The following is an 82464-nucleotide window of genomic DNA, read 5'->3' as shown; positions in this document are numbered from 1 at the left end:
ACTGCCTTCGTAAAATTCTCTGTCTGCAGATACTGTTTTCCATGCTGTGTTCATGTCCAGCAGGTTCACAAAGAAATCATTAGTAAGCTGGCCCGGACGTTGAGTGAAAACACCATGTTTGCCGCCCTCAAAATTAGTATCTAATACACGCATGCCGCCTACTAATACGGTTAGCTCAGGTGCTGAAAGCGTAAGCAATTGGGCCTTGTCTATCAGCAGGGCTTCAGTGGATACTGCCGCATTCATTGATTTGCGGTAGTTACGGAAACCATCTGCAGCGGGCTCCAGGTGGCCTATTGATTCAACATCGGTTTGCTCCTGCGAAGCATCCGTACGGCCAGGTGTAAAAGGAACAGTGATTGCCTGTCCTGCATCTCTTGCTGCTTTTTCAACACCGGCGCAACCCGCCAGTACGATCAGATCTGCCAGCGAAACTTTTTTACCGCCTGACTGCGCACTGTTAAATGCTGACTGAATGCCTGTCAATGTATCCAATACTTTCTGCAGCTGCGGAGGATTGTTTACGCGCCAGTGTTTTTGAGGAGCCAGGCGGATGCGGGCGCCATTAGCGCCACCGCGTTTGTCAGAACCACGGAAGGTGGAGGCTGAAGCCCATGCGGTGGAAACCAGCTCAGATACGCTTAACCCGGATTCCAGCACTTTCGCCTTCAGGGCTGCAATATCATTTGCATCTATTAATACATGGTCAACTGCAGGAATGGGATCCTGCCAAAGCAGCTCTTCCTGTGGTACATCAGGCCCCAGGTAACGTGCACGGGGTCCCATATCGCGGTGCGTTAATTTAAACCATGCGCGGGCAAAAGCATCTGCAAATGCTGCGGGATCTTCCAGGAAGCGCCTGGATATTTTTTCATATACCGGATCAAATCTTAAAGAAAGATCGGTAGTAAGCATGGTTGGTAAATGCTTTTTTGAACCATCATACGCATCCGGGATAATACCCGTTGCATCTTTAGCCACCCACTGGTGGGCGCCGGCGGGGCTTTTAGAAAGCTGCCATTCAAAGCCGAACAGGTTTTCGAAGAAATTATTACTCCATTGGGTGGGTGTTTTTGTCCAGGTTACTTCAAGCCCGCTTGTAATCGTGTCAGCACCTTTACCGGAACCATAGCTGTTGCTCCAGCCCAGGCCCTGCATTTCAAGGCCGGCGGCTTCAGGTTCTTTGGCTACGTGGGTAGCAGGAGCAGCGCCATGGGTTTTACCAAAGCTATGCCCGCCTGCTATCAGGGCAACGGTTTCTTCATCGTTCATTGCCATGCGGCCAAAAGTATCACGGATATCTTTAGCGGCAGCAATAGGATCAGGATTACCGTCTGGACCTTCGGGATTCACATAGATCAGCCCCATCTGCACGGCAGCCAGCGGTCTTTCCAGGTTACGGGAGTGGATATCACCGTCCGCATCATCATCAGACACCAGTACGCCATGTCCCTCTACCACACCCGGGGAGCCATGCGCATAACGCAGGTCGCCGCCCAGCCAGGTGGCTTCTGAGCCCCAATACACATCCTCATCCGGCTCCCATACATCTGCACGTCCACCGGCAAAGCCAAATGTTTTGAATCCCATTGATTCCAGCGCTACATTACCGGTAAGGATCAGCAGATCTGCCCATGAAATTTTGCTTCCATACTTTTGTTTAATGGGCCAAAGCAGCCTGCGGGCTTTATCCAGGCTTACATTATCAGGCCAGCTGTTAAGCGGGGCAAAACGTTGCTGTCCTGAGCCTGCGCCACCACGGCCATCCCCCACACGATAGGTGCCTGCGCTATGCCAGGCCATACGGATGAACAGGGGGCCATAATGCCCGAAGTCTGCCGGCCACCAATCCTGCGAATCGGTCATGAGTGCATGAAGATCTTTTTTTACAGCTTCCAGGTCGAGGCTTTTAAAAGCTTCGGCATAGTTAAAATCTTCATCCATCGGACTTGACAAGGACGAGTGCTGGCGAAGAATATTTAGCTTTAACTGGTTGGGCCACCAATCGCGGTTCCTGGTGCCACCGCCGCCAACATTCTGCTTTAGACTCCCATTGTGAAAGGGGCATTTACTGATGTCGTTTGACTCTTTTTCCATTTTTATAAGTTTATGGGTATTGAATGAACACTTGCTGATTCGTGCAGATTCGTAAAAGTAGGATATTGAAACTATAGATAAAATCAATTAATTCTATATTTCAATAGTTAAAACCTATTATAGGAAAATCCTCGCTATCTACCTCTTTGGGTATACTGTATAAAAATATTGCTCCGGTCAACGGCGTTCAAATGATCAGATTACGCCTGATTAAATATAGTAAATACAGATGAGGTGTTAGCATTAAATTCCCGGCCGTTTACCAAATACAAAAAAAATGTTATCCTTTAATGAAAACACATCTTTTCAGTGCAAGGCGTTTAATTTTCATTAATATCAATTCATAAATACTATCATAATCGTGCTCAATTTCATCTGTAGAAAAACAGGCTTCCAGCGCTTTCAACAATTCTTCCAACGGAGCCGCTTTATCCAATAAAGCCAGCATATTGTACTCCAGATCATCGATCGCTTGCTCGGAAAATCCGTTGAAAAATAGTTCAGGCACACAGGCCATATTAACGGTTTCCCCCGGATCAAAAGCACTCCCCTGCTGATCAGAAGAGCTTTGGATGATTGGTACCTTGCCGGTAAAAAGGATTACGAAACATTCGCCGGGAAATACCCGGTAAACGGGTTATTGCTGCAGCAGGATAAGCAGATAGAAATCATGCGTGGGTGGTGCGATAAAATGAATATTGAATATACACCGACCTTTTTTTTAAACGGGTTTCAGCTTCCGGGAACATACAGCATAGCCGATCTGAAATATTTTCTTTTGGAAGAGCATTGAAAAACGCCCGCATGTTTGCTGATTTTTAGCAGCATAGGTTGGTTCTAAGCAGCTTTGTTGTTAAATTCATACCGGTTAAATAGAAACGCTACATTATGAAATACGCGCTCATCCTTCTTAATTTTTTATTGCTCATTCCTCATCGCTCCTTTTCCCAGGATCCCTGGAAGCTCACGGCTACGCAGATCGATCCATCCAACTATTATGGTATTACCGTTGCCAATGGTATGATCGGTATTGTATCGTCACCGGAGCCGTTTAAGGTAAAGGATGTGGTGCTGGCCGGAGCGTATGATCTGTATGGCCGCGGCCGCGTGAGCAATTTCCTTCGCAGCTTTAATTTGCTGAACATGTACCTGGAGGTGGATGGCCGCCGCATAGATGCCAAAAGCATTTCCGGTTTTAAGCAGGAGCTGGATATGCGGCAGGCTGCCTTTACCACGGCTTTTGAATATGGCGATAAAGCTACTATTAGCTATACTTACTATTCATTGCGGCAGCTGCCCTACACCGTATTAATGGATGTAAGCATCATCCCTAAAAAAGATATTAGCATTACCGGCGCCAGTGTAATGGAGGCACCGGATGCCTTAAAAGACGTGCAGAATTATTACAACGAAATTGATCGCCCGCATGTGGTCATTAGCCTGCTAACATCCACTGCAAAGTCGCCAACGGGTAAATTGCTGATGTGCGCTTCCAATACATTCCTGTTTAGCGAACCGCATGGACAGGAGCCCCGCGTGATCCACGAAATGTGGGACAACAACATGCACCTGATGAAGTTTTCAAAAACGCTCAAAGCCGGGCAGCCTTATCGTTTTTCCATTGCAGGTTCTTCGCTCACCTCTGCTCATCATGATGATCCCTTAAATGAAGCAGAACGCTTAACTATTTATGCAAAGCTGGAGGGACATGACCGTTTGCTGCAACACCATCAGCAAGCCTGGGACAGTCTCTGGAAAAGCGATATTGTAATTGACGGTGATCCGCAGGCGCAGCAGGATGTGCACAGCATGATGTATCACCTCTACTCCTTTGTTCGTGAAGGCACGGCATATTCGCCCTCGCCCATGGGATTAAGCGGCCTTGGTTACAACGGACATGTTTTCTGGGATGCTGAGCTGTGGATGTATCCCGCCTTGCTGGTACTTCATCCTGAGCTGGCAAAAAGTATGATCGAATATCGTTACCAGCGGCTGGAAGCCGCTAAACGGAATGCTTTTGCAAATGGATTCAAAGGTGCTATGTATCCCTGGGAGAGTGCGGAAAGCGGCGTGGAAGAAACGCCGGTGTGGGCGCTGAGCGGGCCTTTTGAACATCATATCACGGCAGATGTTGCCGCTGCAGCGTGGAATTATTATGCCGTAACACAGGATAAACAATGGCTTCGTGAAAAAGGTTACCCGATCCTGTCCGCCACAGCAGATTTTTGGGCAAGCCGCGTTGAAAGGAATGGGCCTGGCCACTATGATATAAAAAATGTGGTGGCAGCAGATGAATGGGCGGAGAATGTTGACAACAACGCGTTCACTAATGCGGCAGCAAAAGCCAATCTGAATTATGCCACACAGGCAGCTAACATTCTTGGCATTAAACCGGATGCGGATTGGATGGTAGTTGCCGGCAACATCCCCATCTTAAAAATGGATAACGGCGTTACACAGGAACATGCCGCCTATCATGGTGAAGGTATTAAACAGGCGGATGCGAACCTGCTTGCCTATCCTTTAGCAGAAATTACGGATCCAAAGCAGGTGCAAAAAGACCTGGAGTATTATGAAACAAGAGTGCCCAATGAAGGAACGCCTGCAATGACACAAGCTGTTTTTGCTTTGTTATATGCACGTTTGGGAAATGGCGGTAAAGCATATCACTGGTTTCAGGATGCATACCTGCAGAACTTAAATCCTCCGTTCCGTGTGATCGCAGAAACAAAAGGAGGCACCAATCCTTATTTTGCAACAGGCGCCGGAGGGCTGCTGCAGGCAGTGCTCATGGGTTTTGGCGGATTGGAAATTACACCCAAAGGCATATTACAGCTCAAAACGGCCCTGCCGCCCGGCTGGAAAAAGCTGACGATCACAGGGGGAGGTATTGAGCAAAAAACATTTAGCAGGTAATCATCTTACAAAAGATCCGGTTAAAAAACAAGGCTGACCTTATGGGTCAGCCCTGCGTATTTATTGATACTACACGTGATATTACATGCGTATGATCTTGGCGCTGCCTTTAGGTGCGCCGGTAGCGTCGCTGGCTTTGATGATCCAGGTACCTTGCGGCAGCTGGCTGATATCAATGCTGATAAACTGACCTCCTTTTGCTCCGGTAACATACTCCTTGTGTAACACAGGGGCATTACCATTCACGCTCCACACATCAATATATATCTTTTCAGCAGCGGCAGCTCCTTTTACCGCCACCTGCAAGGTGGAACCAGTAACAGGGTTAGGATATACTGTCAGCGTCTTAACTTCAGCAGCAGGTTGCACTGCAGTGCTGGTAGCAGCCATTCTTGCAGCTGCGCCACATGCGCCAAGCGGTTTCCACCACCAGTCAGCTGTTCCGGGCGTTACGTTGTACAACGCATCGGACAGGCTTTCATACAGCACGCCGTTATACACAACACGATCTCCTTTGCTATAGATCTTGGGGTAAGGCTCGTAGGTAGCTACACCGGCGCAATTGCCAGTATTTCCGCCGCCGCCAACTACTACCGTTACTGCAGCAGATGTAGTTGCAGCACTGGCATTATCAGTAGCTTTTGCCGTAAGCATATAGGTACCTGCGGCCACGTTAGTCCAGGTAAAGCTGTAAGGCGCGCCGGTAGCTTCGCCCAGCTTACTGCCGCCGTTAAAGAACTCTACTTTCGCAATAGAACCGTCGCTGTCGGTAGCAGTAGCCTGAAGGGTGATGCTGGCAGGTGCACTGAATGAGGCATTGTTGGCTGGTGAAGTGATGTTCACTGCCGGCGCGTTATTGCCTCCGCTGCCGGTACAATCACGCACATAAGCCCAGGGCTTGGAATCGCCTGAATTAATATCCGGCTGTTCGTTCTGTGTCCACCATTTTGCAGTATAGAGCTTACTGTTATAAACTACCTGGTTACCATTGGTATAAACGGCAGATGCAGACCAGGCTGCAATACCATTGCAGGTGTTACCACCAACGCCGGTTACAACAATAGCAACAGTAGCAGAAGTAGTAACGGCGCCGGCATTATCAGTAGCTTTAGCGCTAATGTTGTAGTTCCCGGCTCCTACATTGGTCCATGAATAGGTATAGGGACTTGAATTATCTTCACCCAGCTTAGTGGCGCCATTGTAAAATTCTACTTTGGTAATGGAGCCGTCCTGATCTGAAGCATTCGCATTAATTGTAACGGTAGCAGGGGCTGTGAATGAAGCATTTCCTGCCGGGGAAGTAATATTCACGGTTGGTGCGTGGTTACCACCATTGCCGCCATTGGCAAGCACTTCGTCATGAATGGCGGATAAGAGGGAGTAGGTGCCAACAGCATCCTGTGAAAGCTCCCACATCATAATACCGCCACCCTGGGTATAGGCCAGGTCCGTTTTACTTTTAATAGTGGTAATGCCATTATAACCCACTCCATTGTAGGTATCAGAATAGGGGCTGGCGCCGCGTGCTATCAGCGTAGCATAACTTTCCCAGCTGGGACGGCCATAAAAAGGCACACCCAGTACGGCTTTGGAAGCAGGTAATCCCTTGCCTTTCCAGTATGCAAGCGACTGGGATGCATAGTTATAAGTGGAGTGATCATAATTGTTAAAATCATAAGCCATCAGGTTCAGGAAATCAACCTGTGAAAATACAGCGGGAAGAATGCTCTCTCCACCCGTACCTACTACGGCAGATGTTAACAATTTACCCTGGGCATGTAAAGCGCCGGCCAGCTGTGTCATCAGGGCCACATAGTTATTAGCGGATGCGCCCTGGTCGGGGTATTCCCAATCAATATCCACCCCATCAAGGCCATATTGATTAATAAAGCTGAGGATATTGTTTACAAAAGCAGTACGGTAGCTGCTGTTACCTGCTGTTGATTCAAAACCGCCGTCGTTGCCATCGTTCCAGCCACCTACCGCTATCAATACCTTTACGCCGTTGGCATGGCCCAAAGAAACCAGGCTTTGGAGCTTGCCGGGATTTTCAATTGCCTGGAAACCACCGGTTGTTGTTGGCAGCAGGAAAGCATAGTTGATGTGTGTAAGCTTACTGTATTGTATAGCATTTACATCACCGGACCAGGAGGGCATGTACCCTACTACTTTAAATTGTGCAAAAGAAAATAGGGATGTGATAAGCAATACACAGGACAGGAAACCTGCTCTTATCCATAGAGTTGTTTTCATTGTATATGGTTTTTTTTAGGAATTGGCTCTCATGTTCAATAGCTTGCGCAGACAGAAGATAGGTCATATTGTTTGCTCACTGATCCAGTGTTCACAAATGAGGAGTCGTTTGTAAAGCGGTTTGGTACTACTTGAAAAGAATATTTTTTTAACCCCTGCCCAGGAGGTCACTAAAGCCTTTCACCTGAAAGGACATTTATTCCCCGAAAGTAGTATAAGCGTTAAATTTTTAATATCCCTCTATCTATTTAACGAACTTCATATTATTTTTGTGGTCAAATGATGAGGGTATTAATTAAGTTTTTTCTATCGCTCTGCTTTTTTCTGATAAGGGGAGATAGTAATTTGTATGCAGATACAATCCAGCATTGTACTTACAACGCTCCTAAAGCATATCTCAAATACCTGGTACCATACAGCCTTTCCGATGTTCCAGTGAGCCAGGTGGTAAACCATACTACCACCCCTGGTGCAAGAAAAGAGATCTACAAATCCAAGGCTACGGAAGTTCAGGACGACGATGAAATACCTGCTTCCAAAAAGCAGTTAAAGATCAGCAACAGCTGTACCAACTTTTTTTCCACCTGCGAACCCGCATCTTTCTATCCCTGCTTTAAGCGCCCCTTACCTTTCTGCAAACACTTTTCCTATTCTTCCTCCAATAAATTCATTGTATACCGGGTGATCCGGATCTGATCCATCTTCTGTAACAAGCCAGCTCCATTCATACTTTTTTACTACATGCCGTCATAGCATTCAGCTATTGAGGTGATGGTGTTATGTGCTGTTCAGAACAGCATTACCAACAGATTGTCATTTATTTAAAATTCATAACTATTATGAAGCGAATACTCATGCTCACAGGCGTGTACGCCTTGTTGTGCCATACCGCCTGTAAAACACAAAAAGAAGAAAAGGAAGGCGGAACAAAATTGCTGGTTACCAGTCCGTTGAAAATGGATACCACCTTAACCAATGAATATGTGTGCCAGATCCGTTCCATACGTAACATTGAGCTAAGAGCCCAGGAAAAGGGATACCTGCAGGACATTTTTGTAGATGAAGGCCAGTTTGTAAAAAAGGGACAGCTCCTGTTCAAGATCATGCCTACCCTCTATGAGGCCGAGCTACAGAGCGCGCAGGCAGAGGTTGATATCGCTACTATTGAAGTGCAGAACACCCAACCCCTTGCTGATAAAAAAGTAGTATCAAAAAATGAGCTGGCCATGGCCCAGGCCAAACTGGAAAAGGCAAAAGCGGAATTAGCGCTGGCCAAAGCCCACCTGGCCTTTACAGACATCAGGGCTCCTTTTGACGGCCTGGTTGACCGCCTGCATTTAAAGCTGGGCAGCCTGGTAGAAGAAGGCGAATTACTGACCACCCTGAGCGATAACCGCCAGATGTGGGTGTATTTCAATGTTTCAGAACCGGAATACCTCAGCTATAAAAAACAGGCTGCCGCAAACGGCAAGCTGCCCGTGTACCTGCTAACGGCCGACAAACAGCTGTTCCGGCATCCCGGCGTAGTTGAAACCATTGAAAGCGAGTTTAATAACGAAACCGGCAACATTGCATTCAGGGCTACTTTTCCCAACACAGAAGGGCTGTTAAGGCACGGCGAAACAGGCACCATACTCATAAAAAAACCGGTTAAGGATGCATTGATCATCCCACAGAAAGCCACGCTTGAGATCATGGATAAAAAATATGTGTATGTAGTAGGTAAAGATAACGTGGTGAAATTAAGGCCTATTACCATTGGCGCTGAAATGCCGGACCTGTATGTAGTAAAAGAAGGATTGGCCGACCATGAAAAAATATTACTGGATGGTTTGCGGAAGGTAAAGAACAATGATAAGATCTCATATGATTATGAGCAGCCGGGGGCAGTGATCTCCCATTTAATGTTACCAACAGAATAATGTAAGTATCCAAAAAAAGCGAGCGAATGTTTAATATATTCATGAAAAGGCCGGTCTTTGCGATAGTGATATCACTTGTCATTGTCTTCATGGGCGTACTGGCCATTTACACCCTGCCTACATCACAGTTCCCTTCTATTGCGCCGCCAAGGGTAATAGTGAGCGTAGCTTACCCTGGCGCCAGCGCCGATGTGCTGGTGAAGTCTGTACTTATTCCAATGGAAAAAGCCGTTAACGGTGTTCCGGGTATGAAGTATATGACCTCTGATGCCACCAGCGCAGGTGAAGCCAATATACAGGTAGTTTTTGACCTGGGTACAGATCCCAGCCAGGCGGTGGTGAACGTTAAGAACCGTATAGAGCAGGTTACCAACAGGCTGCCCCCGCTGGTACAACGGGAAGGGATAGTGGTTAATATTTTACAGCCCAACATGCTGATGTATGTTAACGTATACAGTAAAGATCCCAAGGCAGACGAAAATTTTCTTTACAACTATGCCAATATTAATATACTGCAGGAGCTGAGAAGGGTAAAAGGTATCGGGAATGCCAAGATCCTGGGCAGCCGGCAATATGCAATGCGTATCTGGCTAAAGCCCGACCGGATGCGGGCCTATAACGTTTCAACAGACGAAGTAATGGAGGCGCTGGGTAACCAGAGTATCATAGGCTCACCTGGCAGAATAGGCAGAAGCGACGGCAAACGTTCAGAGGCGCTTGAATACGTGCTGACATACCAGGGAAGATATAACAAACCGGAACAGTATAAGGATGTTATTATACGGGCTAATCCTGACGGTGAGATCCTTTACCTGAAAGACATTGCAGATATTGAGCTGGGAAGTGAGTTCTATGATATTTATTCTAATCTCAATAACCATCCTTCAGCGGCTATTGTGCTGAAGCAAACCTATGGCAGTAATGCCAGTGATGTAATTAAAAGAATAAAAGCCAAGCTGGAAGAAATTAAAGGCAACTCTTTTCCCCCGGGAATGGACTATGAGATCAGCTATGATGTATCCGACTTCCTGAACGCCTCTATTGAAAAAGTAGTGCATACATTGGGCGAGGCTTTTGTGCTGGTGGCCATCGTGGTATTCCTGTTCCTTGGCGACTGGCGCTCTACCCTCATCCCCACCCTGGCTGTTCCGGTATCCCTGGTGGGATCGTTTTTCTTCATGCAGCTTTTTGGGCTCACCATCAACCTCATCACGTTATTTGCGCTGGTGCTGGCCATTGGTATTGTGGTGGACAATGCTATTGTGGTAATTGAGGCTGTACATGCCAAAATGGAGGAAGAACATCTTTCCCCGTACCAGGCCACCATTAAGGTGATCCATGAGATCAGCGGCGCCATTGTAGCTATCACTTTTGTAATGACCGCGGTATTTATACCGGTGGCATTTATGTCTGGCCCCGTAGGTATCTTCTACCGGCAGTTTGCCATTACCATGGCTACCTCTATTGTACTTTCCGGCTTAGTGGCGCTTACGCTTACACCGGTGCTTTGCGCCATGATATTGAAGAATAACCATGGGAAGCCGCGAAAGAAAACAGTGATGAACAGGGCGCTTGACGGCTTTAACAGGGGCTTTGAAAAGCTTACCGGTAAATATGCGGGCCTGCTAAGATTGATCGTAAACCGCAGAGTGGTCACCTTTGTCATGCTGGCGGCTTTTGGCATCGGCATATTCGGCATATCCAGGGATCTGCCATCCGGCTTTATTCCCAGTGAGGACCAGGGAATGATCTATGCCATTATCCAAACACCCCCTGGCTCTACGCTGGAAAGGACCAATGACCTGGCCAGGAAAGTACAGGAAATTGCAGAACATGTAGAAGGTATTCAATCTGTTTCCGCACTGGCAGGTTATGAAGTGCTGACCGAAGGCCGGGGGTCCAATGCAGGCACCTGTCTTATAAATCTGAAGGAATGGTCGCAACGCAAACATTCTGTTAATGAGATCATCCGTGAGCTGGAAGAAAAATCCAGGGAAATTCCCGGGGCAACCATAGAATTCTTTGGGCCACCGGCAGTACCCGGGTATGGAGCAGCCGGCGGTTTTGCCTTGCGCCTGCTGGATAAAACCAACAGCGATAATTATAAAGAGCTGGAAAAGGTGAATGATCAGTTCATGGATGCACTGCGGAAACGTAAGGAGCTAACGGGCTTGTTTACTTTCTTCAGCGCCAACTATCCGCAGTATGAGCTGCAGATCGATAACAAAGCAGCCATGCAAAAAGGCGTTTCTATTGGTAAGGCAATGGATAACCTCTCTATCCTGATAGGCAGTAGCTATGAGCTGGGCTTTATCCGCTTCGGCACCTTTCTGAAAGTATACGTACAGGCAGCGCCTGAATACCGGAAGCTGCCGGACGATCTTATGAAGCTGTACGTTAAAAATAACCGCGATGAGATGGTACCTTATTCAGCTTTCATGTCAATAAAAAAGGCGCATGGGCTTAATGAGATCACCCGTTATAATATGTACACTTCATCGGCAATAAGGGGCGAGCCTGCACCGGGTTATAGCAGCGGTGAAGCCACCAAAGCTATACAGGAGGTTGCTGCACAAACACTGCCGCGCGGGTATGGTATTGACTGGGAAGGCCTTTCAAAAGATGAAACGGAACGTGGGAACGAAGCGCTCTACATTTTCCTCATTGTATTAGCGTTTGTATACCTGATACTGGCCGCACAGTATGAAAGTTTCATACTGCCGTTAGCAGTTATATTTTCCCTGCCTGCAGGCGTTTTCGGTGCATTCCTGCTGGTTAAGCTCATGGGCCTGGCCAATGATATTTATGCGCAGGTAGGGCTGGTAATGCTGGTTGGCCTGCTGGGTAAGAATGCGGTACTGATTGTGGAGTTTGCCGTTCAGAAACACCGCTCCGGCGTACCGCTGCTCCAGGCAGCTATAGAAGGTGCCACCGTGCGTTTCCGCCCGATATTAATGACTTCTCTTGCCTTTATTGCCGGCCTGATACCGCTGCTTTTTGCTACGGGCCCGGGCGCCATCGGCAACCATACCATAGGCGCTGCCTCTGCCGGCGGCATGCTGCTGGGGACCGTTTTCGGGGTGATCATTATTCCCGGCTTGTATTACATATTTGGCAGCATGGCAGCAAAACGTAAGCTCATTAAAGATGAAGAAGAGAATCCTTTAACAGAAGAAATTGATCATAATGTTTAGAAGCAGAATATATAAGCACTTAGGGGTAGCCTGCATTTCCTTTGCTTATGCAGCTTGTAAAATTCCTGCTTTGGTTGGGAAAACAGCAGATAAAACAGTTCCTGCGAGTTATAACAGCTCGCAGGATACCCTTAATATGGCAAAAGTGAAGTGGAAAGATTATTTCACGGATCCCTACCTGGGCGCCCTGATAGATACGGCTTTGAAGAATAACCAGGAGCTGAATATTACCTTACAGGAAATGGAGATTGCCAGCAACGAAATAAGGGCCAGGAAAGGAGAGTATTTGCCGTTTGTAGGAGTAAAAGCTGCAGCCGGCGTTGAAAAGGTAGGCCGCTATACCAGCCAGGGCGCCGGTGATGCTACTACCGAAATTAAACCGGGAAAAGAAATGCCGGACCCGCTGCCGGATTACCTATTAGCAGCTTATGCATCCTGGGAAGTGGATATCTGGAAAAAGCTGCACAACGCTAAAAAAGCAGCCATCAGCAGGTACCTGTCTACTGTCGAGGGGAAAAATTTCCTCGTTACGAACCTGGTGGCCGAAATCGCTAATTCTTATTACGAGCTACTGGCGCTGGATTACCAGCTGGCTATTGTAAAACAGAACATCGACATCCAGAACAATGCCCTGGAGATCGTAAAACTGCAGAAAGAAGCTACCCGGGTAACAGAGCTGGCCGTACGTAAATTTGAAGCGGAGGTGCTCAATACCAAAAGTCTGCAGTACAATATTCAGCAGCAGATCACGGAAACGGAGAACCGAATCAATTTCCTGCTGGGCCGTTATCCGCAGCCTGTTCCAAGAAATGAGCAGACTTTTGACAATGCAATACCTGACGCTATTCATGCCGGTATTCCATCGCAGCTGTTAGCCAACCGCCCTGACATTAAACAGGCGGAGCTGGAGCTGGCAGCATCCAAGCTGGATGTACAGGTGGCAAAAGCTGAATTTTATCCTTCTTTAGGTATTTCTGCAGCTATCGGTTACCAGGCATTTAATCCAAGGTATCTTTTTAATACGCCAAAATCCTTGCTGTATTCCCTGGCAGGCGACCTGGTGGCGCCCCTGGTTAATAAGAATGCAATCAAGGCTAACTATTATACGGCCAATGCAAAACAGGTACAAGCTATTTACAATTACGAGCGTACCATTTTAAACGCTTATGTGGAAGTGGCCAATCAGCTGTCGAAGATCAATAACCTGGAAAAAAGTTATGATCTGAAAACCCAGGAAGTAGGCGCGCTTACCCGCTCTATCACTATTTCAAATGATCTTTTTAAATCAGCGCGGGCTGATTATATGGAAGTACTCATGACCCAGCGCGATGCGCTGGAATCAAAGTTTGAACTGATCGAAACCAAGAAGCAGCAATTGAATGCCATGGTTAATATTTACAAGGCATTAGGCGGCGGATGGAATTAAGGAGCTATTAGAAAAAACAGGCTGTATCACATTTGATACAGCCTGTTTCCTTATCTGCTTTTTGCAATTATGGTTTTGCAGACCAGGTTAAAGTGACATTAGCGCCATTGGCCATCAAAGGTATACTGGCGCCGCGCACTGAAATTGCGTAATAACAGCACTTTGTTTTTTGACAGATGGGATGCCAGTTTTTAACGGCGTTGAAGCATTCACGGAAGGATGGCTGTGCAGCCTGAAACTATTATCATCCATCAAAAAGGAGCGTCATCCAACCCCTCATCATCAAAGTCCAAATCTTTCATCTTTGAGCCCTTATGTATAAAAAGTTTGGTTTCACTTTGATCGTCATTCTTCCCAAAAGGATGACGGTTTGGCTTAGCGGCTGGCTTTCCTTCCACAAAGAACCCTGTAGATTCGTTATACTTAAGTCTGCAAGAATTTTGGCCTGCTTTATTACCATTTCTTGCAAGAAATAAGTATGGTGAATTTGCCTCTTCTTCTGATGGATCAAAATAAAGATCCCGATTATAAAATTGGGGACGGTGCAGGAAAATAATATTATAAGCCGATTGAGCCAACACATTACTATCCCGCAAATCTACAAGCAGCGGGGCTCTTATTGTATAGCGGGAACCAGGTTTATTATCCCTGTCAATATCTTTATTCAAAAGAGACAATGCAACCACTGTAATATCCCTTGACCTAATAATATCACATAACCTTTTACAATTGGATGAAAATTCCTGTTCAAAATTAGCAGCGTACTTTCTCTCAAAAGGTCCGATCAGTAAGTTCTGCAGAGAGTCAATGAAGAATACCTTTTTACCCTCATCACAGTATTTACCGATCATTTCTTCAATGTGGTCCATATTCCTGTATGAAGGTGTTACTACTTCAATGTTGCCCAGGTTCTTAATATCGGCCTCCAATGCATTAATTTGTGCAGCTGTTAATTCGTCTGTTTTATCCAGACCTGTAACAGGAATATTGATGCTATTAGCCAACAATTCGCGCTCTACCCTGCTCACAGTATTGGTACCAGAAATCGCCATGAACACACTACTGATCCCACATTTACTAAAATGATTTATAACCGACAGCAACACACTATATATTTCATGAAAAGGACTACCGGCAAAAACATGTAAGGCATTTTGGATCAATCCTCCCCCCAGTTCTGTATCAAGTTGTCCAAATCCTGTAGAATAATATTTTTCACCAGGAATACGACTTTTAATTTCTTCTTTCTTCAGGGTCATTTTTTTGTTGATTTAGTTAAAATTGTTTCAGTGCTTCCTACTTTGAGCGACTTTTCAAAAGGGAATTTCTTTACTCTTAGGCATAATAATTAATTTGGGTATTTAATAAGTGAATCAATTGTTAACGCAAAAAGGGTTTCAGCTTTGAACAAGCTGAAACCCTTTAAATTTATAAAGCTTAACATTATAACACCATTTTTCCCACACTATCCAGCGTAGTATCTTTAATCTCTTTACTCCGTAAATATTAAACTGCTGTACCTCCTTTAAACTGATAAGCGCTGCTGCCGGCATCCTTCACTCAGAAACCGGCCGGTTCAAAGGCCGGCGGTCACTAAATACCAATAGCAACGTAATAACTCCTATTACAAAAAAGCTTAGCACCAGTGGAAAAACATCTGTAACCATTAAATGACTAATAACCGATCCCAGGGATGCGCCAATGCAAAAGAAGTAGGTGCCATAAACAGCGGAAGCCATACCTGCCATGTTTCCCATTGGCTCCAGCGCTAACGCGCTGCTGTTTGGCTCCACAGCTAAATTCAGCGCCATCAGCAGGGCCACCGCAATAAAGAATAAAAGCATACCGGGCGGATCGCCCAAAGTGAAGGTAAGCAGCAGTAAGAGGCCCGCTATTATCGTATAAATAATAAGGAGTCCCCGGATGGTGCGCCGCGCTCCATACCGGGATGAAAGGCGGGCATTCATTAAGGTACAAAGCGACATGACCAGCCCCATACCTCCAAAGATCCAGGGAAATAGTTTGGGCCTGCCATAGATCTCCCCCACAATATGCTCAGAGCTGGAAATGTACGAGCTTAATGCCGTGAAAAGAGCCGTGGTAACAGTGGTATAGCGAAGAAAAGTGCGATTGCCGATAACCTTGCGGATGGATTGGCCGAAACCGGTCCAGTTAAGGGAGCTGCGTTGTTCCGGCGGAAGGGATTCTTCCAGCCTGAATGACCAGCAAAAAATAATAACCGCAAACAAAGGAGGCGTAAGAAATACCATCTGCCAGGATGATACGGACAGAATAGCTATTCCTAAGAAAGGCGCCAGCACCGGGGTAAACAGGAAGATGGTAAAGATCAGGGACATAATGCGGGCCATCTGGTCCCCTACAAAACGGTCACGCACCCCCGCAATGGTGGTCATAAATACGGCTGATGCTCCCACCCCGGCTACAAAGCGGGCTGCAAACATCAGCTGCAGGCTGGGTGCAAAGGCGGCAGCTATTCCACCAATGATATAAAGCGGGAATCCTACCCGTAGGATGGCCAGGCGTCCGTAACGGTCTGAAAACGCGCCAAAAATGATCTGCGCAGTTTGCCCCAGGAAAAAAAACGTAATGATCTGTGCAGTAGCAGTAGATTCAGGCGGGAGCCCAAAATGCTTCCGCAGCTCCGCAAACACCGGGAGCATAATGTCTATTCCCAAAGCTGTCAGGATCATGGTGCAGGCCGACAGCGCAATAAACTCGCCTTGTTTCATTTTCATAACTGTGATTATTCAAATTTTAAGCCCTTACACTAAATGGCTCACGGGGCAGTATATACGTGTTCCTGTTAAAGGAGGTAAAGCTAATGTCTAAATTTATATGTTATAGGGTATTTATTAGACATTATAATGGGGAGATCCGGACAGGGTGAAAGATAGAAAGTACTGTACAATAAAAAGGCTGCCCCTTTTGGAACAGCCCTTTGTGTAAATACAATAACCTGTTTTAAAAAGCAGCGGCAAACTCCTTTGCAAAAGTTTCCAGCTTTATTTTTCCCATGGCAGCCGGCTTATGCAGCTCATAATCCGCTATCAATGCACCGCTATGGAGGCTGGCGCCCATTTCTACCAGCTTGGCAGCAATATGCACCGGCACTCCTTTCTTTTCTAACCTTTCCTGCGTTTGTTCATTGGTAAAGGTTAGCCATTTCAGATCCGGCTTGCCAATAGCAGCGCCTAAAACGCCCGCAATTTCATTGGCTGTACGCTCATCGCTTACCACGTACCGCACATTCTTTCCTGTAGCAGCTGTTTCCAGCTCGTCCAGCGCAGCAGCAGCAATATCCTCCGGGTGCACCAGTATCAGCTTATCATCTGTACCATAGTTTGCGGCCATAAAACCCTGCTCTTTTATTATATCTATAAGATTGTACAAATTATAATAGAAGTAACCTGCGCGCAGATGCGTAATAGCTATCCCTGACAGGCTATTCAGCAGGCCCTCTATCTTATGGGACCCCAGGATGAACCCTGAATCTTTTTCCAGGTGCGCACCATAACTGCTAAGGTGTACCACGCGTTTTATACCCGACTGCTGAATGGCCTGTGCATAATTGCTGCCTATCCGGCTGTAATAGGCTATCTGGTCAGGTTCAGCAAAGTTTGGCGGCACCATGGCAAACACGGCATCCGCGCCGGTAAGAACAGCTACCAGGAAATCAACGTTTTCCAGCGAGCCAATAGCTGCCGTGGCGCCCAGGGCTTCAATATCCTTTTGTTTTTCTGCTTTGCTGCTGATCACGGTAACCTTGTGCCCTTTTTGTACCAGCCCCTTTGCCAGTGGCTGGGCAACATGCCCTAAAGAACCTGTTACTACAACTTTCATAAATGTTTCGCTTTTGTTTCTTACACAAAGGTCCTGCCTCCAGGATCTATTCCTGTAGCTTAATCTCAGGTTGTTGTAGCCGTTTCTTTACTATACGGGTTAGTTGAAAGATTGCCGGAAGGCTAAAGGTGAAAGATTAGTTTTGCTTTTGAATAATTTGCTGAAAGACTGTGAATGTTCTAACCCTATTTCATAGGCAATTTCGCTAACGGATAAAGTGGTAGTGGACAATTTCTCTTTTGCCTTTTCTATTAACTTATCATGTATGTGTTGCTGGGTGCTTTGGCCCGTTAACACGTTTAGCAATACACTTAAATAATTGGGGGATACATTTAATGCGCCGGCAATATATTGCACCGTTGGCAATCCCTTTTTTGCCAATGCATCGCTGTTAAAATATTCCGCAAGAAGATCTTCCAGCCGGTCAAGGAGCTTATGGTTCGTAATTTCCCGGGTGATGAACTGGCGCTGATAAAACCGGTCGGCATAGGTTAGCAATAATTCAAGCTGGGCAATAATTACTTTTTTGCTGAACTTATCAATATTTGCATGGTATTCCTGCTCAATATTTTGCATAATACCGGTAACCATTACTTCTTCTTTCTCTGAAAGATGCAAGGCTTCATTTACTGCATAGCTAAAATATTCGTACTGTTTTATTGTTTTGGCTAAGGAGGTATTCCATAAATAATCAGGATGCACCAGCAGCAGCCATCCTGAATGTTTTAGCTCTTCCTCCGCCTCAATAGTAAAAACCTGGCCGGGAGAAATAAAGATCATTACTCCTTCGTCAAAATCATACTCTTGCTGACCGTATTTCATTTTGCCATTAAAATTCCTTTTAAGCCCTATGGAGTAAAAATTATGTGTGAAGCTATAGGCATGTTCATCCATGCGTTTGATGTCTTCAAAACTTATTACACTGATCAATGGATGTGCCGGTTTGGCGATCCCTATGAGCGCATGATATTCAGTGATTGTTTTAATATGTGTAAGCGGCGTATTTTTCATGACCATTTACTTTCCATCAAAATTAATCAATCAGCTTCTTCTCCATATAAATAGTTCCTGCAATAGGGTTATGCCGGTAGGCGTCAATGGTGTAAAATCCCAGGTGATGATACAATGTTTGTGCCTTTTCCTGGCCGGGCACCGTATCCAGCCGGATATAGTGATAGTGGAGCTTTTTTGCAGTGCCTGTTGCCAAGGCCAGCAACTCTTTCCCGATCTTAAGGCTTCTGAATGCAGGTTTTACATACAGCCGCTTTAGTTCTGCGGTGGTTTCAGAAAGTTTGCGGATACCGGCACAGCCAACCGCGTCCTCATTATAAGTACATATTAACAGCGCTCCTTCAGGAGCCTGGTATTGCCGGCTTAGGGCCGCAAGCTCATTTTTGAATCCCTGGAATCCAAGATCAAAATCAAGAGAGGCGGCATATTCTTCAAAAAGTTTTTTTCCATCCTCAAAGTCCTGCGCTGTCTCTGCTATTTTAAAGTGAATGTTTTCCATCTGCATTTTTATTTTTCCGCATTTCCTTTTTCCAACAGCTGTTTTACCTGCATAATTAACCCAGCCAGCTGTTCCCGCTCTTTTAGATCCAGGTGCTTAACCAGGTTTTTCACCTGCTCATCTGACTGGCGGTTAATATCTGCTGCTATTTGCCGGCCTTTGGCGGTAAGCGCCAGGGCAAAGATCCTTTTGTCTTCTTTGGATTGCTTTTTCTTCACCGCACCCTGTTTTACCAGCTTAGCCACCATCCGGCTCATGTAACCTTCATCTATTTGCAGCTTTTCCTTTATGGCTCTTGCGGTGATTCCTTCCTGTTCGTTCACCTCATAAATAATCCTCGCTTCTGTAAGCGAATAATCACTTTCCAGGATGTGGTTATTGACAACGCCCAGCACCGTTGTATAAAACCGGTTAAAATCGCGCAGGGTATTTACCAGCTCTTTTTTCATGGAACAAAGGTAAAAAATAATACTTGACAAAAGCAAGTATTATACAATGTTTTAAGTACTTGATAAAATGGGCGGCATATTTATGGGAAGTGTCTGGATGGTCCAATGCCAGGAAAAGAAAACGAAAGCTGGTACGAAGCATCAGCAATGGAACTAAAAAATAAACCCGCGTAAATCAGGTATTACGCGGGTTCTGTAATAAGTATAAAAATAAAACCTATCCTATCGAAAACTCAATTGTCCCCTCCTCATGTTCCAGCTTTTTCAAAAAATCATGCAATGTTTTAATCCGCAACAGCACCTCATCTTCTTTCTTCATTTTTTCAATTATACCGCTTAGCCGGCCCAGCTCTTCCAGGATGCCAGCAATATCCTCCCTGGTATAGCTATGCCCCGCTCCAAATGCACTGATCCATTGCAGCTGGTGCTCCCTCGCCGCAGGCAGCCAGATCTTATTAAATACCTCTTCTGTGGCAAGAGGAATGTAGGTATTCTCTTCGTTCCCATTTATCGTTAATCCAAAAAGTGCTACTGACATATATATACTATCTGGTAAATTAAGAATTACAATTAAAATCAGCTGAAAAGGACCAATCAGGGAAACTATTCTTCAGGTTTGCGAGCTGTGTATCAACGGCGGCGCGTAATTCCGGCGTATCAGCATCCATTTTAAAATGTAATTTCCTGAAGTTCCTTATTTCCTCTATTGTTGGCACTACAGGAGAGCCGTTCCCAGTTGGCCGCGTTGCCGTGGCAACGGCCAGGTTATTAATCCTCACTGCTGTCTTTCTATAGATCTGTTTTTCAGCCCATCTCCCGGGATCCGGCATTTCACCGGTTCTTGGGTGCGGAATGGCAAGCCCCTCTGCCGATTTATCTTCAATAAATGTTTCGGCTCCCATATCTATTCCGTCAAATTCACCCAGGGGATTGCCCAATTGGTTTTCCAGCTCTACTCCGGTATAATCAATAGCCAGCCCAAATACATCGGTCTGCTTATTCACATCCCACACATAACTATATAACTGCATCCCGCCTTTGAGCCTGACCGGATCCTGGCTAAGGTACCGCCCTTCCTCCGGGCAGTAATACCGGAACCGGTTGTAATATAACCCTGTTTCTTCATCTTCATACTGGCCTTTATACCGGAACGGTATTAAGTTCCTTTCTCCTTCGAACTTACGCACCTTCCCATAAATATCCAATCCGCACGACCATACTTTTTCTCCTGCTTCATCATAGGCTTCGCAGGGCGTACCCAAATAGTCGGTGATAACAGAGTAGTGCCTGCCATTAATAATTTTTGCTGCGGGTGCAAAGGAGCCCTCTTCAAACACCCAGCAGGCCAATGTTTCAGCCGGAACTGGTTCCGGGTGGTCCTGTACCACATCCCCAAGTTCATTAATAGTGATCGCGGGCCGGTCTTTTGCCGGGTAGCTCCATTCATGCAGCGGCACCTTCCCATCCCACACAAAACGGGTAAGCAGCCCGTTATACTGCTTTTCAATGCGCCGGCCCAAGGGATCATAACGGAACTCCACCACCTTACCATCAGGGCGCACTACCTTCCTGAGCGCGCCACTGGCATACCATTCATATCCCCAAACAGCTTGTCCTGCCGGCGCAACATTCACGATCTTTTTAATCACATTTCCCTCATCATCATAAACAAACCGCGCATTCTGTGTTTCCTGCAGCCTGCCACCCGGGCCATATTTACGGTCGTTACGGTGCTGCGTTCTATAAAGATTGCCTGCTTTATCCGGCAGGCGATAATCATATTCCCCATTCTCATATTGGGCCCATGCCAGGTTCGCAAAATCATCATGCCCGAATTTTGTTATACCACCGCTAATGCCATTGGTAATTTGCTTTAGCCGCTGATTGGCATCCCAGCGGTAATTAAGCTGGCGGGTTCTACGCCCATTGCTGTTCACGGCATGTGTGTCCGGCATGCCGGTCTTGTCATAGGTCCAGCAGCTTTTAACCCCACCCGGCAGGCTACGCTCTATTTCCAGACCCAATAAATTACGCTCAATGTGCATAGCCCAGGGAGTATTAGTGCCTTGCGCCTGCATATCAGTAATGTCGCCGGCTGCATTGCGGGTAACGTGTATATCGGCACCCAGGCTGCTTTTAATATGGCTGCGTTTTCCGTCATAACCATAATTACTATGGATGGTGTACCCATTCTGCGATTCCTGTATCACACGCCCCATTGCATCCCGCTGTAATTTAACAGTACAATGCTCATTCACCGCTTCTGTAAGCTGGCCGTTAAGATTATAGTTATAAGTTTCCCAGCTGCCATCACTATGCTCCACCCGGGTCATGAGCCCGTTATAATCATATTCGTATGCTGTCCATTGCCTGCCGGGGCGTTGTACCCGGGCCACTTTGCGGGCAGCATTCCGGTGGTAATGACGGGTTAGTCCATCAAAGCCGGTTTCCTGTATAATATCGCCACGGCCGTTGCGGGTAAACCGGTACATTTCTCCATGCTCGTTTACCAGCCCGGTAAGCTGCTCCTGTTTATCATATACAAAGTGTATCCTGGCGCCGTTTTCTTCCCGCAGCTTCAGGTTACCTAAAGGCGTATAGCCGTAATGTACATGATGATGCTTATCCCTTACCTGCACTACCTGCATATAGGCATTGTACTGCAGCTCTACGTGATTTCCATCTACCAAATGCGCATCGGTGGCGCGCCCCAGCACATCATAACGGAAAGATTGTTCCTGTTGCAAGGGGTTAACCGCCTTAATACAATGTCCCCATGCGTCATATTCCCAGCTGGCAAACCCTTTGTCCGGCAGGGTAAGTGCAGAAAGGTTATGGTCTTCATCATATTCCAGCAGGGTAGTATGTCCCTGGTCATCTTCTACTTTACTAAGCAGGTTTTGTGCGTTATAACGGAATATAGTGATACCGCCGGTTGCCTCCGTGATCGTATGCACCAACCCTCTGTGCGGCCCATGCTTATAGTAAATATAAGTACGGCTGTTGCCATGCGGATCTGTTACTAATGTAAGGCGGTCTTCCGCATCATAATTAAATGTAAAGGCACTGCCATCCGGTTTTTCAATACTGATACGGTTTCCACGCTCATCATAGGAATAACCGGTAATATTAGCTTCCTCATCTATTTGCCGGTAAATATCAAATTCATCAGTATATTCTGTGAAACGGGAATTGCCCAGCGGGTCTTTTATCTGCGTAACTAAAAAATCAGGTGTATAATAATAGGTGGTAACATGCCCCAATGAATTGGTTACGGTGTTATAACCTTTCTCCGGGTAATATTCCAACCACCCTTCCAGTATACCACCATCGCCCCAGGTATGGGTACAACGGCCTTTGTTATCATATTCCCAGTAGAAGGTTTGTCCGTTACGGTCTGTTTTAGCTACCATCCGGTGGTTGCGGAATTGTATGCGGGTGGTTTGATCCAGCGCATCGGTAATTGCACAAAGGTCACCTGCATCATTGTAATCATATTTTACCAGCACCTGCTGCTGCCCGCGATGATGTGCCGTAACACGTGTCATACGGCCTTCTGTATCAGTTTCTATATGCAGCTGCCGGTTAGCGCTGTCAATAACCTGTACCAGGTGCTCCTTATTATTGTAGTGAAAGCTGATCATGGCCCCGGCATCATTACGGATAGCGTATAGGCGGTACTGTTGGTCATGGGGATGCAACCTGCGAAAGTGGTAGTATAAACGTTCCCTGTGATCGAAGAGCTGGTATTCATCCAGGCCGGTACGGGTAAGCGTTAACCGTTCGGGACGGTTGTAGCCGCTGTTGCCCGCATACGGTAAATATTCAAAGGTAGTGCTGCGCCCGTCGCCTAATAATAAGGCCGTGGCATCTTCATTTGCCAGCTCCAACAGCCGCAGGTCATGGGAAAAATGGTTGCCATGGCCTAATAACCCATGATGCTGGCTATCACTGTTCCAGCAGCGTTCCCATTTCAACGGTATAGGGCCTGGCAATTCAAAGTCTGTTCCCTCATTTATTACAATGCCCTGTACAAGGTCTACAGGCTCAAAGCCCAGCTTACAAAGCAGGCGGCTCAGCTTATCACTCCCGCCAATTTTTTTCTGGTGGGCCAGGTTAAAATCAGTGATCTTTTTTTTGGCCTTTTTAGCGGCTTTTCCCAGCGCTTTCATCCCTTTTCCTAATCCCTTCATGAGCGCGCCAAATCCAAAGGAGGTAACAAGGTTCAGCAATGCGCCCGACCAGTCCGGCACATAGGGGCCACCCACTGTTACCGGCCTGCCAAAAGAAAGCGGTATGGAAAATGAAGTGGGTAAATACATGCTGGGCAAAGGTTTAAGCTTTTTGCCGGGTTGCAGGGAAAGTGGGATGCCAATATCATTACACGTCATTAACATATGGCCGGAAGGGCTCATCAGGTTGCCTTCCACCGTCACGGTTTTGCTGCCGAAGAAGTTCACAGAATCATGCCCGATCAGAGGAGCCATCAGGAAGGGGCCACCCATCGGTATATGGACCAGGATGATGAAAATACCACTGGTATCGCTTTTACCACGGGGTACATGATTGATCTTTGTGGTGGCGCCTAAAAAGGGGATATAGTCCATAGGGTCTACCACAAACCCGATATATGGATGCGGTAACGGAATGGGAAAACCAAACAATATTACAATATGTATATCCAGTCCTATAACAGGAGTAAAATGCTTGTTACTAACCAGCATATGCTATGTATTTTGCGCTACAGTAATGTACTTATAGATAGCCGCGGGACGGACAGTTAAGTACAATGGGTTAAAAATTACTACTGTAAGTTAAAAAAAAATTACCTGAAAAAAGGTGCTGCTGCCCTGCAAATCCTTATTACTAAAGGGTCTCATGCGTTATCAAATTTGTCAACTGGATAACATTATGGGCTTATCTATCAAAAAATCAAACCAGTTTGTATTAAAAATTAGTTCCTTGAATTAACCTGACTCATAAAAATTTTCTTTACCATGGCTACTTGTAACGTTACCTGCTACCCGGCAGATCAGTTACTTCATCAATCCCATCACCTTTTCCATATCCCGGTCCTTTTTTTCCACTACATCCTGCGCTTCGTACTCCACGTCATAATCCGGCAGCACACCGCGGCCAAAGGTGGCATGTTTATCAACGGACAAAAGCCGCATCCATGGAAATTCAACTGTTATCCCGGTATTGGGCAGCGTTAAATGCTGCACTGTACCGCCACTGCAGCCATCACTGGCGCCAGCTGTTTCGCGGCCTATGAATACTGCATTTTTGCACTGGGCCTTTATTGCTGTTGCCGTATGCGCACCTGCAGAAAAGGTAGCGCCATCAATCAGCACAAACAGGCAGCCATTAAAATGGCCAGCAGCATCCAGCGGTAGCACGCCCAGCATATCGCCAAATGCCGGTGTAAAATCAATATGATAAAAAGCGCCTTCTTTTTTCCCGGGTTTAAAGCCCTGGTTAAAACTTTCAGTACGGGAAGTATCAAAGTATTGCTCAAAATGATTAATGGCAGGGTTAGGGATCCTGGCCTGCACATTGCTGATCATGTGATAGGGCCCATCTGCCAGATACGACACTAATTTAGCTGCAATCCTCAGATCGCCGCCCGTATTGTGCCGGAGATCCAGCACCAGGTTTTGGATCCCTTTTTCATGGATCTGTTTAAAGACCGTTTTATAAATAACCGTATCGTTATATTGATAAGTAGCAGCCTGGAACCATGCGGTGGGTTTGTTCTTCAGGAACCGGAGCTGCAGGTAATCCGTGCCGGTAGCTGTTATCCAGCTGGTATCTGCTACTGCTTCCGGCTCTACTAACCCTGCTGTTACCGCAGTATCCAGCTGAAAATTTTTTACCTGTCCCTGTTTGGTACGCAGCGATACCTGGTAAGGGGGCTGCCAATGGTAATAATGGTTGCAGGCATCTTCAAACCCATCGAACTCACTTAAAAATAATTCCTTAAAGGTTTCATTATACCCGTCGCCCGCATACAGGTCTGCGCCATGGCTGATAATATCAGCCACAGGTACACCATTCAGCGTTAATAATTCATCGCCGGTATTTAAAACAGGTGTTTTATGCGTGGTGATCCAGGCGCGGTGCTGCCGTACCAGCACTTCAAAAGGCAGGCGGGGCTCATTTATTCCTTTAAAACCGGCGGAATGCCTTAGCTGTGTATGTCCGCAGCGCAGCCGGCTCAGTAAAGGATATACCCTGCTCATGAAATCCGTTTCAGAAAGCGGCGCGTTAATGGAAACCAGCGTTTCATCATACACCTGCTGCAAACTATCTGTGGGTGTATAAATGCCGTAGGCAGGATGCATCTCTTTAATAGCTGACCAAAGTATAAAAAGATCATCCCGCATACTTTTTACAGTCAGCTGCGGCGCGGCGCTACCGGCATTATCCTGCTTTGCTTTTTGGGCGGTTGTTGGCGCGCAGCTGCTTGCTGAAACCACTGTTGTTATAGAAAGTATAATGCTGAAGATCCGGGCAGCTCCTTTGTTCATGGGTATTGGATTCAAGGTATATCCATCTAAAATAGATCATAACTGTATAAAATAAAAAATCTTTATTACCCTGCGCCTAAAGGGAATTTTCTTAAAATAGTATTAAAATAGTGCCCGGAAACTTGCACCAGGCAATTATCTTATTTTGGGATCGTTAATTTTTGGCAGCCGGTGGTTATTTGGCCTGATATTAGGTTGCTTAAATAACGCTCCGGCCTTTAGGACCATTTCATTAAAAACGGGGACCAGCATATGCCAGCATTAAAACCATATCGCAAGCTCGCAGTAATTGCCGCTTGTACGCTGCTTACTTTTGCCGCACAGGCGCAAAACGCTAAGAATGGCAGCAGCAATTCACCAAAGCTTTTCCAGGTAACCACTGCAGAAACGCTGCCGGGTGATGCCGTACTGGTACGGGGAGAAGACCTGGACAAGGTTACACAGGTGCAGGTGGCCCGCCTCACCGATGATAATGTGGACAATATTTTGCCGGCTTATATGCCTCTTCCCCGGGAAGATGATGCGCTGGACCATGGCGGTACGGACCGCAGGACAAAAGATGTAGCTGAAAATAAATATCAACCGGCAGATAAGCTGCTGCAAAACAGCCAATCCCTCAAATTCGTAATACCGGCCACCTGGAAAGAGGGTGTATATAGCGTAAAGCTCACAGATGCCGGCAACCAGGTTACGGATTTTTATGTGAATGCTCCCCAGGTGAAATGGGTGATCAGCGAAGAAGGCCTGAATGTAACTGCCGGCAGCTACTTACGTGTGCAGGGTAAAAACCTGCTCAGAAAGGGCCTCAGCGGACAGGTAGTATTGATCTCAAAAGAAAACAAGCAGGTAAGAGCTAAAGTTGCAAATGCTTTTGACGATTTTTCTGTAAGCGTGAACATTCCCGGCAGCATAAGCCCCGGCGCTTATTATTTATACTATCATAACGGCCAGGGAGGTAAAACCGCGTGGAGCGAGCCTTTACAGGTAAACGTAGTGAACCCCTCCCCCAATAAATGGGATAAAAAAACCTTTAACGTAAAAGACTATGGCGCCAAAGGCGATGGCGTGAATAACGAAACCAGCGCCTTCCAGTCCGCCCTGGATGCAGCCAAGCAGCAAGGCGGCGGCACCGTGTATGTACCGCACGGGCGGTATATGCTAACTGCTGAATTGCAGCTGCCGCCCTTCACCATGCTGAAAGGCGAATCCGCCGCTGTAACGCAGCTGTTCTGGAACTCCCTGGGCTGGGACTATAATAAATTACCCAATAGCCTGATCAGCGGCACCCATCACTTTGCCATAAAAGACCTGAATATATGGGCCACCAGGGCCTGGGGCATTATTATACAGAACGGTCCTGTGGAGGAAATGGGAAATGTGCTGCTGGAAAACCTGGTAGTAAGGCAAAGCGCGCAAATGAGCAGCAAAATGTACCGCACAAAAGCCAGCCGCGATTCTGTGGATGCAGAGCTAAACAGCCGCTGGAACAAAACCGGTATTGTAATACGCGGCAACAACCTGAAAGTACGTAACTGCGATTTTAATGCCAGCGGTATGTACACCGTTGCCGGTACCGGCTTTATACAGCATTGCCGGTTCACAAGGAATAATACCGGCATTAACCAGCCTTACATGACCATCCAGTCCAAAGGATTAATATTTGAAGATTGTTATAAACAGGCAGACGGTTACGCTTACGGCGCTACGATCTTGGAAAGCCGCGACCTGTATGAAGCAAGGAACATTACGCCCTTTGATTATACCAATGACCGTGAGGTAATGACCCTGGATGGTGGCGGTGGCGCCTATGCAGGCCCGGTAGCCAGCGCAAACGGCAATACCATTAACCTGCCGGGCGGCAGTAATACCATTCAGGCACCGGCCAATAAATGGAATGGCGGCGGCGTATTTATTATTGAAGGCAGGGGTGCGGGGCAGTTCAGGCGCATTACGGGCCATACGGCCGATGTTATTCAGCTGGATCAGCCCTTCCTGGTAGCGCCTGATGCCAGCTCCGTTATCAGCATTACCACCGTACGGCAAAATTTATACTTTGTAAATAATGAGGTTACTGACGGAGGGGCGTACCAGTTATACGGCTCTGCCCAGAACTGTGTAATAGCCGGTTTAAAAATGCGCAGGAGCGATGGTATTGTATGCCGTGGCTCTTTGCTGTACCATGGCAAGCAGCCCAGCTGGTATAATGATGTGGTAGAGTGTGAGCTGCGGGAGGGCAATTACAGCCACTGGTACGGCACCGGTGATCAGCATTCCGGTTACCAGAGCATTAACCTCATTGGCTCCGGTGGCGCCGGTTTAAACATAGGAGCGCTGGTACGGCGCAACCGCTTATATGATTACAGCTGCATCATCACCTCTACCGGTAAAGACCCTAATTCCGTTACGGATGTTATTATAGAAGATAACAGCATTAATACAGCCAAAGAGGCCATCACACTGGGCGGTGTAGGTACCAATACTTCCAATGTGCTCATCCGCAACAACCATTATGGGAATGTTGAAAAACGGGTAAATGCCAACCAGGGGCTTAAACAGGCCAGCTATATGATCATGGAAGATGGCGCTTCGCCGGTGAAGAAACCTGCTGCCCCGGAGAATAACAATAACCAGTAATGGCTTTAGAATCCCTGTTTAAGCACCAGGGAATCCGTACCGTCAGCGGTGTTCACCATGCGTAATATCACCGGCTTGCGTAAGGTATCCAGCAAGCCGCTATAAGCAGTGCCGGCCAGCGCGCCATTGGAATCTACACCATCAATAGCTTTACGCTCATCATCTGTAAGGTAATGGATGCTTACTTTCAGATTATCAAAGGTTCCTTTCAGCAGGAATGTTTCTCCCGGCGTATTTTCATTGATATCCAGGTTGCCGGTTCCTTTGGTGCTGTCTACATTAGAAACATTAAAGAAAAAAAGCCCGGTGGGTTTGCCTTTTATTACTTCCCATTGATTGGAAAAATTGTGTACATAGTTGCCTACCAGGCTTCCCAGGTCACCCAGGGAATCGCCGCAGGAAACAGTCAAAAATAGCGCTGCTGCTGAAAGTACAGAGGAGATGCTTTTCATAAAAAAGATTTAGCGGTTAAATATTCAATCATTCTCCCTGAAAATCTCTCTTTGCTCTAAGGTTGGTAATAAAGCCCTTAATTTTTACGTCCAGGATCCCGATGTTATTATCAAAAACAGGCAGAATGCTGTTTAATTCCAGGGTCAGCTCCTGTTTTAAGGTGTTCCGCTTTTTTTTGGATGGCTCATTCAGGTAAACGTTTATTTTCCTGATCAGGGAAGCATTCAGCGGTATAATGCTGGCCCTGTGTATATTGTTAATGGAAAAATCAACCAGGTTATGATAGCTCATAGCCAGCTCATAACTTTTCCAGTAGTCCTGCACGGCCTTTTCACATTCGGCGTTCGTATTATTAAGCTGGTTGTAGTATTGATTATATACTTCTATAGTAGAATCCAGCAATTTGAATGATTTGGGATTTTCCAGTGAGTACATCACCAGGTTCTGAAAGGCATCTCTTACATCCTTAGCTTCGTTCAGGTAACCTTCCAGATTCCCGGATATAATACCAAAGTATTTGTCCCTGCCCTCCATTAGCTCGCGTGCAGAACGCAGCTCGGTTTCCGTTACCTTAAAATTTTTCATCACGGTTTTCAGAATGGTGTCCTGCTTGCTGAGCATTTGAGTATACATGGCCTGGTCTACACGCCTGATGCTATCCATCTCCTTCCGGTCCATGTTCTGCTGCCGGTATAATTTGGTTATTTCTTCTGCGGCTGCTGCTTCCTTCTGGGATGAGCGCACAATAGTAATAGTGGTTATAATGTCAGCACTGGGTGGCAGGTAAATAGTTTCATTACCAACAATGGTGTATTCCCGTTCATCTACCGGGCGTATATTGATAGGTAGAGTTTTGCGGTTGTCCAGCGTAATGTAGGCCATTCCCTGCGTGTTGGTGGATTGGCGGCTGCCGTTAAACAAAAAGATGATGTTAGCAGCAGCTTTTGTTTTACTGCCGCTTAGCAGCACTTCAAACTGAAAACCATATTCTTTTGCCTGGGAAAAGGCATGCAAACTGCAAAACAGCAGCGCGGCCATTATCCAGGTCAGCCGGCTAATCATTAATAACAATTTTGATATTCTTTCCCAAATAGATCTTATCTGAATAGCGCATTACCTGATCCTTGAAAACCATAACATCTGCCCGCTCTCCGGGTTTTGCACGCAGGTAAACATGGAACATGCCTTCTTCATCTGTTTGCACATTTTTCAGGTAGTCAGAAAATTTTACCGTTGCATTAGCCACCGGTAAATTGTTACCCTTTAAAACATATCCCACATACAATATTGAATCTATTGCCGGCAGCAGCTTAAGCTGTATGCCCCTTGCGCCGGGCAGGGGCAGCAGCGTATCATTATTTTTGGAGATCTTATATCCTTCGATCCTGGAGGTAATGTGCAGGGAATCGCCCAGGTAATCCCGGTTCAGGTTAGGGAACATGGCCTTCCCGTTCTTATCAATAGCAGCGCTTATAACATCGTTATTAGCAAGGATGCTGATGGTTCCTTCCACGGTGTTTGGATCATCAGCCGGCGCAGCTACATAAATAGCCATATTAAAAAGCGGGCTTTTTTCAACCGGCCTGAATCGGTAACCAATCAGCAGGATCAGAAAGAACACCACTGCAGGCCCGGTTAATTTAAGGTTGCCCTTCATTACAGTGCCGGAATAGGAAGCCGCGCTCCTAAGCGCTTTGGTAAGTAAATAAGTAGCAGCCAGGTCACAGATCACAAGCAGGAAGAAGAAAGTAGTTACCGGTACCTCAAACCTGGACCTGTAATTTGACAGCACTAAAATGAACAGGAATACGATAGATAAACCGAGCAAGGTCAAAAAGATCCATGGGGTTGCTTTCTTATTCATGTTGGGGCTAAATAACTAACCAAAGCTAAGGAAAATAAGTGGAGTTCTGCCACATGCTTCCTAAGCAAATACCGCGGCAGTCCTAACTGCCGATCACAAAAAAAGAGCGTTGCACCGGTTGCAACACTCTTTTTTTATAATAACAGGATAGTCATCATTTCAGCTTGGTAGATCCTTCTGCTTCAATCTCAGCCAGCGCAGATGTTTTAGTAAGTGTAATGTTATGCTGGCTTCTGGCGGTTGTCCATCTTCCCAAAGACGGGCGGTATTCCCCGCCCAGCATATTAAAAATACCCACGTCGGAGGTATTATAGGTAAGGGCAAGGGTATTGGAACCGCTCCTGTAGAACGGCTGGTCCTTCAGCGAAACAGGGTTCTTTACATCATACCAGTCTGTATTGGTGATACGGTAACCCTGGGCAGGCGGGCCGGCTGTATACAAGCTACCACCGGTAGATATAAAGATCACATCTACCGGTATGGAATCAACCGTTACCGTGGTGCCTTCAAACACCGCCATTCCAAAAGCATTCCCGCTATTGGCCAGTAAATTGGTGGTTTTAGTACCAAAATCTGCCCCGGCGTTGGTAGCGTAATTATAGGGGCTTATCCAGTTGGCAGCGCTTATATCGGTTGATACTTCACCATTGATCATTTTTGCCGTGCCACCTACATAAAAGAAAGTGCCTTTAGCCGCTTTGCCGGATGTAAGGTTAAATTTATAAGTGCGTAATCCCCCGGTAGCCCATCCCTTGGCAGGATAACCTGTTGGGGTAGAGGCATTGGCATTGTTAGTGGTTACTACAGAAAATGGTGTTACTGAAAAATCAATATCCCGCGTAGCCATTAGCTGTATATACTCATAATTACCATCTGCCTTGCTGCCTTTCACCACATCGCTCATAAAACCGGTTATCAGCACCGGCGCAATGGTGATGGTGGAGCTCAGCACTACCACATCACTGGCTTTGCGCATACGGAGCTGGGGTACCAGCGCACCATCTTTCCCGGCTGTATTGAAAATAATCCCGTAAAAATTGGCGAGCACCGGCGCTGTCGTATCGGCAAAAGCAGCAGTGGCTTCTGTATGCAGCGTAATATTGCCGAATCCATCGTTCAGGATCTTATCACCCGCCAATACATCACCGGGGGCCGGCAGGGGATCAAAACCACCTTTTACAATTACAGATAAGCTGCTTTCATACTCATCGGGATTAGCCAGTATAGTGCTGGTGGAGATCTGGTTGGCAAGGATCATACTTCCGGCAGCCACCCTGTTAACCTTGTCTTTTGTAATACCGGTGATCTGCAAAATACCATCCACTCTTTTCAGCACACCGCCCGTTGCTTTAATAACAACAGAATCGCCCGGTACAAAATCAGCAGCAGCATCGCCCAAAGGAATAGCAATACCTCTCAGCTTTGATAAACGGCGGTTGTCCTGCACTACCAGCAGCCCGGCCGGCAGGTTACCGCCGGAATGGTCTGATACCACCACGCCGGTAATGTAGTCAGAGCCGGACATGTTGTTTGTAGTAAGGCTTACATCCTGTCCCTTATACAGGTTCCTCACGTCAAATATGGCAATATAGGGGCTGATCTGCCCACCCGGATAATTATCTTTTTTGCATCCCCCTGAAAAAACAACTGCTACTAACAGGAAGGCATATATGAATATCTTCTTTTGCATTGTATTATTTTTTTAAGGTTTTTGCCACCATACCTGGGTGGATATTTCATCAGGGCCCTGCACGGCCACAGCCTGTTTATAATTGGTGGGATTGGTAGATTGCACATACACCGGGTAGTTCATCCGTGCCGGCATTACCCCGCCATTTTTCAAACCCGTTCCTTTGGGCAATACCGGGTGGCCGGTGCGGCGGTACTCAAACCATTGCTCCAGGTCGGCCAGGAACAGCGCATAATATTTTTGCAGGTGTATCTTTTCCATCTTATCATTCAGCGAAGCGCCTTCGTCCCACTGAATATCTGCTGCTGCCAGGTACTCATCAATGTTGTGAATAGTTGTTTTAACGGTATCCGGCCAGTTGGGCAGCCAGAGCCGGATACTGTTCAATGCACCGTTATTGTAATAAGTGCCTGCAGCACCGCCTATCCATCCTTTTGCAGCTGCTTCTGCCAGTATAAACTGCACTTCGGCATAATTCAGCATCATACCGGTAAGGGGATCGGTTTGTAAAGAAACAGCAGAGGTATAGGAATAGAAATAGCACTTTTTTATTGGGTTGGTTCCGGGCGCGTAACCACTGGCCACACCCTGGAAAGAGCCGGAGTAGGGAGCAATGCCCCACCTGTTAAAAGTATTATCAGTGCCATAAACGGGGATATCAATACGCGGGTCGCCCCAGGCCCAGAGATAATCAATGAAAAAACTGGCAATGGCAGGCGTTCTGAAATCCTGCTCCCTTACGCTTGCATAAAAAGGTGAAACATAAGGACCTGCACCGGTCCATTTCAAAATGGCCGATTCCGCATTGCTGGATATCAGCGGGTACTTGCCGGTGTTGGTTTCCGCTATTTCCTTAATTTTTGCAATACACTGCTCCGCTACTTCTGCTTTGCCGGAAAGGCGCAGCAGCAGCCGCAAATACAGGGAGTTGCCAAACTTGCGCCACCTGCCCACATCACCGTTATATACGGGGTCGCTGGTAGCCTTAATGGCAGTACCTGCGCTCAGCAGGGAGTTGGCAGAGTCCAGCTTCTTAAAAATATCCAGGTAAATATCTTTCTGCCGGTCAAAAGCAGGTTCCAGGATAGCGGAGTCCCTGCCGGAGTTGGCCTGGGAATAAGGCACATCGCCATAAGTATCTGTAAGCATAGAATAGATCCACGACTGGCAGATCAATGATATGCCCATGTAGGATGCATTGTAGTTCAGCTCCTGGCTGGCGGTTTTATAAATATCCTTAAAGTTGGTAAGCTCCGTATACCAGCCGTTATACAAATAATCGGATGTGTTATCACGATAGTCATACCGGAACACCTGCCCTTCTGCCTCGTTCATGTTCACGGTCACCTGCATCAGCTCATTGTTGAAGTCACGGTTCCGCCGCATGTTGTACGTTAAGGTGCTTACCAGCGCCGGCGCCAGCAGCTGTTCCGGCAGGGCCTGCGTAGTATTATTCGGATCAGTATTGATCTCTTTGAAATTTTTAGTACAGGCGGCCAGCAGCATGCTGCACAAGCCTGCAGCCACCAATAATTTATGTATGATCTGTTGCATTATTTTTCAAATTAAAGTCCAACAACCAGGTTAATGCCATAGGAGCGTGTGGATGGGAACTGCCCCACCTCAAAACCAGTCAGGATATCAGATCCGTTAAGCGTACCAAATTCAGGATCGAACATGGGCCATTTTGACCAGGTATAGAGGTTACGGCCATAGATCCCTATCAGCAATTTCTGCAAACCCAGTCTCCTGAGTATTTGCGAGTTCACGGTATAATCCAGGCGGGCTTCCCTGAATTTTACAAAATCAGTGCTGAAGGTGCTGCCTTCTGCATTATCCGCGCCCCAGTGGGAACGGTAGTAACCATCTACATCCGTTGCCGTTACATCATTCTTGCGGTATTTTCCATCAGCTTCCATTATTACGCCATTGCCTATAATACCGCTATATCTTCCGGGCAGTGTTTTTGCCAGCTTACCCTGTTCCACCATCTTGTAATGCATCAGTGAATGCGCTACCGCACCATACTGCGCATCGAACAGCAGGCCTAAATGAAATTGCTTATACTGGAAATCGTTGCTGAAACCCAGCTTCCATTTGGGGGTAACATTACCCAGGTATTTCACATCTTCTGAAAGCAGCGCAAAACCTGTATTGGCGTCATATACGATCTGCCCATCCGGTGCGCGCACATAACCTTTTCCGTACAGCGCGCCCATGGTGCCGCCTTGCTTTGCTACGATCTGGCCGCCGCCAACGTTACCGGTACGTAATACCACGGAGCTATCTGCCAGCTCTTTAATGATGTTACGGTTAGAGGAGAATACGATATTGGTGTTCCATTTAAAATTCTTTATTGCCAAGGGCGTACCGTTCACTGCCAGCTCTATGCCGCTGTTATTCACCTTGCCCACGTTAATGATCTCTTTCGCATAACCCGAAGCACGGTCTACAATGCGTTCCAGGATCTGGTCTTTGGTGCTGCCGGTATACAGGGCCAGGTCAAAGCCCAGGCGGTTATTGAGCATTTTCACATTCGCGCCGGCTTCATAAGTGATGGTACGCAGCGGCCTCAGGTCCGGGTTAGCCAATGTGGTAGGGTTATCTAATCCACCGTTGTACTGGCTTCCGGCAGTAGGATACGTATAGGCGGTACGGTAAGGTATGGTTTGCCCGCTGCCTACGCTGGATGCAGAGAACCGCAGCTTTGCAAAGTTGACGAACCGTGGCAGCTTCCATACTTCAGATGGAATAAAGCTCATGCTAACAGAAGGGTAAAAGAATCCTGCATTGTCTGTACGGTCCGGGGAAGCCAGCACACTGTTCCAGTCCTGGCGGCCGGTCAGGTCCGCAAACAAAAAGTCTTTATAACTGGCAGTGATCATGCCGTAAAAGCTGTTGATCTTGTATTTACTTTTCCAGGGCATGGTCACTAAAGGACCGGCTGCATTGGCCATGGTATAGATCCCGGGATACACGAGCGAGTCCGCGCGCACCTCATCCCTGTTATAGTTATTGGTAAGTGTGCTGCCACCTGCTGTTATGGTAAAGTCAAAGTCCTCATTTACTTTCTTTGCATATTTCAGCAGGAAATCACTGCTGGCTTCCATAGAAAAAATATTCTGTGTGCGATAGCTGCCATGGGGATATTTTGTACCGGCATCATATGGGCGTTTCTGCTCGCGCCCTTCATAGCTGAAGTCTACAGATGATCTCACCAGCAGGCTTAATTCATTGGTGATGCTGTACACTGCCTGCACATTACCCGTGGCTCCGTGCCTGTTGGAACTATTGATAAACTCATAGGCTATTGCATAGGGGTTTTCCGGGTAGGAGCTATAAGGATATTTTATGGCGCGCCCTTCCTTGCCATTTGCCCAGTAATTCTTCAGCCAGTCTATATTGGCATTGGGCTGCCAGAATATATACCAGTACATAATAGACTGGTTGCCATATCCTGATCCCGGCAGGTTATCGCTCCACTTATTGGTGTAATTGATCTTGGACGATATCTGCAGCTTATCATTCACCTTTGAGTTTACAGACAATGCAACGGTATTCCGTTTATAACCGGTATTGGGTACTATCCAATCGTTAGCAACATTGGTAAAGGAAAAACGTGCGGTGGTTTTATCAGTACCACCATCTAAGCTGATGGTGTTGGTAAGGGTTTGCCCGGTATTAAAATACTTGTTTACGTTCTTATAAGGCACCCAGGGTGTTTTTGTAGTACCCTGCGCCTGTGTTACGGGATCATACTGGTAAAACTGTTGCCCATCGAAACGGGGACCGTAGGCAGAGCTGGTGCCGCTGGTGCTGGCGCCATCAGCAGACGCGCCATAGGAATAATAATCCGCACCGGCCAGCCCTTGTCCGTATTCATACTGCAGATCAGGCCAGCGGTTCACCTGCTCCATGGATGCGTTGGAGGTAAAGGTAACGCCCCAGCCTTTTCTTTTGCTGCTGCCTGATTTTGTAGTGATAATAATAGCCCCGTTGGCGCCGCGCTGCCCGTACAGGGCCGCTGCACCGGGTCCTTTCAGCACCGTAACAGCCGCTATATCTTCCGGGTTAATATCATTCAAACCAGTGCCATAATCTGCCGGCATATTATCGCTGCCCGTGCCATACGGACTTTCACCGGCAACGCCGGTACGGCGGCCGCTGCCCTGGTTTATCACCACCCCATCCACTACTATCAGCGCTTCATTATCGCCGGTAAGGTTATTCTCGCCACGCAGTATAATTTTATTGGAACCGGTGGGTCCTGCATTTGATCTTACCAGGTTAAGGCCCGCTACTTTTCCGGACAACGCCTCTGTCCAGTTAGCCGGCAGGGTTTCAGTAAGCTGCTCTCCCTGCACTACAGTAGTGGCATAACCCAGCGCTTTCTCCTCACGTTTTATTCCCAAAGCGGTTACTACTACTTCATTCAGGCCTTTGGAGTCAGGCGCCAGCCGAAGGTCCACCACCTGTGTTCTTTCCACGGTGATCTCACGGCTGGTGTATCCTACAAAGGAAAAGATCAGCACACCCTGATCAGCAGGCAGTGTAATGGTATAAAAACCATTCTTATCACTCACCGTTCCCTGGCGGCTGTGCTTAGCTTTAATGTTCACACCTATTAAAGGTTCTCCCTTTTCATCAATTACCCGGCCGCGCACTACAATATCTTCCCTGTTGGCGCCGGCCTGCGTGGTTTTGTTGTCCGCCTGGGTATTGGCCAGGCGGTGAATAATAATTTTTTCTTTTAGCTGCTCATATCCAAAACCGGTACCGGATAAGATGTTTGAAAGCACCATAGCCACGGTTTCATTCCGGTATGTGCCGGTGATCTTTTTATCCAGCTTTTTTAATTCAGATGCATCATACATAAAATGAGCGTTGACCTTTTTCTCAATTTTATGTATGGCTGCGGTCAGCTCTTCATTTGCCAGCTCAATCGATATTCTTCTCTCTGCTAATTTCGCCGTTTGGGTAAAACCCATGGCCGGCAGCAGGTATAGAAGCAAACCTGCCATCAGTATGCAGGCGCGCTGCATACGATTGCCCCAATTTGTAAAAACTTTTTTTGTCCGGTACATAAGTATTTATTGTCTGGTTGTTAATGCGTTCACTTATTTTTAAAAATGCGATGCCCTGTTCATTGCGGTCAATGAAAAAATTACGTCTGCTAAACTTGCTCACCTGGAGGTGCTGGCTTTCTTAGGGATAGGTTATCCTGATGATCCCTGTTCCTGTTTTTTCCCAATGAATGCCGGTGGCCAGCGCCAGGGCTGCCATCATATCATCCAAACTATCGTTGTTACTAAAATCGCCGGAGAACTCCTTCCCGGATGCTACGCCCGGTAGTTCCAGCTTTACATTCCATTTTTGTGCAATGGCCTGCAGTACCTGTTCCAGCGGCACTTCCTGGAAAGAAAAACTATGCCGGGTCCAGGCCATTACCTGCTGTATATCTACGGGCTGCAATGCTGCCTTATGCGATTGTTTATTATACTGTACCTGCCGGCCGGCTTCCAGCGCTGCCAGTGATTGTTCTGCTGCTGCTACTTTTACTTTACCGGTTATTACGCTTACGGTAACAAAGTGTTGTTGTTCCTTTACCACAAAGGAGGTTCCCAGTACGGTTACATCCAGCGAGGGTGTATGTACAATAAAGGGTTTGTGTTTATCTGCTGCTATTTCAAAAAAAGCTTCTCCTTCTACGGTAGCTGTCCGCTGTTTGCCACGGTAAGCAACCGGGTAGCTGACAGATGCGCCGGTATTCAGCGTAACCATTGTCTGATCCGGCAGCTGTACTTTTTTTATTTCGTAAGGGCCTGCTTTAACGGTGTTCATTGCTACAGGTGCAATACGGTCTGCCAGCGGCTGCCGGAATATCCAGCCCAGTGTGCCGGTAGTAATAAGGACCAGGATGGCGGCTGCAATACGTACCAAACGTTTGGGGAACAGGTGTAAGGGCTTCCGCGCTCCGGGTGCTGCGGTTTGGGTAATGGCTTTTAGCCGCGGCAGCAGGCGCCCGGCAATGATCTTTTTCTTTTCTGCTGTTAGCTCATACTCTTTATTGCCCGTTTGTTGCAGCCATTGTTCTATCAACAGCAGATCTTCATTGGTAGCCTGTCCGTTCAGATATCTTTCTACAACCTGTTCAAACCCGTTTATGTCCATTAAAAAAGCGTCTTTACCTATATGTCCGGTAAAACCATCTTTTAACCATATCCGAATGTTAAGGAAATATTAACAAAGAAAAGTGAACAGCATAGCGTGCTGCAACGACTTCTTTAAGCGGGTTCTGGCCAGGCCCAGCTGGTTGCGTACGGTTTGTTCAGAGAGGGAAAGTACGCGGGCAATGTCGGCCACGGAGCGGTGCTGTTCTATATATAATAAGTATACTTCCCGCATTTTTTCCGGCAGGGATTGTACTTCCTGGTTAACAATTGCCTGTAATTCTTTGGATTGTAATGTTTCAGCGGCATTATCCACAGCGGGCAGCAGGGATTCCCGCACCAGCTCCAGCTTTTCAGGGTTTTGCAGCATGGCTGCTATTTTGTTGATCACTTTATATTTAACGGCGGAGTAAAGGTAGGCGTCAAAATTTTCCCTGATCTGCAGGGAGTGGCGTTTGGCCCAGAGACTGGCAAATACTTCCTGCGCCACATCTTCCGCATCATCTTCTGACCCCAGCCGTTTCATGGCAAATACGAACAACGATTCCCACAGGCGCAGGTACAGCGTTTCAAATGCAGATACATCATCCTGCTGAATACGTTGCAGTAATTCCTTATCAGTTAGTTTACGCATGTTGGCTAATGAGCAATTGGGAGCACACTTTTAAAGTGTGAAGTTAGATAAGGAGCATGAGGTTTTATGTTAAGTGATTATGAAGTTTGGTTACCGGGATCATTAAGATCGCCATCCTTTTTTTCATTCAGCTTTCTTTTTTTAAGAGGCGGCCCATCCCCCTCCAGGTTAGGAGTTTCCTGATCCAGGGTTAGCGATGTTTGCGGCAGGCCCATGAACGGATTAAACGGTGTATCTGTTAGCATTAACATCGGGGTTGGCGCCTGTTTTTCTCTTTCTTCCGCTTCTATCCGCTGCCGTTCCTGTTCCAGGTCTGTAAAACATTCCTGTAATAATTTATCTGCCTGCACCAGGTTTTCCAGCACAGTGGTTAGGTTGTTGGCCCACATGGCGTTGGTTGCATTCATGATATACCCGTTAAGCTGCATTTGTTTAGTGAGGCTTGTTTTGCTGAATGAGTGCGAGCATTTTGCCATTACTGAAAGTGTCCCGATGTTAAGCTGCTGGCTGGCAGCTGAAACCTGCTTCAGTTTAATACTTATATGATCTTTTATTTTGTCTGATGCTTCCACCAGTGCTGCGGTAGTTTCCCGGAAATCGTCCAGTGCGGCGCGTGCATTATGCAGGTGGATCCTTAGTTGTGCGTCGTCCTGTTTGGCATAACTCTCCTCCGCCTTATTCATTTCTATAAATAAGCGCTGGCCAAATAAGCTCAGCTCATCAAAAGATATATCCGTACCCGCTATCTCTGCCATAGAGAGCACCATGCCCCTGGTTATATACCGGAGTGTAGCAAAATCTTCTCTTTTCACTATCCCGAAGAACTCACCCAGCTCCTGGTCTTCTACATTCGGGAAGAAATAGTTCAGCGCACCAGACAGCTCGTGCTTATTGAGCTTATCTTCCACAGGCGGCTTCCATTGACGGGCCTTCAGGATGCGGGACCTTACTTCCGCAAAGGAGATGGTTACTGGGGTAGGATCCACTACCACCCTTAAATTGCTCATGTCAATACCTTCCACACTATACTTATAAGGGATCTTCAGGGACAGGTTCTTTTTGTCCAGCTCAGGGCCATCTACCAGGCGCCTCACAGATTTGTCGGTTTTATTCTGGGTAAAAGCTGGTAAGGTATCTGTTCCGCTTTTTACATTCGCCGTTAGCGCCCATTTTTTAGGAATACGGCGAGGAAAGGTTAACTGATCATTAAGATTCAGCACTTTGCTCCCTATTGTTGCTGTTCCCGCAATTTCGTCTACCGTATATTTCTCGTCCTCAATGATGCCCCTGTTCAGTATAGTAGATACGGGTACTGTATAAGGTTTGGGATATTCAAGCGCCACCTGCATATCAATTGTTTTCCCTGCTTCTGCTGCTGCTTTAATGGGTTCCTCCATAATATTGGCATAAGCGGGTGAGTTAAAAGCGGATGTTTGAGGGGCCAGATTTTTGGGCACGAATGAATATTTGGCGCCCAGTTTTTTGAGCAGCTGGTCGCCTACCAGGTGCCCTGCATCATAAAATTTTTGCGGATCCACCCCTAATAGTATAAAAGCCTCATCACGTGCCATCCCTGTAATTTTGCTCAGCTGGTTCTTGTCATCCTCACGCTTGGCGCTTGAAACAGTGGTATTATCAATTTCCGCGCTTATCTGTGTGGCCTTTTCCGTAGCGCTGCCTATACCTTTGTTAAAAGGTAATTTTACATCACCTCCATTAAGCCCTGTAGTGGCGGTTATTACGGAAACGGCTGTTTGTTCAGCGGGTGCAACATGTGCGCCAAATCCGGCGAACTGCATTGGCGTAACAGCGGGTAATGCTGCGCCTTTTTTTGCAGCATTGCCCTGTATGGAACGGGGAGACTGCTGATCCGGTTGAGGGAATTTCCGGGACTCTTTCATGGGCACGGTGATTTTCATTAAGATACGTAAAAAATAGGATTATAAATGATCCAGTTTCTTCCTGATGGCTGTCTTATCTGCTTCTGTTTTTGCCAGCACTAATGCCTTTTCATAATATTCCTTTGCCTTTGCCGCATCAACTCCTGTATACAGCTCACCCAGCAGCGCAAAATAAAAATGATTGCTGGTTAGCTCCAGCTGCTCCGCAGCAGCAATCCCCGCCTGCTTCCCATTCACTTTTGCCAGCGCATATGTTCTGTTCAGCGCTGCAATGGGCGAGTAGGCTATTTGCAACAGGCGGTTATAGAAGTATAAAATATTCGCCCATTTCTCTTTGGTATCCTCCTTTTGGGTGTTCCAGTAAGCAATACCGGCTTCCAGGTGGTATTTTGAAAGTTCATTACCGCTGGCAGCCCGGTTTAAGAAATAACCCCCTTTGCTGATCAGGTCTGCATTCCAGAGCTTAGCATCTTGCTCTTCGTATAAAATATGCTCACCATGCTCACTGATACGTGCATCAAAGCGGGAGGCATGAAAACACATGGGCGCCAGCAGCGCATTTACAGCCGGTTTGTTAGTGCTTTCATTTTCCACCAGCATGGTACAAAGGCGCATCGCTTCCAGGCAAAGATCTTTGCGCAGGGTTTTATTCTGGCTAACGGAATAATAGCCCTCGTTAAATAATAAATAAATGATGATAAGCACGGCTTCCAGGCGCTCATTCATTGCAGCTGGCGGCGGCAGCTCAATATTGATCTTCTCCTCTTTCAGCTTTTCTTTGGCGCGGAATAAACGTTTATTAACGGTTTCCTTGCTGGTTAAAAATGCATCGGCTATTTCTTCTATGCCAAACCCGCAAAGAATACGTAGTGACAGCCCGATCTGCGCCTCCCTTGAAATAGCAGGGTGGCATACAGCAAACATCATCTGCAGCTGGCTGTCGTTCACGTTTTGCGGGGAAAGGTCAATTTCTTCCTCGTAACCTTCAGCGGAATTATTTTTTATATCCGGTGAAATTTTAGTGGCAAACAATAGGCCCCGCTGTAAATAGTTCTTTGTTTTATTCTTAGCCACATGGTATAACCAGGCCGCAGGCTGCTGCGGAATACCTTTCAGCGGCCAGGTTTCAGCAGCAGTAAGAAAAGTATCGCTGGTTATGTCTTCCGCAATTTCCATTTGCTGCAGGCCAAAATGCCGGCATAACACGGATACTATTTTACGGTACTCCGTTCTGAATAAATGCGGTATGAGTGTTGTGTGCTGCATAATGGAATTTCCCCCGTAACATATACGGGGGAAAATTACTCAGACTTTATTATGTCCGGTTACGATCTGTCTAACCTCTACGGTGTTGCCCTCCCCTTTTAAGATAGGGCAGCCTTTAGCCAGGCTCACGGCCTCTTCCAGGTCTTTCGCCCGGATAGTGATGAAGCCGGCAATGGATTCCTTGGTCTCTGCATAAGGGCCATCGGTCATCACATCATTGAACTTTAACACCTTGCCTTCTTTAGATAATCCTGTGCCGCCAACAAATTTATCCTGTGCCGCAATGCCGCCCACCCAATCATGATACCGCTGCATATACACCTGCATTTGTTCCGGGGAAGGCTGCGCTTCTTTGGTTAAAATATCCAGGCGCATTATTACGATAAACTCTTCCATATTGCTTTGGTTTTATTAGTTAATATACTATTTAGCCGGTTGATAGCAAAGCAATACGATGCCGCTTTTAAATACCCTTGAATCCTTTAATTGCAGGTTCAGCTGCTGCTGCAGGCCGCTAAAAATGGGCGTGCCGTTGCCCAGCGCCAGGGGATCCAGCATAAACTGGTATTCATCAATTAACCCATGGTCTGCCAGCTGGGTTACAATGCTGCCACTGCCCAGTATGGTCATAGGGCCGCCGGGTTGTTGTTTCAGCTGTTTTACCGCAGTAACCAGGTCCTCTTTTACCAGGGTGGTATTGTTCCAGTCTGCGCTTTTCAGCGTCCTGGAAAAAACGATCTTCTCCGAACGGTTCATGCCCTCCGCTACTCCGGGGTGCTGCTGCAGGGCGGCGGGCGTAGGCCAGTAGCCGGCCATCATTTCATAGGTTACCCGCCCGAAAAGCAGCGCAGATCCGGATTGTGCGCCTTCTTTGGCATATTCATTTTCTTCTGCGCCTGTTGCCTGCTTATGCCAGCTGATATCACCATCAGGGCCTTTGTAGTAGCCGTTAAGGGTCATAAAGTTGAATACGGTTAGCTTTCTCATGTTATTTTGTTTTTGATGTTATAAGGGTATAACAAATGAGAAAAGGGAAATAGGACAGGGTTGGGGAAAATAGTACAATTCGCTTGAAACAACGTATAATAGATAGTACCTCATTGTTCTGTGCCATTAAGATTGTCATTAGGCATTAGTTTATAAATACCTCTTTCACTGATCCTACTATAATCCAGTTATGAAAAAAACGCCCCCGCAACAACTTTTGTTCGTTCTTACATGTATGGCCACCGGCGCACTTACTGTTACAGGGTGGCTGTGTTCAATAGCAGATGCCTACAATCACATTACGCTAAAACTGGCGATATATATTACCATCCCCGTATTAATAACGGGTATTATTATATTCATCCTGTTTAAATATCGTAAAATAAGCTGGGCCGGCCCTTCCGGGAGGCTTTTTAAGATCGTAAAGTTCGGCAACCCGCTACTACTTTTTTTTGCAGGCGCATTTTTGCTGATATGGCCCATGGCTTTGTATAAAGAATTCAATCCATCTGACGATGTTTTAGCCGCCCGTAAGCGTATGGAACCGGTTTTTAGCCTGACCAATAAAAGATTCAAAGTATTGATCTTACCATGGGGAAAACAATGCGAGTATCAAGGGAAAAAAAGTGAGATCGCAACAGTAATTAAATCACGTTTTGACAATATCAGCAGCCAGGGTGAAAACATTGATGCCTATTACCTGACGGATTCCATCGACTACCGTAACTTTACCCATCAAATGGCGGATTCGATCATGCGGCACCACCATGCCGACCAGATCCTGTATGGCGCCTACTCCTATAAGGAATGTGAAGGGGGTACTTCAGATAAAATATGTTTCAACTACATCACCAACTTTAAAGACTGGCACCTGGTAAGAATACCGGCACAAACAAACTATAAAATGCATGATATGGAAGGGTTGAAAGATCTTCGTGAAGGGACCAGTGCCGCCCCTATGGACTATATCATAAGCTGGGTAGCTGGCGTAGCTGATATAAAACAGCGGAATTTTTCTGCTGCCATTCAGAAGTTCCGGCAGATCAAAGATTTTGATAAAAATGAACAGATCCTGTTCTTGCTAAGCGCCTGTTATTTTTTTATAAACGACAACATCAATGCCGGGATATACTGTGAAAAGGTATTAAAGATCAACCCCGGTAATATAGAAGCAGCCATACACCTGGGTGTTGCTTTAACAAGACAGGATAAATACGTTGAAGCAAAACCATACTTTGAAAAAGCGCTGGCGTATTGCCCGGATGATGTGGAAGCATTACTAAATATGGGACGCTTGCATTACATCTTAAAGGATACTTCAACCGGTAATCAATATTATAACCGGATCCTGCAAAAATTAACACCGGATACCGAAACGAATTTAGCCATACTGGGCAATGTTTACAGGGATATGAAGATCTATGCGAAAGCGAGGGATTGTTTTGAAAAATCCTTACGTATACACGCCGCCCATGCGGATATCTGGGTATTACTGGCAGATGTATGTCTTCGCTTAAAAGATACTGTTGCCGCTAAAACACATTTAGAACATGCTACCCGGGTTGACTCAACTTATGCAGAAGCCTGGTACCATTTAGGAGATGTATGCAGAAAAATGAAGGATTATAAAAAGGCACAGGTTTACCTGGAAAGAGCGCTACAGATCAATCCTGTTTATGTAAATGCATTGCACTCACTGGGGCTTATGTACTACCAGGAAAGAAATTATGCAAAGGCGCAAAAAAACATGGAAGCTGCACTGGCTATTAATCCTAATAACGTATTAGTGCTGCTTTCAGCTGCTTTTTTCTATAAAAATATAACGAACTATAATAAAGCGGCGGAGCACTTTCAGTCCTTGTTAAAATTCTTTCCCAATGATAGCAATTTGTGGAATGAGCTTGGCATGGCATATGAGATGCATGGCAAATACGAGCAAGCCTTTGACTGCTTTAAACATAGCCTGAGAGCAGATGCCGGTAACGGGTCGGCGTATTATAACCTCGCCAGCATGTCCGGCTGCATGCACAATAAAACAGATGCATTAAAATACCTTTCCAAAGCCATTGAAAAGAACCCAACACTGAAACAATACGTTCGCCAGGATCCCGGCTTTGACTGGTTACTTAAAAACAAACAGCTCCTGGCTATTATACAATAACCCCCATAATACGAACAAACTGCTGCCTGCCCGGGTTCAATTAATTTACATTGTGCATAAAATCCCTCCCCTCTTTGTAGAGCAGCCTGAAGTGTAACATACACATTCCCTCTAACATCCGCCACTGGCATGATAATAGCCCGCTCTTATAGAAAAACATTGCTCATCATAAAATCATTCAATCATGGCAACGAAAACTGTTGAAAGACCCGGAACACAGGATCCTACGCAACAATATCCCAAATCATTCCCTGCACAGGAACAGGCCATGCCTGGCACCGAACAGCAAATGGATCCTAAACCGGACCACGGTGAAACCACTTACAAAGGAAGCGGCCGCCTGGAAGGACGTAAAGCTATTATTACCGGGGGCGACTCCGGCATTGGTAAAGCGGTTGCAATAGCCTTTGCACGGGAAGGCGCCGATGTACTGATCTCTTATCTGAAAGAAGATGAAGATGCCCGCGAAACCGCAAAGTGGGTAGAAGATGTAGGCCGCAAAGCTGTGCTGGTACCCGGCGACATCAGCCAGGAAGAACACTGCAAACAGCTGATTGAAAAAGCAGTGCAGGAGCTGGGCGGCATAGACATACTGGTTAACAATGCCGCTTACCAGATGGAGTATAAATCCTTACAGGAAATACCCAGCGAAGAATGGGATTACACATTTAAAACAAATATCCATGCCATGTTTTATTTGTGTAAAGCAGCAGAGCCGTATTTAAAACCCGGCAGTGCCGTTATTAATACTACTTCCGTTAACGCCTACACGCCCCGGCCTACCTTAGTGCCTTACACGGCTACCAAAGCAGCCATTCAAAACTTTACTTCTACCCTGGCGCAGCTGTGGGGCGAAAAAGGCATCCGCGTAAATTGCGTGGCACCCGGCCCTATCTGGACGCCTTTAATTCCCGGTAGCTTCCCGGCAGATCATGTAAAGGAATTTGGGAAGAACACGCCGCTGGGCAGGGCTGGTCAACCGGCAGAGGTTGCCCCTGCATTTGTGCTGCTGGCCAGCCAGGAAGGCAGCTACATGTCGGGCGCAACAGTACAGGTAACCGGTGGTATGCCTACTATTTAAACAGCCATACCAGTTATACCAGCAACGCATAACCTGCCATCCTCATCAGGAACCGGCAGGTTATCTGTTTTTATATCTGTACAAAACGTTGTAACTTATTCGCACATACTTATTACAGTAACATCAGCGCAGGGAAATATGAATTTTACGTTATGATTCATTGCATTATTGCAAGCCTATATTCACTATTTTATTTTCGCGCCCATGAAACCTATATTAGCGACTTTATTCTTGCTGTTATTATGCAGCATTGTGCGGCACCATGCATTTGCACAAACCACGCAAGCCTCATTTACCGGAATCATTACTGATGATGCGAAACAGGCCATTCCCGGTGCTTCCATCCTGATACGGAATGAATCTACCGGCTTCAACACCCGCACCGTTACCAATGCCAAAGGAGAGTTTATCCTGAAAGAGCTGCCTTTGGGCGGCCCGTACACTATTACGGTGACCTCCATGGGTTACGGAGAACAGAAACGTACCGGCTATACGCTGAACCAGGGCGACCTGGTGCGCATTAATATTGACCTGAAAAGTTCCACGGTGAATATTAATGAAGTAACAGTAACGGCCGGCGGCTTAAAAAACAAAACAGAGAATTTTGGTGCAGCCACCACCGTTACTGCTAAAGACATTAACCGCCTGCCGGTGAACGGCCGTAACTTTACATCGCTCATTGATCTGTCACCTTTAAGCAGCGGCAGCAACCTGGCCGGGCAATTAGGCTCCTCCACCAACATTACTATTGATGGCACCACCGCCAAGAACCCAACTTCCAGCAGCGGCACCAACAGCCGTATTGGCGGCCCTTACGCACTTTCCATGGAAGCCATCCGCGAGTTCAAGGTAGTAACCAACCAGTATGATGTTACGTATGGCCGCAGCGGCGGCGGCACCATCAGCACCGTTACCAAAGCAGGTACCAATACCTTTTCCGGCAGCGCATTTATATTTGGAAGAACGGATTGGCTATCCAGCCCTTATGATACCCGCGGCAATAAACGCCAGAACGATTTTTCCACTTACCAATACGGTTTCTCATTAGGAGGCCCTATCATTAAAGACAAAGCGCATTTCTTTGTAGCATGGGATCACCAGAAAGATGCGCGCCCCCTGCAGCTGGCAGATATTAAAACACCGGCCGATGAAAAACGGCTTAACGTTACACAATCATCCCTGGACCGTTACCTGGACATTGCCCGCAGCAGCTACGGCGTATCCGCTGCACCGCAGTTCGGATCCTTTGATAAAAAGAGAGGCACTGATGCCATTTTTGCGCGTATAGACTGGCAGCTGAATGAAAAAAACCTGCTTACCATCCGTGATAATTATGTGAATGACCGTGCACCTTTAGGACGGGATGATAATACCGCCATTAACCTGTATGAAGTATACGCCAATGCCAAGGCGGTGAACAACAGCATACTGGCTACCCTGCGCACCGTATTGAACCCGCGCTTAACCAATGAGCTGAAAGTGCAGCACCTGTACACTTTTGAAGAAAGCTCACCCGGCAGCCAACTGCCCAAACAGAATATACCCCGCGCCATTGTACAACGGGTGGGATCGCTCATTGGCAGCGATTCTGTATACACCGATATACAGCTGGGCGGACAACGTTACTCACCGGAGCATTTTTACAACCACGTAGTGCAGGTGGTGGATAACGTGTACTTCAGCACCAACAAGGCTAACTATACATTTGGCACCGACATACAGTACAGCCATATGAACTCTTTATATGGCAGTGAAATGAACGGCCGTTTTTATTTCACCGGCCTCAATGCCTTTGAAGCCCAAACACCTTACCGTTATGCGCGGGAAGTAGCCCTGGCAGATGATCCGGCCGTGAACCAGAACATTATTAATGCCGCGCTGTACGCACAGATCCAGACAAACCTGTTCAAAGGTTTTGAAATGATAGCCGGCCTGCGTGCAGACTATACCACTTACCTGAACCATCCCAACTTTAACCAGACGGTATATAATGAGCTGGGCCTGCGTACCGATAACTCACTGAAAACATTCCAGCTGCAGCCGCGTATCCAGTTCAACTGGGATGTGAATGAACAGCACAGGGATTACCTGCGCTTTGGCGCAGCCATCTTTGGCTCCGACATCAACAACTATGCAATGATCAACAACATGCTGTTTGATGGCACCAAAGTATTGACCATTGATGTGCAGGGCGCTGCTGTGCCCCGGCCCGACTTTGCAGAGTACCGCAAAAATCCTGCAGCTGCACCGGGCAAGGAAATGTTTGACCAGCAGAACCTGCCCCGCCAGGGCACCATTAACATGAATGGTAAAGATGCCCGTATACCCGTAGTGTACAAGGCCAATATTTCCTATAACCACTTCTTTACCGACCGCTTTAAAATGGGCGTCACCTTCTTTACCACCATTGCACGTAATAACTACATGTATGTAGACCGGAACATGGTTGACCAGCCTTACTTCCGCCTGGCCAATGAAGCCAACCGTGGCGTATATGTGCCGGCCGGCTCCATTACAGCGAGCAATGGCGCTACAGACTGGATGCAGGGCCGTAAAAGCAGCAATGTAGGCCGTGTGCTGGAGCTGAACAGCGCCGGTAAGGTGAACCAGTTTGCTTTTGTGGTAGATGGTACCTTCCGTTATTTCAGGGATGGTGAAGTAAGCGCCAGCTATACCTGGAACGACACCAAGGATAATACTTCCTATAACGGCGATGTGGCCAATACCGCTACCCTGGCGCTGATGGTAAAGGATGATCCGCGCGATCTGAGCAGAATGACCTATTCCGATGTGCAGTTCCGCAATAAGATAGTGGTGTACGGCACCCTGCCCAGCTTCTGGGGCGTGAATGTAGGCATACGTTATTCCGGTATAGGCGGTACACGTTATTCCCTGGCCGTAGGCGGTAACGTAAACGGCGATTTTGTGAACTCCAATGACCTGGCTTACGTGTTTGACAGGAATGATCCTAATGTGGCGGAAAAGATCCGCACCGGCATCAACACGATCCTGAATAACCCGCTGGCAAATGAACGTTTTAAAGAATACATCAGCAAAAGCAGTGGCAAAATAGCGGAACGTAACGGTGGGGTAAACGGCTTTTACGGTGTATGGGATCTGAAGATAGCCAAGAAGTTTAAGCTGTATAAATCACAAAGCCTGGAGATCTCCGGCGATTTCTTTAACGTAGCCAACATGCTGAATAAAGACTGGGGCGTATCCAAGCTGCTGGGTAAGCAGAACATTTACTCCCTGGGTGGTTTTGACAAAGCTACTTCCACTTATAAATACAATGTGAATGTAAACTCCGGCGTCATCTCGCCGGGCGGTAATCCCTGGCAGATCCAGCTGGGTATCCGTTACGGGTTTTAACCAATCCTATTTAACATACACTTAAAGGAGGCTGTTTGTAAACAGCCTCTTTTTTTTGAAATAAACCCTATCTTACACATACAAAAAAATACACATGAGTACTTACCAGCAACATTTTGATACCTCCTGCGAGTTACGCAATGACTTATGGAATAGTGTGGGTAAACTGGATCCCGATGTAATAGCTCATATGATAAATCCCAGCTTCATGGGCGGCCCGGCCTGGCCCTCGCTCCGGCAGGCCTTTGCCACCATCCGCACCCCGGAACGTACTATTATAGCCAGTGATGGGTTAAGCGATCCCTATGATGATTCGGAGACCAATCCCGCCAATGCACCCTATAATGGTTTTGGGCTGGAGGTGTATGTGGCTGCAGAACCTATTACAGGCGGCGTACAAACCACCTGGGAGTTCCAGCTTTTATACCAGGCGGCACAGCTGGTAGCCCAGAATGGCAGCATCATTAACTTATTTGAAGAAATGCCTTTTCTTTCCACAGAATTGTATGATGTGGATGTACCGGCTGAATATAAAAATGCAGAAGGAAGGGTAGGCGTTTTACTGGGCCTGCCGGATGAAAAGATCCCCGGGAGTGTACAGCTTTCACTGGAATCTGTTAAGCTGGTGAATGTAAAATTACTGACCCTGGCAGAGCTGGATTATGTGATCGCCAACGGGGAAGAAGGCCGTGTAAAACTGGCGGAGCTGATACAACAGCAGGGCCATGCTACCCTTTCTACCTTAAAAAGAAAGTCCGTTATATAAATGAGTCAGGGGGTAATGCTATGCGCACTTACCCCCTGATATTATATGGGTTAACAGATCAGAATTTAAAAGTGCCGCTGGCAGAAAAACGCCGGGGCATTTGCGGCTCAAGGGTTGACCAGCCTTTGTAATATTCCTTATTGGTCAGGTTATCCAGCTTAAAAGCGATATTGAATTTTTTGGTGTCATAAAATAATGCCGCATTTAATACCGTATAGGAAGGCAGGGTAAAAACACCGGTCACCTCACGGTTCAGGATCATATTCTCACCCGCATAGGTGCCCCCAAAGCCTGCTCCAAAGCCCTGCAGGTAACCATCCGGGCATTTATAGCTGATCCAGGCATTGGCAATATGCTTGGGACCGGCGCCTTCCGGGCGGCGGTTCAGGTAATCTTTGGCATCTGATGCAGTCACCTTGCTGTTGTTATAGCTGTAACCAGCCACAATATTCAACCCGCTTACGGGGCTGGCCACAATGTCGGCATCTATACCGCGGCTGTATTGTTTACCGCCCTGTGTATAAAAACCTACCCGGGTAGGGTCCTGCATAATGGTATTGGAAACCTTTATATCATAATAGCTCACCGTGGCGGTCAATATATCTGCCACCAGGTTAGTTTTAATACCTGCTTCCCATTGATTCGCATGTTCCGGCTTAAAGGTTTTAATAGTATTATCATTCTGCCGGCGGGGCGCGCTATTGGTAAACCCGTTCATGTAGTTGGCAAAAAGGGATACTATGTTCAGCACCGGCTGGTACACCAGGCCAAATTTTGGCGATAAGGTAGTTTGATTGTATTTAGCATCTTCAGAAATACTGAGGCCTCCTGTTTTAAAATGATCTACCCGCAAGCTGGCCATAGCAGAGAGCTGTGGTAAAAAGTTAATTACATTGGAGATATAACCGCTGATCACTTCCTGTGAAAGATTGCTGTTGCTTACCGCAGCGCCCTGTAAAAGGGAATCCATATGCTGCCTGGATAAAATACCTGAATCAAAACCGGTCATGTCCACCAGACCGTTCATGGCATAATCGGTACTGTTATCCTGCGCATCCTGTTTCAGGTAATCTACACCGATCACTACGCGGTTGCGCAGGCTGCCCAGCTTAAAATCGCCTATAAAATTCTGCTGTATATCAGTGGTGGTAGTGCGATAATTCTGGTCGCTCACATAACGTGCAAAGGTGCTGGGTATATCAGGGAAGCCCGGCATGGAGCTGGAGGTTTCATACAGGTAAGAATAGTAGCCCTGTGATTTGGCGCTGCTCCTGGACAATATGGTTTGCGAGGTCCATTGGTTCGATAATTTATATTGCATTTGTGCCTGCAGGGTAGTGGTAGGCGTTTTAATGGAAAGGTTGTTACTGGTAAAAGAGTTCTTGTTATTGTATCCCAGCTCCGCCAGGTTTTTGGCTCTCAGCGGCGCACTACGATCAAAGAAAAGCATGGTGGGGTTAGTGCCTTCTGCGCTCAGAAATTCTGCATTCAGCAAAAAGGTAAGCTTGTCTGAAGCCTTGTAAGTAAGAGAGGGCGCCAGAAAACGGTTTTTCTTAAAACCGGCATCCTGGAAGCTGTTCTCGTCATGATAAGCGCCTGTTACGCGCAGCAATACGGTTTGATCTTTATCCAGCGGGGTGTTAATATCAGCCGTAAAACGGTTCAGGCCATAGCCGCCGGAAACAAAGCTTACGGTACCGCCAAAATGATCGTAGGGTCTTTTAGTAACCGTATTAATAAGGCCGCCGTAAGAAACCAGCGTGCTGCCAAACAGGGTGCCGGAAGGGCCTTTGATCACTTCAATCCTTTCCACATTCGCTACATCCAGCCCGCTGTTGGTTAAGCCGGCCAGGCCATTTACCAGTGTGGGCTGCACCGCAAATCCGCGCAGCGTGTAATAACCCGCGCCATCGCCGCCACGGCCGGTAGAGGACCATAACTTGCTGAGGCCCGGCGCATTCTTCAACGCATCGTCATAGCTGGTAATTACCTGCTCTTTGATCATTTCCGAACCTACTACGGCATATACCTGCGGATTCTCAATATTTTTAAGCGGCAGCTTGGCCACATATTCACTGTTACTTGGGGTAAACCGGCTATAGGCGCCTGTTACCACCACTTCTGAAAGGCTTTTTGACGATACGTTTAACTGCAGCTGTACGCTGATAGCCTCGTTCTGTTTTATTGTTACCGTTTCGGAAACCGTTTCATAACCTATCAATGATACTTCTACGGTATAAGTGCCGGGAGATACATTGCGTAATACAAAAGTGCCGTCGTCACTTGTACGGGCTGCTTTTTTGCTGCCTTTCAGCAATACGGATACTGCTGCTGCAGGCTTATTATCTGCGGTGGTAACCGTTCCTTTGATGGTACCCCCGTTCTCGTTGTCATTATCATTTGCAAAAACGCTTGCAAAGCCCATGCTCCACAAAACAATTATTAATACTGTCTTTGCCCAATAATTAAAAACTTGCGCCATACCCCAAATATTTGTTTAAAATGCTGGCGCAAGATGGCTCAGGAGGGTGGTTTTTTATTGTCCGATCCGGAAAATTATTTACGCGAAAGGGAAAAAATGAACCAGGATTATAGCCTGCCATTACTCATTTGGCTCCTGTTCCAGGTATAAAAAAGGCCTGACCGGTCTTACAACCAGCCAGGCCCTTTATAGAAAAAAAGTAATTACAGGAACATGCCCCCAGAGGCTTCCAGGCGCTGGGCAGTTACCCAACGGGCATCATCGCTGCACAGGAAGGCAACCACGCTGCCAATATCTTCCGGCAAGCCTACCCTGCCCAATGCAGTTTGTGAAGCAATTGCAGTATTCACCTGTGCATTGTCGCGCACAGTGCCACCGGCAAAATCCGTTTCAATAGCGCCCGGTGCAATGATGTTAGCGCGTATGCCTCTTGCGCCCAGCTCTTTGGCCAGGTAACGGGTAAGCACTTCAATGCCGCCTTTCATAGCTGCATAGGCTGAATAACCGGGTGTACTAAAACGGGCCAGGCCGGTTGATACATTTACAATAGCCCCGCCATCTGCTATAACGGGCAATGCTTTTTGTGTAAGAAAGAATACGCCTTTGAAGTGTATGTTCAGCAGCTCATCAAACTGCGCTTCAGTAGTATCTGCAAAGGATTGGTGAATACCGGTGCCTGCGTTGTTCACCAGGTAATGGAACCGGTCTGTGTTAAAGCTGTTTTTCAGTATACCTTTAAGATCGTTCAGGAACTTATCAAAGCTTTTTACATCGCCGGTGTTCAGCTGCAGGGCAGCGGCTTTTACGCCCAGCTGCTCAATAGCTTTTATTACTTCCTGTGCAGCGCCCTGCTGGCTGTTATAGGTAATAATTACATGATGTCCTTTTTGTGCCAGGCTCAGGGCCATATCCTTACCTAAACCACGGCTGCCACCGGTTACCAGCGCTATTTTATTTGTCTGTGTCATATAGTAATGTTTGTTTTAATGATTTTGACAGGACAAAATTAGTACCGGCAACGCTTATAAAATGGTGTTAAGTTAAGTATTTGCTTCCTCCGGCGCCGGCAGCTCTTTCCGCTTACGCCAGAAGATATACGCGGTGATCACAGTGGCAATGGGCAGGCCTATCCCAAATTCATCTATATAAAAGCTGGTGTTGCCGGTATCCACGGTGAGCGGCGTAAAAATAACCTGTATAAAAAGATTATGGCTGGCATGCAAAATAGCGCCGGTCCACAGGCTGCCGGACTTTAACCGCATCCAGGTAAAAATGAAACAGGAAGATACTACCATCACCGTAAAACATACCAGGGCTAACCATTTCGGCCCGCCTGAATTATAATCGGAAAATAACAGTAAGGGGTAATGGTATAAAGCCCAGATCAATCCCATCCACAAAGAAGTACCGGTATAGGAATTGATCTTTGCCAGCTGCGGCGTCAGGAAACCACGCCAGCCAATTTCCTCGCCCAAAGCGGAGCTTAAAGAACGGGCCATGCCAAAGGTGCCTGCCAGTAGTGCAAATAAAAAGATCGTTACGCCATCCGGCAAAGTAAGGCCAAAGCCCTGTTCTATCTTAGCCACAAACTCATGGTCGTAAAAACCGCCTTTACCACTGATCCAGATCACCAGGTATGTAGCCAATGCATATAAAATGGGCACAGCGTAAGACCACAGCTGGTATTTGGTTTGCCCCCATTTCCAGCCCAGGGAAGCAATGGGAATGCCTCTTAGCCGGCAGGTAAGCAGGCCCGCCAGCCCGGGGCACCACATCACCATTAAGGCATATCCCGCGGGGGAGTATCCTCCGCTAAGGCTGCCCTTACGGGCGCACAAATAATAAATGGGCAAACAAAAAAGAGTGGTAAGCACCAGGTAGGTAGCAATATTTTTCCGCGTGGCTGCTTTGCCGGGGGTAGTTTTCATAAGCAGTTTTGGTTGATGGTTTAGTACTGTTGTATAGGTATACTTACTAAAATAATAAGAAATATGTTGCGATGGTAGTTTTATTTCCCTGAAAAGAGCACCTATAAACGGGAAGGCAGATAGCTGAAAGCCACTACACGGGGCAATAAAAATCCGGTAGGTTATTGGTTTAAGTAAACTACGGTGCAGGATACACGATCACTTCCGGCGGTGGCGCCCAGGCCGTAATATCATTAGCCGTTAGCACATCAAAACGCGCCGTACCGCCCAGCTGCCCGCATGTTTGGGTAAACACTACCCGGCTTATACGGTGATGGCGGATCACATAGGCACATAACGCGCAGGGCTCTACGTTGCTGTATAAGGTAGCGCCCGCGCAGCTGCCATGCCGCTGCAGGGCATCCAGCACAGCCAGTACCTCTGCATGCCGGGTTATATCTTTCAGCTGTTTGCTTTTTTCATAAGCTTCGCCCAGTATCATCCCATCCTTCACAATAATGCTGCCCACCGGGCTCTCACCTTCCGCAGCAGCCCTTGCAGCCAGCTCCAGGCAACGCTGTATAAAGGGAGCGTGTACATCCATATCTGTATTCATTTCCGGTTCAAAGCTATTGTTTCTGTGGCAGAGTGTTGAAAAAATGGTTAGCAAAACAATAAATAAAATACTAATTTTTTTAGCATTTACACTATATTTGAAGAGGGATGTTTGAGAGTGCCATCCCCATTAAATAAGTGTACCATGAGCGAGCGGATCAGTGAGAAGCTAACCATATTGTCAGATGCGGCCAAGTATGATGTGAGCTGCGCCAGCAGCGGCAGCGACCGCAAGAATGAGAACAAAGGGCTGGGCAATGCCTCCAACGGTATCTGCCATGCCTACACAGAGGACGGGCGATGTGTAAGCCTCCTGAAAATACTGCTTACCAATTTCTGTATTTACGATTGCGCCTATTGCATCAGCCGTAAAAGTAATGATATTAAACGGGCCGCTTTTACCGTGCAGGAAGTGGTGGACCTTACCATGAATTTTTACCGCCGTAATTATATTGAAGGCCTGTTCCTGAGCTCCGGCATTTTCAAAAACGCGGATTATACCATGGAGCGCCTGGTGCTGGTAGCTAAAAAGCTGCGCACAGAACATCAGTTCAATGGTTACATTCACCTGAAAACCATTCCCGGCGCCAGCGATGAGCTGATGCAGGAAGCCGCCTTGTATGCCGACCGGCTGAGCGTGAACGTGGAAATGCCTACCAAGGAAAGCCTTCGGCTGTTAGCGCCGGATAAGAACCGTAACGACATGCTGAAGCCCATGCGTTACATTGACAAAGCGCTGACCCAGAACCAGGAAGAAAAAAAGCTTTTCAAAAAAGCCCCTACCCTGGCCCCTGCCGGGCAAAGCACGCAAATGGTCATTGGCGCCACGCCGGAAACAGATCTGCAGATCCTGTACATGTCGCACTTTTTCTATCAGAAAATACATTTAAAACGCGTGTATTATTCCGGTTACGTACCGGTAAGTAATGATAACCGCCTGCCTGCCATGGGTACGCCCGTGCCCTTTATCCGCGAGAACCGTTTGTACCAGGCCGACTGGCTGATGCGGTTCTACCACTTCCGGGTAGATGAAATTGTATCCCCGCAGGAGCCCCTGCTGGATGCACAGATAGATCCCAAGCTCAGCTGGGCTTTGCGCAACCTGCAATTATTCCCGGTTGATATTAATAAGGCAGATTACATGCTTATTATGCGCATCCCGGGCATCGGTTTACAATCTGCCCGCAAGATCTGTGAAGCCCGTAAATTCAGCCGCCTGGGCATGCATCATTTACAGAAGATAGGCATTGCCGTGAACCGCGCTAAATATTTTATTACCACCAGCGATGCACCGGTGCTGAAAGATTACCAGCCCATGCAGATCAAAGAATTTATTTTAAATGAAGGCAGCAGCAAATACAAACCCAATTTTTCACCGCAGCTGAAATTGTTTTAGCCATGCAAACCGTGGTATACGACAGCAGCTTTGAAGGCTTTTTTACCGCGGTATTCGAGATCTACGAATACAAAATAAAAGATCCGGATATTCAGCAGCAGGGCGCAGCCCACGTGAGCCTGTTTGGCGGCCGGCATACCGTGCATACGGATATTGCCAAAGCCACACGCGTTATTAAAAAGCTGGAAGCAAAATTATCTGCAGATGCGTTTGCAGACATTTACCGGGTGCTCCTGTCAGAACAGCCAGGCATGGAGAATGTGCTGTTCCGCTATATCCAATATGCCCTGCAGGCCGCGCAGTCCGTTGAAACAGATTACAGCCACCCGGATGTATTGTGGATCCGGCAGGTAGTGCGTAAGATGGGCAGGGAAAAACACCGCATGGAAGCCTTTATCCGTTTCCTGAAAACAAAAGATGGGCTGTTCTATGCCACGGTTGAACCGGATTTTAATGTGCTGCCCCTGATCCGTAAACATTTTGAAGACCGCTATGCCGACCAGCGCTGGCTTATTTACGATACCCGGCGTAAGTATGGATTGTATTACGATCTGCACAGCGTAACAGAAGTAACCATTGATTTTGCAGCTACCTTAAATGACAAGGCCTCCCTGCGTACCTTGCATGATGAGCAGGAAGACCTTTACCAATCTTTATGGAGAACTTATTTTGGCAGCACCAACATTCAGGCCCGCAGGAATATGAAATTGCATATTCAGCATATGCCGCGCCGGTACTGGAAGTATTTAACGGAAAAGCTGCCGGGCTAAGCTACTCTTTCACATTCACAAAATAACGGCCCACAAAACGGTACTTCAGCTTTTTATTCTTCACCGTACCATCTTCCGCCACATCAGGGAAAGTAAGTGTACCTGTTTCATCATCATACTCGATCAGGTCCACCGGTTTGCCGCGTTTTTTTGCCACGGTATTAATATCGTAGGTAAAACCCAGCTCAGGGCTCAGCTGTTTATCTGTTTTAATAATAGACAGGGTATCGTTCAAACCATTGCGGTCCGTAGCAAAAATGCGGATGCCCTGGTAAGTATCATGTTCAGAGTAAGTAGCGTTGCTGATGCCAATATAATAATTTTTACCACCTGCTTTTTTCGGGTACACTTCAGAGTACCAGTAACCGGGCGCACCGGCAACATCCTCTTTTAACACAGCCGTTACCTTATTACCTATCTTGTATTGATAAATATTACCAAAACGCGCAGTACCGCCGCCGGAAGGCCAGGAGTAAATGCGGAACGTTTTATCTTCAGAACTGGCAATCTTTAATCCTTCCCGTTCCAGCGCCTTAAAATCATATGTTAAGGAAGCAGGATCAGTGGAAGTAACGGCCAGCAGGCTTTCCCGGAAATAACGGTTGGCTTCCTGCAGGGAATCCTTGTTGCTGGCATCTTTAAAACTTACCCAATGATTTAATGACTTGAATGCATCCACCAGCCTTTTTTCAGCGGCAGTGATGTTTTGAGAAAAGGCGGCATTGCAATAGAACAGTGCCAGGCCGGCGAGTAGCTTTTTCATAGAATGGATAAATTAGTATGTGTTGATATAAAGATAAAAAAATTATTTATCATGTATAATCTTCATGTTTTTATTTCAGTATCAGTTACTTATATTCCCTTTCCCGCACCATTCTCTCAAAGGACTGGCGCATAGCCGGGTTTGTGGCCACCAGCCGCTGCAAGCGGAACAAAGGAGGAAATAATTTAAAAAAAATACCCCCATGCACCGGTCCTTCCTGTCTATTTGAATATAAAGCTGCTAAACACTATCTATATATGAACTTTAAGACTATACTGCCAATGGCGTTCCTGCTGCTGTTTTTATTTTCGGATGCGGAAGCCCAGGGTAATAAGGCATTAACCTTGATGGGTAACCGTTTTCTTACCTTTAATACCGTTATCCGGGTTAACCAGATAGAGGTTTCGAGAAACCGTAACGTCGGTGAAGATGAACGCGCGCTACATACACCGGCAAGAGTTATAGCATTTAGAAACGCATTTGCCGAAGGCTTTCCGGGCGGAAAAATGACATGGTCATTCAGCTGGCTTGCGCTGAACGATACCACTGCGAATTACCGGGAAATCAGAAAATTGGTGGTGGCATACCATTACAAATATGGCGACGATGTTACTTTTATACCCGGCGCTTATTTTGCCAATGCTTATAATACCACAGCGCAGGTGAACAAGGATGTACACGACGCATTACAAATTATTGAGAAGATGGTTGGTAACGGTTATCGTCCGTTGAGTATTGTTGCAGGATTTATGTCTGCAAAAAATCAACAATATCTTGCGGAGACGGAGGGGATCCATGTGTGCCAGGGGAATATATGGAGCCAGTTCAGTATTGATAACCAGGATGGTGACGGAGCTGTAGTTTATCCTTTTTATCCTTCAAAAGAACATTTCTGTAAACCTGCGCAAAACAAAAACGATTTTATTGATTGTGTAAATTTAGATGGCTGGTCGGTTGATTTCCTTGCGGCCAGAAGGGAAGGTTTTAAGGAGGGATTTAATAGCCGTATGGGCGTTGGCCCCATTGAAACCATTGGCAAATATGGCAACGAAACAGGATTGAAGGAGATGATGCACACAACAGCCATTCATTTTGATAGTGGCTTTGCCCTCAATGGTTTCGGCTGGGTTACCAATTGCTGGGAGCTGAGTTTGCCTTATGATCCTGTTACCTTAAAAAACTGGTTAATTGCCATCAGAGAACGCTGGCCGGATACCAAATTAATTACCCAGGGTGAGTTTGGATTGTTATGGCGCAAACATTATAAAAGTAATAATTTCAATTACCGGTTTGTAGAACGGGGCTCTGGTATTGGCGGTTCGGATGCGAATAACGAGATAAGGTGGTTTATGAATAAAGATTTTCGCCTGGCATTACTAAAAGACTGGAAGAAGAATACTCCTGTAAAAGTAATAGACTTTACCCGTTACGATCTACCTGCTGCTGAACCAAAAGAAATGACCAGGAAATGGAGCCTCTTAGGTACCATCAACCAAAAGCAGTCGCGCCCGCAGGATAAACCGGTTCCGCTGGATTCACTTTCAACAAAAGAACGGGTTATTATCGCTACCCGGTACAAATACCTGGCAGGCAGCCAGGAATAACGATTCCCAGTGGCGCCTGTACAGCCATGTTAATGCCCGCTCATCCCCGTTTTGCAGCAAGTGCAGCCATTCTTCATCCGTACGCCCCTCGTTGGCCGGCATAGGTTGATGTGTATTGTTAATTGGTTAAAACATCCCGCATAAGTAGCTATTGCATCCGGGAACCAGTTCCGGCTACCGCATTTCCACATGGTAAGCATTAATATTCCTTTGGTAATTAGTACCTTTCATAATTAAGAATGAACAATTAATAATGAAGAGGGCTGCGTTTATGTGAAGTACCTGCATAACAATTATTAATTATTTATTCTTAATTATTAATTATCGTAAAAGCATGCTTGGATGAAACCTGTACAAAAATCAACACCCTCTGTTATTGTTATTTTCGGTGGCACGGGCGATCTGTCTAAACGGAAGCTGATCCCCGCCTTTTACAACCTTTTTATTGAAGGGTGGATGCCGGAAAGCTTTAACATTATTGGGTTAGGACTGGAAAATTATGACAATGCTGCGTATCACCAGCATTTACTGGATGGATTAATGGAGTTTTCCCGCAGCGGTGCACCGGAAGAAACCAAATGGCATGAATTTAAATCACGGGTGCATTACCTGAAGTCGGATATTAACGATCCTTCTTTTTACACCACGCTGCTATCACAGCTGCAGCAGCTGGACCAAACCAGGGGCACGCGTGCCGACCGCTTATTTTATTTATCCGTGGCACCGCATTTCATTGGCCCCGTTACCGCTAACATGGGCCGGGTAGGCCTGGCACCCGACCCGCAGGCCGACCGTATTATTATAGAAAAACCATTTGGTTCTAACCGGGAAACCGCTACTGCGCTGAATAATATGATCACCAGCACGTTCCCGGAAAACCAGATCTACCGTATAGATCATTACCTGGGCAAGGAAACGGTGCAGAACATACTGGCCTTCCGTTTTGCCAACGCGCTGTTTGAGCCTTTATGGAACCGCAGTTATATTGATTATGTGCAGATCACCGTGGCAGAGCAGGTAGGCGTGGAGCAGCGCGGCAGCTATTATGAAGGCGCAGGCGCCTTACGTGATATGAGCCAGAACCCCCTGCTGCAGCTTCTGTGTGTGGTGGCCATGGAGCCACCGGTGTCTTTTGAAGCAGAGGAGATCCGCAACCGCAAGGTGGATGTGCTGCGCGCCATACGGCCCATTAAACATGAGGAAGTATATAAATACGCAGTGCGCGGGCAATACGGGCCGGGCTGGCTGCAGGGTAAAAAAGTGCCGGGCTACCGGGAAGAACCCGGCGTAAAACCGGAATCCAATACGGAAACCTACGCCGCTATTAAATTTTACCTGGATAACTGGCGCTGGCAGGATGTGCCTTTTTATTTACGCACCGGCAAGCGTATGCAGGAAAGAACTTCCTCCATTACCATACAATTCAAGCCGGTACCGCATTCTACCTTCCCGGATAAGTATGCGGATAACCTTACGCCCAACCGCCTGATCATAAACATACAGCCGCAAATGGATATCCGTTTGCGCTTTACCGCAAAAAAGCAGGGCCTGGAAATGAGCCTGAACCCCGTGGAAATGGTGTTCCACTACGATAACGCTACTACGAAAACGCCGGAGGCTTATGAAACCCTGCTGCTGGATGCGTTACGTGGCGATGCTACCCTGTTCATGCGTTCTGACCAGGTGCTTACTGCCTGGGATGTGATCACACCCATTTTAGAGAACTGGGAATCGCACGATTCACTGGATTTTCCCAACTACCAGGCAGGCACCTGGGGGCCGGAAAATGCAGAAGCGCTGATTGCACGCCAGGGCCACACCTGGACTGCTCATACCATGGGTAAGGACGATCCTTGCTAATGGGCTGTGAATAAAAATCCACGCAGGCCAGCGGCCCCGGCACTATACCCCGGCCCTGAATAGTCCGCCGGGCACGGTTCAGGTTAGCAGTTAAGCGTGTATAGCCCTGCCCGGCAGCAACGGTATGATATTAGCTTTATGTTGTAACACTTAAAACACAACAACAATATGGCTGGATCCATTTTAGAAAAAGGCGCCGCTGCCCCGGACTTTGATCTGCATTGCACCCCTGACCAACGGTTAAAGCTGCACGACCTGAAAGGCAAACGGGTGATACTGGCCTTTTACCCTGCAGACTGGAGCCCGGTATGCAGTGACCAGATGGCAGTATACAATGAAGCACGCAAACTTTTTCAGCAGCATAACGCAGAAGTGATCGGCATTTCAGTAGACAGTAAATGGTGCCACCTGGCCTTTGAGCAGGACCGCCATTTGCATTTTCCGCTGCTGGCCGATTTTGAGCCAAAGGGGGAAGTATCCCGCCTGTATGGCGCCTATAACGAGGAAGATGGACAAAGTAAACGTGCTTTGTTTGTGATAGATGAACAAGGTGTAATACAATGGAGCTATCTTTCACCGGATGGCATTAATCCCGGTGCAGACGGTATCCTGGAAGCGCTGGAAACCATGGATAATGGTCAACATTAAAACAACAGCTTATGTCAACATTAAAACCCCCTGTCTCCGGCAGCGACCGGCAAACCGGCTACCGTGGCGCCCCCGTTACGCTGGTTGAATACGGCGATTATCAATGCAGCCATTGCGGTATTGCACATCCGTTCATCAAAAGATTACTGGCAGAAAAAGAAAAGGACATCCTGTTTGTGTTCCGCAATTTCCCCTTGCAGGAAGCACACCCTGCCGCTTATATAGCTGCGCTGGCAGCAGAAGCAGCCGGCCAGCAGGGCAAGTTCTGGTTAATGCACGATATTATTTTTGAGCACCAGGATCACCTCGATGGCAACAGCCTGCTTTCCTTTGCAGAAGCGCTGGACCTGGATATGCAGCAGTTTGCGCAGGACTGGAAAAGTGAGGCCCTGCAGCAAAAAGTAGAAGCTGATTTTGAAAGCGGCATCCGCAGCGGGGTAAATGGCACGCCTACATTTTTTGTGAACGGGGAGAAGATAGCCTATGATGAAACGTATGAATCACTTTTACATGCCGTGGAAAGGGAAGCGCAGGCACACCGCTAAAACCGTTCGTCCAGTTTCTGGTAATTTATCCTGTTAATTTATCAATTTGAAAGCTAAATTAGAGGATTAAATTATTGTGATCATGCATAAGAGAATACTTGTAGCAGCAACGGCTGCTCTGCTAAGCACTTCCGCGTTCGCTCAAACCAAACCTGAAGAAACAGAGGTATGGTCCCCGGTTCCAAAAGTAGTTACACCCGGCAAAAGCACTGCCGATGCGCCTTCTGACGCTATTAAACTTTTTGATGGCAGCAACCTGGCTGAATGGGTATCTGTAAACAATGAAGGACAGCCCGCCAAATGGAAAGTGGCCAACGGCATTTTAACGGTTGATAAAACCCAGGGCAACATAGAAACCAAACGTACCTTCACTGATTACCAGCTGCATATTGAATACCGTATACCCGCCAGCATTACCGGCACCGGTCAGGCACGCGGCAACAGCGGCATTTTCCTGGCATCCATTGGCAAAGGGGATGATGGATATGAGCTGCAGGTATTGGATAATTACAACAACGCTACTTATGTGAACGGACAGGCCGGCAGCTTGTACAAACAAACACCGCCGCTGGCAAATGCCTGTAAAAAACCCGGCGAATGGCAGTCGTACGATGTCTTTTGGACAGCGCCCCGTTTTAACGACGATGGCTCTCTGAAATCACCTGCCCATGTAACAGTGATCCATAATGGCGTGCTGGTACAGAACAATACGGAGCTGCAAGGCCCTACCCGTTATATTGGTAAAGCCTCTTATGAGAAAGCCGCTCACGGTCCCGCGCCTATTAAGCTGCAGGCCCATGGCGATAAAAGCGAGCCGCCTAGCTTCCGCAATATCTGGGTAAGGGAGTTATAGTAATGTAAAATGATGAATGTAAAATTTAAAATGTAAAAGTCGGGGTAGTATCTCCGCTGCATTTATTTTTACATTTATCATTTAAAATTTTACATTTTACATTCTTCTAATAGTCCTGCATCGCTGCAGGACTTTTTTTATTCCCCAAAAGTTCATCGGCACAAACCCTCCCTTTAACGGCAGATAACATTTTAGCTCCCCGCTTCCCCTAATCTTTACACCAGCAATAAGCCACAACAACGACCACAGGAACCTTCTAAAACTACATTGTATGGAAAGAAAGCTCTTTTTAAAGAACGGTTTAGCCGCTTTAGGACTGGCAGCAATAGCGCCACTGGCTAAATCCTGCACTAAAGACGACGCCACCACCACTACCACTACCGGCACTGAAACCAGCAGCGACGGCAGCTGCTCTACCACACCTACTGAAACCGCCGGGCCTTATCCCACTAAAAGCCCTTCTTCTTATGTAAGAAGCAATATTGTAGATGGGCAGGCCGGTGTACCGCTTACCGTTAAGATCTATATCAAGAACGTGAAGAACAGCTGTAGTGCGCTGGCCAATGCGCTGGTGGATATCTGGCATTGCACATCCGTAGGTTATTACTCTGAATACACAGTAAACCCGGGCGGCGGTTATTCCAGCATAGACTATAGCGGCTCCCACTTCCTGCGTGGCCGCCAGACTACGGATTCAAATGGCCTGGTAACCTTCACCAGCATTTTCCCCGGCTGGTATTCCGGCCGCGCACCGCATATACATGTGCATGTGTACAATTCCAGCGGCACCTCTTTAATGGTAACGCAAATTGCTTTCCCTACAGATGTATGTAATACGGTGTACACTACCGCAGCTGATTATAAAGCACACGGCACGCAGGACACTGCCAATACAGCCGACATGGTGTTCAGCGATTCTTTAAGCAGTGAGCTGGCTACTGTTACAGGCAGTGTAAGTGATGGTTACACGCTCACGCAAACCATTTATGTAAGCGCCTGATAATAATAATCACCTATGTCAAAAAAGAGCATCCGTTTATTATACCGGAAAGTAATTGATGCACAATCCCGCAAAACATGGGAGCAGCATGTGTTTGAGGATAGCTATACCGAATTCCTGATGCAGGCGCAGTACTACAACCAGGAAAAAAAGTACAGCACGTTTGGCGAGCTGCTTACCTATGTGCCGGGTGCGGAGAAATTACATTTCCTGGTAAGCCCGGCCGTAACAGGGCACCTGATGCCTTTAAACAGTAAGGTTCCGGATATACTGAATGCTGTAGGAAAACATTTTTTACCGTTCAGGAACTTCAAGTTCGAGATCATTAACAGCAACATCCGGCAAAAAACGCAGCACCAGGTAGCCATCAATTTCTTATCGGAACCCATTACCTGGTACGATACCATCGGCAACCAGCTGCTGGTAACCTTAAACGATACGCCGGATGAGGAAGGGCGTTTAACTACAGAACTGTTTACGCTGCAGCCTTTCCTGAATATTCATGATATAAAGCTGCTTTAATATGCTACCGCAATCACAGGGGAAAATATTCCTGGCAGACGAAAGAGGCCGGCAGGAGCATGCAGGGCACCGGCGCTATTACACCTTTAATGCCGATGGATTCTATAATGAGCATAAAACGCCTTTTGGCGCGCTGTATGCCCTGCATGAAGATACCCTGGATGCGGAGCAAAGCATTACCCTGCATGTAAATGCAGCTACTGATATCCTGCTGCTGCCTACGGTGGGCGCTATTACCTGGAAAGACAGTACCGGCCAGTCCGGGCAGGTTACCGCCGGCCAGTCGTTATACTACACCTCACCAAGGGAGGTAGTGCTGGTTATCAGCAACCCTTACGAAAATGCTTTGGTGAACTTTTTACAATGGTGGTTCAAGTGCAGGGCAGCTGCAGACAGCAGTGTTAAACAACTCACAGACTTTGACCTGAACCTGCATAAAGACCAGCTGATTCCCATGGGGCGGCAGTGCTGGATAGGGAAGTTTAACGGACGGGCTGAAGCCGTACACTCCCTGGCCGCCCCGGATCAGGGGTTATTTGTGTTTGTGCTGGAAGGCGCTTTTGAGGTCCAGTACCGGCTGCTAAATGCCAGGGATGGATTGGCGTTGTGGGATATAAGGGAAGTGGAGCTGGAAGCGCTATCCAACGATGCCATTGTGATCATTGCAGCAGTGCCCTTACAGGCACAATATGATGAGCGGCAGGTGTAAGCTGGTATTTGGTAGCTGTTTTTTGTATTTTGTCAGTCAACCAGCAACTGACTATTGTGCGCACTATTCCACGTTTGCTTTGCCTTTGCCTGTTTTGCCTTCCGGTAATGGCGCAAAAGAAGAACGAAACATTTCAGCTTCATATACGCAGAACCGCTACCCCGGTGAAGGTAGACGGTATTATTGACGACGCAGGCTGGCAGCAGGCAGACACCGCCACCAACTTTTACATGATCCTGCCCATGGATACCAGCTACGCCAATGTGCGTACAGATGTGCGCATGACCTATGATGCACAGCACCTTTACCTGCTGGTTGAAAACTACAACGCCCTGCCCGGGCCTTACATGGTGGAATCCCTGAAACGTGACTTTGCTTTCCTGAAGAATGATAATTTCCTTTTGTTCATGGACCCCTTTGATGACCAGACCAATGGTTTTTCCTTTGGCGCCAATGCCGCCGGGGCCCAGTGGGATGGACTGATGTATGATGGCGGTAAAGTAGACCTGAGCTGGGATAACAAATGGACCTCTGTAGTGAAGAACTACCCGGATAAATGGGTGTTTGAAGCCGCTATACCGTTTAAGACTATACGTTATAAAAAAGGCATTAATAAATGGGGTATAAATTTTGGTCGCAATGATCTGAAAACAACGGAGAAAAGCAGCTGGGCGCCCGTGCCAAGGCAGTTCCCATCCGCTTCCCTGGCCTATACCGGCGTGCTGGTATGGGATGTGCCGCCACCGGATCCCGGGCCCAATATTTCCATTATCCCCTATTTGCTGGGCGGCATTAATAAAGATTATACAGCCGGCACCAAAAATAATTACCGCCGCGAAGCCGGTGTGGATGCCAAGATAGCCGTTACCTCTTCCCTGAACCTGGACCTGACCGTAAACCCGGATTTTTCCCAGGTGGATGTAGATAAACAGGTCACTAACCTGGACCGCTTTGAGCTGTTTTACCCGGAAAAAAGGCAGTTCTTCCTGGAAAACGGCGATCAGTTCACCAACTTTGGATACGCTACGCTGCGGCCTTTTTTCTCGCGCCGTATTGGATTAGGAGTGCCTATCCGTTTTGGCGCACGCCTGAGCGGAAAGCTGAACCGCAACTGGCGCATGGGTTTTATGAACATGCAAACAGCTAAAGATGAAGGCCTGGGCTTACCGGCGCAGAACTTTACCGTAGCGGCTTTGCAGCGGCGTGTATTTGCCCGCTCCAATATCGGTTTCCTGTTCATCAACAAAGAATCACTGAACTATACGCCGGACAATACTTCGGAAAAACCCCTGTACTCCCGTTATAACCGCAACCTGGGGCTGGAGTACAACCTGGCCTCTGCCAATAATTTCTGGACCGGTAAAGCATTGTTATTAAAGTCCGCCAGCCCGGGTAAAAGCGGGCATGACTGGGCGCAGGCTGCTAACCTGCAATATACCAGCCGCACCTGGAATATTGGCTGGCAGCATGAATACGTGGGCCGTAACTATAATGCAGAAGTAGGGTATGTACCACGCCAGGGGTATATAAAGCTGGGGCCTCAGATCACACACCTCTTTTTCCCGAAAACAGGGCCGGTACTGAGCCACGGGCCGCAGCTCATATCCACCAGCTTTTATGATGAGCACATGAAACGTACGGATAATGAAACCATGCTCTCTTACGCCATTGTGTTCCGCAAGCGTAATACGCTCACTGCCTGGGCATCCAACAACTACATTAAGCTGTTACTACCTTTTGACCCTACCAACACCGGTAAGGATAGCCTGCCAACCGGCTCGCAGCATAACTGGAATACAGTGGGGGTGGATTATGTATCCAAACCGCAAAGCCTTTTCACGTACTCCTTCTCCGGCCGCTATGGCGGTTATTATGCAGATGGTACGCGTACTACGCTGGGAAGTGAGCTGGGTTACCGCTTTCAACCCTTTGTAAGCATTGCATTAAGCACTACGTATAATGATATACGCCTGCCCCAGCCCTGGGGAAATAATAAATTCTGGCTGGTAGGACCCCGCCTGGATGTTACCATGACCAACACCCTGTTCTTTACCGGTTTTATGCAGTATAATGAACAGCTGAAGAATATGAACCTCAATACCCGTTTCCAGTGGCGTTACCGCCCGGCATCGGACCTGTTCATTGTATATACCGACAACTACCTGCCGGCGCCCTTTTATGTAAAGAACAGGGCATTGGTGCTAAAGCTGGTGTACTGGCTGAATATTTAGAATGTTACAAAGCGGCCAGCATTTGCCCGCCCGGCAGCTCAGATGCTGCATAGTACAGGGTCAGGTGGCTTTTGGCATTATTTTTTTCCAGCTGCTGTAATGCCTTTACCGGGATGGTCATTTCTTTTTTACTGTCTTCAAACTTCCATTCTTTTACTATGCGGCCACCATTATCTTTAATGGTAAGGCTGCGCCCTGTACCGGATGTTTTGCCGTGGCAATGCGTATAATACACCACCAGCTGATCATCAGGGCTGGCCTTATCCAGCGCCAGGCTTTGTAAGCTGATCTCTTTGGAAGCATATTGTTTTAATACCAGCTTGTTGTTCAGGTAAATTTCATAGCTGTCTACCCCGAATGGCGCTTTAAATGAGAACAGCGCCAGGCAGAAAAAGGCCAGCAGGCCGGTTCCTAACAGGGCTTGTTTAAAAGCAATGTTTTGCATACAATCATGTTTTTGAGGTGAAGGATCATTTGTTATTCACCACAAAACAACAACATCCTGTTAGTACACCCTGCCTGGTCTTGACAAGGGGAATGGAATACTTGACATCCGGCAGGGCCTGGAAAAAATAATTAAACTTTCTAAAAACCTGCTGACATAAGGTTGTCACAACCCGGTAGTTCCTTTGTATCAACAAACAAAAAACTACCACTATGACACAGATGCAACTGTTACTTACAGAACTCGAAAACGAAGCCAATACCACCCGTAAAATGCTGGAACGCGTACCAGCTGACAAATTTGACTGGAAACCCCATCCTAAAAGCGGTACGCTGAAATGGTTAGCCACCCACGTAGCGGAGCTGCCAGGCTGGGTAGAAATGACCCTGCACACCAGCGAGCTGGATTTTGCCAACAACCCTTACAAACAGGAAGTAATAGAAAACAACGATGACCTGTTAGCCTACTTTAACAGGAGCCTTTCCCAGGGCAAAGCTGCCCTGGAAGGTGCTAAAGATGAGCAGCTTGCCGATAGCTGGACCCTGCGCAATGGCGACCAGGTGTATAGCACCAGGTCCAAGGCAGAGGTGATCCGCATGGCATACTGCCAAACCGTGCACCACCGCGCCCAGCTAGGTGTGTACCTGCGCCTGCTGGATGTGCCCATCCCCGGCAGCTATGGCCCCAGTGCAGATGAAATGAATTTCTGAGGTAGCAATAAATTATAATAGAAAGGTGCAGTGGAAACGCTGCGCCTTTCTATTGTAATTATGAGATATTACCGGCTGATCCGTACCGAATAAATATTAGCGCGGCCGTAAATGGAAGGATGTTCATGCAGCCGTTCAATAGTAGTATAACCAACCTTGTGAAACAGCCGTAACAGGCTGTGATAGCTTAGTGGATAAGGCACCCAGCGGTTAGCGTTATCCGTATCATATTCACAAACCAGGAAACAGCCATCTTCTTTTAAGTGACGGCTCAACTTGCGGATAAAGCCTGGCTGGTCGCTTACATAATGTAAGGAATTGGCCATTAGTATCCCATCCAGGTCCTGAAAAGGCAGCTCATTCGCCACAAAATCCAGCCGCAGGGGCTGTACCTTCACCCCGGGCGGAAAGTCGTTGTTTTGTAATTTTACGGGCGCTTTGTCAACCGCGTAAATAGTGCTGTTTGCAGGCAGCAGGCTGGCTAAAGCCGCCGTGAATAAGCCCCCGCCACAGCCCAGATCGGCCCAGGCAGCGCTGCCGTTTGTATGAATCCCCCCGTTTTGTACCAGTGCAATTGCGTCTTTAAGTTCCATCCCTGAAAATTGAGTATCTTTGCCGGCGCAAATTTACAAAGATAGTTTTGATCAGAATAGGAAACATATCACTGCCGGATTTCCCGCTGCTGCTGGCGCCCATGGAAGATGTGAGCGATCCGCCTTTCCGCATCCTGTGTAAGGATAACGGGGCAGACCTCATGTACACGGAATTTATTTCCAGTGAGGGCCTGATCCGCAATGCCATTAACTGCCGCCGCAAGCTGGATATTTTTGAGGAAGAGCGCCCCGTAGGCATCCAGATCTTTGGCGGTGATGAGGAAAGCATGGCGCTGGCATCCGGTATTGTAGATGTAACCAACCCCGACCTGCTGGACATTAACTTTGGCTGCCCTGTAAAAAAGGTAGCCTGCAAAGGCGCCGGAGCCGGCGTATTAAAGGATGTGGATCTCATGGTGCGCTTAACCGCAGCCTGTGTAAAGGCCACCAAACTGCCGGTTACCGTAAAAACCCGCCTGGGCTGGGATGAACAAACCAAGAACATTGAAGAAGTAGCCGAACGCCTGCAGGATGTGGGCATACAGGCCCTCTCCATCCATGGCCGCACCCGCAGCCAGATGTATAAAGGGGAAGCTGACTGGAGCCTGATAGCTAAAGTGAAGAACAATCCCCGCATTCACATTCCCATTTTCGGTAACGGTGATATAGACAGCCCGCAAAAAGCGCTGGAATATAAGAACCGCTACGGCGTGGATGGCGTAATGATAGGCCGCGCAGCCATTGGTTATCCCTGGATCTTCCGCGAAATAAAACATTATATACAAACCGGCGAATTACTGCCCCCGCCCACGGTTGAGGAAAGAGTAGCCGTTTGCAGAAAACATTTACACGAAGCTATTAAATGGCAGAACCAACGGGTAGGCATCAACGAAATGCGGGGCCGTTATGCCAGCTATCTCAAGGGCCTACCTAATATTAAAGAGTACCGCAACAAGCTGAACCGGTTAACGGAAGTAACGGAAGTAGAAGCTGTGCTGGACGAGATCTTAACGGCCTATGCCGGGTTTGAGCTGCAAAGAACGCCCATAGAGCTGATCGATTACCACGAGAATTGCCCGCTGTAAACAGCCAAAAAGAATGTAAAATTTCAAACCGGTGAAGGAGGTTCATAGAGGCCATTTAAAAGACTTTATGAACGGGATAAATGTAAAAGTGAAATGCCGCGAAATCGAATAGGCTTATGTTCGCGGCATTTCACTTTTACATTTATGATTTAAAAATTTACTTTTTACATTCTTCAAAACGACGTTTCATCCGCTCCAATATCCACCCGGCCATTCCTTACACGGGTCTGCTGATCAATATCAAACTCCTGGTACCCGGTCACAAATGCCGGATCACCTGTATTCACAGCAGCAGAGCCGCTGGCAAGATGCAGGTTGAGCGTGGACAGGCTGCTGTTCACAAAAGACGGGATACCGTAGGTAGAATGTACATCCTGGCCGGTGGCGCTTACAAAAGCAGCCAGCGATCCATAGGTTGTTGCCGTCATAGCCCAATCAAACGTAACAGTTGCTGCGCTGCCGGAAACAGAATAATAACGGTTGTAATCCATATGCAGGTTGGTGGAAGTATAACCGGAAAGGGCAATAACAACAATATTGCTGTTGGACTGTACAATGTTATTCCTGATGGTAGCTTCATCTGTGTTCTGCAGGCTGATCTCGCCGCCCCATCCTCCTTTCGTATAATTCTTGAAGAAAGTATTGTTGGTGATGCTTGAATTGATCACTTTACTGTTGGGCGCATTGGAACCGAAAATGATGCCGGCATCTTTATTATTATAAATAAAGTTGTCGCGGATGTTGATGCCATCAGCGGTGTAATTATTGTTCTCGCAACCCACCGTAATACCGGCCAGGTTCTCGTAACAGGTGTTGCCCTCTACATTGATCCATTTACCGCCATCCACATAAATGCCGCCATTGGTAGCCACCGGCGATACGCAGTGATGTACAATGTTATATTTTACATTACCGTTACGTGCAAAGTTCACATTATCCGGTGCGCCTGTCCAGCTATAATGTCCGGTCATATCAATACCTATGTTCCGGATATGGTGTACAACATTACCTTCTATCAGGAAGTTTTCCACGTTGCCGGACAGGGTAAGCCCTTCGCTATAACCAGTATTGCAGCTGTATATTTCATTATCTCCTACAAAGATCTCATTGTAGGAATCGGCTCCGGAGCCTACCACTACCAGCGGATTGGCATTGTCAGAAGAAGAAGGCATGGCGGTTGAATCAGTGGTCCAGCCAATGTTATAGATCTTACAGTTGGATACCTCTACATCTGTTCCCGACCCGATAATATAAATACCAGCAGCAAAATTGCGGATGTTATTTGCTATTCTGATGCCATCAATGCGGATATGGCTTCTGCTGCTAACAGCAATCATCTGGGCCTGTGTATCGTTCGTTGCATTTACCCCATCCAGGATCACCACGCCGTCATTATAATTGGTAAGCGTAATAGGCTCGTCGGCAGAAGCGCCTGAATGCGGCCACCACAGCCTTTCTTTATAGGTGCCCGCTACAACATGAATAGTAGCGCCTGCACCTTCTGTTGTTTTATTCAGGGCCGCCTGTATGGTCTTTAAAGCAGTAGAAGTGCTGGTACCGGCATTAGCATCGTTACCGGAGGCGCCATTAACATAGTAGCTCACAATGGCCAGCTCCGTGTTTGCCTTACGCCCGTTTGAAGGGGACTGCTCTGTTTCTTCCTTTTTGCAGGAGGTGATCACCAGCAGGCATAAACATCCTGCCATGAATGCTTTCATTACTTTGGGTTTCATAGTTTTCCATTTTAGTGTTAATCAATGAGAGTAAGGGTACATACTACATATAGTTTTTCAAATAGATGGCCATCTGGTATAAAGACGAAGGGGCTGATTCAAAGGACCGGGGAAAACAGTGTTTTTTTAAAAGTTTTTTTGTTGCTCCATCTGGGCGCATCTCCGCCCCTATCCGCGCCGTTCATCCATTAATTAATAAAAAAATAGTCCACCACTCTTGTAGACTAAATATTTTTTATCTAATATTGTGACAGATTTAACACACCAGGTAATATGCTGCCGCTAAGCCCACCACTCTTCAGCAGCATAGCTGTAGTACAGCGCACAGGTCTTTGGGATCTTATTCATACTTTATAATACATCGGGGAACATGAACACAACTAAAGGAAATGGCCTTCACCGCGCAGGCGGTGTAAGACCGCGTGACTGCCTATGTTATAACGCACGTTTAAAATGAAAAACCGGAATTGCTGCAACAATTCCGGCGAGTAAAAAAAGGCTGAGTTAAATGGCTGTTAGTGAGTAAATCACTAGCTACCTGCCTTATTATTTATTACCAATACAAATATAATGAAGATTGCCATTATATCGTGGATCATGCTGCTCCCGCTCTTTACCTATGCACAGAACCAGGATAACATCACGCTTTCAGGCGTAGTCATAGATGCACAAACAAAAACACCTTTACCCGGCGCCACCGTACATATTAAGAATACCACGCACGATGGTTTAACCAACGACAAGGGTGAATTTAATTTCCTAACCGGCCAGCGCCTGCCTATAACGTTCCAGGTTTCTTACATTGGCTATAAACAGGCGGAAATAACCGCTAACCAGCGCACCGGCATTGTCCTTGGATTAGAGGCTGCCAACACACAGCTGAATGATGTAGTGGTAGTAGGTTATGGCACACAGCAACGTAAAAGCCTGATCAGCTCTATTTCAAAGGTAAATGCAAGCGGCATTAAGGACATTCCTGTAGCCGGTGTAGATGCCCAGCTGCAAGGTAAAGCAGCCGGCGTACAAATTAACTCCAATACCGGCGTACCGGGCGATGGAGTATTTATCCGCGTACGCGGCGCTACCTCCATTAATGCCAGTAATGACCCTTTGTATGTAGTAGATGGCGTATTCATTAACAACACCAGCCTGCAAACCGTAAGCACCGGTGGCCGCGCTACCTCTCCCATTGCAGACATTAACCCGGCAGATATTGAAAGCATTGAAGTGCTGAAAGATGCCAGCGCCACCGCCATTTACGGATCACGCGGCGCTAACGGGGTGGTGATCATTACTACCAAACGCGGTAAGTTTGGCACCAAACCCACTGTCACTTTTAATACTTCACATGGCTGGGCATGGGCGCCCCAGCTGTGGGACCTTACCACCGGACCGGAACATGCGGAGATCATGAATGAGTTTTACAGGAACTCAGAAGCAGATGCCATTGCAGCCGGTGACCAGGCAGGCATAAAAAAATATGCACAGGTGCCCTTCCGCCCTGTAGCAGACGGCGGCCGCGGCACACCGAAAGAACAGCAGACCTATGACCGCCTGCATAAATTGTTCCGCACCGGTTTGCTGCATAATTACAACCTGGCTTTGCAGGGTGGCAGTCCTACCAATAAATATTATATCGGCGCCGGCTACACGCAGCAGCAGGCGGATATTAAACCCATTGATTTTAACCGTGCCAGCTTAAAGTTCAACTTTGATCAGAAGGTGGGCGATAAAATTACCGTAGGTACCAGCAACAGCCTGTATCGCAGCTTCCGCAACCAGGCCCGCTCCGGCGATGGCCCCCAGGGTGGTTTATTACAAACAGCCCTGCACACGCCAACTTATTTACCGGAAGTAAATCCGGATGGTACGCCTGCCCGTTACGCAGGTTTTGATAACCTGGATGTGCTGCTGAATAATTATGATGTAAATACTACCAGCCTCCGTTACATTGGCAATATCTATGCAGAGGCAGAGATCATCCCGGACCTGAAGTTCCGCACCAGCTGGAGCCTGGATTATAATCACTACGATGAATCAGAGTACTGGAACAACCTTACCCAGCTGGGATCCGCCCCTACCAATGGTTTGGCCACTTCTGCGCTTACGCAGAACACTACCTGGATCAATGAACAAACATTAACCTACCGTAAAACACTGAACACGGTACACACTTTTGGTATCCTGGTGGGTAATACCCTGCAGAGTAATATACAAAGCACTACCTCTGCACAGGGTTCCGGTTTTCCCAGTAACGCATTTAAGCTGATCTCTGCTGCCGCTACCCGCACCTCCTCACAATTATGGAGCAAAGCCAACCTGGCCTCTTTCTTTGGCAGGGTAGATTATAATTATGCCAACAAATATTTTGTAGAGTTCAGCGTGCGTGCAGATGGGTCCTCCCGTTTTGGCGCCAATCACCAGTTCGGGTATTTCCCGGCAGTAGGCGCTGCCTGGCGTTTGAAGGAAGAGGGTTTCCTGAAAGATGTGAACAGTATCAGCGACCTGAAACTGCGCGGCAGCATTGGTCTTACCGGTAACCAGAATGGTATTAACAACTTTGCCGCACAGGGCTTATGGTCTGGCGGCGCCGGCTACCCGGATAACACCACCAGCGGCGACCAGCCGGGCATTTACCCGCTGCAGCTTTCTAACCCTGACCTGCGCTGGGAAAAAACAAGGCAAGCCAACATTGGTGTAGACCTGGGATTGTTAAATGACCGTATAGGCATTGAGGTGAACCTATATTCAAAACATACTACAGATGCTTTGTTACAGCTGCCGGTGAACGCCATTTCCGGTTTTAACTCCTACGCCAGCAATGCAGGTGTGATCAACAACAAAGGGTATGAAGTAGCCATTAATACCTTTAACATCCGCAACCGCCACTTTACCTGGCAAACAAATTTCAATATCTCCGGCAACAGCAATAAAATAGTACAGCTGCCAATACCAGTCACCTATTACAACCGCGACTGGGTAAGGCTGCAGCAGGGTTACTCTATGTACTCCTTCTGGTTGTATAAACAGCTGTATGTGGATCCGCAAACCGGTAACGCAGTGTTTGAAGATGTGAATAAAGACGGGCAGATCACCGTGGCAGACCGGCAGATCATGGGCAGCGCTATTCCCAAATTTTTTGGCGGCATTACCAACAACTTCACCTATAAGGGTTTTGACCTGGGCGTTGCCTTCACCTTCCAGTACGGGAACGATGTATATAACCTGAACCGTTTCTTTGGTGAAGGAGGCGGTACCCGCGATGCCAACCGCGTATTATTTGCCGGCCAGCTAAACCGCTGGCAGAAACCCGGCGATATTACCGATGTGCCCCGCGTTACTGCTTACGGTAACAACTATACGCTGGAGCAGAACAACCGTTTCCTGGAAGATGGCTCTTTCCTGAAGCTCAGCTCCCTCACCTTAGGATACACGGTTCCCAAAAGCATTACCTCCCGTGCAGGTTTCCAGACCGTGCGGGTATACTTCACCGGCAGCAACCTGTTACTGTTTAAAAAATACTCAGGGCCTGATCCGGAAGTGAATGTAACCTCCCTGCAGAACGTACAGGGGCTTGACCTGGGCACTGCGCCCCAGCCCCGCACCGTGCAGTTTGGAGTGAATGTAACGCTTTAATGAACCGTTAAAAAAGAACACAATGCAAACAAGTAAATATATACTTCCGTTCCTGGCCTCCGTGCTGCTGCTGTCCTGCAAAAAATTCCTGGACGTGCAGCCGCAGGATGCAATTTCAGATGATAATTCAGCAGCGATCACGGACAAATCATCCGCAGAAACCGCAACCAGGGGCCTTTACCGGGCTTTATCAGCCGACGCTTATTACGGCAGCAACTTTGTTTCCATTGGCTATTTATCCGGCGATAACATTGTATGGACCGGCTCCCAATCCATTATACAGCAGTTCATCAGCCATAATGTGCGGGCCGACAATGCCAATATAGCCAGCGCGTGGTCCGGCATTTATGCGACTATTAACCGCGCCAATCATATCATTGCCAAAGTACCGGCTGTTACTGATCCTTTGCTTACACAGCAGCTGAAAAACCAGTTTACAGGGGAAGCTTATTTTGTAAGAGCCCTGGGCTATTTTGACCTGGCACGTACCTGGGGCGGGGTGCAGATCACGCTTACACCCACCATTACCCCATCAGATAAATACGGCATTAAACGCAGCAGCCTGGATCAAACCTATAACCAGGTGCTGAGCGACCTGGTAGCAGCAGATTCCCTGCTGCCCGCCACCACCAACCGTTTCCGCGCCACGCAAAAAACTGCCTGGGCCTTACGTGCGCGTTATCATTTATACCGCCAGCAATGGGCCGATGCGGAAACCTATGCCACCAAAGTGATTGCCGATTCTGCCAACTATAAGCTGGTGCAGCCTTACAGCGCATTTTTTGCCAACAATGCCACTGCCACCTCCGAATCTGTGCTGGAGCTTTCTTACAGCGCCACTTATACCAACTCACACCGCAATAGCTGGCAGCCGCCCGCTAATGGCGGTACGCGCCAATGGGCGCCCAATGATGCTTTCCTGGCGCTGGTAAATGATCCCGCTATTGGAGGCAACCGCAGCGCGCTGGTAGCAAAAACATCTGCCGGCCTTTGGTACGGCAATCTATATTACCGCAGCCCGGCCACGGATCCTGCATTTGTAATACGTATTGCAGAGCTGTGGCTGATACGTGCAGAAGCGCGTGCACAGCTCAACAACTTAACCGGCGCTGTCAGCGATCTGAATGCAGTACACAGCCGGGCCGGTGTGCCGCCCAGCGAAGCAGCATCAAAAAGCGACCTGTTGCTGGCCATCGAAAATGAAAGACGGCTGGAATTTGCTTTTGAAGGGCACCGCTGGTACGACCTGGTGCGCACCAACAGGGCCGCTGCTGTATTGGGTGTTACCGATGTTAACAAACAGGTGCTGCCCATACCAGCCGGCGAAGTGCTGAATGATATAGACCTTGAACAGAACAAAGGATATTAATGTGTTATCATAAATTTTAAAACATGACAACAGCCACCTACAATCCCGCGCATACGCCTCCTGCATCCACGGGGTGGAAAGCATATCAGAAGATCATCTTCCGGTTGTTCTTTATTTATTTCCTGGTACAGGTACTACCGCTGGACTGGAAATTTTACCGGGATCTTTTTGCCATTAACTGGCTGCACCTGCAGTATGCAGACATTTTTAACATTGCGCATTATACGCCCAGCTTTTTTGCCGGGCAAACGCGTTTTGCAGACTGGGCTATTTTTCTGGGTATTGCAGCTGCCGGCACTGTAATATGGAGTTATTTAGATAAAAAGAACCAGTACAGCACTAATTACGATGCGCTGTATTACTGGCTGCGCGTGCTGTTGCGCTACCGCCTGGCCATTGCATTGCTGGCTTACGGATTTATAAAATTCTTCCCGCTGCAGTCGCCCCCTCCTTCCCTGAGTAACCTGAATACACCTTACGGTGATTTTACGGAGTGGAAATTATTTTCCTTAAGCCTGGGCATTGTACCGGGTTATGAAACTTTCCTGGGGCTGGTGGAGATCATTGCAGCAGTACTGCTGTTATACCGCAAAACCACTACGCTGGGCGCATTCATTGTACTGGCTTTTACCGGCAACGTGTTTATGTCTAACCTGGCTTACGGTGGCGGTGAAGCGGTGTACAGTTTTTACCTGGTATTAATTGCGCTGTTCCTGTTTGCGTATGATGTGCCTAAGCTCACCAACCTGCTGGCTTTTGGCCGCCCTACCGCACCCAATAATTACCGGCCTTCATTCACCCAGCCCAGGCTGCGGTATGCCCGCTTAGCGCTGAAAGCTTTTGTAGTACTGTTCTTTGGCGTCATCTATGGCGCGCAAACTTATGCTGCTATACAATATCAATATCCTGCTGCACCTGGTTTGGCAGGCGTGCAGGGTTTATATAACGTGCGCGAGTTCCGTTACAATCATCAAACATTACCCTACAGTGATATTGATCCTGTGCGCTGGCAGGATGTGGTATTGGAAAAATGGAATACACTCAGCATCCGCTCCAACCGCCCGGTGGTTATTGATTCCACGAATGTGGACAGCATTCACACCACAGATCAGGACCGCACCTTTGAGCTACAAGGCAGTGCTGCAAGACATTATTACAGCTACCAGGCCGATACCGTGCACCAGCTGCTGGTGCTGCAAAACCGCAACCCGCACCATCGTGCAGAGCAATGGCTGCTGCATTATGAGCGGCCTAATGATAGTACGCTCATCCTGGCTGGCGCTAACCAGGCCAAAGACTCTGTGTACGTTGTATTAGACCGGGTGAATAAGAAATACCTGCTGGAAGAAGTGACCAAAAAAGGCCGTAGCAGGTCCATCAAACTATAATCAGTTCATCTGAAAAATATTGTTATGTCTACCATCACCATTCCTGAAATACATGCCGCACGGGATAACCAGCTTCCGCCCCTGGCCGGCATTTCCACGCCCTGGAAAACATATGAGCTGATTGCTTTCCGCATTGCATTCATCTTTTTTGTGGCCATCTCCATTCCCAATAATGCGGAATGGTATAGCCATGTATTCCATATTAACTGGACGCGCCTGCATTACCGCGACCTGTATGATATTGCGCGGTTCGGCTCCGGCATCAATGTATTTGGCAACACTATCTTTGGCAGTCCCCTGTACGGTTATGCCAACTGGATCATTACTTTCCTGGTATCTGTTGCAGGAGGTTTAATATGGACAGTGATAGACAGCCGCCGTAAAGATCCGCCACTGGAATATAACCAGCTGTATTACTGGCTGCGGGTAGTGGTGCGTTACCGTGCAGGCATTGGCATTATTGGCTTTGGTTTTACCAAGCTGCTGCCGGTACAAATGCCTTTCCCATCTTTAGGATTGCTGAACACTAACTTTGGCGATTTCTCTGCACAAAAGATCTACTGGCTTATCATAGGCATAGTGCCCTGGTACCAGGTATTTGCAGGTATAGTGGAGGTAACGGCCGGTACGCTGCTGTTCTTCCGCAAAACCACTACCCTGGGCGCAGCCCTGCTGGTAGGCGCTTTAGGCGATATTGTGTATGTGAACTTTGCCTATGATGGCGGTGTGCACGTATACAGCTCCTACTTTGTGCTGTTAGGCGGCTTCCTGCTGGTGCAGGATGTGCCCAAGCTGTACCGCTACTGGATCAAAGAAGAATATACCGTTCCGTTATACCATTTCCCTGTATTCTCAAAAGGATGGCAGTATGCGCGCGTGGCATTGAAAACCGGTGTGATCGTATTGTTCCTGGGTGTGTTGTATTACCTGCAGCTGGTGAACTATAAGTATGATCCCTACAAACAACCTTCCACTGCCGGTGTGCGTGCTTTAAGAGGCAACTACCGGGTAACGGAATTCCGCATTAATAACAGGGTTATTCCTTACGACCCTACTGATAGCATCCGCTGGCAACGGGTAACCTTTGAAAAATGGACCAGCCTAACGTATACGGTTAATCGTGCTGCATTCATTGATCTCTCTAACGGTGGTGGTGATCCTATGCGGGACATTAACCGCACCTTTGAGCTTACGGGTACCGGTGGCGGGCAGCGGGTTTTCCACTACTATGCAGACAGCATTGACCATGTGTTATACCTGCAGGATAAATACAAAGCAATCCCCGACCGCAGGAACCGTGTAGCCGGTGTGGGTGGTGATCAGAATTATGATCTGAATGCCGGCAAGCCGCTGGCTAAAGAAGGCCGCAGGCATGACAAGGATACCACTGACCGTAACTGGATCTCCAAAGCAGCCTGGGCGCATATTGGTGATGAGAACCACATGATCGATAAAACAGTATGGACTGCCCGCCGCGACCGTGAATTTGCAGCGCCGCTCAAAAATGAGCACCGGAACCGCATGGTGCTGCAATATGAAACAACAGACGGATCGCACGTAATACTGAAAGGTGTGGATGAGCATAAAGATTCTATTTACGTAGTGCTGGACCGCGTGAACCGGCCCTACCAGGTAAAACCCAGTACACTGGATGCAGGTAAATATTAAAACGTATATACTGTACAGTTATATGCTCTGCATGTCCTGTAAGCACAATAGTAACAGCACAGTGGTTTTACAAGATACTGCTAACTGGCCGGCTGCCTTTGGATTTGGCCGGCCGGCCACGCAGGCTGAAATAGCAAAGCTGGATATAGATGTACGGCCGGATGGGAAAGGATTACCACCCGGCGCCGGTGATGCCGCTACCGGCAAAACCATTTATATGGCTAAATGCGCCGCATGCCATGGCATTGGTGCAGAACCGATGGATGTAAAACTGCCCGGCCCTGCACTGATGAATGACAACGCAGGCGCAGACCGCAACAAGCTAAAGACCATTGGTAACTACTGGCCCTATGCCACTACCATTTTTGATTATGTACGCAGGACCATGCCTTACAATGCGCCAGGCACCTTAACGGATAATGAAGTATATAGCCTTACCGCTTATATCTTAAATGCCAACAATATTATTACCGCGCAAACAGCGATGAACGCGGCATCTTTACCGAAGGTGACCATGCCTGCAAAAAAATTATTTGTACCGGATAACCGGCATGCGGGGCCGGAGATTCGCTAACCGTGATATATGAGTAAAAGAAAGATCAGCCGGCGTACCATGTTGGGCGGGGCCGCTACTGCCGCTGTAATGCTGTTCAAATCCTCTTACGGGAAAATGATCCACGCGGGCATACCGGAATCTGTGCTGCAGTCAGCAGACCCTACTAAAACAATAGGACCGCCGCCCGGCGAAACAGGCACCCGCTCTGCATTTGAGCACGTAGTAAAAAAACCTTCCGA

The 82464-nt window shown here is 47.4% G+C and carries 61 protein-coding genes (1 of these 61 cut by a window edge); 29 read left to right on the top strand and 32 right to left on the bottom strand.

Annotation, left to right across the window (positions count from 1 at the left end; all coding sequences use genetic code 11):
* Together katG and KVT36_RS16590 are read right to left on the bottom strand one after the other, a co-directional pair.
* A partial coding sequence (gene katG, locus KVT36_RS16595; RefSeq protein ID WP_217604591.1) for a catalase/peroxidase HPI occupies window positions 1–2097 on the bottom strand: 2097 nt, incomplete at its 3' end.
* Window positions 2098–2377: 280 nt separating this feature from the next.
* Window positions 2378–2605, bottom strand: a complete 228-nt coding sequence (locus KVT36_RS16590; protein WP_217604590.1) for a hypothetical protein — start codon at window positions 2603–2605, stop codon at window positions 2378–2380.
* A gap of 380 nt (window positions 2606–2985) precedes the next feature.
* On the opposite strand from KVT36_RS16590, the gene KVT36_RS16585 reads away from it, so the two are divergent.
* The gene (locus KVT36_RS16585) at window positions 2986–5013 is read left to right on the top strand and encodes a glycoside hydrolase family 65 protein (RefSeq protein ID WP_254640054.1); all 2028 of its coding nucleotides are present in this window, start codon (window positions 2986–2988) and stop codon (window positions 5011–5013) included.
* 81 nt (window positions 5014–5094) lie between these two features.
* Here KVT36_RS16585 and KVT36_RS16580 read toward each other — a convergent pair whose 3' ends face one another.
* Window positions 5095–7266: a glycosyl hydrolase family 18 protein gene (locus KVT36_RS16580; RefSeq protein ID WP_217604589.1), complete on the bottom strand. Its 2172-nt coding sequence runs from the start codon at window positions 7264–7266 to the stop codon at window positions 5095–5097.
* A 345-nt stretch (window positions 7267–7611) separates the two neighbouring features.
* Here KVT36_RS16580 and KVT36_RS16575 point away from each other — a divergent pair, with 345 nt between their 5' ends.
* From KVT36_RS16575 to KVT36_RS16560, 4 genes are all read left to right on the top strand, one after another.
* Window positions 7612–7962, top strand: coding sequence for a hypothetical protein (locus KVT36_RS16575; RefSeq protein ID WP_217604588.1), 351 nt, complete (start codon window positions 7612–7614; stop codon window positions 7960–7962).
* 143 nt (window positions 7963–8105) lie between these two features.
* Window positions 8106–9188 (top strand): efflux RND transporter periplasmic adaptor subunit, encoded by a 1083-nt coding sequence (locus tag KVT36_RS16570; RefSeq protein ID WP_217604587.1) that lies wholly within the window; start codon window positions 8106–8108, stop codon window positions 9186–9188.
* 26 nt (window positions 9189–9214) lie between these two features.
* Window positions 9215–12382 (top strand): efflux RND transporter permease subunit, encoded by a 3168-nt coding sequence (locus tag KVT36_RS16565; protein ID WP_217604586.1) that lies wholly within the window; start codon window positions 9215–9217, stop codon window positions 12380–12382.
* A 70-nt stretch (window positions 12383–12452) separates the two neighbouring features.
* Entirely contained in the window at window positions 12453–13808 is a 1356-nt protein-coding gene (locus KVT36_RS16560) for a TolC family protein (RefSeq protein ID WP_254640053.1), read from the top strand.
* Between the two features lie 251 nt (window positions 13809–14059).
* Here KVT36_RS16560 and KVT36_RS16555 read toward each other — a convergent pair whose 3' ends face one another.
* From KVT36_RS16555 to KVT36_RS16515, 9 genes are all read right to left on the bottom strand, one after another.
* Entirely contained in the window at window positions 14060–15067 is a 1008-nt protein-coding gene (locus tag KVT36_RS16555; RefSeq protein ID WP_217604584.1) for a DnaB-like helicase C-terminal domain-containing protein, read from the bottom strand.
* Window positions 15068–15364: 297 nt separating this feature from the next.
* Window positions 15365–16564 (bottom strand): MFS transporter, encoded by a 1200-nt coding sequence (locus KVT36_RS16550; protein WP_254640052.1) that lies wholly within the window; start codon window positions 16562–16564, stop codon window positions 15365–15367.
* A gap of 226 nt (window positions 16565–16790) precedes the next feature.
* Window positions 16791–17669 carry an NmrA family NAD(P)-binding protein gene (locus KVT36_RS16545; RefSeq protein WP_217604583.1) on the bottom strand — a complete coding sequence of 293 codons (879 nt, stop codon included), beginning with the start codon at window positions 17667–17669 and terminating at the stop codon, window positions 16791–16793.
* A 99-nt stretch (window positions 17670–17768) separates the two neighbouring features.
* Window positions 17769–18680, bottom strand: coding sequence for an AraC family transcriptional regulator (locus tag KVT36_RS16540; protein ID WP_217604582.1), 912 nt, complete (start codon window positions 18678–18680; stop codon window positions 17769–17771).
* A 22-nt stretch (window positions 18681–18702) separates the two neighbouring features.
* Window positions 18703–19179 carry a GNAT family N-acetyltransferase gene (locus KVT36_RS16535; RefSeq protein WP_217604581.1) on the bottom strand — a complete coding sequence of 159 codons (477 nt, stop codon included), beginning with the start codon at window positions 19177–19179 and terminating at the stop codon, window positions 18703–18705.
* Window positions 19180–19187: 8 nt separating this feature from the next.
* Window positions 19188–19628, bottom strand: a complete 441-nt coding sequence (locus tag KVT36_RS16530; RefSeq protein WP_217604580.1) for a MarR family winged helix-turn-helix transcriptional regulator — start codon at window positions 19626–19628, stop codon at window positions 19188–19190.
* A 217-nt stretch (window positions 19629–19845) separates the two neighbouring features.
* Window positions 19846–20166 (bottom strand): hypothetical protein, encoded by a 321-nt coding sequence (locus tag KVT36_RS16525; RefSeq protein WP_217604579.1) that lies wholly within the window; start codon window positions 20164–20166, stop codon window positions 19846–19848.
* 19 nt (window positions 20167–20185) lie between these two features.
* Window positions 20186–24352 (bottom strand): RHS repeat-associated core domain-containing protein, encoded by a 4167-nt coding sequence (locus tag KVT36_RS16520; protein ID WP_217604578.1) that lies wholly within the window; start codon window positions 24350–24352, stop codon window positions 20186–20188.
* 312 nt (window positions 24353–24664) lie between these two features.
* The gene (locus KVT36_RS16515; RefSeq protein ID WP_217604577.1) at window positions 24665–26158 is read right to left on the bottom strand and encodes a S41 family peptidase; all 1494 of its coding nucleotides are present in this window, start codon (window positions 26156–26158) and stop codon (window positions 24665–24667) included.
* 252 nt (window positions 26159–26410) lie between these two features.
* Here KVT36_RS16515 and KVT36_RS16510 point away from each other — a divergent pair, with 252 nt between their 5' ends.
* Entirely contained in the window at window positions 26411–28792 is a 2382-nt protein-coding gene (locus KVT36_RS16510; protein ID WP_217604576.1) for a glycoside hydrolase family 55 protein, read from the top strand.
* 5 nt (window positions 28793–28797) lie between these two features.
* Here the strand turns inward: KVT36_RS16510 and KVT36_RS16505 are convergent, their stop codons facing one another.
* The 12 genes from KVT36_RS16505 to KVT36_RS16450 all read right to left on the bottom strand — a co-directional run bounded on the left by KVT36_RS16505 (window position 28798) and on the right by KVT36_RS16450 (window position 43757).
* Window positions 28798–29244: a hypothetical protein gene (locus tag KVT36_RS16505; RefSeq protein ID WP_217604575.1), complete on the bottom strand. Its 447-nt coding sequence runs from the start codon at window positions 29242–29244 to the stop codon at window positions 28798–28800.
* Window positions 29245–29272: 28 nt separating this feature from the next.
* Window positions 29273–30307 (bottom strand): hypothetical protein, encoded by a 1035-nt coding sequence (locus KVT36_RS16500; RefSeq protein WP_217604574.1) that lies wholly within the window; start codon window positions 30305–30307, stop codon window positions 29273–29275.
* The gene (locus KVT36_RS16495; RefSeq protein WP_217604573.1) at window positions 30300–31109 is read right to left on the bottom strand and encodes a hypothetical protein; all 810 of its coding nucleotides are present in this window, start codon (window positions 31107–31109) and stop codon (window positions 30300–30302) included. Before KVT36_RS16495 ends, KVT36_RS16500 begins: the two co-directional genes overlap by 8 nt.
* Window positions 31110–31263: 154 nt before the next feature.
* Complete coding sequence (locus KVT36_RS16490) at window positions 31264–32799, bottom strand: DUF5689 domain-containing protein (RefSeq protein ID WP_217604572.1); 1536 nt, start codon at window positions 32797–32799, stop codon at window positions 31264–31266.
* A gap of 12 nt (window positions 32800–32811) precedes the next feature.
* A complete protein-coding gene (locus KVT36_RS16485; protein ID WP_217604571.1) occupies window positions 32812–34353 on the bottom strand; it encodes a SusD/RagB family nutrient-binding outer membrane lipoprotein in 1542 nt (513 codons plus the stop codon).
* An 11-nt stretch (window positions 34354–34364) separates the two neighbouring features.
* The gene (locus KVT36_RS16480; RefSeq protein ID WP_254640051.1) at window positions 34365–37841 is read right to left on the bottom strand and encodes a SusC/RagA family TonB-linked outer membrane protein; all 3477 of its coding nucleotides are present in this window, start codon (window positions 37839–37841) and stop codon (window positions 34365–34367) included.
* A 163-nt stretch (window positions 37842–38004) separates the two neighbouring features.
* Complete coding sequence (locus tag KVT36_RS16475) at window positions 38005–38970, bottom strand: FecR family protein (RefSeq protein ID WP_217604569.1); 966 nt, start codon at window positions 38968–38970, stop codon at window positions 38005–38007.
* Between the two features lie 69 nt (window positions 38971–39039).
* Window positions 39040–39603 carry an RNA polymerase sigma factor gene (locus tag KVT36_RS16470; RefSeq protein ID WP_217604568.1) on the bottom strand — a complete coding sequence of 188 codons (564 nt, stop codon included), beginning with the start codon at window positions 39601–39603 and terminating at the stop codon, window positions 39040–39042.
* Window positions 39604–39680: 77 nt separating this feature from the next.
* Window positions 39681–41504 carry a DNA/RNA non-specific endonuclease gene (locus tag KVT36_RS16465; RefSeq protein WP_217604567.1) on the bottom strand — a complete coding sequence of 608 codons (1824 nt, stop codon included), beginning with the start codon at window positions 41502–41504 and terminating at the stop codon, window positions 39681–39683.
* Window positions 41505–41543: 39 nt separating this feature from the next.
* The gene (locus tag KVT36_RS16460) at window positions 41544–42770 is read right to left on the bottom strand and encodes an RNA polymerase sigma factor (RefSeq protein ID WP_217604566.1); all 1227 of its coding nucleotides are present in this window, start codon (window positions 42768–42770) and stop codon (window positions 41544–41546) included.
* Between the two features lie 39 nt (window positions 42771–42809).
* Window positions 42810–43166 (bottom strand): YciI family protein, encoded by a 357-nt coding sequence (locus KVT36_RS16455; protein WP_217604565.1) that lies wholly within the window; start codon window positions 43164–43166, stop codon window positions 42810–42812.
* A gap of 27 nt (window positions 43167–43193) precedes the next feature.
* Window positions 43194–43757, bottom strand: a complete 564-nt coding sequence (locus KVT36_RS16450; protein WP_217604564.1) for a dihydrofolate reductase family protein — start codon at window positions 43755–43757, stop codon at window positions 43194–43196.
* Window positions 43758–43947: 190 nt separating this feature from the next.
* Here KVT36_RS16450 and KVT36_RS16445 point away from each other — a divergent pair, with 190 nt between their 5' ends.
* The 4 genes from KVT36_RS16445 to KVT36_RS16430 all read left to right on the top strand — a co-directional run bounded on the left by KVT36_RS16445 (window position 43948) and on the right by KVT36_RS16430 (window position 51137).
* Window positions 43948–45918, top strand: a complete 1971-nt coding sequence (locus KVT36_RS16445) for a tetratricopeptide repeat protein (RefSeq protein ID WP_217604563.1) — start codon at window positions 43948–43950, stop codon at window positions 45916–45918.
* Between the two features lie 184 nt (window positions 45919–46102).
* Window positions 46103–46999, top strand: a complete 897-nt coding sequence (locus KVT36_RS16440) for an SDR family oxidoreductase (RefSeq protein WP_217604562.1) — start codon at window positions 46103–46105, stop codon at window positions 46997–46999.
* A gap of 204 nt (window positions 47000–47203) precedes the next feature.
* Window positions 47204–50371: a TonB-dependent receptor gene (locus KVT36_RS16435; RefSeq protein ID WP_254640050.1), complete on the top strand. Its 3168-nt coding sequence runs from the start codon at window positions 47204–47206 to the stop codon at window positions 50369–50371.
* Window positions 50372–50465: 94 nt separating this feature from the next.
* Window positions 50466–51137, top strand: a complete 672-nt coding sequence (locus tag KVT36_RS16430; RefSeq protein WP_217604560.1) for a suppressor of fused domain protein — start codon at window positions 50466–50468, stop codon at window positions 51135–51137.
* Window positions 51138–51195: 58 nt separating this feature from the next.
* Here the strand turns inward: KVT36_RS16430 and KVT36_RS16425 are convergent, their stop codons facing one another.
* The 4 genes from KVT36_RS16425 to KVT36_RS16410 form a co-directional block, all read right to left on the bottom strand.
* Window positions 51196–53619, bottom strand: coding sequence for a TonB-dependent receptor (locus KVT36_RS16425; protein WP_217604559.1), 2424 nt, complete (start codon window positions 53617–53619; stop codon window positions 51196–51198).
* Window positions 53620–53822: 203 nt separating this feature from the next.
* Entirely contained in the window at window positions 53823–54587 is a 765-nt protein-coding gene (locus KVT36_RS16420; protein ID WP_217604558.1) for an SDR family NAD(P)-dependent oxidoreductase, read from the bottom strand.
* A 72-nt stretch (window positions 54588–54659) separates the two neighbouring features.
* Window positions 54660–55547 carry a type II CAAX endopeptidase family protein gene (locus KVT36_RS16415; RefSeq protein WP_217604557.1) on the bottom strand — a complete coding sequence of 296 codons (888 nt, stop codon included), beginning with the start codon at window positions 55545–55547 and terminating at the stop codon, window positions 54660–54662.
* A gap of 178 nt (window positions 55548–55725) precedes the next feature.
* Entirely contained in the window at window positions 55726–56142 is a 417-nt protein-coding gene (locus KVT36_RS16410) for a nucleoside deaminase (protein WP_254640049.1), read from the bottom strand.
* Window positions 56143–56286: 144 nt separating this feature from the next.
* On the opposite strand from KVT36_RS16410, the gene KVT36_RS16405 reads away from it, so the two are divergent.
* Together KVT36_RS16405 and KVT36_RS16400 are read left to right on the top strand one after the other, a co-directional pair.
* The gene (locus KVT36_RS16405; protein ID WP_217604556.1) at window positions 56287–57537 is read left to right on the top strand and encodes a putative DNA modification/repair radical SAM protein; all 1251 of its coding nucleotides are present in this window, start codon (window positions 56287–56289) and stop codon (window positions 57535–57537) included.
* 2 nt (window positions 57538–57539) lie between these two features.
* Complete coding sequence (locus KVT36_RS16400) at window positions 57540–58307, top strand: TIGR03915 family putative DNA repair protein (protein ID WP_217604555.1); 768 nt, start codon at window positions 57540–57542, stop codon at window positions 58305–58307.
* A gap of 1 nt (window position 58308) precedes the next feature.
* Here the strand turns inward: KVT36_RS16400 and KVT36_RS16395 are convergent, their stop codons facing one another.
* A complete protein-coding gene (locus KVT36_RS16395) occupies window positions 58309–59070 on the bottom strand; it encodes a hypothetical protein (protein ID WP_217604554.1) in 762 nt (253 codons plus the stop codon).
* Window positions 59071–59327: 257 nt separating this feature from the next.
* Between KVT36_RS16395 and KVT36_RS16390 the strand changes: the two genes are divergently transcribed.
* The 9 genes from KVT36_RS16390 (at window position 59328) to KVT36_RS16350 (ending at window position 69042) form a co-directional block, all read left to right on the top strand.
* Window positions 59328–60674: a DUF3863 domain-containing protein gene (locus KVT36_RS16390; protein ID WP_217604553.1), complete on the top strand. Its 1347-nt coding sequence runs from the start codon at window positions 59328–59330 to the stop codon at window positions 60672–60674.
* Between the two features lie 342 nt (window positions 60675–61016).
* Window positions 61017–62534: a glucose-6-phosphate dehydrogenase gene (zwf, locus tag KVT36_RS16385; RefSeq protein WP_217604552.1), complete on the top strand. Its 1518-nt coding sequence runs from the start codon at window positions 61017–61019 to the stop codon at window positions 62532–62534.
* A gap of 168 nt (window positions 62535–62702) precedes the next feature.
* Complete coding sequence (locus KVT36_RS16380) at window positions 62703–63182, top strand: redoxin domain-containing protein (protein ID WP_254640048.1); 480 nt, start codon at window positions 62703–62705, stop codon at window positions 63180–63182.
* 11 nt (window positions 63183–63193) lie between these two features.
* The gene (locus KVT36_RS16375; RefSeq protein ID WP_217604551.1) at window positions 63194–63727 is read left to right on the top strand and encodes a thioredoxin domain-containing protein; all 534 of its coding nucleotides are present in this window, start codon (window positions 63194–63196) and stop codon (window positions 63725–63727) included.
* Window positions 63728–63809: 82 nt separating this feature from the next.
* Window positions 63810–64580, top strand: a complete 771-nt coding sequence (locus tag KVT36_RS16370; protein ID WP_217604550.1) for a DUF1080 domain-containing protein — start codon at window positions 63810–63812, stop codon at window positions 64578–64580.
* Window positions 64581–64851: 271 nt separating this feature from the next.
* On the top strand, window positions 64852–65580 hold the full coding sequence (locus tag KVT36_RS16365; RefSeq protein ID WP_217604549.1) for an intradiol ring-cleavage dioxygenase: 729 nt from the start codon (window positions 64852–64854) through the stop codon (window positions 65578–65580).
* Window positions 65581–65595: 15 nt separating this feature from the next.
* Window positions 65596–66102 carry a hypothetical protein gene (locus KVT36_RS16360; RefSeq protein WP_217604548.1) on the top strand — a complete coding sequence of 169 codons (507 nt, stop codon included), beginning with the start codon at window positions 65596–65598 and terminating at the stop codon, window positions 66100–66102.
* 1 nt (window position 66103) lies between these two features.
* A complete protein-coding gene (locus KVT36_RS16355) occupies window positions 66104–66811 on the top strand; it encodes a hypothetical protein (RefSeq protein WP_217604547.1) in 708 nt (235 codons plus the stop codon).
* A gap of 56 nt (window positions 66812–66867) precedes the next feature.
* On the top strand, window positions 66868–69042 hold the full coding sequence (locus KVT36_RS16350) for a DUF5916 domain-containing protein (protein WP_368670030.1): 2175 nt from the start codon (window positions 66868–66870) through the stop codon (window positions 69040–69042).
* A gap of 4 nt (window positions 69043–69046) precedes the next feature.
* Here the strand turns inward: KVT36_RS16350 and KVT36_RS16345 are convergent, their stop codons facing one another.
* Window positions 69047–69487, bottom strand: a complete 441-nt coding sequence (locus KVT36_RS16345; RefSeq protein ID WP_217604546.1) for a hypothetical protein — start codon at window positions 69485–69487, stop codon at window positions 69047–69049.
* A 212-nt stretch (window positions 69488–69699) separates the two neighbouring features.
* Here KVT36_RS16345 and KVT36_RS16340 point away from each other — a divergent pair, with 212 nt between their 5' ends.
* A complete protein-coding gene (locus KVT36_RS16340; protein ID WP_217604545.1) occupies window positions 69700–70197 on the top strand; it encodes a DinB family protein in 498 nt (165 codons plus the stop codon).
* Window positions 70198–70265: 68 nt separating this feature from the next.
* On the opposite strand, the gene KVT36_RS16335 is transcribed toward KVT36_RS16340, so the two are convergent.
* Window positions 70266–70790 carry a class I SAM-dependent methyltransferase gene (locus KVT36_RS16335; protein ID WP_217604544.1) on the bottom strand — a complete coding sequence of 175 codons (525 nt, stop codon included), beginning with the start codon at window positions 70788–70790 and terminating at the stop codon, window positions 70266–70268.
* Window positions 70791–70837: 47 nt separating this feature from the next.
* On the opposite strand from KVT36_RS16335, the gene dusB reads away from it, so the two are divergent.
* On the top strand, window positions 70838–71875 hold the full coding sequence (gene dusB / locus KVT36_RS16330; RefSeq protein ID WP_217604543.1) for a tRNA dihydrouridine synthase DusB: 1038 nt from the start codon (window positions 70838–70840) through the stop codon (window positions 71873–71875).
* Between the two features lie 173 nt (window positions 71876–72048).
* Here dusB and KVT36_RS16325 read toward each other — a convergent pair whose 3' ends face one another.
* Window positions 72049–73608: a right-handed parallel beta-helix repeat-containing protein gene (locus KVT36_RS16325; RefSeq protein WP_254640047.1), complete on the bottom strand. Its 1560-nt coding sequence runs from the start codon at window positions 73606–73608 to the stop codon at window positions 72049–72051.
* A gap of 597 nt (window positions 73609–74205) precedes the next feature.
* On the opposite strand from KVT36_RS16325, the gene KVT36_RS16320 reads away from it, so the two are divergent.
* The 6 genes in view from KVT36_RS16320 to soxC are tightly spaced (at most 31 nt apart) and all read left to right on the top strand, a layout consistent with a single transcriptional unit that may run on beyond the window.
* Window positions 74206–77244, top strand: a complete 3039-nt coding sequence (locus KVT36_RS16320) for a TonB-dependent receptor (protein ID WP_217604542.1) — start codon at window positions 74206–74208, stop codon at window positions 77242–77244.
* 22 nt (window positions 77245–77266) lie between these two features.
* On the top strand, window positions 77267–78613 hold the full coding sequence (locus tag KVT36_RS16315) for a RagB/SusD family nutrient uptake outer membrane protein (RefSeq protein WP_217604541.1): 1347 nt from the start codon (window positions 77267–77269) through the stop codon (window positions 78611–78613).
* 23 nt (window positions 78614–78636) lie between these two features.
* Window positions 78637–80001: a DoxX family protein gene (locus tag KVT36_RS16310; protein WP_217604540.1), complete on the top strand. Its 1365-nt coding sequence runs from the start codon at window positions 78637–78639 to the stop codon at window positions 79999–80001.
* A 24-nt stretch (window positions 80002–80025) separates the two neighbouring features.
* Entirely contained in the window at window positions 80026–81669 is a 1644-nt protein-coding gene (locus tag KVT36_RS16305; protein ID WP_217604539.1) for an MFS transporter, read from the top strand.
* 31 nt (window positions 81670–81700) lie between these two features.
* Entirely contained in the window at window positions 81701–82243 is a 543-nt protein-coding gene (locus KVT36_RS16300; protein WP_217604538.1) for a c-type cytochrome, read from the top strand.
* A 9-nt stretch (window positions 82244–82252) separates the two neighbouring features.
* On the top strand, window positions 82253–82464 hold the 5' portion of the coding sequence (gene soxC / locus KVT36_RS16295; protein ID WP_217604537.1) for a sulfite dehydrogenase. 1012 nt of this gene lie beyond the right edge of the window; 212 of the gene's 1224 nt are visible here — the first part of the coding sequence; it begins with the start codon at window positions 82253–82255; its stop codon lies off the right edge, out of view.

This window comes from Chitinophaga sp. GbtcB8 (genome assembly GCF_019091455.1).
Classification (GTDB): Bacteria; Bacteroidota; Bacteroidia; order Chitinophagales; family Chitinophagaceae; genus Chitinophaga.
This window is presented reverse-complemented; position numbering and strand designations above follow the sequence as displayed.

Bases quoted from the DNA above. Each gene is read 5' to 3' on its own strand.
- KVT36_RS16505 (WP_217604575.1), bottom strand. From the start codon at position 29,244: ATGAAAAGCATCTCCTCTGTACTTTCAGCAGCAGCGCTATTTTTGACT.
- KVT36_RS16355 (WP_217604547.1), top strand. From the start codon at position 66,104: ATGCTACCGCAATCACAGGGGAAAATATTCCTGGCAGACGAAAGAGGC.
- KVT36_RS16580 (WP_217604589.1), bottom strand. From the start codon at position 7,266: ATGAAAACAACTCTATGGATAAGAGCAGGTTTCCTGTCCTGTGTATTG.
- KVT36_RS16435 (WP_254640050.1), top strand. From the start codon at position 47,204: ATGAAACCTATATTAGCGACTTTATTCTTGCTGTTATTATGCAGCATT.
- KVT36_RS16495 (WP_217604573.1), bottom strand. From the start codon at position 31,109: ATGAATAAGAAAGCAACCCCATGGATCTTTTTGACCTTGCTCGGTTTA.
- KVT36_RS16470 (WP_217604568.1), bottom strand. From the start codon at position 39,603: ATGCGTAAACTAACTGATAAGGAATTACTGCAACGTATTCAGCAGGAT.
- KVT36_RS16400 (WP_217604555.1), top strand. From the start codon at position 57,540: ATGCAAACCGTGGTATACGACAGCAGCTTTGAAGGCTTTTTTACCGCG.
- KVT36_RS16315 (WP_217604541.1), top strand. From the start codon at position 77,267: ATGCAAACAAGTAAATATATACTTCCGTTCCTGGCCTCCGTGCTGCTG.
- KVT36_RS16540 (WP_217604582.1), bottom strand. From the start codon at position 18,680: ATGAAAAATACGCCGCTTACACATATTAAAACAATCACTGAATATCAT.
- KVT36_RS16335 (WP_217604544.1), bottom strand. From the start codon at position 70,790: ATGGAACTTAAAGACGCAATTGCACTGGTACAAAACGGGGGGATTCAT.
- KVT36_RS16415 (WP_217604557.1), bottom strand. From the start codon at position 55,547: ATGAAAACTACCCCCGGCAAAGCAGCCACGCGGAAAAATATTGCTACC.
- KVT36_RS16345 (WP_217604546.1), bottom strand. From the start codon at position 69,487: ATGCAAAACATTGCTTTTAAACAAGCCCTGTTAGGAACCGGCCTGCTG.
- KVT36_RS16430 (WP_217604560.1), top strand. From the start codon at position 50,466: ATGAGTACTTACCAGCAACATTTTGATACCTCCTGCGAGTTACGCAAT.
- KVT36_RS16585 (WP_254640054.1), top strand. From the start codon at position 2,986: ATGAAATACGCGCTCATCCTTCTTAATTTTTTATTGCTCATTCCTCAT.
- KVT36_RS16565 (WP_217604586.1), top strand. From the start codon at position 9,215: ATGTTTAATATATTCATGAAAAGGCCGGTCTTTGCGATAGTGATATCA.
- KVT36_RS16490 (WP_217604572.1), bottom strand. From the start codon at position 32,799: ATGCAAAAGAAGATATTCATATATGCCTTCCTGTTAGTAGCAGTTGTT.
- KVT36_RS16370 (WP_217604550.1), top strand. From the start codon at position 63,810: ATGCATAAGAGAATACTTGTAGCAGCAACGGCTGCTCTGCTAAGCACT.
- KVT36_RS16465 (WP_217604567.1), bottom strand. From the start codon at position 41,504: ATGAAAGAGTCCCGGAAATTCCCTCAACCGGATCAGCAGTCTCCCCGT.
- KVT36_RS16480 (WP_254640051.1), bottom strand. From the start codon at position 37,841: ATGCAGCGCGCCTGCATACTGATGGCAGGTTTGCTTCTATACCTGCTG.
- KVT36_RS16440 (WP_217604562.1), top strand. From the start codon at position 46,103: ATGGCAACGAAAACTGTTGAAAGACCCGGAACACAGGATCCTACGCAA.
- KVT36_RS16450 (WP_217604564.1), bottom strand. From the start codon at position 43,757: ATGAGAAAGCTAACCGTATTCAACTTTATGACCCTTAACGGCTACTAC.
- KVT36_RS16340 (WP_217604545.1), top strand. From the start codon at position 69,700: ATGACACAGATGCAACTGTTACTTACAGAACTCGAAAACGAAGCCAAT.
- KVT36_RS16520 (WP_217604578.1), bottom strand. From the start codon at position 24,352: ATGCTGGTTAGTAACAAGCATTTTACTCCTGTTATAGGACTGGATATA.
- KVT36_RS16475 (WP_217604569.1), bottom strand. From the start codon at position 38,970: ATGGACATAAACGGGTTTGAACAGGTTGTAGAAAGATATCTGAACGGA.
- KVT36_RS16525 (WP_217604579.1), bottom strand. From the start codon at position 20,166: ATGTCAGTAGCACTTTTTGGATTAACGATAAATGGGAACGAAGAGAAT.
- KVT36_RS16515 (WP_217604577.1), bottom strand. From the start codon at position 26,158: ATGAACAAAGGAGCTGCCCGGATCTTCAGCATTATACTTTCTATAACA.
- KVT36_RS16535 (WP_217604581.1), bottom strand. From the start codon at position 19,179: ATGGAAAACATTCACTTTAAAATAGCAGAGACAGCGCAGGACTTTGAG.
- KVT36_RS16365 (WP_217604549.1), top strand. From the start codon at position 64,852: ATGGAAAGAAAGCTCTTTTTAAAGAACGGTTTAGCCGCTTTAGGACTG.
- KVT36_RS16555 (WP_217604584.1), bottom strand. From the start codon at position 15,067: ATGACCCTGAAGAAAGAAGAAATTAAAAGTCGTATTCCTGGTGAAAAA.
- KVT36_RS16425 (WP_217604559.1), bottom strand. From the start codon at position 53,619: ATGGCGCAAGTTTTTAATTATTGGGCAAAGACAGTATTAATAATTGTT.
- KVT36_RS16570 (WP_217604587.1), top strand. From the start codon at position 8,106: ATGAAGCGAATACTCATGCTCACAGGCGTGTACGCCTTGTTGTGCCAT.
- KVT36_RS16310 (WP_217604540.1), top strand. From the start codon at position 78,637: ATGACAACAGCCACCTACAATCCCGCGCATACGCCTCCTGCATCCACG.
- KVT36_RS16320 (WP_217604542.1), top strand. From the start codon at position 74,206: ATGCTGCTCCCGCTCTTTACCTATGCACAGAACCAGGATAACATCACG.
- KVT36_RS16305 (WP_217604539.1), top strand. From the start codon at position 80,026: ATGTCTACCATCACCATTCCTGAAATACATGCCGCACGGGATAACCAG.
- KVT36_RS16410 (WP_254640049.1), bottom strand. From the start codon at position 56,142: ATGAATACAGATATGGATGTACACGCTCCCTTTATACAGCGTTGCCTG.
- KVT36_RS16380 (WP_254640048.1), top strand. From the start codon at position 62,703: ATGGCTGGATCCATTTTAGAAAAAGGCGCCGCTGCCCCGGACTTTGAT.
- KVT36_RS16530 (WP_217604580.1), bottom strand. From the start codon at position 19,628: ATGAAAAAAGAGCTGGTAAATACCCTGCGCGATTTTAACCGGTTTTAT.
- KVT36_RS16405 (WP_217604556.1), top strand. From the start codon at position 56,287: ATGAGCGAGCGGATCAGTGAGAAGCTAACCATATTGTCAGATGCGGCC.
- KVT36_RS16395 (WP_217604554.1), bottom strand. From the start codon at position 59,070: ATGAAAAAGCTACTCGCCGGCCTGGCACTGTTCTATTGCAATGCCGCC.
- KVT36_RS16500 (WP_217604574.1), bottom strand. From the start codon at position 30,307: ATGATTAGCCGGCTGACCTGGATAATGGCCGCGCTGCTGTTTTGCAGT.
- KVT36_RS16455 (WP_217604565.1), bottom strand. From the start codon at position 43,166: ATGGAAGAGTTTATCGTAATAATGCGCCTGGATATTTTAACCAAAGAA.
- KVT36_RS16545 (WP_217604583.1), bottom strand. From the start codon at position 17,669: ATGAAAGTTGTAGTAACAGGTTCTTTAGGGCATGTTGCCCAGCCACTG.
- KVT36_RS16390 (WP_217604553.1), top strand. From the start codon at position 59,328: ATGAACTTTAAGACTATACTGCCAATGGCGTTCCTGCTGCTGTTTTTA.
- KVT36_RS16360 (WP_217604548.1), top strand. From the start codon at position 65,596: ATGTCAAAAAAGAGCATCCGTTTATTATACCGGAAAGTAATTGATGCA.
- KVT36_RS16445 (WP_217604563.1), top strand. From the start codon at position 43,948: ATGAAAAAAACGCCCCCGCAACAACTTTTGTTCGTTCTTACATGTATG.
- KVT36_RS16420 (WP_217604558.1), bottom strand. From the start codon at position 54,587: ATGACACAGACAAATAAAATAGCGCTGGTAACCGGTGGCAGCCGTGGT.
- zwf (WP_217604552.1), top strand. From the start codon at position 61,017: ATGAAACCTGTACAAAAATCAACACCCTCTGTTATTGTTATTTTCGGT.
- KVT36_RS16510 (WP_217604576.1), top strand. From the start codon at position 26,411: ATGCCAGCATTAAAACCATATCGCAAGCTCGCAGTAATTGCCGCTTGT.
- KVT36_RS16300 (WP_217604538.1), top strand. From the start codon at position 81,701: ATGTCCTGTAAGCACAATAGTAACAGCACAGTGGTTTTACAAGATACT.
- KVT36_RS16375 (WP_217604551.1), top strand. From the start codon at position 63,194: ATGTCAACATTAAAACCCCCTGTCTCCGGCAGCGACCGGCAAACCGGC.
- KVT36_RS16460 (WP_217604566.1), bottom strand. From the start codon at position 42,770: ATGCAGCACACAACACTCATACCGCATTTATTCAGAACGGAGTACCGT.
- KVT36_RS16325 (WP_254640047.1), bottom strand. From the start codon at position 73,608: ATGAAACCCAAAGTAATGAAAGCATTCATGGCAGGATGTTTATGCCTG.
- KVT36_RS16550 (WP_254640052.1), bottom strand. From the start codon at position 16,564: ATGAAAATGAAACAAGGCGAGTTTATTGCGCTGTCGGCCTGCACCATG.
- KVT36_RS16485 (WP_217604571.1), bottom strand. From the start codon at position 34,353: ATGCAACAGATCATACATAAATTATTGGTGGCTGCAGGCTTGTGCAGC.